Genomic DNA, 114307 nt, shown 5'->3' with positions numbered 1-114307 from the left:
CGCGCTTGCTGAAAGGTGCAAGGTTCGAACAGGATGCCACGAGCCGGACGCCTGGCCTGCCGCGTCAATGTTGGCCGTGTAGGTTAGGGCCAGATCGAACTCGACCTCGAGCTGCGCGGCGGGCACGGAACGAACGTTGCGTTTTTCCGCCTTTAGACCTCCGCCGGACAACGATATCTCCACGGAATCTGGATCGACGATCGTGGCGCCTGCTGGGCCGCTTCCAGGGAGCGTGGGTGACACCACGAGCGATGTCCAAGGCTCCCTGAAGCGCAGTGACAGGCCTGTCAATGCAACTACAATCCGCTGCTTCTTGGCCGACCTTGCGATAGTCACCACCCCCATTTCGCGTCTGGAGGATGAGCGTGGCGTCCCTGCCCGGGATTGCGACCAGCGACGTGCAGGGCGGATTCGTTTCGATGCCGCGTGCCTGTTGCAGTGCTTCCCGAGCTCGCTGCAGCTGCTGCGTGTTAACCCCCCACCAAGATGGCACGGGCGCCATCGGAAACCCGGGTGGCGTCGTCGCCAGCACGCTTGGAGACGATGCCGCGGCGAACACCCTTCGGCCGACGACGGGACCGGGACTTCCGGGCTCTATGGACAGCGCAGCCGGCCAGTCGAGGCCTCGCCACGGAGTGGGCTTTTGGACACCCGGCACTTGTATGTCGAGCGCGGTCAGCAGTGTCTCCATCCCGCCTCGCGGGATGACGAATTCGTCGACGAACTGCTGCCACCAAGCCGCGAGCTTCAAGGGGATTGCCTCGAGCCGCTTCATGGGGCTACCCAGGAACGGGTTGTCGGTATCGTTCTCGCGGGCCGGGACGGGAATCCCGGCCAAGCGAAGCAGCTCCCAGGCGTGTCTTTCTACGGGTGCCGAGCCGAACCGCCGCAATCCATCCTCAAGGTCGGACCAGGTCGAGGCCCAGTGTTCGAGAAACCGGTCGCTCCAGTGCTCGGTCGCAGTGCTCCCGGCTCCCTCGAATGCCTCTACCAGGAGATCCGCGAGCCACGCGGCGGTCTCGGCAAAGGCCCTGAATGCCGGCCCACCCTGGGGAAGCGCAAGGCTTCGCCACAGCTCCTTGACGCATAGCTCGGCGAGCAACTCCGTGGAGCATTCTCCCCCGCCCGTCCCGGGAAACCGCGCCGAGATGAAGGGGCGCACGACGTCGCGGAACGAGGTATCAGGATCGCGCTCGCTTCGCCTCCAAGCAAATACCCTGTCCTCGGTTGTCCTCCATCCGAGGACGTCGGGCCAGCTCACCTGGACGACACCGCTTGGCACGGTCGCCCGTTCGCCGACCAGCACCGCGCGGGCGATCACGACCGAGTTGCAAGTGGCAACGAGGTCATACATTTCCTGCTCCAGGGCAAGCGGAAGCTCGACCGAGTACAAGCCCTTGAGCGCTGACAGGTGAGCAGCAATAGCTCGTCCGAGAAGTCCCATGCTATCGAACCTTCCGCGGGTCTTTTTCTAAAACGCCGACTTGATCACTAGCGCGTTGTCTGCATCAGGACTATCGGTGCTGAGGCCGGCCTCCTCGAGCAACCTCACCAAGACGGCTCGATCGTTGTGAATTCCGAGAGCAGCAAGGTCGTCGACAAGTCCTCCCAGGGTGCATTGACCACCTGGCCGGCCAGCGAGAAGGCTGCAAGCCACGACCAACCACTCAGGGCCAGGCTCGAACCAGGAATTCCGCTGCTTGCTACGGGCGAGGTAGTAAAAGTCAGCCTGATCCACCGTATCGTCGTCCGAGACTCTGGGGATCAACAGGTAACGGACGAATTCGCGCGTGTTCTTGGCCGCGTCATCGTCCGGCTCTAGCCGCGCCGGGAGAGCCGAGGCCCCGAGCCGGGCGAAATCTGTGATCCACGCTTCAAGCCGAGCGGGTAAATCGCGTGTCCCGATTGTCGCAAGATCGAGATCTGGCGGCTGCGCATCCTCGATCGCGAGGCGCGCCTTGTAGCCTTGCATCAGCAGCATCTCGAGCGCGGGCCAGGCGTTCTTCTCTGACGGCGGTACCTCCGCAGGCTCGATCGATGCGAGGCGAGCCCCCTCTTGCAGCAAGCGCTGGATGGCAAGGATGGACAGGGGCGCTTCGCTGGAATTGTCCCTCGAATGGATGATGGCCTTGTGCAAGAGGCGGAAGAATTCCGCTTCCCACATGTACGTGAACGCCAGCCCGGTCCTTAGAAGGCATAGTGCCCAGTCTGTGAACCGCCGGGCGGGTAGCGCAGATCGCCAACCGTTTGCTGGGTCGCAGAGGTTGACCCACTTGGTCCAGAACCAGCGAAAAGGCGTGAAGCGCGCAGATGCCAGGGGGTGTTGGGGCGAGGCGACCGGCGCGACCGGGCCTATGACAGGCCATTCTCGCCAGTTCGGGGCGCCGTTCCCCAGCTCGCGCCAAACATGGGAGGCCATTGCGCGCAAGGCGCGCGAGGTGACCTGGTTCAACGGATCCGCCGGCTCCTCTGCGGCCAGGGCGTTCAGGAAGGTTGAGGCGACGTGCCCCTCGCCTGCCGACCCACCAAGCCATCCTACCATCTCGATGGCGCGGGCCTGGTTCGCGGGACTATCCTTATTGACCATGCCATGGAGCGTCTGCAACACGACCACGTCGGGAGTAATGGGCGCGCATGCCAACGACTTGTCGCCGCGGGCTCGCGGCGCGAAGATAGAATTAAGAATGATCGCCATGGGGCTGAGCGTGGCCGGCACCCTGTCGACCAAGCCGGCCAAGGGAGTGCCAAGCGCTAACGGATAAGTCTCGAACGCCTTCGGCGATCCGCCATGGGCCTTAAGCGCAACAAGACGACGAATGTCGTAAGGCTCGGTCGTCGATCGAAGCCTCGCAAGATCCTCGAAGTAGCCGGTGTCCCCACCCAGGCTTGACCCACAAGACCTCCATAGTAGGTCTGTAAGCAGAACCTCCGTCTGCTTGGCGTACTCCGGCCGCGGCAAGGGAAGGAGGCCGCCGGGCCTTGTCAACCAGCTTCCCGTCATCGCGTGGCTCCCGGCTGGACGCGAAATGGCGCCGGCCCGGATGCTTGCGAGACGAGCTCCCAAGGCCGCCCTGACGCGTCAGAGAACAACAGCCTTGCGCTCCCGAGATATTGTTCACTCACGAGCGCCGCGCGCGCGCGCTCGATCCTGGCGAAGGCGGCCTCGCCAATTTCCGTGAAAGAGCCCGAGGAGTCGTCAACATTGAGCAGTGCTTCGCGAGCGACCCTGAGATCGATTGGTAGCCGCGCAACCACCCTCTGCATGCCGCCGATGCTCGTAAGACGCAGCTCCGCCGAGAGCGTGTCGCCATCGGCTACTAGCTCGAGGCGGATATCTCGCTCGAGAAGCGAGACCACGACGCAGCTCGCAGGCAAGGTGCTCCCGAGATCCATCGTGCGGGGACGGAAGGGTGCGAGGTTGAGCTCGTTCCTCCCCGGTAGAACGAGATTGTTCAGCCCCGTGCGCAAGGAGCCGCCCGCCCTGTTGCCGAGCGCGGCTTGCTGCTCGCGAAGCCAGCCCTGGATAACGGCCTTGTGTGGCAGCCAGCCGAGTGCAAGCCCGGTTTGGCGCAGCAACAAGACGGCCCGCCACTTTCGTACCAGCTGGGCCCGTGCAACAGCTTCCGCGCCCTCGCCCAGCTCCTTGGCGATTTCTCCGGGGACCACTGCGTCGAGCTGTTCCTCGATCTTGGAGCTTGCCTCCTCGATCCAGCCCGGGAGGCGCGCGATCTCGGTAGCAGGCGGTGCGACATCCATGGCTTCCACGATGTCTAGAATCTTGGCGCGCATCCCGTCCCAGGGGTCCACGTCCCGCGCCGGGTCAATGAGGTTAAACGCCTGCTCAAAGGCCCGCACGCGCGGGGCGTCGTGAACGCCGCGCATCGTGGATGCGACCACTCGGTACGCGCGCGGCTCCGCTAGGAGCTTCCGCCTGGGCCACGCCGCCGTGTCGGTAACCGGGAAGAGGTTCGTGTAGATGCGATGGCTCGCGAGCTCGGCAACGCTTTGCGAGTTTCCACTGCTGGCCTCGCGCACCTTGCGCTCGACCCAGCTGCACGGATTCTCGTCGGTGAGCCAGCTGGGTTCTGGTGTCCCGACAACCGCGAGCCCGAGATGGCCGAGCAAGTCGCGGTAAGTCAGTCGCCGCCCCCCGGCGAGCTCTGCTGCTCGGAGCGTATCGAGAAAGCGGTCGCCCAGGCGAGCCTCGCGAAGCCAGCGCGCGTTTTGCGCAAAGGGACAATATTCGTACGCCTCGCAAGGGGACGCGGAGCCAGGGGACCAGCAACCACCGTCCTTCCATTGCACCTCGCTTGCCACCGTTTGCACGAGGTCGCCGGCGATCGTGCTGGCACGGGTTGAGACATCGTCCGACAAGCCGCCCAGCGGCTCGTAGCGGGCAGGCGTTGCCGGCGACTTGGCAAAATCGATAGATCGCGCGCTCGGCCCGGGCGTGGGCTCGAGCAACGACAGCGCGTCGAGAAAGACCGCGTGAACGATGATGTCGTGGCTGGCACCGTGCTCCTTTACGCCAACCGCGAGCTGTCCATAGAAAGGAGATGCCGGGCTAACCGGAACGGTGGCCCGCACGTATTCCCGCGTCGGGCTCGCTGGGCCGCGCGGATCGGCCAGCCATCGAATGACCTCGGCCGCGGCGCGCGCTGGCGAACCGGTAGCGCAGGCGACCTCGGGGGCTCGGCACTCCTCGACGAGGATGCCGCGATTGACATTTGCGAACATCACGAGCGCGGCGTCGGCGCCGAGCAGCTTCTGGATGCCGTCGCGAATGTCGAGAAACAACGAGCCAACGCGGCGGTCGCCGAACGCGTCCAGCCTGGGAACGGAAGCATCATTAACGAAGGCAATCTGAAGCCCCGGAACGACGGCCGCGCCCTGGCTCGGCCAGGTCGGCGGAACGGTCCGTGGCACCGGCTGTCCTTCCTGCCGGACAGGCAAGGCGACCTGGAGCGCGCCTGCGAGCGCGCGGAGTGCCTCGGATTTTCCGTTCCCGGGGCCCCCGACCAAGAAGCACCACTCGAGCGGCGTGCTATCCGCCGAGGGGCGCCAATCCGCGTAGACGTCAACGAGCCGATCGAGCACGTCTTGAACGCCAGCTGGGAACTTGCCCTTGATCCCAGGCAAAGAGGTTGGCTGCGCGGCTTCGTCCAGCGTCGGGACCGCGACGGTGCCGCCTTGGCCGTAGGAATGTCTCAGCAGGTAGTCGACAACGGGATTGGTACAGTACGCCACGCTAGGCCGCCTCGCTCCTCGGAGGGCAGGACTTCAACCTGGATGATACGAGGGTGGCCTTTAGCACTGCTCCAAATAGCTCGGCAAGCAGCGGCGGGACCGCGTTGGCTACCTGTGTGAACCTCGGCACCTCCCGGGCTCGCCGATCGCCGCCCGTCGTGTATTTCCCCTTGAAGACGAACCAGTCAGGAAATGTCTGCAGCCTCGCATTTTCCCTCACGGTAAGCGTCCGCGGCTCGGCGTAGTGAAGTAGGTCATCCGGCAAGCTGGTTATCGTCGGCGCGGGTGTATCCGGGTTGAGCACGCGCAGCGTGGATTTCCCAACGCCGAATTCCTTTCTTTGCTCGGCATTGAGCTGGATCCCGAGCCGGTTACGCTTTTTCATTGCGGCAATAATGCGCGCAAACCGCCGAGCAATATCCGGTCGATGGCGCGCCAAGCGCGTATCGGAGGGAACCCCCGAATGGCCATCGCGCATCGCTTTTTGATAGTTTGATAGTGGTCCCTTGTACCCGATGGACTTGAACCGAGGCGATCCATCCCCGTCAATCAGCCCATTTCGGCTGATTTCCAGGTCAGAAAGCGCCTGCCTGGCGGTGGTAAGGCACTTCAGTCCCTTTTGCGCGAGAAGCGCTTCCTTGCTGGTGTCGAGCAGCTCGAACGGCGAAGGAATATGCGCCTTCTCAAAACAATCCTTTGAGTACCCAGCCAATATGAAGCGTGGGCGGCTTTGGGGAACCCCGTGCTCAGAGCAGCGGATGATCGACGTGAAGACGTGGTAGCGATCGGCGAGCGCCCTCTCGATTGCCTGGGCGTAGGACTCGCCACGAGGCGCCCCCCGGCCGCCATGTTTGGCCGCTGCTGCTTCGTCCCCAAAGGGATACGTGATGCCCTCAACATTTTCCAGGAGGATCATTCGCGGCTGCACCACTTCCACGAGAGCAACGTAGTCGCGAAAGAGTTGGTTTCGCGGATCATGCGGCTTCCGGCGCCCGGCGGACGAAAAGCCCTGGCAGGGAGGTCCCCCGGCCAAAAGGTCAATGGTCCCGCGAAGCTTCATCAATTCAGCCGCGTGCGCTTCTAACAGGACGCGGATGTCCGACGCGTGCCGCGGGAGCCAGCTGGGCCAGTCGAACTGGTAGGCAGAGGCTGGCTGGAGAAAATTTGCCTCCAGCGTGGCAAAGGCGAACGCATCCTTCTCGACGGCAAAGACCCCGCGCCAACCCGCGCGCATGAGCCCAAGCGTTAGGCCTCCGCAACCCGCGAAGACATCGACAAAGGTCGGTGCGGCCCCTGGACCTGCCTTGCGCGCCAACGCGAGAATGTCATTGCTATGCAAGGGCGGCCCCCTCAACGCGCCGCGCGATACGGCAGCAAACGCCAAACGCCCATTCAGAAATGGTTGCCCCAACCTGCGTCACCTTGCGAACCTCCGGCTCCCTGCCCCATCGCCTTTCGATGGCGATTCAAATTGCTGCGGATGAGTTAATATTTATGGCAACAGTGCCACCCACAGATTGCTGTCGACGACACATACGTCCATTGGTAGCGATCCGAGCCATCGGATTCCTCGCGCGCAAAATTGCTTCCTCGATCTAGAACAAAACAAGAACTTTACCTTATCGGTGTTGTAGAAGTCAACACCGCGCCTTCCCTATTCCGGCTGCTCGGTTTGACGCTGCGCGGTGGCGAACACCACGGCAACAATCGGGCTTTGCATATGCGCGTAGTATGGTGCGTGCACCGCAACGTCGGACTCATGGACACGGAGGGGCTTCCCCAATTAGGGGTTGTGGTTGGCCGAAAATGCCACGAACTTAGAGGCCGCAGGCGGGGGCCTTCCGGTGGTAACGCACAAAACTGAGTTGGAGGTCATTGATGGCACTCCAGAAAAGCGATCTTTCCTGTCGCTAATCAGCGACTACAATTTGAAAATCGGCATCTTCGAGCTGGTCGATAACGCGATTGATTTTTGGACCCGAGGCGGCACGACCTCCAAGCTGCATATCGACATCCTGCTGGATCCCGACCGGCAGGTGCTATCCGTACGGGACGATGCTGGCGGCGTACAACAGAAGGACACCCGCCTGCTCATCTCGCCTGGTGCCACGGGCAATCCCGCGGACGTTGAAGTCATCGGCATATTTGGCGTTGGAGGAAAACGCGCAGCAGTCGCGCTAGGCGAGCGAGTCGAAGTCAGGACGCGTTTCAAAAAGGAGAAGAGCCTACAAATCGACCTTACAAGCGAATGGCTGTTAGAATCGAATGTATGGACGCTTCCAGTCTACGAGATCCCGGACCTTACGCCCGGCACTACTATTGTAGACGTGTCCAAGCTTCGCCAATCCTTCAATGCCGATGATGTCGAATTAATTCGTACGAGCCTTGGCGAAACCTATGATTGGTTCATCCGCAACAATTGCGAGATCAAATTGAACGGCAAAGCCGTCGAACCAATCTCATTCGACAAGTGGGCCTACCCGCCCGGTTTCGAGCCGCAGGAAGGAACCTTCGAAATTCACCCTACGGTGACAGGGGCACTCGTGGTTCACATCGAAGGCGGACTGATTCTCGATCGCGACCCCGACTCTGAGAACTACGGCGTATACGTCTATTGCAATAACCGGCTTATCGTGAAGGAGCTTCGCACCCGCGACGTGGGCTACCTCATCACCAGCGAAGCCGGAGTACCTCACCCCGACGCCTCGCTCTGCCGCGTCATTGTCAGGCTTCAGGGCTTACCCGAGCTCATGCCGTGGAATAGTAGTAAAAGCGACATCAATGCAAGTCGGCCGTCGTTTGCGCAGGTGCGGCCGGTCATCATCCAACTTGTGAAGTATTTTACCAAGTTGTCTCGTCGCTGGAAGAACGATTGGGACGAAGAGGTGTTCGCTCACAAGACCGGAACCAAACACGTCATCGATCCCACTCAGATCGAGACGGGGAAAAAGATCGCACTTCCTGATATCCCGCGGACACGAAGCCCGGCTCTCACGACCGATCTGAAAGAGCGGAATAAAAAGATAATTGATAATGCTCCATGGACACTTGGCATTGTTGAAGCCATGGGTGTGCTCGAAGTCATTGGTAAGCAAAAGCTGTCGACAAAGAACCGCATCTCGCTCGTTCTCTTGGATAGCAACTTCGAGATCGCGCTAAAGGAGTTTATTGTCAGCCGGACCGACTTGTTTCCCCCTCATCAATATAATGACGCACGGATCGCAACCATATTCAAGTCACGTCACGTCGTCATAAATGAAGTGAAAGCACACGTAAGCCTTTCGCAGACATTACTTCAGAAGGTGTCCTACTATTATAATCTCCGCAATAAACTAATTCATGAAAGAGCGACCGTCGGGATCACAGATGAGCAGGTAATCGACTATCGCCGGACAGTCGAGCTGGTCCTAAAGAAGTTATTCAAGCTCCAGTTTCCGAAAGAAGACTGAGGCGCAACCCGGTCGCTCGCAAGCTGATCGATAGGGAGGCACGCCCCGCACAATTGGCATTCGCGGTAGGCACGATTAGATCGATATTCGCTTGAGACGTCCTTGAAGCAGCTTTTTGGACCGGCAGGGTGGCGGGGGAAACTATGAATGAATTTGCCGACGTCGGTCGGGAGCTCGTGGAGAGGCTCAAGGCTACCGTCGACGAGAAGGTCCGCGAAGCAATTGCCTTGCGCATCCGAACGAAGGTCGATGCCGCCCGGAGCGATCCCGACACCTCTTCCCGGCGATGGCCGTTCGAATTGATTCAGAACGCCCACGATGCCAGCGTCCGCGCAGGACGCGATAACATTAGCCTCTGCTTCGACCTGACGGATGGTGTTCTCCGCTTCGAGCACGACGCTGCGCCCTTCACCATGGATGAATTTGCCGCCCTCCTTACCGGTGGGTCAAGCAAGGACTTCATGTCTATGGAGACGACTGGCCGTTTCGGTACAGGGTTTTTGGTCACGCATGTGCTCTCCGAACAGGTCCACGTGTCGGGCATAATAGAGTTTGAGGGTACCCAACGGAGCTTCGAGGTCGATCTCGATCGCCCCTTCCCGGGCGATGTTCACGAAGTCGAGTGGACAGCTGAAATCGTCTCTGACTATTGCAGGCTCTTGCCAGGGGCTGCGATTCCGACAGGTCAAACGCTCTCGTTTGTTGAGGATGCAGAAGAGAGCGACGTTCCCATTCGTAACGTATCAGCTCTGCGATACGCTGTGCGATCCGACATCTGGGAAGCTGGACTTGACCTGGACGAATGGGTTGAGACCGCATTTTTTGGCGCCCAGCCGAATGGCCTGCGAGCCCAATGAACCGGCCTCTCAGAATGCCGGTTGTCCTGCCGATCACATTTTCGGGAGTAGATGGCCGGGACGATCCTAAAAATCACCGTTTGAAAAACCGTTTGAGTTCGGCCGTTTCAAACGGTTTTTCCCGCTAAGTCCTTGAGGATCATGGTGGGCGCACCAGGGCTCGAACCTGGGACCCGCTGATTAAGAGACAGCGACTGATTACGAAAAATCAATGACTTACTGGTCGCACCTCAGGGCTTATCCGACCAAAAATGGGCATTCGTCGCACGATCATAGTCGTTGCGCTGCCCGATATCTGAACACGCGGTACTCTGACTTTTTTGGGGGGCGCCCTTCCGACATGCACTAGCGATGTCGATCTCTGTGTTGCCGCCGCTGCTCGCCAAATGCCGCGCGTGGGTTGAGCCCGCACGTCACGTTTCGCCCGGACGCGAGGCACTGTGCACGCGTCTGGTACATGCAATCGCCGGGATATCCGACGCCTCTCCCCTGCACGCACCATGGAAAGTCCCGAGCGCTCGCCGGAATAACAATTACGTCCCCCGCAATCCCAAACGCCAGCGCGGCAAACACCAGAGACACACGCATTGGTGACTCCTCATTCGAATGCCCGATTGTTCCAACGGAGCGAACGATCTGTAGTTCCCCTCGAAGCTCATTAAAGATGGCTTGGGCCCGCTGAGACTCTCAGCTCTAAAATTCCCGCGTCGGCATGTGCACGCAGAATTCCCGGCGTTCAAGTGCGTGCTCATGCCAACGCCACGATACCCGGCCCTACGCGCCGCATCGATCATCCAATACGCGAACCGGTCGTTCCGGTTAGCGCGCTCGTCGATCTATCGAAGGCGCGCGGTAACGCCAGCTGGCGTTACGGTCCAAACTTTCCGACCCCCTGCGCGGCGTGTGCAAGTCAGGCTTCCGTCAGGTCCGATATGTATCACTGTCAACGAGAGCGCGATCACTTCTGTGACCGCTCACACAGGAGAAGAAAATATGGCTGTATTCCGCGGCACGAACTCCAACGATCACGTCGTTGGGACGCCTGATAGGGACTTTATCCAAGGTCTGGGCGGGAACGACTTGATTTCCGGTGGCGCGGGCGACGATGAGCTGGAGGGCAATCAGGGAAACGACACGATCTCTGGTGGTGCGGGCGACGATTTTCTGTACGGCGGTCAGGGCAACGACGTCCTGTTCGGCAATCAGGGCAACGACAACTTCGTGTTCACGAGCGGGAACGGCAAGGATTTCGTGAAGGATTTCACGGCGGGGGATAGGTTGCACATCGAGGACGGGATCAATCACACGGGTATTCATACGCTTGCCGATCTTGCCAGTCACATCGAGGCGGCAGGTTCCAATAGCTCGGTCGTCGATCTTGGAGAGGGCAATTCAATCACGCTCTCAAATGTGAGAGCTAGCGACGTTCAGCACCACCCGGAGAATTATTTCTCAATCATGCATATCACGGATCACCCCATCTGATCCTCTCGGTTGTATTGTACTTGTCGGCCGAGCATAGCGCACGGGCACGGCGTTCGCCGCAGCACAACCATTCTGCCGTTAGCGAACCGCCGTCGCCAATCGAAGGAATTCTCAACCGGCCGACATCCGTGATGGTCCGACGAAGAAAGCGGGTAGAGAAAGAGAGGCCGGGTCGAAGCCGGCCCCTCGGCGATCAGGCAAAGATACCCATCCCTTTGGGAGTGGCGCTAAAAGTCAATTTGAACCGGTAGCGGGCATGGCCAAGCCAGTCCTTCTGGGAATATTCTCGACCGGGAACCTAGTCGATATTCCACGCCGGGTATTGTTTGCGATAGGTCTCGGTCGTGCGCGACGGCATCCCAGGTGGCGCCGCCCTCCATCCAGCCAGTGTTGTAAGGAGCGAGCTGCGGCGGTTCGCCGGGCGAGAGAGATGTATATCCCGGCAGCTATCGTGGATCGCGAGAATCTGCTGCGCCCCGTAAGCGGTGACGCCCAGAATGGCCGCGGTGGCGATCACGGGAATGGCGATCTGCCTGATCCAGGACGGCGTGCCTTTGGGAAATTCCGATGGAAGCTTGGGCTTCTGGAAGGCGATGGACGAAGTCTTCCCCAGCACGCGGCTCGCAGCACAAGCCCGTCAACGTGCTCAACAAGGTTCGAGCTCAGTGCAGAGCGGCATGAAGAAGGCGTTGCAGGACATCTGCATGGCGCCGGGCCGAGCTGCCGCAGAGCTCGGACTCGAAGCCTTCGCCGGGAAATACGGCACGAAATATGCGCGCGATCGATTGCCTGACCAAGGATTGCGGGCATCTGCTGGCATTCTATGACTTTCCTGCGGAGCACTGGGTCCACTTGCGAACCAGCAAGACAAGCGCGCGCGGCTCCGCGTAGTGCGCGCGATACATCAAGATGGGCGTGGTCAAGTTTCCGCGCAGAGAATGCGAGCAGCTCATCACACAGCTACTCGGCTTTGGCAGTGAAAAGCGCGATGACGCCGTCGACGCACTCGTCTACCTCATCCTTGGTTTGGCTAACGAGGGGATTGAGGAGCAGAAAGTTCATCACGTTTGAGCTCTGGACGGCTAATGACTCGCGCCAATATCACGACAATCAAGATAAACGCGGAAAGTATTTCTGAGACGGTCGCAATCTTTGCCGGTATCGAGTGCGGATATATGTCGCCGTAGCCGACGGTCGCCATCGTTACAAAGCTGAAATAGATGCAATCAACGACCATGCCAATTGGGGGCAGTGTAAACAATCGCGGAAACCGATTGTATTCGGACCATAGCCACGAGTTTTTGTCGGCAGATCATTCCACTGTATGCGCCAGGTCCCGAAAACAGGGCCACGTAGTAATGAACCAACGCAAAAAATAACGCCATGCGCCGACAAGCTGTACTGCCCTGAAAATCGATTTTGGAGACCCATCCAACGAACCAACGAATGTGACGGTAGTCTCGACGTGGACCTGATCTTGAAGGTCGGATTACGTGCAGATGTGGGACGGACGCCGATTTTTGGCCTGGGATGCGCTGGGGGAGCATCGGGAGTCAGCTTAGCAGGAGCCCTTTGCCGAGCAACCAACGAACGCATTCTCCTCGTTGCCGTGGAGTTGACTTCCCTTACATTCCAGCCGAATGATCTCACCCCAAAGAACGTTGTCGCCTCAAGCCTCTTTGGAGATGGCGCTGCCGCGCTATTAATCGGACCAGCTGAAAGCGGCTTTGGCAAACTGGATATCGTGAGAAGTACGAGTTTGCTTCACCCGGACTCGACTTCTCTAATGGGCTGGCATTTTGGCGACTCCGGATTTGAAGTCGTGGTCTCCGAGCGCATTCCATCAATGATCAGCGAATTGATGCCACGTGCAATGCGATCGTTGCTGGCGGATGATGGCATCCTTCCTAGCCAGGTGAAGAGCTTTATCTTTCATCCCGGCGGGAGAAAAGTGTTGGAGGTTTGTGAGCGGGGCCTTGGGAGGTCCTCCGAGAACTTCTTTTCCAGCTATGAGACGCTTCGACTTCATGGAAATATGTCCAGCGCCACTGTGCTATTCGTTCTGGAACACGTGCTGGCGCACGAGGAGCAAGCGCCGGGATCATACGCCATCTTAGGCGCCTTTGGGCCAGGCTTCTCGGCCGAACTGTCGCTACTGAAATGGGCTGATACCGAAACCGCACAACCAACGCCCGCACACCTTGAGTTGTTGGGCAACCGATCGAAGCGGGTCGCCTAGTAGTCACCAGCATCGCCAACCTCGTGGCCGGTCCTGTCGAGCGCTCGCGCGCCCAAGATGCTGCGGCTGGTCTGCTCTGTTCCAATGGCATCCCAGCAGCGTCCCGCGGGACCGTTGCGGTTACAGCATCGCTCCGTAATCGGTCAGGCTGTCCTCTCTTAGACAACCTCAGTCCGCGGGATGATCGCTTTCTAATCCACGTCACGGTTAAGGCGCTCATGCACTGCCCTGCTGGCCTTGAAGACCGGAAAGCGCTTTTGCTCGATTTGCACGTACTTGCCCGTTCTTGGATTGCGGCCCGTGCGCGCCTGTCGATCGCTGACCGAAAATACTCCGAAGCCCCGCAACTCAACCCGGTCACCGCGCGCGAGCCCCTCAACGATCTCATCGAGGATTGCGCTCACAATATTGTTGACCACGCTCTGATAAAGATGCGGGCAGCTGTCGGCGATACGTTGAACGAGTGCGGACCTGATCATCGACGCCGCTGTTGCCATTTGGGAAGTTGCCATTTGCTCGAAAGCGTCGGCAACTGTCAAGATAGCTTTATGCTGGCACTGATGAAGGACTGTCATCGCAGGATGAATAACCAGCTTTGGCTGGCCGCTTCAACCGGGCCACCAGGACTGTTACTTCAGGCCTCGGCAGGCGTTCTAAGCAAACTCAATCTTCTCGCGACTCGGCCGTGTTGCCCCTGGTTGGGAGCCATGAGCAAGAGTTGGACAGGGTCAATCGACGAGCTCTCGAAGGGGCTTGAATCGCACGCAGCGTTAGATTGTACACTATTCGGAAGGCGGGGACGGTCCCCCGACCACGTAAAAGCTGTCCAACGATCGCGAATGTCTCAGCTCTTAGTCTCACGCCGCCCGAATCCCGCTATCAGCGAAAAGCAGAGCCGTTTCGGCGCTCTCCACACCATTCGCTTAGATATAGTGGTGTGTCATTGCGCTCGGTGCGCGCCAGTTCCGCTTCGAATGGTCTCAGATCGAAGCTCCCAAAGCAGTTGAAGGAGGTTGGGCCCAGGCAGCTCCCTTTCGAAAGGAGGTTGTGATGCAATCACGGGCGACGGTTGCAATAGCGCCAACGCGCCTTCATTGCGCAAGCGGACGTTTACGAGTTCCGGTTCAGCTGTCGTTGTGAACGCAATCTACGCTTTCAGACGTTGGTTTGAGCTATCGTCTTTAAGGCGGATCAGATCCTATCTCACAAGCGATGAAATCCGCGATCCACGACGTGAGCGTGCCGAGCGATGCTCTCCTCGATCGGACCTAGAACTCTCCACCCCGTTGGATGCCTCCGACAAGCAGCGAGCGTTGATGACCGAAACAGGAAGCCATGAATGAGCAGTGACTCTATTGTCATCTTGGGCGGCGGGTCGGCAGGGTGGATGACTGCCGCCTATCTCAAAAAGGCCTTGAGAGGTGTCGATATCGCGCTTATCGAGTCTGCCAATGTTGGTACGATTGGGGTTGGTGAAGCCAGCTTCAGCACAATCAAGCTATTTTTTGATTATCTTGGCCTGGATGAATCAGAATGGATGCCACAATGTAATGCTACCTATAAGCTCGCGATCAAATTCGCCAACTGGACCACTGGCGGCGGCCATTTCTATCATCCGTTTCAACGCTATGACGTCGTAGACGGAAACAATCTTGGCGAATGGTGGTTGCACCTAGAGCCTAACGAGACGGCATTCGATTCCGCCTGCTTTAGTACCCCCTCTCTGTGCGAGAACAACAGGTCCCCAAGATATCTGAACGGTGACATCTTCGATCACAATGTCAACGGCACGTTCAATTCTGCTCGCAAGACCCAACCAAACACGTTCCTATCTAATCACCGGTTGCAGTACCCTTATGGGTATCATTTTGAAGCCAGTCTGCTCGCGAGCTTTCTCAAGAATTATGCGACGGCGCTTGGCGTTCGCTGCATCGAAGACGATGTCGACGACGTGCTTCTCTCGACGGATGGTTCGATCGATTGTCTTAGGACGCGCAGAAATGGGCCAGTGAAGGGATCGCTTTATATAGATTGCTCCGGCTTTCGCGGCCTCCTCATTAACCAGGCGCTCAAGGAACCGTTCGTTTCATTCCAAGACGTCTTACTGAACGACCGCGCGGTAGCGCTGCAGGTCCCCTACCCAGCCGACCGATCGGACATCGAGCCTTTTACCACAGCCACCGCGCTATCGTCCGGTTGGGTCTGGAACATTCCTCTCTATAACCGCGTCGGAACCGGTTACGTCTATTGCAGTCGGTTCATCTCTTCCGAACAAGCTGAATCTGCGCTTCGCGCACATATTGGTCTGCGCGCAAGAGATTGCAGCGCGCATCACATCAAGATGCGAATCGGCCGTTGTCGCAATTCTTGGGTCAAGAACTGCGTCGCAATCGGCTTGTCTTCCGGTTTCGTGGAGCCACTAGAGTCGACCGGGATTTTCTTCATTCAGCTCGGCATTGAAGAGCTGCTTCGTAATTATTCGGGCGCCACGACGGACCCGGATGTCGTGGCCGAATACAATAGGATCATGGCCGAATGCATCGAGGGGGTACGCGACTTTCTTGTCCTTCATTATCGCGCGTCTGACAGGGTCGACACGCCGTTTTGGCAGGAGACAAAGAGACTCTTTGTCCCTCCGTCAATGGACCAACGTCTTGAGCTTTGGAAAAAACGGCTTCCGAATGAAAGGAGTATCAATACCTCCTACCACGGCTTCGAATTCTACTCCTATTCTGTGATGCTCCTTGGGTTGAACTATCGGCCTGTCCGCAGTCTGCCTATCCTGCGGCACTCTAACGTAAGCGCTGCCCTCGCGGCATTTCAAGAAGTGCGTGATCGCACGGGCGAGTTACTCCGCACATTGCCCAGCCATTTGGAATACCTTCAACATCTTCGGCGAGCTAGGCACTCTTCTGCAACAGCGGAGTAGCGCGAAGAGACAGCGCGCATGGCCAATGAGAGCAGATCGTATAACAGCCGCCAAGCTCAATCTCGATGCGGCGAGCGCGTTTGGAATGACTAGAACCGGTCTTGCTCAAGCCGGTGATACTAACGAAGTAGCGATCAGCTGGGTTGATTGCGACGGCCTAGAGAACCAGGAAGTTGACTTTCCTTTGAGTGGACATTTCCGGCGCCCTTCGATCCACCAAGAAGCATCATGTCAAAATGTCGGGAAAGTCGGTCATGTTCCCGCGACACTCGCGCAACCCGGAGACAATATGTTCGATAAGCTTCGCCTACAGCCAGCCGATAGCCTCCTCTCGATGATTAAGGAGTTTCAGTCCGATGGACGAGGTTCCAAAGTCGACTTGGGCATCGGCGTTTATCGCGACGCGTCCGGCAATACACCCGTTATGAAGGCGGTGAAGCAGGCCGAGCGCATCCTCCTCGAATCTCAAGACAGCAAGAGATATCTGGGACCAGAAGGAGATCCGGATTTCGTCGACCTCTTAAAGCCGATCATTTTCGGAGAGGGAAATGGCTTCAACGATCGTCTGATCGGCATTCAGACCCCCGGCGGAAGCGGAGCGCTGCGATTAGGTGCCGAACTGATCAATGCAGCAAGCACAAATGCCAAGGTATGGATTGGGACGCCGAGCTGGTCCAATCATGGGCCGATCTTCTCCTCCGCGCGCGTCGCGCTAAAAGATTATCGCTTCGTCGATTTGGCGCACCAGGCGGTCAATTTCGAAGGCGCGCGCCAGGCACTTACGGAAGCAGAGAGCGGTGATATCGTCCTCCTGCACGGGTGCTGTCACAACCCGACTGGCCTGGACTTCTCCATCGAGCAGTGGAACGAGATTGCGCGAATCCTCTCGGCACGAGGATTGGTCCCCTTCATCGACCTCGCTTATCAGGGTTTGGGTGAGGGGCTAGAGAAAGATGCGGCCGCTACTCGGTTGATATTGAACGCGGTTGATGAGGCTATGATTGCATATTCCTGCGACAAGAATTTTGGGCTTTATCGCGAGCGCGTCGGAGCGCTGTACACTTTGGCGCGTACTCCATCCGATGTGAGCAAGATTGCGAGCAATATGGCAGCTCTGGCGCGCGTCAACTGGTCGATGCCCCCGGATCACGGCGCAGCCGTTGTCAGGTTGGTTCTCGAACGTGCGGATTTGGTGAGTATCTGGCAGGCGGAGCTCATAGAGATGTGTAACCGAGTAAATGCTAATCGGGCAGCACTCGCCGGAGGTCACCTCTCGCTCGATTTTATCCGCCATCAACGAGGCCTATTCTCGAACCTCAACATCACAAAGGCGAAAGCTCTCGCCCTGAGAGCGAACCACGGCATCTATGTCGCGGAGTCGGGTCGCGTGAATCTTGCTGGGATGGGCGCCGGTGATGTGCAAATGATCGTGGCCGGTCTGATGGCCGAGGGCTGCGTGTGACTGGACAGCGTTTGAAATTCCGACAGTTCGAATGAAAAGACCGTCGACCGAAACCGGCGCCGGCTCGGCTCTTGCGCGCAGCGCGCTGCCGGCCGCAGCCGGCGCGCGCAGATTGGCGGCCAGCGTCTCGAGGGATTGCTCCTCGTCCAAATTCTTCGCACCGATGAATGCCGCAACCAGTGGCAGCACCTCGCCGGCCTTGCCGTCGAGATCGGGATAGAGCACGATACGCCGCCCGGGATCGTACAGGCATTGCGGCAATCCAGAGGGAAGCAAGGGCGGCTGCGACGGCGGAGCGAGTGCCGCGAGATCGCGGGCGAATTCTTTGGCGAGATCGCTCGCTGCGTCGCGCCACGGCCCGTTCGGCTGCAGTAAGGCCGAGCTCTCCGGCAAGGGAGGCGGCTCATAGATGAGACCGGCGAGACTGTTGATCAGTGGGAGCCAGGTGCGCAGCGCGGGGTGTGGATTGCCGAGGCCGGCAACCGCAGCATGGATGCGCTTGCGGCTCGCTTCGATCGTCTCCGCCGAGGTCTTGACCGCGCCGGATTCGTAGAGACGCATCCTGACGCCTGCGAGCCTTGACGTGCCTCGCTGAACCAGCACGGCGAAGCGCTCCAGCTTCTCCCCCGTCGCGCGGTCGTGAAAGGCCGCCACCGGATGAGGGAGCTTGCAGCCTTGGAGGTCGGGGCTTTCGGCCTTGCCGAAAGTGTCGCGCAGATCGCCGGACGAGCGCGCAACGCACGCCGAATGAGATCTGGATCAAGGCCTCCATCGCCTCGGCGGCCTCCCGCCGCGAGGTTGACGCCGATGATCTCTCCGTTCGGATCGCGCAGCGGATGCCAGCAGGTGACCCAGCAGCGGTCTTCGGCTCGATCCTTGCGCTGGCTTGCGACCTCGATCCCCGCCACCGGTTCGCCCGTCGCGATGATCGAGCAAACGATACTTTTCCACCGCATCGGCTAGACCCGGGACGCAATCGCGAACGGATCCGAGATGCCCGTCGACCGAGATACCGCAGATGTCGGTCAGGCGCTGGAAGGTAGCGGCAGTCGGGGAAAAGTACAGCAAGGCCGATCGGGGCGGTGTCGTACACGATCTGCAACGCAGGCGTCCTCGCGGCAGGCGAAGACGTCTTGGCGAAGCCGGCCGGGCTCTCTGACATCGTCAATCTCCCACACGCTTCTCGGATATCGCACAGCTCCCGCTCGCTCTTCTCAGTATTTGCGCGTCAGCGGCTTCGCAGCTGGCGGCTTCGGCGCCTGAGGTGAGATCTGGAAAGCCACCCAGCTGCTCCAGCCCTTCGGCCGGTTCTCGGTCTCGAGATCTGTATAGGCCCTGAGATTCAGGTAACCTTGATAGCCCTCGAAGAGATTGGGGATGAGAAATCCGACTTGAGGGCCGATCCCGACGGTCACGCCTCGGAAGCCGCCGAGAACCGCACCCACACCCCGATCATCCGTGATTTGTTGGAAGTAGTAGCCCGCAACGCCGACCTGGAACGTCTGGGTCAGGAATTTCGACGCCGCCCAGTCGAGATGAAAGTCAATGCCGTTTTGATACTGAAGGTCGGGATTGGGAAGGCTGTAGGTCAGGCCCGCGACGACGGAGAACTCGTTTCCTGCCTTGGGATCGAAGTAGGTGTAGCCGCCGCCGGCATCGAACGCGGCGAAGCCGAAGCTCAAATTCGCCAGCCGGTTTACATCATAGGTGCCGCTCGGGATGTTGCCCGTGATGTAGACCATCTCGTTATGCACGCCCTGACTCCACTTCAGGGTGCCCTGATAGAAGACGTCCGCCACACTCGTACGGTTGTCCGTGCGCACTCCGGAAACCATATTCCCCAAAGGTCCGGTGACCGTTCCACCAATGCCGACGCCGACGTTTCCCGGAACTCCCAGGATGGTTAATGCGGCCTGGCCACCAAGCACAGGCAGCGCCGATGTATCGGTGACGCCTTGAATCAGCGCATCCGCATGGTCGGTGAGCCCGACAGCAACCGCGCCTCGACCGCCGCCGGGGAGTACGAAATTGGCACCTCGGGCACCGCTCGCGTCGAGGTGAAGATAGATCGATGCGTACGACCAGCCCGGAACGGCGGGCGCGGCCGCAAGGCTGCCGAACGTCCCCGGCAGCCAGAAGCTCAGTCCTCCGGCATCGGCTCGCACGTCCGATGCAAAACCCAGCGACAGAGCCGCCCCCAAGATGAGTGATTGACCCGTCCAATTCCGTTTCATGGCTGGTCTCCTTCCGTCGCTAACTTTCTGTCACTGGCCGCCGTGCAATTGTTCGACGCCGCGCCCGGCATTCCCGCCTGGAGCATCCACGGCCCCTTGCATCGCCTTAACTGACGCGCTCTTCGACGCGCTCATTGCAATGTTAGACACCTTCTTGCCTGGGTTGTTCCGGGACCTCTATTCCGCCGGCCGACACAACTGTCTTCCTCGCTGTTCTTATGTTTCGACGATTACCTTCAGAGCCCCGGTTTCCGCCGCACGCGAGAACGTATCGTAGGCGTCCATGATGTCGTCGAGCTTGAAGCGGTGTGTGATCAGCCGCTTCGGTTCGATACGTTTGGAGACGACCGTCTTCAGCAGCATGGGCGTCGAGACGGTGTCCACCAGGCGCGTGGTGATCGATATGTTCTGGGACCAGAACCTTTCCAGATGCAGATCGACCTTAACGCCGTGCACGCCAGCGTTTGCCACGACGCCGCCCGGCGAGACGATGTCGGCGCAGATTTCGAAGGTCGCCGGCATGCCGACGGCCTCGACGGCAGCATCCACCCCCTCTCCACGCGTCAGCGCGCGGATCTTCTCGGCTGCTTTGCCGTCGGCGCTGTTGACCGTCTGCGTTGCGCCGAACTGGCGTGCAATAGCGAGGCGCTTGTCGTCGAGATCGATCATGATGATCTCGGCAGGCGAGTAGAATTGTGCAGTCAGCAGCGCAGCCAGGCCGACGGGGCCGGCACCGACGATAGCGACGGTGGAACCGGGCGAGATCTTGCCGTTGAGCACGCCGCACTCGAATCCAGTGGGAAGGATGTCACTGAGCATGACGAGAGCTTCTTCGTCGACACCTTCTGGCAAATGGTGGAGACTGGTATCGGCATGCGGCGTCCGGACATATTCCGCCTGCGTGCCGTCGATCCTATTGCCGAGGATCCACCCGCCGGTACGACACTGCGAGTACATGCCTCTCCGGCAGAAGTCGCATTTGCCGCAGGATGATATGCAGGAGATGAGGACGCGGTCACCCGGCTTGAACGCGGTCACACCACGGCCGATCTCGTCGACAACGCCCACGCCCTCATGGCCCAGGATTCGGCCCGCCTGACAGGTCGCCACATCGCCCTTGAGGATGCGCAGATCGGTGCCGCAGATCGTGGTCTTCACGATCCGCACGATGGCGTCTCCGGACTCCAGGATGGCCGGTTTCGGTCGCTGCGCGAGAGCCTTTTTGCCAGGACCTTCAAAGATGAGCGCTTTCATTTCGCATCTCCTACCTTGCGCCTCAGTGGGCCGGTAGAGCCGAACCGTGTAGTTGCGCGTCTTCGCGACATGCCCGGGCAGCCAGCCCGCGATGCAGAACACGCCGATCGCGCTGGCGACCACGATCCAGGCGAAGATGTCGTAGCCGGTCATGGCTTCGCCTCCTTCGCGGCACAGGCCGTGGTCAAGGGTGGAAAGACCTCCTTCCAGTCTTGCTTCATGTCGACCACGGTCCAGCCGCCTGCCGCGGCCGCATCCAGCGCCTTGTCGAGCTTGCCGATTCTGAATTGCCGATCGTAGGCGTATTCGCGGACAGCATCGGTGTGGTGCACGATGCCGGCGAAGCGCGCGCCCGGCCGCGCCACGGTCCATTGCAGCATCTGCAGATCGCCATCGGAGTTTCCGAATGCGAAGATCGGGCGGCGGCCGATGAAGCGGTTGATCCCAACCGGCTTGCCCGGACCGTCATCGATGAACTCGACCCTGGCCTCCTTCATCAGGTCAGGTTTGCCGTCGGCACCGATCTGGAATTTCACGACGCCCGACGAGCCGACCACCTGCTCCGGCGGGATGCCGTAAACCCGCTCCATCCACGGTCGCATGAACTCGACGCCGCCGCCGGACACGACGAAGGTCTTGAAGCCGTTGGCCCTGAGATAGGCCAGCAGCTCAAGCATCGGCTGGTAAACAAGGCTGTCGTAAGAGCGGTTGAACCGCGGATGCCTTGCGGTGGCGAGCCAGTCACGCACGGAGGCTGCGAATGCCTCGGTGGTCATGCCGGCATGCGTCGCCGCCATAATCTGAAGCAGGCCCTTCTCGCCGGTAGCGGCCAGCGCCTTGCTATCGCCTTCCAGAAGCGCCCTGAACGGTTGCCGCGTCTTCCAGTCCGGGTGTTCCGGCGCCATCGCCTTGACCTGATCGAGCGCGAAAGCGAGCTGGAAATAGTACGGCTGCTCGGTCCACAGCGTGCCGTCATTGTCGAAGGTGGCGATCCGCTCGGCCGGTGGAACGAAATCCCGCCCGCCCTGCGTCGTGACGCGCGCGACGAAATCGACGATCGCCGTTTTCGCGGCGCCGTCGTTCCAGGATCGCAGCGGGTCGGTCTGGCTCAACGCGCGGGCCGGCACGAGTGTGCTGAGCGGCAGCGCGAGCAACGCGATCAGAAGCGTTCGCTTCGAGACGGCAAGGATGCCTGCATCGTGGCTCATCGCGCAGGCCTCCTCTGCCGGTTGAGCGACGCGCGATTCTCAACGGGGTTGAGTTGTCCTGTCGCCCGATAGCTTGCGGCGCGCGCCGTTTCGCGCCGGATGCGGCGCCGGGCGCCACCGACACGGCGCAGCAACTGACCGGGTGACCAGCCTGCCGCGCCGGGGGACGGCGAAAACAGCGCGCGCTCGACCGCACCAATCTCGTCATTGAGCGCAGCATCATGGGCGGCGGCCTTGAAGGCCTCGACCGTGTGCTGCGGCGCGACCGGTTCGAACCGCTGGAGCCAGTCGAGCAGCGCGAAGTAGACGGCCCTGGCGTCGCCCTTGCGCGCGGCGCGCAGCAGCACCCCGAACGCGAAAGTCTCCGATCGCAGATAGGCCGCGCGATGCCGGCGATGACGGGCCACGATCGCCCGCACCATCAGCGGCATCAGCCAGCCGAGCCCGGCGAGCGCCAGCAGCACGAGCGCGGTCGCCTGCCAGTGATCGACAATGACATCGAGCAAGGCACCGCACGAGCCGCCCACGCGGGGCGTATCGACCGGCGATGCACCTGCTGCTGGATTCACCTCGACATGCAGCGTCACCGCATCGACATGCGCGATATCGATCCTTTGCGCGTCGATGTTCCACCAACGCAGGTCGACTGGCGGCAGCACATATTCGCCGGCCTTCTCGAGCATGTAGACCGCGCTGTCGACGCGCGCGGATGTCAGCACCTCGGGCCGCCCTTCGGTCTTGTCCTGGAGGGATGGCTGCGCGGGATAGAGCTTGAGCCCGTCGAGCGGCGCGAGTCTCACCGGCGGCAACAGCATCGCCGGGATGCCCTCTGCCTTGATGGTGACGGTTCGCGTCACGGCGTCCCCGGCCTTGAGCTGATCCGACGAACGGCTGACGGTCTGCGCGATCGACAGGTTGCGCGCCGCCAGGAATGGCTGCAAGTCGGATGCCGCGTCCGGAATGAACGCTTCAAATGCGATCCGCGGCAGCGCAAGCGTGGCCTCGCGTGTCGCCGGCGGCTCGGCTGCGTATTTGATGGTGATGGCTTGACCAGAGATCGCGTAGCTGCCCGGCTCCTGCGCGTGGATCGCATATTCGAACCGGACACCGGCATAGGTCAGGCCGTCGCGCTCCTCGCTCTCATTGGCGCTGCGCAACTGCCGGGTCACGGCATTGCGGACCTGGAAGTCCGGCAGTTCGGGCGGCGCCGTCATGTAGTTCGGCGCCAGCACCTCGATCCGCAGCGTGGCCGCCTGCCCCACCACGACGCGCGACGGATCGAGCGTCACCCGCAAGATCGGCGCCGGCGTGCTTTGCTGGGCGAGCGTCGCGCAGGGCACGAGCAGGCCGAGCATCAAGGCTGCGATCGCGAGCTGGTGCCTCATGGCTTCGCTCCCGCGGGTTGCGCCGTATCCTGGATCGCAAATTTCATTTTGAGGAAATCGGCCGGGGTGGTCTGGACCTGACGCATCCAGGCTTCGGCAGCGCCGGGCGTGGTCAGATCTGCCGGTGTCACCAGGATCTTCTTGCCACCCTTCTGAGTCGGGTCGACGCGCATCTCGTCTGCCTTCTCGTCCGGCGGCGCGCTGTCGTCCTGCTCCTGCTTCTTTCGCTTCTCCTCCTGCGCCTTGAGCGCCGCCAGCACGATGGCGCGATTGGTCTTCGCGGCGACGTGGCCAGGCGCGGCCTTCAGGACTTCATCATAGGCGGCGATCGCCTTCTCATAGGCGTGGTTCTGCGCCTGGGCGTTGCCCAGCGCGAAATGTCCTTCGAGCGTATCGACGCGCGCGAATTGCTCGGCGGCGGCAATGAAGTCGAAGGCACGATAGGCGGCGATGCCCCTCCACATCGGATCGGTGAAGTGTTTGGCCGCGGTCGCATAGTCGCCGCGATCGAACGCGATTCGGCCCTGCTGGTCCGGCGTCAGCCACAGACCGGCAAAGCCGCGCGGCTCCTCCGCCTTGGCGCACGACAGGTGCGACAGCACGACGAAGGCGACAACCCATGCCACCGTCGTGCCGCGCCGGAACCAGAGCAGGCTGAGCAGTGCAATCGGCAGCAGCAGCCAAAAACCCTCGTCGCGCCATTGCGTGCCGAACTTGACGCTTTCTGCCGCCTGATAGGAGGTTTCGATCCGGCGTTCGAGCGCCGCAATATCGGCATCGTCGATACTGACCTGGACGACGTCCGGATGGAGGGCAAGCCCCGCGCCCTTGTGCTTCGGCGTGACGCTAAGCTTGACCAGGCCGTTCCGGCCGGCGGCCTGACGAACCGCGCCCGCCTCGTCAGCGGGATCGTCGGAGACCAGCAGGATCGTCCCCGGGACCGTGTCGGTCGAGAGCGCCTCCGCGGCGAGCGTCACGGCCGCGGCCGCGTTCTTCCCGGCTGACGGCATCAGGCCGGGTGCGAGCGACGCGAGGAACGGTTCGATGACCGCACGATCGTCGGTCAGCGGCATCACCAGATGCGCGGTGCCTGCGTAAGCGATCAGCCCGGTTCGCGCGCCGGCGCGTGCAGCGAGCAGATCCCTGATCTTCTGCTTAGCGCGTTCGAGCCGCGTCGGCGCAACGTCGGTTTCGCCCATCGAGTTGTCGAGCGACAGCGCAATCATCAACGGCGCCTCATCCTCGACGAAGGGCGGCAGCTCACGCCGCCAGGTCGGGCCCGACAACGCGACGATGCCAAGCGACAGCGCGGCGGCGACCAGATAAAGCGGGCTGACGCCGCGTCCCGCCCCCGGCTGCACGATGAGATGGTTGAGCAGATGCGGCGCGATCACCCCGCCCCATTGCGCCTGCGGGCTCTGCCGCCACCGCACCCATGCGAAGACGGCAGCGACGGGAATCAGCGCGAGCAGCCACAGCGGCCGCAGCAGATGGAAGGGAATCGCGGCCGCGTCATGCATGGCCGATCGCTCCCCTTCGTCCCAGCCCGCTTTCCAGCGACAGGCCGAGCCACAGCAGCAGCGACAGCACCACGGCGGCGCCGAGCGGCCACTGGAACAGCGGCTGCTTCGGCCGCCATGACAGCGTATCGAGCTTGGCCGGCGCGAGACGGTCGATGTCCGCGTAGATCGCCTGCAACTGCGCACCGTCCTCGGCACGGTAGAAATGGCCGCCCGTCGTCTCGGCGACCGACCGCAGGACGCCGAGATCGACGCGGTTCTCGCCGGTCGCGGCCGGATCGCCGACGCCGATCGTGTCGATCACGAGGCCGTTCTGGCGCGCGATGTCGGCGGCATGCTCCGGAGGGACGCGGCTCGCGGTATCATTGCCGTCGGTGAGCAGGACCAGAAGCTTCTCCCGTGCCTTGCTGGCCTGGAAGATCTTGATCGCAAGCCCGATGGTGTCGCCGATCGCGGTCTGCTGGCCGGCCATGCCGACCTCGGTCTGCGCTAGCAATGTGGTCGCGGTCTGCAGATCCTGCGTCAACGGCCTGGACATAGGCCTTGGTGCCGAACAGCACCAGCGCAACGCGGTCGCCGTGCCGCCGCGCGATGAAATCGGTGATCACGCGCTTGACGCCGGCGAGCCGCGTCAACATCGCGCCATCGCTCGTGCGGAAATCGGGCTGGTCCATCGATCCGGAGATGTCCACCGCGAGCATGAGATCCCGCGCGGATACTTCACGCGTGACGGGATCGCCGACCCATTGCGGCCGCGCCAGCGCTGCGACGACAAGCACCCAGATCACGGCAGCCGTTACCATCTGGATTCGCCGCCGCTGCAGCACGACGGCGCCGCGTTGCGGCGTCTGGCCGGTTGCCGCCGCAAGGCGGTCGAAGAATGGAACCATCACCGAGGCCTGCCGTGCGCGATACGGCGGCAACAACCACCACACCAGGATCGGCAGCGGCAGGATCGCGAGTATCCAGGGCCATGCGAACTCAAACATGGTGCCCCCTGATCCAGCGCCGCACCAGATCCTGCAGCGATCGGAGCTCGCCGGCATCCGCCGTCGTTCGCCCGTAAGGTGCGGTTGCGACCAGCCGGCCCGCGCCTTGCGAGAATTCATCGCCGCCATAGCTGCGATCGAGGAACGCGAGCCAGCGCGCGCCGGCAAGGGGCGCGATGGTTTCGCGCGGAAAGGCGTCGAGCGCCGTGCGCCGTACCAGCAGAGCAAGGCTCGCGGCCATTCCCTTCTGTACCGCGCTGGGCATTTGCACCAACCGGTCGAGCTCCGCGAGCGCTGCACGACGATAGCGGTTGGCACGGAGATGCCGCAGCACGCGCCACGCCGCGACCAAGATGCCGGCAGCAAGCAACACGATCACGATCCGCGACGCCCAGGTCGCGGGAAGCAGGCTCACCGGTTGAGGCAGCGGAATATCGATCAGGCCCGCCACTGGATCCGCGATGATTGGTCGGGTTTCAGCCAAGGGCCGCCTCCGCCTTGCCATGACCACCACCGCGTCGGTGCCGAGCCGACAGCCCACCCAGCAGACGCCGGAGTTGCGGCGCGGTTTCCTCTGCTGTGCTCAGCGGCAGCACCGGCACGCCGAGCTCGCGCGTCCACGCGAAGACGCCTTGCAGCCGCTCCTGAGATGCCTGCGCGATACTCCGGCGGACGCTGTCGCGGCCGACTACGAGCTGAATCTGCAGCTCGCCATCGGTGACGGTCATCCGGCTCGAGGCCGGCAAATCGCTCTGCAGGGGATCGTGGACCAGCACGGCGACCACGTTATTGTGCCGGTTCATCACCCCGATCATCCGGCGCGTCGCGTCATCGGCGCCGTCGAAGTCACTGATGATGATCACGGTAGCGTCATGCGTCGCGCGCCGCACGGCGCGTTCGAGCGCCTGGTTGAGCTTCTCCGGCGCCGTGACGATGCCTCGGCCGACGCCGAGCGTCTGGTTTTGTGCGACGATGCTGGACAATATCTGCAGCACCGTCGCGCGACTGCGCCGCGCCGCCAGCTCGACGACATCGCCGTCATTGAACACGATCGCGCCGATCCGGTCGCCGACGCCGAGCACACGCCAGGCGCCGATCGCGGCGGCCTCCGCGGCGGTCACCGACTTCATGGCGCGCCGGCTGCCGAAGAACATCGACAACCGCTGATCGACCACCAGCAGGGCCTGGCGGTCGCGCTCCTCATTGAAGACCCGCACATGCGGCTTCTGCAACCGCGCGGTCACCTTCCAGTCGATCTCCCTGACGTCGTCGCCGGGGCGATAGTCCCTGATCTCCTCGAAGTTCAGCCCGCGTCCGCGCATGCGCGAGGCAAACCGGCCCGACAACAGGCTGTGCACCGGCTGACGCGGCAGAAATGAAACCTTGCGGCCGCGATATTCAAGCGCGATCAGATCGTCGAGACCGACATAGACACCGGGCATTTTGGCTGATGTCTCCGTCATCACGGCCCTCACGCTGCAGCGACAAGTTCGATGATCTTGTCGATCACCTGATCAGGGCTAATGCCCTGCGATGCCGCCTCGTAGCTCAGGATCAGCCGATGCCGCAGACAGTCGTGGATGACGGCGCGGATGTGGTCGGGCGTGACGAAGTCCTGCCCGTCGAGCCATGCGCGCGCCCGCGCGCAGCGGTCGATGGCAAGGCTGCCGCGCGGGCTGGCGCCGATCTGGATCCATTTGCTCAGGGGTTCGCCGTAGCGGCCGGGAAACCGCGTCGCATAGATCAGGTCGACGATATATTTCTGTGCGAGGTCGGAGACGAAGATGCCGTCGATCTCGCCGCGCGCGTCGAGGATGGCCTGCTGCGGCACCGGCGGCGGCTCGATGGCGCCGGCTTCCGGTCTCTGCGCATTCTCGGCGCGATTGAGCTTGATGATCTCGCCTTCCGTCGCCTCGTCGGGATAGGTGATCACGACATGCATCAGGAAGCGGTCGAGCTGCGCCTCGGGAAGCGGATAGGTGCCTTCCTGCTCGATCGGATTCTCGGTGGCGAGCACCATGAACAGGTCAGGCATCTTGTAGGTCTTGCCGGCAACGGTGACCTGACGTTCCTCCATCGCTTCCAGCAGCGCCGACTGCACCTTGGCCGGCGCGCGGTTGATTTCGTCCGCGAGCACGAGGTTGGCGAAGATCGGCCCCTTCTGGAACTGGAACTGGCCGCCCTTCTCGGTCTGCAGGTAGATCTCCGCGCCGGTCACGTCCGACGGCAGCAGGTCCGGCGTGAACTGCACGCGCGACAGGTCCGCGGCGAGATTCTTCGCCAGCGTCTTCACCGCGCGTGTCTTGGCTAGTCCCGGCAGGCTTTCGATCAGAAGGTTGCCGTTGGCCAGCAACCCGATCACCATGCTCTCGACCAGATGGTCCTGCCCGAGCACCGATTTGCCGATGCGCGCCTTGAGATCGAGCACAGCATCGCGAGCCGACGAAACTGCACTGATCTCGTTCATCGGCGAAGCCCGCAATGTAATGGTGCCTGGATCGGCCATGGGTCCCCGCTTGTCGGTACGGGAGGCGTCATTGCTTTGCTGACGCCTACCCGTCTTGTCATACAGATCGCATGAACCACGAACCAGCGCCGCTTACTTGCCGGAACCTTTGGCCGCGTTGGCCTTGATCTTCGCTTCGACATCACGCGCGATCTGGTCGATCGAGAAGCTCGCCTGCTCCTGGCTCGGCGGATACTCGATGAACGTTTGCAGGAAGACCGCGGCATGGGTCGTCAACTGGAACGCGATGAAGTCGTTTCGAACCAGCCAGTCGAAGTACTGGTCGGAGACGATATCGGCTCGCTCGAACGGATCCATGCGCAGATGATACAGCTTGGGCACCCGCAGCGCGACGAAAGGCTCTTGCCAGACGGCAAAGCCGCCCCGGTGCTTCATTTCGACAAAGACCGCCTTCCAGTCGCCGAGGCGATAAGCGACAAGCACGCCGTCGTCGTTGAAGTAAGCAAACTCGTTCCGCGCACTCTTCGGCTGTTGTCCCGTGAGAAAAGGCAGCTGGTTATAGCCGTCGAGATGGACCTTGAAGGTCTTGCCACCGATCGAGGCGCCCTTGAGCAGCCGGTCCTTGATGTCAGTGTCGCCGACGGCGGCCAACAATGTCGGAAACCAGTCGAGCCCCGAGAACATCTCGGTCGAGACTTCGCCCGGCTTGATGCGGCCGGGCCAGCGAATCACCGCCGGCACGCGAAACGCGCCTTCGAAGTTCGAATCCTTTTCGTTGCGGAACGGCGACGTTGCCGCATCCGGCCACGTGAAGCGGTTCGGCCCGTTGTCGGTCGTATAAATGACGATGGTATTGTCGGCGATACCGAGGTCATCCACCGCCTTGAGGATTTTTCCGACGTCGCCGTCATGCTCGATCATGCCATCGGCATAGTTGTTGCCAGGCATTCCGCTTTGGCCGACCATCGATGGCCGCACATGCGTGAACAGGTGCATGCGCGTGAAATTCATCCAGCAGAAGAATGGCCGGTTCGCCTTCGTCTGGCGCTGGATGAAATCGACGCAGGCGTCGGATGTCTCGTCGTCGATCGTCTCCATCCGCTTCTTGGTCAACGGACCGGTATCTTCGATTTTGCCGTCGGCGCTGCACTTCAACACGCCGCGCGGGTGCTGGGTAAACAGCGGATCGTTCTTCGGGAACGTCGGCATCTCAGGCTCTTCCTCGGCGTTGAGGTGATAGAGATTGCCGAAGAATTCGTCGAAGCCGTGCTTGGTCGGCAGATATTCATCCCGGTCGCCGAGATGGTTCTTGCCGAACTGGCCGGTGGCGTAGCCGAGTGGCTTCAGTGCTTGCGCAATGGTCACGTCGCGATCCTGCAAGCCGACTGTCGCGCCGGGAACGCCGACCTTGGAAAGGCCGGTTCGCTTGCAACTTTGCCCGGTGATGAAGGTCGAGCGTCCCGCCGTGCAGCTGTTCTCGGCGTAATAGTCGGTGAACATCATGCCTTCCTTGGCGATGCGATCGATGTTCGGCGTCTTGTAGCCGACCACGCCGAACGAATAGCAGCTCAGATTGGTCTGGCCGATGTCGTCGCCGAAGATCACGAGGATGTTCGGCTTCCGGTCGGACGATGTCGCAGCCGGGCTTGCCGCAGGCGCCGCCTTCTGCGCCTGCGCCAGGGCTTCCGACGTCAACGCCGCCGCAGCGACGATCGACGTGGTTCCGAGCAGCACATTCCTGCGGTTGATCACCTGCTCCGTTTCGACGGTCTTGTCGTTGTCGCTACTCATTCAACACTCCCTCTACTTTTCAGACGGCGTTTGCGGTGGTTGAGAAGGGACGGGCGACCGCACCACGCAGCGAAAGCCGAGGTGACTGGTTGACGTATCGATCGGCTCGGCTTGCCGAGCCGCGGGGCGATAGCGGCGGCAGTAATTCGGCGCGCAGAGATGCGAGCCGCCCTTGAGGACCTTGCGCGGGATCTTGATGGCGGGCTGGGCGGGATCGTAGCTCGCCTCCTCGCGGCCGCCGCGCGGATTCTGCGGGATGCAGCAGAGCTTCGCGGCGTCGGCCTCATGACGGGCGGACCACCAGTCGGCGGTCCACTCCCAGACATTGCCGATCATGTCGTGGACGCCGTAGCCATTGGGCGGAAATGCGGTCACCGGCGAGGTCCGGTCGAAGCCGTCCTCGCAGAGGTTCTGAATCGGGAAATTGCCCTGCCATGTGTTGGCCATGTGCTTGCCGCCGGGCGTCAAGGCGTTGCCCCAGGCGAACTCCTCGGCCTCGAGCCCGCCGCGCGCCGCGAACTCCCACTCCGCTTCGGTCGGAAGTTCCTTGCCGGCCCATTTGGCGTAGGCGAGCGCATCCGCATAGGCGACGTGGACCACCGGATGGCTGCCGAGCACGTTGATGTTGCTGCGCGGGCCGTAGGGGCGGCGCCAGTTCGCGCCCTTCATCAAGGTCCACCATTGGCTCCAGTCGCGCAGGGTGGTGACGCGGCGCGGCGGCTGAAACACCAGCGAGCCGGCGTAGAGCATATGCGGCAGCGCCCCCGGATATTGCGCAGGATCGGGCGGTCGCTCGGCGACCGTGATGTGCCCGGTCTCCCGCACGAATTCGCGGAATTGAGCGTTGGTCACCGGCGTGCGGTCGATCCAGAAGCCATCGACCGACGCCCGATGCGCCGGCGCCTCCTCGGGATAGTGATGGTCGGAGCCCATGCGGAACGTGCCGCCGGGAATCCAGACCATGTCGTCGGTCTGGACGCGGTCGTCACGCTCTCGCTCAGCGGAGGCGATCTCTACCCGGGACATGGCGATGCACCTCTTTGGGCATTACCGCGAGCAGTAGTCCCAGAAGCCCTGCGTCTTGGACGGATCGGTGTAGTACCAGCACATGCCCGGCGCCGGCGGCGCACCCGCCCATGTCGCCGCAGCCGCAGCTCCGACGAAGCCAATCGCCGCGCCGGCCGCCACTGCTCCCCCAATCGGCCAGCCATACCAGCCGGGTCGCGCCCACAGGCCAGGCCGCGGTCCGGGAATCGGGCGCGGCAGCGGGCGCACCGATCGTGTGCGTGCTCCGTGCCAGCCGGGTCGTATGCCGGGCCTCAGCGCCGCACGGCTGCGATATGCGACCGCGCCGCCACGCGGACCGACCGCGACGCCGCCGTGGCGCACGACAGCGCGCACGTCGATCACGTCACCTGTTTGCACGGCTCGGGCCTGCGATGCGAGAGAAACGGTTGAGCCAAGATTGAGTGCGGACGCCGATCTCGTTGATATGCCCAGCCCGCCAAATCCGATCGTCGCCACACCGAAAAACATGCCAAAGACCGTTGCCTTATGTCCTCGAAGGTCACCCACTGTCTTCGATTGCATCGTTACGCCCTTCCATTTCTCAACGTCATTCAGCGAGTTGGTGCACACGTCGGTATTGCTTCCTTCTCGCGCATCGCTCCTGGGCCGTCCTCCTCGCCGGTGAACTCAAGAGGCCCACAGCTCTAGTCTCGCGGAATGGTCTACCGAGCGCATTGATGCGCGCAAGCTTGGTTCGGAAATCAAGGGATAGACCAACTCGCCTTGCATGTGATGCGCTGTTTGCTCTACCGTTCGTCTCCGACACTCGAGACCTAACGGAAGGTGAGTAGAGTAATCTATTGTCGCAGCGCCTGGTCCACGAAAAGAAGACATATTCAGTTCGATCAGTCTCGTGAGCCAGCCCAACGTTCGGGACCCAGGTACGCGACTTTCGAGACCTTGGAGATAATTTGTTCGGCGGTCGCGCCGTTCCCGATCGCCAGTTTGACTTGACCCACAAGGCCGTCATTGGCGCGAACGTTGTGCTTGTGACGGCCAAATCAGACAGGGCAGCAAGAGACCGAGACAGAACCACAGCACGCGTTTTCTTGCCATTTTTCACCTGCCGCCCGGATCCATCTGTTCTCTCTATGACGCGCCAACCCGACGCGGATCACAAACACGCTGTTCACAGCGTCGAAAGTTAGCGGCGACGTGACAAGACGTCCGTCGGTATCGGCCGAGCGGGCGCCGTCCCTGCCTTATGTCACGCGCCGCTAACCTCACCGGCCAGCCACGGCCTCAACTTGCGATGGTAGCCATGCCTAAGGGAGGGAGGGTGCCCCAGGGCACGTCGAGGGTGTGCATTGTTCGTGCCAGCGAATACTCGACAATTAGCATCACTTTGTGCTCGCTTTGTCCGCATTCCGACATTTTCAGGTCTCGATCGTTGCACTCTGGCTTATCCGGTGATTTCGACACGCGTGGTGTAGGATCACCGACCAAACTGACGGCGGAGACGGCACTTCAAATCTCCCGAAAGAATGCAGACAGCGACGTCGGGCGCCGGATGCTACGGATCCTGAATAGCTGATCGCCCACAACTGTTTCCCAAAACTCGCGCCGGTGGAATCGGTCACGTTGAAGCCAACTTGGCGCGGGCTCACCGCACCCCGCCGGAACCGGCCGTCTCTCGAAACGACCGCGTGTCAAGCGGTGACCCTTGCAGCAAGTGCCGTTCAAGACCGTGTGCTGCTAGAGCCCGACGCTCCAGCCGCCCACTGCGACAGCAACTGGCGATGTATCCGCGATCTCCTTCTAGACCACGAGAGCTTCGCTGAAGCAAAGCCAAATACCCCACCGGCGCCACCCGGCTCAATAATCGGACGGTCTGTCCTGGAGAAATCGCTTGAACCTCACGCTGCGTCAGGGCGTAAGCTTGAAGTTGTCATCGGGCTCTAGGGACGTGAGGCGTCGAGCCAGATGTTGCACAAGGCAAATGACAGAGCTGGTGTCATCGAACGGCCGATTCCGACGAGGGCGGCGCTTGTTCTCGACCGATGAATCGCGCTAGTTTTGCAGTGATGCGGAGGCCGAAGCTCAAGGATGGCGTACAGCCGCACGTTGACAACATGAAAAGGACGCACGCGGACGGTCTCACCATATCGCGACCACGCCGTCTGGTTTAAGCGATCTCCAGCGCCAGGCCCCATATTCCATCGACTTCCATCGACACTCATCATGAGCGCATCAACTCCCAATGGCCAGACACGCGCGGCACAATATCTGCATCTGCGCATGTCATCTGAAAGTCAAATCTACTCGACTGAAAACCAGCGGACCGCAATTGTCGAATATGCGGTGCAGCACGGCTACCCAGTGGTCGCATCCTACATCGATGCCGGAAAGAGCGGTCTCTCGCTGAAAGGCAGACTCGCTGAAAGGCAGAGACGCGCAGAAACAGTTACTCAGCGATGCGCAGGCCACGCCGCGCGTTTTCGATGTCATCCTGGTTCTTGACGTCAGCCGCTGGGCCGATTCCAAAACCCCGACAAGGCGGGTCACTACGAGTTTCCATGCCGACAGGCTGGCGTGCTGCGTCGTGTACTGCTGCGAACCGCTCGGGGACGATGTTGCTCCCCTTATAGCCATCGTCAAGCACCTGAAGCGGATTATGGCGAGCGAGTACAGTCGCGAGCGCTCCGCAAAACACTGTCGCAAGCGCATCGACAGCCAGCGCTACTCGGCTTCCACCAAGGCCGCGGTCTCCTCTATGGTTTCAGGCGGCTGCTTGTGGACGCTAGTACCTCTGCACAGTGATTATGACTCTTTGGCAGTAGCTGGCCAGGCACGGCCCATTTTGGCGCGTGCCTTGTCTGTCGTGAACATCCATTTGATGCGTGGGCGGGCGGCATTTCGCTTGCGTTCCCAGGCGGCGATTTCGCGGCGCAATCGCTTGGGGTCGTCGATCCTGCGATCGAGGCGCAGAATCTTCTCGACTCGGACGAGGATACGCCCGGCGCCTATTATTTCGCAACGCGATTTGGTTCGTTCAGCCGGGCGAAGGCTTTGGCTAGGCTGCCGCTCGAGACGCATTCGCAAATCATTCTGGCTGCCTGCCAGCGCAAACGTGAAGGTCGAGCAATCGGGCGCCAGCGCCGTCATCCCGGCCAGCGCCCCCAAACTTGGCTACCACACGGATGATCTTATTCTGGGCTCAAGCGCCTCATGGAACGCGAGGGCGCCATTTCCGCGCGCCCGATAAACGAGGATCCCGAATTGCCTTGCTCGACGACTATAGCTCACCATTTTGGAAAGCTTTCTAAGGCTTATCGGCTGCTCGGCCTCGTCCGCCTGGAGGGGACGCCTGCGCCGTTTGGCCCACCTGTCAAAAATCGAAGAGCGTTTGGATAGCGGTGGGCACCTACATGGGCGAAACACGAGAAACCAAGGGAAGCAGCGCCGCCGGCACTTTGTCGAGCCGGAAAGTTTGGGCGACCGAACGGCGGTTGATCAGCCAGCCCACGAAAAACGGACTTCGCGCTCCTAGGTGGATTTGCGCCGCTCGCGCTCGGCCGTGTTTGCAGCTCTGAGCTGATCTCCAATGTACTCTGAGAGATCGCCGGTCTCAGCCTGCAAGTCGGCTTCCGAAATACCCTGCTCTTTGGCGGCCTGTACAAGGCGCTGCGTGAGTTCAGCCACATCCTGCGACGCGCCGAGAGTTCGATACTGCTCGACGGCGTGAACGCTATTCTCGATCCAGAAATCGATAAATTCGCGGGCTTTGCTCACCGTACTTCCTTACGCCAAATTAGTGGCCAGCGTTAACGCCAGTAAGGGAACGGAGCAAGGCCGTCTTAGCAGTGTCGGCGTATACTAAGGTTTGCCGAAGGCTAGATTTAGTGACAGACGAACTGCGGATGGCCGACGATTGAACGCGATCAACAAACAAAAGAATTGCCCCAATTGCGATAGGGCAAAGTCCGAATAGAACGATTCCTGCGCTGAAATAAGCTCGCTCATAGCAACCTTTCGCTTCGCACAATCACCACTTCTAGTAGATTTAGCTCATTTCGCAACCACACCCTCACTTTTCCGCTTAGTCGCCCAGCTCATCGAGTAGCGCTAGAAACGCGCCCAGGCGGGTGTATGATGCAAGCTTGGAGACCTGCCCTCAATGCTGGCTGGCACTACCGCGCCTAAAGTCGAAAATGGGCCGGTACCATGTACTGACCCACGTCCTTTGATTCCCTTCCGGCGATTGGCCATCAGCGCAGCGCGCGGTTTGTTGAACTGGACCGTTCGCGAACTTGCGGAGAGGTCTGGCGTGCACAGAAACACCGCGAAAGGAGTTGAGACCGACGCGACCGCGCCGGGTCATTCGATAGCCGCCATCCGCGCCGCCCTTGAATCCGCTGGCGTCACCTTCCTGACTGACGGCCAATCCATCGACGATGGTCCTGGTGTGAGGCTTACCCGCAAGTAGAGTCGCGCGGACGGACGACTCGCAGAGCTCTGAGCGCCGCCCCATATTTGTTCTCGGGACGCTCTCCTAGGACGCAAAATACCGGATCCCATTTCACGGTTTGCGTTCACTTGCCAAGAGCTTTCTCGTCAGCAGCTTTTGCTCGCGCGCCAGAAACTGCATTCGGGAAAAGATCATCGCATCGCCATGGATTTGTCGGAGGCATACGGGCATGCGGCATCGCAATTGCGGAACCTCACTGCCAGATTCGCTCCGAGCGATCTTCCCGATGTCGATCGGGAATGGCGCAGGATCGACCTGTAGTACAACGCTCTTCACGCGCCGCTCACTGAATCGACAATCTTCCGGAGAGAGCGACGTGCAAATTAGGCACTGCCGACCGATGCGCGCGAGCAATGGCTGACGAGCTAGATAAACTTGACATTCGTATTCAGTCCGACATGGCTAAGGCCATAGACAGGCGGCTGGTTGAGATCGGATTGGATGCGAAAGAAAAATGAGGCGCGACCGTAAAGACATGCTCAACGAATTGAAGAGGAAACGCGGCCGCGATCTCACTGCCGAAGAGTTTGAAGGGGTCGCGAACCTCTCGCTTGCCGAGGAGTTCGGCAACGTCAAGCTGGCCAACAGCGTTCGCGATCGGTTCAAGGTATTTGACGATGCGTGTCGAAGGGCTCGACGGACGGCAGCTGAGCGGTGCGGAGGGCTGAAGGCGAACCAGTGACCGATATCCACGAAGAACGCGTATTCTGGAATGATACCTTTTACGCCGAGATATTTGATTTCCGCGGCCAGGTTCATTTTGTCCGCTTTGATGGCTGCACCTTCGTGAAATGCACCATCGTGCTCGATAGCAGCGCCGAACAACTCGCCTTCACCGGATGCACCCTCAAGGACTGCAACATCGATCATATCGATACAAACGAGGCTCCCGGAGTGGTTGTCCGTGGCAACTTTTTCGATCGCCCCATTGCGGAGCGTAAGGCTGATTTCGAACGACGCCTGACTGAATCTCTGAATCGACGCCTAAAGTCCTAAACGCCGAACACGTAGCCATGGAACTAGACGCCACCAACCACATGCGGGGCGGTCTCCGCGCCGGCTCCATCCATTACCAACACGACTCGATTACCATTGTCATAGTGCGGATCGCCTTGACAAATGCTGAGGTCAGAGCAACTTAGTCGCCCGCGACCCTAGACCTCGCGCGGCACGGCCAACCCCTAACTTATTGGGGAGTACCGGAATCGTACGGATGGCGAAGGCGTGCCCCCTCCTCCATACTTTGTCCAAGTCAGGATTTTGCACACCCTCCTGGGGCTAGAGCCAGCGCCGTCCGCATGAATTTCAAGCGGACGGCGCTGTGCTGTGGATCGACGGTGGCGCGTGCGATTAACTGCGTGCGTCTCTCTATGGCCGCCGATCTGGTACGATCAGCGGCTATTTTTAGGCTTCGTGGGTCGGTCATGCTGCTCACTGGGCGCAGGGGCAAGCGAGCCATCCGCTTGGACGATCATCTTGCGCGAGAGAGGCGCGCCAAACGGCGGAATAGCTGATCGTTGGACCTGCGGCGGACATGTGCGAGCAAACGCGGCGATTAGGCGCTGGCGGTGGCGAACCCTCTCCACGGTCGCCTCGACCACCTTCTCTTGGGCTCGCAGCGCGGCGCGGTATGCGCGTTTGCGCTGGCGGTTCCATTCTTGCACGTCTGTCGTAAGCCAAGCTGCCTCACCGGTTGAAGTGCTCGCGCAGGGAAAGTTGGGCTGTTCTGCCCAACGGACGATCGTTGCAGGTGTAATCTTGAAGTGCGCGGCCAATTGAACCGCTGTCATGTAAATCCCGGTCAGGTCGATCGAAGGCGGTCCAACGTCCGGGGTGATGTTGTCAGTGCCACCTGTCATCGCTCGCAGCCCCCTGACCAAGTATTCAACGAACAAAGCGCGATTGTCGAGCTTGCACTTCGCCGGCTTCCGACCTCATAAGCGATGCTCCTCATGCGCCGCGTCGCAAATGATCTTGATCAACCTAAAGAGTGTAAGCGGATGTTTGCGTACAAGCTCTGTGCTCGTCTTCGCGAACTCGTCAGGGCCTCCTCGCTGGCGGATGATTTCCCGAAGTTCGGCCAGCTTCTCGGGGTCGGCAGAGCGAATGGCTGCCTTGAAAGCCGGTATGAATTTAAGCCTGTCCATTGCAGCACATTCCTTATGAAGAGATCTTCTGTTTTGGAGGCGGCCTTGGAGGCGGCCTAGTCGCCATAAGCTCCGCAATCGCGGCAAGTACGACGCTCGTTTCGGCCCTCCCTTCAGACCACTCCTTGAGCGACGCTATCGCGTTCTCCAAAGACTTCACGGGTCATGGAACGATCTCCACAGCGCACCACTGTTGCGGAAAGCCGTGCGGCATGCGGCTACGAGAAAAGACGCACGGGCGTCTGGACGCACCACCCGCGCGGAGTTTTGCTACGCCAAGCTTGGCCTGTCTGGGTTGCGTGAAGATAAACAGCCAAGCTGACAAGCCTCTCAGCAACTCGCATGCCAGAGGGGCATTATGCAGAAGTAGAGACAAACAGCGCGGTATCGACAGAGCACAGTGAGGCCGACACGACGGAAAAGCGTGCGGGCGGCTGCTGATGACCGCCCGCACGCCGTCGCACCTCAAACGGGCGTGGCGCGCACGAGGGTCAATCAATGAGCGACCAAGCCATAGACTGCTCAGCAACGCTCGTGCCAGACGACTGGAGGGTAGGCGGCGCAATCCCGGTGCACTTCCCGCGCGACTTTCAGACATGCATGTCGTCAACCCGACGCGGTTGAAGGAGATCAGACATGTGGCTAATGACCCCGAGAGCGCGCGGGGATTGGATGATTGCCGTCGTGTATCGCGATCAGTTCGCCGGGCTCCAAGCCGAGCTTCTGCAACTGCTCTTTTTGAAGCGGACAGTTTAGCGTTCCGGCCCTTGCGCCGCAGTCGGCTATGGTCATCCTCACCGCTTCCGCCGGGTCAGCCACGGCAACCGCGCATACTACGTGCCTCAATTCCTCGTCGTTGTCGTCTTCCTTGAAGACAGCAGCTGTCACCAACCAACCATCCATTTTCCTGCGCTCCGGGATGCATCGCCTTGAGCCACCGACCTGACTGTCGGTGCTCGATGATCCAGCAATTTCGGAGCCAGCTGACACCTATGCCGCCAACCGATCGCAGCCTTCCTCGCCCCAAGTAAACATGGCGGTGTTCGTCACTACGCCTCGGTTGATGCGCTGTACTCAGCTGCATCAGCGGCGGCGAGAGCCAAGCTGCGAGACAAACGCAAGTGCCTGATCCGCGGTCACTTGAAAATGAACGCCAACGACGCTCGCGATGACGATGGTGATTTCGTCATCGACTTACTCAACGCAAACCGCCGCAGACTCGTCAATCTCAATCTCTGCAATCCGGCCCAGGAAATCGTCCTGTTCATTAGACATCGCAGCACTCCTCCACGTAGCCAAGGCGACAATGTGTCGGATATCTTGGTTCAAGAAGAGCTGGGGCAACAACACGTCCAACTGTGCGTTTCGTCCAAAGCCAGTTCATATCCGAAAGCCGCCGGCTTCAGTTCGCTCCCTGACACGAATATACTTTTGTAATCTCTCTTAGATTGCAATCGGCTTTCGAAATTTCGATCTGGAGAGAAGAAGTGCTAGACGCACAAGCTACCTTGCTTCGTAGAATTTATCCAATCCGCAGCGCGTCCAGCTTCATGGGCACTTCGGCAGCGCTAAGAGATTGTCATTGTAGAAGCCGTCTGCGTGAGTCCTAACGTACTTTCCGTTCGGACCGTGAACGACTCCAACGTCTGCACTTGCCGCCGACAAGCGTGAAAATGTATTCATGCCGATGACGAACTTGCGCTCTTCGTCCGAGAGATTAGGGGGGTCGGCTTCCAGCAATTTTCCAGCGGTGGGGACATCACGTCGTGTATCGGAGCACACTCCGCCGCCGCGTCCTGCGTGCCGTCTACGGGTCTGACAGGCTTGATGATGGTGGTGCCGAGTTCCTCCGTCGAGCAGCCCGCGAGCGCGGTCTTGTCGACGGGAGCGTCCGCCCACTCGGTCGCGGTCGTAGCGCTCCTCTAACAAGTCGGCTGTGAACAAGCCTGTAAGCGATTGAGCGGGAGTCTGTTTTTGGGATTTGACGTCGTTTGAGATTGCAGGGATTTGAGGCTTGGGCGCCGCAAACCTTGCAATTTCGTTTTGTGGATTCCTCTCCGTTGTGAACCGTGCTTCTGTGGCGCATCGGAGGGACGATGCGACCGAAGAAGCACAAGACGACGGGATCGAACGATCTGTTCCGGGCACGGCTGGACCAGATCATCAACATGAAGCACGAGCTGGTTCTGCTTGCCGGCAAGATCGACCGGGAATGGATCGACGCCGAGATCGCCCCGCTCTACAGCGAGAACGGCAGGCCGGGGATCGAGACCCGCTTCATGATCGGGCTGTTGTTGCTCAAGCACATTTACGGACTGTCCGATGAGGGGGTGTGCGAGCGCTGGGTGCACGATCCGTACTTCCAGTTCTTCACCGGCTAAGAGTTTTTCCAGCACGTTTTCCCGCACGAGCGTTCGGACCTGAGCCATTGGCGCAAGCGGCTCGGCGACAAGCTGGAGCGGTTGTTGGCCGAGAGTCTTCGGGTGGCGCACGAGGCCGGTGCGTTACGCAGCCAGGACCTCAAGCGGGTCACGGTCGACACCACAGTGCAACCGAAGGCGATCAGCTTCCCGACCGACGCTAAACTGCTGCATGCCGCGATCCGGGGGCTGAACCGCTTGGCGAGGAAGCACGGCGTCAGGCTGCGGCAATCCTGTTCTCGCGTGGCCAAAGCCGCGGCGATGATGGCGGGCCGTTACGCTCATGCCAAACAGTTCAACCGGCACCAGCGACAGCTGCGCATCCTGCGCAGCCGGCTGGGCCGGATCATCCGCGACATCCGCCGCAAGATCGAGGGCCAGCCGGCACTGGAGGAGGCGTTCGCCCTCCCGCTTGGCCGGGCCACGCAGATCCGCTCGCAGCAGCAGCGCCAGCGCGGCTGGAAGCTGTATTCCTTCTATGCCCCGGAGGTGGAGTGCATCGGCAAGGGCAAAGCGGCCGCGCCTTACGAGTTCGGGGTGAAGGCCTCCATCGTCACCAACAATCGCCGCGCTCCCGGCGGCCTGTTCGTGCTGCACGCCAAGTCATTGCCCGACAATCCGTACGACGGTCACACCTTGCGGGACGTTATTGACCGCGCCGAGACACTCACCGGCTGCACGATCGAGCGGGCTTATGTCGACAAGGGCTACCGCGGCCACGACGCGCAAAATCCCCGCCGCGTCTTCATCTCCGGCCAGAAGCGCGGCATCTTCGGCGCCATCAAGCGCGAGCTGCGCCGCCGCTCCGCCATCGAACCTATCATCGGACATCTCAAAGCCGAAGGACACCTCGGCCGGTGCTACCTCAAAGGACGCGCCGGCGATGCCGCCAACGTCGTCCTCTCAGCCGTCGGCCGCAACTTCCGTCGCATCCTCGCCTGGTTCAGAGAACTTTTGCGCCTGTTGTTGGTCTCGCTCTGGCGCACGCTCAACTGTCCAGCTCAGCTTAATTCGGCTTCTTAACGGTCGACTAACAAGGTATCGGCGGCTCGAATGTCCAACGGTCCGACATTTCTTATCCGGACGTGTAGGCACAATGCGTTTTGCCATTTAACTGTTCCGCAAACCGCCGGCCATGCCCTAATGAGCGGTCTCAGCACGGGTTACACACTGGGGCCAGAGTAAGTAGTCGCCTGATCCTAGACCTCGCGTCGGATGCCCCCGGTCATTCGGAGTACCAGAGTCTTACGGACGGCAAAGACGTGAACCGTGGACGAGCGCCTGTTTGATTGCGTGCCATCGACTGGAAGTCTGCGATATCCTTGGCCAATGGCAGCTTGGCCATGGTGAGTTGGTATTTGATTGACTGAACCTACTTCTAGTTAATCTCGGCGTTGAGCAAGTCGCCAACAATACGCTGCAGTCCGAGCTGGCCTTTGCAACGCGCTCAGCGAGCGGGCCTGATTTAGGATAGCAATCAATCCTGGTAGGTGCCTCCGATGTGGTTTTTCGTAATACTATCCGCGCAAGGTATCGTTAGGTGCTTTCGGATGGTTGACAAGGCCAGTTAGGAGCCAGCCTGTCAGGTAAACGCCCAGCTCAACTTGGAGCTAAAGCGACCCGACGCTCCGTATTCCGATTTGGGTGATTGGATAGCCCCATTTCGTCATCCAGGTGCAGCTTTCCACCAACGGACAATCCAGGAGTTCTCGATGATCAAGAAAATAGCCGTTGCAGTAACTGCGGTTGTTTTAACAGCGTCACCGCTTGCCTACGCCGCGGAAACATCTTCCACTGTTGGAGCCACGCATCCTAGCGCGGCCGACCTGAACGCCTTGACGGACACGCGTGTGGCAATAATCAAGTCCACCTTGCAGCTATCACCCGACCAGGAAAAGTACTGGCCAGCCGTGGAGGATGCCATACGGGCCAGGGCGAAAAACCAGCAAGCTCGGTGGGAACGGGTGGCGTCACTGCGCGACAGCAGCTCGCTGGACACACTTCACGAGCCCAATCCGATTCAGCTGATGCGACATCGCGCCGACTCACTGAGTCAACGTGCTGCGGACCTCAAGAAGGTCGCCGATGCTTGGGAGCCACTCTTTAAGACGTTAAGCCAGGAGCAGAAGAAAAGGCTGGCTTTTGTGATAGTCGTCGCCGCACGCGGAATAAGAGATACGATTGAACGTCGTATCGATTCTGAAGAAGACGACGAGTGAGGTCAAGAAGAAGACTCGGTAACGTAGTGCTCGCCGTCGCTCGTCATGACCCGATTCAGGCGCGTGACGGGAGGGATATCCTCCCGAAGCGGCTCGCCGCAGTGCACGACGCCAGCTGTCAGCGGAGAAACTCGCAGTGAGCGGCTTGTTCGGGGTTTTGGAATCGACTCCATCTGCTGACATCGAGAACTGACATCGAGAACACTGAGCAGCTGCTTGAGAGCGTCTCGACTTAGGTCGCTTTTCCCGGGCGAACCTCCGATCCGCGAACTTCGGTCCGGGCTTCGTGACGTCCTCTTCATCCCCCATCTTCCTGACACGGAAGAGCGCTTCGAATATGTATGTCTGATCGCGCCCGCGACCTTGACGATCTCGAGAAACTCCCGTTCGTAGTCTGGATCGCCAAACGTCAGATCGGCCGATGAATGTGGTGGCGTAGACGCGCAGCGAGCACCGCCCCCTGGATCGTATCCGTCAACGCGGCCTCGATCCGACGGGCTGGTCCCTATCGTCGCTCGGCGATCTGTCCGAGGGGGTCAGCACTGCATATCCCCTGCAACCGATTCCGAGCATATCTCCTGAAAGCCGCCCGGCTTGTTGCTTCGCGACGATTGTACGGGACACTCGGCATGAAGGTCGGCTGACTTTCGGACGGCCGACAGTTTCGACCGGTGAGGTGTCGTCCTCGGCGGAAGGCTGCGGCCGGCCGCCTAGTACCAAAGCAGGATTCCCTGCCAGGCTTCCTCTGCCGATTCTGTAAACCAAAAGAGAGCCCGGTCCTCCGGATCAATGACGCCCTCGTCCAAGAGAAAGTCCTGTAGCGACCCGGAAAAGCCACAAGCGCTCGAGCGCGCATCAGGAAATGCAGCTTGCGCATCGCAAAAATGCTGGAACCTGAAGCAAAGCTCGGGGGTCACGTCGGGCAGTCGGATACAGCTCTTTCGGAAGAGAGATATTCAGTGCGATCGACTCGGCCCCAACATCGTGCGCGCCCTTATTAGCAGCTTCCATAATTCCGGGACCCCGCCGGTCATGATCATGCTGCGGCCACCGCTGGTCCTTTCGCTTGCCCAGCCGACGATTTGGCCGAACCTGCGTGCCATCTCGTAGTATTTGCCCTTCTCAGCGACGCCGATCGTATGGGGCGACCTGTCGCTCCTGAAGCAAGGCTCAGTCTCGAGGAAATCGAGTTGAAGATGGATGCCACGGGTCACCCCGCTTGGCAGGAACCGGGCGTCCTGATCGGCCTCCTGATAGCTCGGCGACTGCAGTATCCTGCGCATGGCCTGCGTTGCGCCAAGGTCATCCTCGGCAGTCTTGGAGGGCCGCTCCGAGTGCTTCAACTCTGTCAACACGATCGGCGGGTCTCGGGATTCGACTGGTGCGAGGAAGCCGAGAGCCAACCTCAGTCATGCGTCTCTTCACCACGCCATCTCGTGCGGAGATCGCTCCAATCTGCCCGATGCGGAGGGAGTGAGCATCGTGCCACTCTTCAGGACCTCGCGAACTTCGTCGTCTTCCAGCCGGTCCATCAACCAACGGCATTCGTTGGACTTCGCGCAGGTGACGCCTGCGGCGCCTTTCGAATACGGGTCTGCTTCTTCGACAGGAGGTAATTTTGCTCGGTCAGCCATGGCAACACCCGTCAGATCAGAGCCTACCGGCCAACATCCGCGATCGTTCGCACAGGAGCATTGAGCAAGGTCAATTCGCATTCAACAAACGATCGAAACATGTCCGAGGAACGCCTTCTGCCGCCTTGCCTGAGACAGCTCCACACCACCAATGACGACGCTCCGGGTGGCACCACGAGGGACAATTCGGTACATTGACGAGCGTGCTTGAGCTGGCTCAAGCTGTTTCCGTCATATTGGTCGTCTAATCTGGAACTTATTGGCGGGGTTCGAGGCCATTCCTGAACCTTTCTTCGGAGCGCGACATGCAGCTGACGACGACCGCAGGTGAACAACCGCACACCGACGATCTGGAACTGCTCGACCGTTACTGGCGCGCCGCCAACTATCTCTCGATCGGGCAGATCTACTTGCTCGACAATCCGCTGCTCACGGAGCCCCTCAAGCCGCACCATATCAAGCCGCGGTTGCTCGGCCACTGGGGCACCACGCCGGGTCTCAACTTCATCTATGCCCATCTCAACCGCGTGATCCGCGCCTCCGATCTCAACATCATCTATGTCTGCGGCCCCGGCCATGGCGGCCCCGGCATGGTCGCCAACACCTATCTCGAAGGCACCTACACGGAGATCTACCCCGAGGTGACGCGCAACGTGGATGGCCTGCGAAAACTGTTCCGCCAGTTCTCCTTCCCCGGCGGCATTCCGAGCCATGCGGCGCCGGAAACGCCCGGCTCCATCCACGAAGGCGGCGAGCTCGGCTATGCGCTGGTGCACGCCTATGGCGCCGCCCTCGACAACCCCGACCTGATCGTGGCGTGCGTGGTCGGCGACGGTGAAGCGGAGACGGGTCCGCTTGCGGCGTCATGGCATTCAAACAAGTTCCTCAATCCGGTGCACGACGGCGCGGTGCTGCCAATCCTGCACCTCAACGGCTACAAGATCGCCAATCCCACTGTGCTCGGCCGAATGAGTGACGAGGAAGTCCGCAGTCTCTTCATCGGCTACGGTTACGAGCCGTTGTTTGCCGAAGGCAGCGAGCCAAGTGCAATGCATCGGCTGATGGCAGATGCGATCGACCGCGCCCTCGCCGTCATCCGCTCGATCCAGCACGCCGCCCGCGAAGGTACCACGAGCTTCCAGCGGCCAAAATGGCCGATGATCGTGCTGCGAAGCCCGAAGGGCTGGACCGGACCGAAAGAGGTCGACGGACTGAAGGTCGAAGGATTTTGGCGCGCGCATCAGGTCCCGATCGCCAATGCGCGCGGCAATCCTGAACACCTGAAGCTGCTCGAACACTGGATGAGGAGCTACGAGCCCGAAAAACTTTTCGATTCGAATGGGCGGCTCGTACCCGAATTGCAGAGTCTGGCGCCCGCCGGCGACCGCCGGATGGGAGCCAACCCGCATGCCAATGGCGGCCTCTTGAAGCGCGAGCTGAAGCTACCGGATTTCCGCGCGCATGCGGTCGAGGTCGCCGGTCCCGGCACGGTTGTCGCCGAAGCCACGCGCGAACTCGGCAAGTTCTTGCGCGAGGCAGTGAAACTGAGTGCTGACGCGCGCAATTTCCGCATCATGGGTCCGGACGAAACCGCATCCAACCGGCTCGACCCAGTATTCGAGGCCACCGACCGGGTCTGGATGGAAGGCATCGAGCCCTACGACGTCCATCTCGCCAATGACGGCCGCGTGATGGAGGTCCTGAGCGAGCATCTCTGCCAGGGGTGGCTCGAGGGCTATCTGCTCACCGGCCGCCACGGCTTCTTCTCCTGCTATGAAGCCTTTATCCACATCGTGGATTCGATGTTCAACCAGCACGCCAAATGGCTGAAGGTCTCGCGCGCGCTGCCTTGGCGGCGGCCGATCGCGTCGCTGAATTATCTCCTCACCTCGCATGTCTGGCGTCAGGATCACAACGGATTCAGCCACCAGGATCCCGGCTTTGTCGATCTCGTCACCAACAAGAAGGCCGATATCGTCCGCATCTACTTCCCGCCTGACGCCAACACCCTGCTCTGGGTCGCCGATCATTGCCTACGCACCTATGACCGCATCAACGTGATCGTCGCCGGCAAGCAGCCGGCACCACAATGGCTGTCGATGCGCGACGCGATCACCCATTGCGAAGCCGGTATCGGCATCTGGAATTGGGCCGGCACCGAGACGTCCAACACCGAGCCCGACGTGGTGATGGGCTGCGCCGGCGACGTCCCCACGCTGGAGACGCTCGCCGCCGTTGATCTGCTGCGCAAGGCGATGCCGGACCTGAAAATCCGCGTCGTCAATGTGGTCGATCTGATGACGCTGCAGCCGAAGGAGCAGCATCCGCACGGCCTGTCCGACCGGGATTTCGACAGCCTGTTCACCCGGGACAAGCCGGTGATCTTTGCCTATCACGGCTATCCCTATCTGATCCACCGCCTGACCTACAACCGCGCCAATCACGCCGGCATGCACGTGCGCGGCTTCGCCGAAGAAGGCACCACGACGACACCATTCGACATGGTGGTGCTGAACCAGCTCGACCGCTTCCATCTCGCCATCGAGGTGATCGAGCGGCTGCCGGGGCTCGGCATCGCCGCGGCCCACGTCAAGCAGCAATTCCGCGACAGGCTCATCGATCACTCGCGCTACGTGCGCGAGCACGGCGAAGACATGCCGGAGATTCGCGACTGGGGTTGGCCCAGCAGCGCAGCAGCTGGCACCACCCTGCGTAGCCCAGGGGACTGAAGCGCTGCATCGGCAGTGCGTACGAAAGAGATCGTCAATGTCCGCCAATATCCTGGTGCTCAACGCCGGCTCTTCCAGCGTCAAGTTCGGCTGTTCGATATCGCACCGACCGAGCCGGAACTCAGGTGCAAGGGCCAGTTCGACGAGCAGGAGGCAGCGCCGCGCATCGCGGTGGCCGATGCGTCGGGCAAGCCTCTCTTCGAGAAACGGCGCCGCGGCGTCGAAGCTGATAGCAACGGCCTCTTTGCTGATATCTTTGCCTGGATCGAAGATTATCTGGGGGCCGACCGGCTCGCCGCTGTCGGCCATCGTATCGTCCATGGCGGGACCGAATTCTCAGGTCCCGTCGTGCTCGACGAACGGACCATCGCGGCGCTGGACGCATTGACGCCGCTGGCGCCGCTGCATCAGCCGCGCTGTCTCGCACCAGTCCGGGCGGTAAGGTCGCTGCAGCGCGGGCTGACGCAAATCGCCTGCTTCGATACCGCCTTTCATCATGGCCTGACGCCGCCAGCGAGCCGTTTTGCCATTCCCCGGCGTTTTGAAGAGCGCGGCATCCGCCGCTACGGGTTTCATGGGCTCTCTTTTGAGTATGTCGCAGACCGCCTTGCCGCGCTCGCTCCGACGCAGACGCGCACGGTGATCGCGCATCTCGGCAACGGGGCAAGTCTCTGCGCCCTGCATAACGGCAAGAGCGTCGACACCACCATGGGACTGACACCGCTCGACGGCCTCGTGATGGGGACGCGCTGTGGAACGATCGACCCGGGTGTACTGCTCTATCTGTTGCAGCGAGAGAGGATGTCGGTGGATGAGTTGCAGCATTTGTTGTATGAAGCCTCAGGCCTGCTCGGTGTCTCAATGGTGTCGGCCGACATGCGCGCTTTGCTGGCGAGCCGCGAGCCTGCTGCGCGCGAAGCCGTTGAGCTGTTCGTTTTCCGTGCCGCCACTGATGTCGCCATGATGGCGAGCACGCTCGGCGGCCTCGACGGTCTGGTGTTCACCGGCGGCATCGGCGAGCACGCCGCCGAGATCAGGCAGCACATCTGCGATCGCCTCGCCTGGCTCGGCGTCCATCTCGATGCAGCAGCAAATGCAAAGGGAGAACAGCGCGTCGCAGCTGAAGGCAGCCCGGTGGATGTGCTTGTCATTCCGACCAGCGAGGAAGTCAGCATTGCGCGGCACTGCCGCAGTTTACTCACTGCAAGCCGCTAGCAACACGCTTCAACTTAGGGATTTTCCCAATAGCCAGAGCGATCCGAAACTCACGACAAGCTGTGTTTAGTCCGGCCTCGCAACCTAGATCACGAGCGCGCGTGCAAACGCACCGAACGCATGATTGAACGCGGCCGCCGCCTCGGACGGTGCGAGCGGGCCAACCGCTTCGGTTTTGTCAAAGAGCCTTGCAACCTTTACCTGGCCATTCTGGTCGACGATCTTCGCGGACAAGGAGATCGTCGCGCGTGGCTGTGCTCAAAGCACAATTTCGAAGTGACGCAGGTAATCAGAAGGCGCGATGCACCCTCTACACCGCTGTCGGCGCACAGCAGCGCATGTGCGATGTCCTAACTCTCGAAGCTCTGTAGCAGCCGCTGCCTGCACCAGCGCCGGAAGGCTATCACCCCACTGTGCGCCCGCGACTCCCTGAGGTTCCTCATCCGGCGTGAACAGAAAGCGCCGGGTCTGCAGTCGGGTAATTGCCGTCGGCTCGGCAATGACCAGCGACGCAGGCAGAGCCGCATGCGTTTGCGACACGAAGCTGTCCACCGCCTGAAGGTCGTACACCACTTTGCGCGGCGCGGGGCTCCGCCCCCTGTCATACGCTCCAGGGGCGCGCGGTTGCCGCCGCTGCGCATCTTTGGCCCACACAAATCACCAACGAAGGCGAAGTGGACGGAAAGCCGGCTACGCCAACGATCCCTGGCTCGAGCGGTCCGGCTGGGGCGCGCGTTTCTTCGTCGCGCGGCGACTCCGCGGAAATATCCGTGAAGCAAGTATGCCAACGGGGCGCAAGCGAGCCAGCTCTTGCCGACGCCGCCACCTCTGGTCCTCGTCAGCTTCTCGAAAGCTAATCCTGCTACCAAAAAAACGGGAGCGGGTAACTAGCGGCGATGCCGCCCATTTTGAGTGCTACGGACGTGAGCGAAGGTGCACCCGATATCGGAGCAACGGGACGTGAGGTTGGTGCAAATTCTGAGGGCGCGTCGAGCGTTGGCGGGGACTGTCACGCTGCAGCACTACGCCGAGCCGGATATCAGGGTATAGAGGACACCATGAACGAAACCGCCAACGATGCATGAGCCATGAGGCCGGATTCTTCGTATGGACCGCGACGCAGGCGCTGTCGGGCAACCAGATCCCGGTCGAAAACTTTCAGGAAACGTTGAAACAACGGGGCGCCTTTATAGGGCGGTATCAGACCGTGCCAGAGGGCCTGTAAACAAACGACGGAGGAAGCCGAATGGGTTGGGTGGCACGGTTCGCGGTAGTGGGCTTGTCGGCGTTGACGACGATTACAGCTACGCGGGCCGAGGAGACGCTGAAGGCCAAAATTGGTTTGGCCAGGTTGTCGTCGTCCGCGCCGGTCTTCATCGCGCAGGACAAGGGCTATTTCCACGATGCCGGCCTCGATATCGAACTGAAGTTCTTCGATGCGGCGCAGCCGATCGCGGTCGCCACCACCTCGGGCGACGTCGATTTTGGCATTACCGCGTTTACCGCCGGTCTCTACAATCTCGCCGGCAAGGGCACACTGCAGGTGATCGGCGGCATGAGCCGCGAGAAGGCCAGCTATCCCCTTACCGGCTATTTCGCCAGCAACAACGCTTACGCGGCCGGACTGAAGACGCCGAAGGATCTGGCCGGCAAGCGTATTGCGATGACGCAGGTTGGCTCCAGCTTTCACTATTCGCTCGGGCTGCTCGCCGACAAATATGGCTTCAAGCTGTCAGACGTGAAGATAGTGCCGCTGCAATCGCTGTCGAATGCGGTGGCTGCGCTGAAGGGCGAAACGGTCGACGCCGCGCTGCTTCCTATCTCCACCGCGCGAAAGCTGGTGGACGAAGGCGGTGCGAAATTCCTGGGTTGGGTCGGTGACGAGACGCCCTGGGCAGCTCGGTGCGGTGTTCGCCTCGCCCAAGACGCTGGCCAACAAGGCGCTGGTGACGAAGCTTTTGGGCGCGCTCGCCAAGGCCGATCACGAATATCACGACGTAATTTTGGCCCCGATGAAGGACCGCACCGTGCCGATCAACGACAAGACCATGCCCTTGCTCAAGATCATCGCAAAGTACACCAACCTGCCCGTGGAGCAGGTGGTCGGCAACTGTGCCTATATCGATCCGGACGGCAAGCTGGACGTGAAGGACGTCGACAACCAAATCAAGTGGCTGCAAGAGCAGGGCTTCGTCGACAAGGGCTTTGACGCAGACGCGATCATCGCCAAGGAATACGTGAAAGCAGATTAATGATGTGCGCGCGCCTGTATGTCCGTCATTCCGACGTGCTCGCGAAGCGAGCCTCGAAGGATGCACGGCCGAATGCAGCCGGGGCCGTCCATCCTCTGAGACGCAGCTTCGCGGCTCCTCAGGATGACAGCGTGAGTGCCGAGGGCGCCTCATGGACCTGATCGCCAACCACATCGCCCACCGCTTCGGCGAGCTCGCCGTACTCGACGACGTCTCCTTCACCGTCGGCGCGGGCGAGGTGGTGGCGATCGTCGGGCCGTCGGGCTGCGGCAAGAGCACGTTATTGTCGATCCTCGGCGGCCTGCTGCTGCCGTCATCGGGTATGGCCGAGTTGCGCGGCGCGCCGCCTGCGGACAGCCTCAATCCATTGACCTTCGTGTTCCAGGATTTTGCACTGCTGCCCTGGGCCACGGTGGAGGAGAACGTCGAATTCGCGCTGCTACACACCCAGCTCTCGTCCGCGCACCGCCGCGCGCAGGTCGACGATGCGCTGCGCCGCACCGGCCTCACCGATTTTCGCGCGACCTATCCAAAACAGCTCTCCGGTGGCATGCGCCAGCGCGTTGGCATTTCGCGCGCGCTTGCGGTGAGGCCGGCGATCCTGCTGATGGACGAGCCGCTCTCGTCGCTTGATTCGCAAACCCGCGAGTTCCTGATGGAAGATTTCGTCGGCCTGCTCGCCGATGGCGGCATGGGCGCGGTCTATGTCACCCACAATCTCGAAGAGGCGGTGCTTCTTGCCGACCGCATCGTGGTGCTGTCGCGGCGGCCCGGCCGCATTCGCGAGGTCGTGACGGTGCCGTTGACGCGCGCCGAACGCGCCGAGGTTGCTGCGCGTGAAAAATTGCTCGCGCTCCAGAGCCACATCTGGTCGCTGATCCGCAACGAGGCGATCGATGCCGAGCGCGAGGTCCAACATGCTTGATCGCGCAACCCGGGCTAAGACGCCAGCGAAAGATGCGGCGACGCGGCTGGTCCATTTCCGCGGCGCGGGCTTCGTGCCCGCGAGCAGCCGGCTTGGCGGCTGGGTCGCGCTCGCGCTTGTCATCGCGCTGTGGCAGGCCGCTGGCAGCGCGCGCCTTGTCAATCCGCTGTTCCTGCCGGCGCCATCAATGATCGCGCGAGCGATCTACGAGCTCGCCGCGTCCGGCGCGCTCTGGCAGCACATATCCGCCTCGCTCCTGCGCATCGGTGTTGGCTGGCTGCTCGGCACCGCGGCCGGCATCGCCGTCGGCTTTGCCATCGGCCTGTCGCGGCTTGCGCGCAGTGTCGGCATCACCTTCATCTCCGCGCTGTTCCCGATCCCGAAGATCGGTAAGCGGCAAGCTGAGCTTTCAATTACCCACATTTGACTCGGATTTGAGCGAGGCGCGGCGGGCGAAATCTTGAATCGGCAGAATCTGTTGTGATTCATTGTTGAGCACCTGATTCGGAAGTGGGGTGCTCGATGGGGTTGGTGAAGGAACGCGCGGAGACGCGTGCTCAGCGATTGACGACCGGTATCGCGACGTGGGTTGATCGAGAAGCTGCGGGATGCGAGTTTAAAGATGAGCGGCTTGGTCGCCGGTTCTGCAAATTGCTCGCACAAGTCGGGAGCGACATGGGTCAAAGCATCCCGTTGGTTTGTCAGGACTGGGCCAACACAAAGGCCGCCTATCGCTTCTTCTCCAACGAGCGGGTCAATGAGGCGGATATTCTTTGCGGTCATTTCGAGGCGACGCGCGGGCGCGTAGCGGCGACGGAGGGACCGATCCTCGTCCTCCATGACACGACGGAATTCAGCTTCAAGCGCGAGAAGCCGGATCTGATCGGCTTTACGGGCAAGACGGCAGGACGCACACAGTGCGGCATCCTGATGCATTCGAGTCTCGCCGTGACGACCGAGGGGCTTCCGCTCGGACTGTCGGCAATCAAGTTCTGGACCCGCAAGAAGTTCAAGGGGACGACGGCGCTGAAGCGAAAGATCAATCCGACACGGGTGCCGATCGAGCAGAAGGAGAGCATCCGCTGGCTCGAGAATTTACGGCAATCGACCGACCTTCTCGCTGCTCCTGGACGATGCGTTCATATTGGTGATCGCGAGAGCGACATCTATGAGCTGTTTTGCCTGGCCGAGGAGGTCGGAACGCATTTCCTGGTGCGAACCTGTGTTGATCGGCTTGCCGGGGACGGCAATCATACAATTGCCGACGAAATGGACGAGGTGACGATCAAGGGTCTACATCGGATCAAGGTCAAGGACGACAAAGGCGATCCCGACGACGCCGTTCTTGAGATCAGGTACCGCAAGATACGCGTCCTGCCGCCGATCGGCAAACAGACGAAATATCCCGCACTCACTCTGACCGTGATCCACGCTCAGGAGCGGGGAAGGCCGAAGCGGCGAAAGAAAATCGAGTGGAAGCTCCTCACCGATCTCCCGGTCCAATCGCGCAAGGACGCCATCAATAAGATCGAATGGTATGCCTTGAGGTGGAAGATCGAAGTCTTCCATAAGATCCTCAAATCTGGCTGCAAAGCAGAGGACTCAAAATTGCGAACTGCTGAGCGTCTGGTCAATCTGATCGCGGTCTTCTGCATTGTGAGTTGGCGCGTCTTCTGGATGACGATGCTCAATCGCTCCTCGCCCAATACCCTACCGCAAACCGCGCTGACAGATCCCGAAATCAGGCTTCTTGATCATTTGGTGAAAGACAGGGGTGGCGACTGCTCTCGACGAAGCACGCTCTCGCACTATGTCGTCAAGATCGCGCGGCTCGGAGGATATTTGGCCCGAGCCAACGATCCGCCTCCAGGAAATACCATGATCTGGCGCGGACTATCGCGGCTGACCGACATCGAACGGGGAGCTGCGATCGAGGCAAAAATTATGGGTAATTGAAAGCAAGCTGAGGCCGTCAGGCTGCGTGGTTCCATGGCATAAGCGCGTCGATTTGGCTGCTCGGCCAGCCGTTGGCGATACGCTGAAGTGTTAAGGCGAGCCAGGCGAACGGATCGACGTTGTTCATTTTCGCCGTCTGCAGCAGCGTTGCGATGATCGCCCAGGTTCGTCCGCCGCCGTCGCTGCCAGCGAAGAGGCTATTCTTTCTCGTGATTGTTTGTGGCCGGATGGCGCGTTCGACGACGTTGGAGTCGAGCTCGATACGTCCATCGGTCAGGAAGCGTTCGAAGATGGCACGGCGCGAGACGGCATAGCGGATCGCCTCGGCCAATTTTGATTTGCCGGAGATCCGCCGCAAGGTCTGCTGCCAGAGATCGAAGAGATCTGCGACGATCGCCGCGGAGGCTTGCCGGCGCGCGGCAACGCGAGCGTCGGGGCTTTGACCGCGCACGGTCTTCTCGACCTGCCAGAGCCTTGCCATCCGCTCGACCGTCGCCGTTGCCACTTCCGAGCTCCCTGCAACATGCAGCTCGTAGAACTTGCGTCTGCAGTGTGACCAGCAGCCAGCCAATGTGATGCCATCATTGCCGCGATCGGATCGCGCGAGCTTGTTATAGGCGGCATAGCCATCCACTTGCAGGATGCCGCGATAACCATTGAGATGGCGGACCGCGCATTCGCCGGAGCGGCTGTCTTCGAAGCGATAAGCCACCATCGGGGGACCGCTGCGGCCAAAGGTTCGGTCATCCCGGGCATAGGCCCATAAGTAGGCCGTCTTTGTCGATCCGGAGCCCGGAGCGAGCGTCGGCAAAGTGGTTTCGTCGGCAAAGACCCGTTCGGCCTTCAGCTCGACATGATCGCGGGCGTAGATAGCCTCCTGCCGGTAGAGCGGCAGGCCATCGGCATATTTGGCGACGGCTATCTGGGCCAGAAGCGCTTCCGTCGGAATGCCTCCTTCAATGATATGGGCCGGGGCCGGCGCCTGGATGACGCCGTCCGCGTTCTTGAAGGCATACCTGGGACGGCGCGTGACGATCACCCGGAACTTCGCCGGCACCACATCCAGGCGCTCCGACACGTCCTCGCCGATCAGCACCTTCTGCTTGCCGGCATGCTCAGCCAGCTCTTCCGGCTCAATGACGGTTTCGATCCGTTCCAGATGGGGCGCAAAGCCCTTGCGCCGACGCGGTGCACGCTTGCCATCCGCCTGCGCACGGCCCTTGCTGACCTGGGCCTTGATCGCGGCGATGCCGGTCTCGATCTCCTCGAAGACGAGGGCCTGCTGTTCATCGTCGCCGTTCGCCGAGCCGAGCTTCTCCGATCGTCGGCCGAACCGGGCGCGGTCGAAGGCCTTCAGGATTTGCGTCAGCCGCTCGATGCGCGCATCGGCATCGGCGTTGCGGGCCTTGAGATCGGCGACTTCGCTCTCCAGAGCATCGGCGCGGGCCGCTTTCTCGGCCATGGCAAGCACCATGGCCTTCAGCATCTCTACGTCATTCGGGAAGCTGAGATCGGGCGGCGTCATTGACCCGACCAGAGCACATTTTGCTCCGCTTCTCTTGCCCTTTCAGGCCCACTGATTCACTTCGCCGCAGTGCTTTTACCCAACAATCTCTGGCGGCTTGACCGCCACGGTCTGGACCCGCTTTCAATCCATCCCATCCACCAGTGCCATCAACTGCGCGGGATTCACCTGCACCCGATGGTGCCCGATCCGCGGCCAGTAAAACTTCGCCTTTTCAAGCCGTTTTAAATAGAGGCACACGCCGGAGCCATCCCACCATACGATCTTTATTCGGTCGGCTCTTTTGGCGCGGAACACATAAAGCGCACCGTCGAACGGTTATGTTGCGTGCAACATAACCGTTCTTATGTGTCGGACGAGATTATGTGGCGGAGGCGCTCTAACGCCAGCCCGGGCCGGCCACTCAGGGTTTCTCCGCCACATAATAATCAGATGTTGGCCAGCAGCTGCAGGATGGTGTCGTTCGGCCGGAAGCGCGCGCTGCGGTCGCCTGAGACGCCCGCGTTCTCAAGTCCCCGGCGCATCATCTCGACATCCGCAGCGGCGTATCGGTGGGTTGTGGCGACCTGAGCATGGCCAAGCCAAGCCTGGATCGTCAGGAGGTCCACACCTGACCGGAGAAGCTTCATGGCGAGGGAATGCCGGAAGATGTGCGGCGATATCGGCTTGCCCTCCAAGCTTGGCCTCGTGGACCCGGCCTGGGAGGCGGCACGCCGCACGATGTGTGTCGCGCCGAAACGCGTCAGGCGCTCGTTGTGAACCCCGACGAAGATCGGCCGCGGTTCATGATTGGCGAGACCGCGTTCGCTCAATAGGTCCGTCAGCGATCGCACCAGATCCTTAGGAATGGGAACGACGCGATCTCGGCGTCCTTTGCCATGAAGCAGCACCTGCGGGCGTCCTCGCTCCAACTGAAGGTCGTTCGCGTTGACGCCAGTCGCTTCGGACACGCGAGCGCCGGTTCTCGCCAAGAAGAGCAGAAAGGCCCGGTCGCGCCGGCCGCGGGGCGTCGTCTGATCAGGGGCTGCGATGATGGCCTCCACCTCGGCGTTGGTGAGATGATGCGTCACCTCGATGTGGGCCCGTTTGGTGGGGATCGTCAGAACCCGTTGGGCGACGCCGAACGAGGCGGGATCGGCGGCAGCGACGTGATGGAAGAAGGATCGGATCGCGGCTAATCGGGCGTTGCGCGTTGCGACGGAGTTGTTCCGCTTCTCCTCAAGCTCGTCAAGAAAGGCGAGAACAAGGTCCCGATCGAGATCCTCAAGGGCCAGCGCCGCCGGCTTCTTCCCCAAATGGGCGGCGGCAAAGAGGATCAGCATGCGCAAGGCATCGCGATAGCTGGCTAAGGTCGCGGAGGTCGCGTTGCGCTGCTTGGTCAACCGGCGACGAAAGTACGACTCCAGGAGCGGCGCCAGCAGGAGGTGTTCGTTCATGCCGCGCCTCCGTCGAGGAAGGCGCGCTCAGCCGCGATGGCGAGGAGATCCGACGAGCCGGTGAGGTAGTAGGCTGTGTCGCTATAGTTGGCGTGGCCGAGGTAGGTGGCGAGTAAGGGCAGCAGCGCTTGGACGTCTGCGCGCTGTTGGTGCCACAGCCTGAGCCTGGTCACCGCGAACCGGTGCCGGAGATCGTGCGGTCGCAGAGGCTTGCCATTGTCAAGACCCGCGAGCTTGCGGACCTTAGCGAAGTTGCTTTGCAGGCCGGTCGCCGACAGACGGCAGCCTCGCGAGCTGAGGAAGAAGGCCTCGCCTTTGGGCCTGGGAAACACGGTGTCGCGCTCACGGGCGTATCGACGAAGGGCTGCCTGGGTCGTTGGGTGAACAGGAATCAGGCGGTCTTTACGGAACTTGGTTTTACGGACGAGGACGATCCCGTTGGTCAGATCGACGTCGCCGCGATCAAGGCTGACCGCTTCGCCCGATCGTAATCCCGTGCTGGCCAACAATCCGATTAGCGTCGCCATCGTACGGCCCCTGAGAGGGTTCCCTGGCGAAATGAGGCTGCATGCGTCGATAAGCGACGTCAGCTCAGCCTCACTTAGGATGCGCGGCGGCGGAATCGCCCTGGACCGCGGGAAAGCTTTGCGCTCCAAGACCTCGGTCTGGGGGGCGTAGAGGACCAGGTACTCGTAGAATCGGCGGAGCACGCCGTGACGGACCGCGCGGCTGTCGGCGGCGCCACCGAACGATAGGACGAAGTCCAGCGCCATCGTCCGGGTGGCGGGCGCACCCAGCTGAGATTGCTCGACGTAGCGAACGAAAGCCCGCAGCGTGCCGGCTTGCTTGTTGAAGGCGTAGCCGAGGGAGCGGCGCAGCTCGATGTAGCGCTCGACCTTGTCGCCGAGGAATGCGGCGAAGGCAGTCATGCGGCGCCTCCCGGAAAGGGGAGCGCGACCTCAGCGAGCTGCGAGGCCGCGACCTTCACGTACAGCGCCGTTGTGTTGATGCTTCGGTGCCCTAGAAGATCGGCGACCTCGTTGATCGGCCTTCGTCGCCCGACGAGCTGGGTGGCTAGACTGTGGCGCAGGAGATGTGCGCCTCCGACGCGACCGAGCTCGATCCCACCATGCTGCAACCGCCTCCGCACGATCCTTGAAACAGACGACGCGTACTTGAATGGTCCCACGGGCGGCGTGAAGGACAGGAACAGATGCTTACTATCGACCTTCGGTCTAGCCCGCAGGATATAGTCGGCGAGCGCGGCGCCGGTCTCCTCGATGAGCGGGGCCACTCGGTCACGCTTGCCCTTGGTGCGCCGGACAAAAAACTCACCAGCTCGCCAGTCGATATCCCGGAGCTGAAGAGCGCGTAGCTCGCCGTTGCGAATGCCTGTGGTGGCGAGCAACAACAGAACAGCTCGATCGCGAAGGTCGATCGGCGTCACCTTGCCGATCGCATCGATGGCGCGGCGAACATCATCCCACGAAAGCCGGGGCGTTAAATGGGCCAGTCGCCAATATGGCGTTCTTGGAACGATGGGAGCCAGATCCTGCTCGTGGTGACCACCCCAATGCAGAAAGCGGAGAAACGTTCGGATGTGAGAGATCGCCGCCGTGCGAGTGCCGGAGGTCGCCGAGAGCGACAGCCGATACTCGACAGCGGCAAGGACATGCTCTGCCGTCAACGCCTCGAGGTCTTGGCCAGGATGGCGATGGTGGAGCCAATCCAGAAAGCGCCGTGCGCCCAAGAGAACGCCATCGCGGGACCTTGGCTCAAGGCCTCGTACCCTGCTCAGATAGTGAGAAAAGGAGCGCAAAAGCGGAGCGTCCGGATCATCGACTACAATGGGCGTCGAAGCAATGAATCGTTCGGGCGCCACCCGTCGCGCGTGTTGGATCGCAGACACTGCCGCAATCCGTGGTGAGTCCGTGGTGAATGTGCATAGATAGCTATCGACGATAGCTTCGCCGATCGGCCGTGAACCGCAATGTGCTGCAGCAAAACGGCCGAACCGCGCGATCCGGCTCAGATAAAGCTTAGCGGATGCTTGCTTGTAACCGAGCGAGAAAAAGTGCCCCGCGATGCGATCCATCTCGGCGCCGAGCGCCCCGTCACGAAGGCGTTTAAGCACCCCGCGGTACGAAAAATAGAACTCGAGCATTGTGCCCCTCCGGCGTTACGGCGCAGGGGGATCCCGCGTCGCCACGAGGGGCACGAAATATTATGTGGCGGAGGAATCCAGCCGTGGCCGGCCCGGGCTGGCGTTAGAGCGCCTCCGCCACATAATCTCGTCCGACACATAAGAACGGATCTGAGCCGGCATCGCGCACCAGCGCAACAAGGCCATCGATACCCTTGCGGAAGTCGACTGGATGGCTCGCCAGGAACACCTTCACGCCGGAGGGGATCATGCCGAACGGACCGCCCGGATCACCCGCTGCAACTGCGCCTCGTCGACGTCCACGCCGGCGCGCACGATCACCTCGCCAATGGCAATCTCGATCACCGCGCCTGCCACAGGCGCCACCACACCCTCGCAACTCGAGTGCCGTGAGCGATAACGCCGCCGCTCGGCCCGAGCGTCACGGCGCCAGGCGAACAGCTGCGACGGGTGAATGCCGATCCGGCGGGCGATCGCCGAGACGCTCGCGCCAGGCTCCAGCGCCTCCATCACGACTTGGGCCTTAAACTCGTCCGACCAGCGTCGGCGAAGCTGCCGCGGCGCTCCCTCAAGACGGTCGGCGACCGCTTCGATCATATGGAAGGTTCTAGTTCCAGAACTAGGCGCAGACATAGAAGCTCACATCGGCTCACAAACTTAGCAGCCGATAGCCGATCGTTCACCCCCTCCGCCAGACGGGGTCTCCTTGCTTTCAATTACCCATAATTTTTGCCTCGATCGCAGCTCCCCGTTCGATGTCGGTCAGCCGCGATAGTCCGCGCCAGATCATGGTATTTCCTGGAGGCGGATCGTTGGCTCGGGCCAAATATCCTCCGAGCCGCGCGATCTTGACGACATAGTGCGAGAGCGTGCTTCGTCGAGAGCAGTCGCCACCCCTGTCTTTCACCAAATGATCAAGAAGCCTGATTTCGGGATCTGTCAGCGCGGTTTGCGGTAGGGTATTGGGCGAGGAGCGATTGAGCATCGTCATCCAGAAGACGCGCCAACTCACAATGCAGAAGACCGCGATCAGATTGACCAGACGCTCAGCAGTTCGCAATTTTGAGTCCTCTGCTTTGCAGCCAGATTTGAGGATCTTATGGAAGACTTCGATCTTCCACCTCAAGGCATACCATTCGATCTTATTGATGGCGTCCTTGCGCGATTGGACCGGGAGATCGGTGAGGAGCTTCCACTCGATTTTCTTTCGCCGCTTCGGCCTTCCCCGCTCCTGAGCGTGGATCACGGTCAGAGTGAGTGCGGGATATTTCGTCTGTTTGCCGATCGGCGGCAGGACGCGTATCTTGCGGTACCTGATCTCAAGAACGGCGTCGTCGGGATCGCCTTTGTCGTCCTTGACCTTGATCCGATGTAGACCCTTGATCGTCACCTCGTCCATTTCGTCGGCAATTGTATGATTGCCGTCCCCGGCAAGCCGATCAACACAGGTTCGCACCAGGAAATGCGTTCCGACCTCCTCGGCCAGGCAAAACAGCTCATAGATGTCGCTCTCGCGATCACCAATATGAACGCATCGTCCAGGAGCAGCGAGAAGGTCGGTCGATTGCCGTAAATTCTCGAGCCAGCGGATGCTCTCCTTCTGCTCGATCGGCACCCGTGTCGGATTGATCTTTCGCTTCAGCGCCGTCGTCCCCTTGAACTTCTTGCGGGTCCAGAACTTGATTGCCGACAGTCCGAGCGGAAGCCCCTCGGTCGTCACGGCGAGACTCGAATGCATCAGGATGCCGCACTGTGTGCGTCCTGCCGTCTTGCCCGTAAAGCCGATCAGATCCGGCTTCTCGCGCTTGAAGCTGAATTCCGTCGTGTCATGGAGGACGAGGATCGGTCCCTCCGTCGCCGCTACGCGCCCGCGCGTCGCCTCGAAATGACCGCAAAGAATATCCGCCTCATTGACCCGCTCGTTGGAGAAGAAGCGATAGGCGGCCTTTGTGTTGGCCCAGTCCTGACAAACCAACGGGATGCTTTGACCCATGTCGCTCCCGACTTGTGCGAGCAATTTGCAGAACCGGCGACCAAGCCGCTCATCTTTAAACTCGCATCCCGCAGCTTCTCGATCAACCCACGTCGCGATACCGGTCGTCAATCGCTGAGCACGCGTCTCCGCGCGTTCCTTCACCAACCCCATCGAGCACCCCACTTCCGAATCAGGTGCTCAACAATGAATCACAACAGATTCTGCCGATTCAAGATTTCGCCCGCCGCGCCTCGCTCAAATCCGAGTCAAATGTGGGTAATTGAAAGGTCTCCTTGCCGCTTACGAAGATCGCGCTGTTGCCACTGCTGATTCTCTGGCTCGGCATCGGCGAAGAGCCGAAGATCGCGACGATTGCATTGGGCGTGTTCTTCTCGACCGCGATCTCGGTCTACAGCGGCGTCGATGCGGTGCCACGCAACCTCTCGTGCGCAAGGTGATCTGGCCCGGCGCGCTGCCTTCGATCCTTGCCGGCTTCCGCATCACGGCGTCGGTCGCGCTCCTGCTCGTCGTCAGTGCCGAGATGATCGGCGCCCAGTTCGGCATCGGCGCCTTTGTGCTCCAGGCCGGCAATCTCATGCAGACGGATCAGCTGCTTGCGGGCGTTGTGATCCTGTCGGTGTTCGGGCTTGCGGTGGGGAGGATGATCAACCTTCTTGAGGCCAAACTGTTGCACTGGCGCTAACCGCAATCGTCATTGCGAGGAACGAAGCGACGAAGCTAATCCAGGCTATTCCAGCGGAACGATCCTCGATTGTTTCGCTGCGCTCGCAATGATGATGTGGATGGGAGAGGTACACGCTAAGACCTCCACCGCCGTCCCGGCCTAGTGGCTCTGCACAGTGATTATGACTCTTTGGAAGTCGCGGGATAGGCGCGGCCCATTTTGGTGCGGGCCTTGTCTGTTGTGAACATCCATTTGATGCGAGAGCGGGCGGCATTTCGCTTCCGTTCCCAAGCGGCGATTTCGCGGCGCAACCGCTTGGGGGCGTCGATTCTGCGATTGAGGCACTGGCCCCGCAGGACGCCGATCTCGATCTCGACCATGTTGAGCCAGCTTGCGTGCTTAGGCGTGTAGTGGAACTCGAGCCGTCGCAAAATCCGCCTGGCTTCGGCGGGCGGGAAGGCCTGATACAGGGCGCCGGCGGAGTGGGTCGATAAATTATCCTGGACGACTCGGATGATCTCGGCGTCGGGATAATGGATGTCGACGAGGTCGCGCATGCAGGAGGCATAGTCTTCAGCCGCGCGCCGCTCAGTGACTTTGACCTTGCGCCAGGGACGATGCACGTCGAGGAATACGAAGAGATTGACCGTGCCGTTGCGACGGTACTCGTAATCGTAACGTTCGAGCTGGCCGGGCTCGGCCGGAATCGGTTGACGCGCCTCGCCGATGAGCTGCACCGGGCTTTCGTCGAAGCACACCACCGGCCGCTTGGGATCTGGCGCCTCGGCGTAGAGGTCGAGCACGTCCTCCATACGGGCGACGTATTCGCCGTCGATCTGCGGAATGCACCACATGTCCCTGCGCCAGGGCTTGAGGCCATTTTCGGCCAGGCGCCGCCGAACCGTCTCATGCGACAGGCTCTTGTGTTCGGTGAGCTTGACCATCGCACCTGCCAGCAGCTCAAGCGTCCAGCGGGCCCGGCCTTCTGGCGGACTGGCGCAGGCCGTCGCCACCAACAAGGCTTCTTCCTTGACCGTGAGTTTGCGCTCCGCTCCGGGCCGCGGCTCATCGCTCAGCGCCCGCTCCAGATTGCCTTCCACGAAGCGGCGCTTGGTCCGGTACACGGTCGAGCCGCCCACGCCGACGCTCCGCGCGATCTCCTCATCGCTGCCGCCGGTGTCGGCAGCCAGCAAAATCTGCGCGCGCTTGAGCTTACGGGACGCATGCTTGCCGCCGCTGAGCAGCGCCTTGAGTTCCGTGCGCTCGATTTGGCTGAGGTCGACCCGATAGCGTACATTCATGGCATGCCTCCGTGTTCGAGGCACGCACCAACAACTGAATCGGATGGCCGGCGTGAGTCCTTCGGCAAAACCCTTCACGCCCACACAGGGGCAGTACCTGGCCTTCATCCACCTCTACACGCGCCTGCACCGCAGACCCCCGGCGGAAGCCGACATGCGGGAATACTTCCGCGTTAGCCCGCCCTCGGTTCACCAGATGGTGCTGACGCTGGAACGGGAGGGCCTCATCAGACGGCAGCCAAGGACCCCTCGCAGTATCGAGGTCCTCGTTGATCCAAAACACCTGCCGGAGCTACTCTGACCGCCAGACGCAACCCGTCAAAATCACTGTGCAGAGCCACTAGGTGCGCAAATTGGGCACGGGGCCGGGACCCATATATGGACGGCTCCCGTGGCACAAAGGCCTCTTGGTGAGACATTTGCTCCGTTCTCATTTACGCCGTTCGCAATTTCTCCAGCCTCTGCAGCTCCTGTCCAAGTCGCCCCTCGCCACCATCGCGCTCACATCGACGTTGCTGCTCACCATGCTCGCAAGCACAAAAACGACAAGCGCTAAAACCGGCTTCGACTTATCTTCCGAGCGTTGGGTTTTGGGTCTTGGAAGCTGTTCGAGACCTCGGGAACGCTGCCGCGCCGCGTTGACTTGTATCGCAACAGTTGTTGTTTGACGAACCGCGATCGTTTGCAAGCTATTCTCTGGAGACTGCTCATCACTCACGTAAACCGCGACGACCTCAAGATATGGAACCCTTGCCATCGTCACCGAAGTCGAACCGAACGCCGCGTTCGTCGTAGAGGATGGGTTTGACGCCTAGAGCGCACGGCTGCCGACTTAGCGGGTTGTCCTATTTGTCTAGAGACGGCCGTGGCGTTGCATCGGTACGCGTGGGCAGTTTCGGATATTCGATCTTGGGCAGCTGCCCGGTTAGCGAATTCAGAAACGCGACAATGTCGTTCTCCTCTTTATCGCTGAGCTTCGCGCCGAGCTGGGTCTCACCCATAACGCCAACCGCTTGCTTAAGGCTCCAGGCCTGGCCCGAGTGGAAGTATGGGGCCCGCAACGCAACGTTGCGCAACGGCGCGGCGCGGAAAACGTATTCGTCGCTCGCTACCTTGGTAACCGCAAAACGGCCTTTGTCGTCGGGCGGAAGCAGCGTTCCGTCCGGCCTCTCAACCACGCCGAACGGGAAGTAATCCTGTCCACCGACGTTGATTCCATTGTGGCAAGACGAGCATCCTTTCTCCATGAACAGCTTTAGTCCCGCCTTCTGCTGGTCATCGAGAGCATGCGTATCGCCCTTGAGGTACTCATCAAACGGAGCAGCAGGTGTGATCAGAGTCGCTTCGAAAGCCTCGATCGCCTTGGCGGAATTGTCAAAGGTGACGGGCCTCGCCTCGTTCGGGAACGCTTTCTGGAACATGACGACATAGTCGGTCATCGAATTCAACGTGTTGAGTACTCTGTCCGGGGTGGCATTCATTTCGACGCTTGCCTGGATGGGACCCGCGGCTTGCGCCTTGAGATCTGCCGCACGTCCATCCCAGAACTGCGCCACATTGAATACTGCGTTATAAACGGTAGGTGCCCGACGTGGCCCCCGCTGCCAGCCATGACCGACCGACGTTGGACCGGCGTCTACGCCGCCCGCGCCAAGGTTATGGCACGTATTGCAGCTAATGACCCCGCTCGCCGACAGTCTCGGATCGAAGAACAGTGTCTTGCCAAGTTCGACCTTTTCGTTGGTGACTGAGTTGTCCTTCATCGCAGGAATGACCGAAGGAATCGGCTTGAAAGCCTGCCTGGCGGCGCTCATCAAATCGTCATTTGCGTCGGCTGCTGAGGACACCAGCAGCCCAACGCCCAGAACGTACACCTTACAGACTAGGACCGATCGACATTCATTGCATCCAGATCATTGCGGCAGCGAGATGGATGAAGCCGGTAAAGTTGTCAGATCGCCTGTCATAACGGGTTGCCAAGCGTCGGAAGTGTTTGAGCTGGCAAAAGCAGCGCTCGATGCGGTTGCGCTGTTTGTATGCGTCGGCGTCGTGCGGAATGATGATCCTGCGGGTGCGGTTTGACGGGATCACCGCCGTTGCGCCGATTTCCGCGATGATCGCACGCAGGGCGTTGCTGTCATAGGCCTTGTCGGCGAGCACGGCATCGCCGCTTTGGCCGTGGAGCAGTGCCGGCGCCTGGGTGATGTCATTAACTTGCCCAGCCGTGACGATGAAGCGGAGCGGACGGCCGAGCGCATCAGCCAGCATGTGGATCTTGGTGGTCAGTCCACCTCGGGAACGCCCCAGCGCCTGATCTTTGGCCCCCCTTTTCCGCTCGTCGCCTGCTGGTGGGCGCGAACGATGGTGCTGTCGATCATCAGATACTGGTTGTCGCGATCGGCGGTCAGAGCAGCGAACACGCACTCCCAGACGCCGGCATGGCACCAGCGGCTGAAGCGCTGATGCACCGTTTTCCACTTGCCGTACCGTTCCGGCAGGTCGCTCCAGTGTGCGCCCGATCGCAAAACCCACAAACATCCGTTGACGAACAGTCGATTGTCCGCAGCCGTACGTCCCGGGTCGCCAGCTTTCCCCGGCAGCAGTGGCGCAATCCTCGCCCATTGCGCCTCCGTCAGCTCATATCGTTTCGCCGCCACCATCTGCTCCGTGTCTCGAATCACGGAACTCTATGAATCAGCGATCAAACCGCTTGGGAATCCTGAATGTCGATCGGTCCTAGGGAGAGCTCTCGTATCGCTGACTTCTTCATAGCTTGCATCACCAGTTTTCATAGATTCCGGAAATGGCCGAAAAGCTGCACGCGGCCCACCCTCTAAGAAAGACAGCGCTCACCAGAAGGAAAACGTCGCAACGGCACTTCTCGAGGCCACCGGCTGCCACCTGGCGCGCCACCGACGAAACAATGAAGAGGCGATCAACGACAGCGGTTGCCATCCAGGATCGCCGAACACGCGGCCTCATTCGCCCACCCCAGCATTTGCTGGCCGGTAAAGACACCTGCGTGGGATCTGGGGCGTCGAAGCTGTTGATATTGTCAAAGCGGTCCATCCGCTTCTCCTCTGCCAGATCTGGGCAAATCGAGCCGGACTAGTCAGTCTAGATCGAGAGGATTCCACAATATGAGCCTTAGCTGTCGATAAGCTGACGCCCCCCCCGGAACAATTCACAATGTAGGTCCCGCACGGCAAGTCTCGTGTAACGCCGTTCGGGTTTCGCTCCGAGACGGCGCTCGCACCTAAACGATGGATCCCCGAAGGCCGCCTGGCTCCGGCGGTTGAATCTCGAAAGTACACTGGTCCACTTGCTTCCCTTGTGGGAGGTGTCTCGTCGGCTGGCGCGGGCTCATGGTCGGAGCGCGAGCAAGAGAGCATTAACGACCTCCTGAAGCACTGAATCGAGATGGTGTTCGCCGAGATGAGGGAGAAGCGGCAGACGACCCTTGAGATCACTGCGCGCCTCGACCTGCGCCACGAAAATTCGCGAAACGTGTCAAAAGCACCGAATATCAGGCATTCCCGCGTGAGGCATTCCGGGATTGGGCGGGAACCGAGAGCGAGGAAATGCGCAAGCTGGTGCGCAACCTGCTCTCCAACGTCGCCAGCACATCGTTCGTCAGCGACGATGTGATCAAACTGTTTCTCGAATGGATCAGGGATTGTTCCGAACTGCACTTCGCAGTGATCGGCACGATCTACAACGACGCTGAGATCACCCTCGCCGGCATTTCGGCGGAAACTTGGTCGTGCGCCAGTGCGGGAGGATTCAGCCGACGCCAATCTGTTTCGGCTGATCATTCACGATTTGAGTACGGGCCGGATCGTACGGCAACATCGCGAGAGCGACTGCGCGCGCCACTTCATCGCCAAGCAACACCGCGCTGCATGTTGCAGGAAGCTCGAAAGTGGCAACGACGACGGGTCGAGGGATGGCGAAGCTCTGGCAGGTCCGAGAAAACCGTGCGCGGCAAAGCCCCGACGCACGCGTTGCCGCGCGCCAGCGAGCCTCCGCGGCGGTCGTCGCGGATCTGTTCGATCTCTGGCAGCAAGCTCGAGTGACTGAGCAAAACGGGCCGCCTCAGCTTGTCTTCCAACAAAGGCAGCCGCAGGAGCGTCGGCGAAACACCCTATATCGGCATCCACCAAACCGGCAGCATGTCATATCTCGCACTTCGCTCCTTACGTCCACTTTTCTTTCCATAGCATGAATTCGATCTTGCCGGGGACATCAAGATGCTCAGAAAAATCGGGAAAGAAAATTGGATTGCCGTCTCGTACGAAGATGGCGACGTCAGTCCCGCTAGTTGTTTCAGTAAAATGTTCTCGCCTCACCTTTCCGCGACTGGAATCGAACACAAAGCGTGTCGAATTGATCCATGACGGTGAAATGAAGTTAAGACGATCAGCAATGTGCCAGACGCGGCTCAAACGCACGCGGAAGGCTGCAGAGAAGTTGATGGGATCCGGAATGAAGATCGACAGATTGCGCACACCCATCTCATCGAGCATTTCCAGGAGCCGATAAAGGACCAATTGGTGATCATTGGTATTACGCAACAGCGGAAATTGGTTGTAAAGTCTAAGCTTGTGCTGTCGGAGCTCTACGATCTTTTCGGACACCTCCTCACAGATTTCGTATGGGTGCACTATGTGGAAGGTGATACGGAGGTTGTGTTTCGTAAAGAGATCAATTTTCTCCGCGGTGAAGGCTTTCGGTTCATACACGATGGCCCTTGTATGAATCCGGATTGACTTCACCGATGGAACCGATCGAATTCCTTCAATCATTGCCTCCAGCCGTGATGCTGGCAGGATCAACGGGTCTCCGCCTGACAGGATCACCTCAGTGACTTCTGGTTTGCTACGAAGATATTCGAGCAGATGACGCAAATCTGCATCCAGTTCATTTCGCTCGTCAATGGCGGTGTTCTCTCTAAGCACGTCCGTACGGAAGCAATACTGACAATTCCCAAAGCACTTTGAGGTGGTTAGGAAAAGCACGCGGTCGGCGTACTTTCTGACGGCGGATGTCTTATTGGCGAGGCCACACGCATTTGACCGGTCGTCGACGAAGTCCTTTACCTCGTTGGGGGCCCTCAATGAGATTCTGTCCCGCGTTGGAAAGGACACTCGGTGAAGCGGCCCCAGATGATTGCCTAGCGCCTCAACTTCTTCCTTGATCTTTTTTTCATAGAATGGCGTGACCTTTACGGGTAGCAGGCCCTCCTTAATCGAGATGGCGCTGAATACCTCATTGATATGGAGCTGATTCATATCAATCTCGTTCGATTGTTGCGGTTCAAGAAGTAGGCAATAAGGGCAGTCGATGCGATATAAGAAAGAGAAGCCGTGGCGTTGAGTATGATCAACACAGAGGGACTCAAAATCGCAGCAGCGAGCAGCCACGAAACCAATCCTCGTCGGAGCCGAACCAATGCAATCGCCGAAATCACGTAAACGGCAAGAAAGTTCATTCCGGCCAGGCTGAACATCATTTCAATATCGAGCAGCCCGATCTGGTCACATACCACGATCACAACCAGTGATGCAGCCACGAAATAAACACTGTTGCGGGGCGCACCATTGCGCAAGTAACCAAGACTGGCTGGAATGAAGCCTCGATCGGAGAGGTAAAGAACAAGTCGTGAGACGGCCAGAATTGACCCGAAGAGGTTGGCAGCGATCAGCAACACACCAAGCAGCGGAACCAGCCAGCCTGGCGCGGATGGCGCGACTTGCGCCGCGGCCTGAAATATCGGCGTGTTGAAGTTCGCCTTAATATCAGCGACATGCACGAGCGCCGCGCTGCCGACGTATGCACTACAAACCAGAATGAATGCGAAGAACATTGCTCGGCCAAAATCCTTCTTAGGATTCCGAAAGTCCGCAGACAAATGCGACGCGATCTCCCAACCCGTGAAAGAGAAGAAGATCAGCGGGATCTGGCCCGCAATCGACGAGAAATTTGAGGGCCGACTGAATCCGACACCGTTGGCTCGCACTGCTAGCACGACTAAGGAAAAGAGGGCGCCTACCAGAAGAAATAACGACGAACCACCCACCAGCCTTACGCCACTTGAGAGAGTTTCGCCACTAGAGAGGGCAAAGACGGCAGCAAGCAAAATCAACAGCACGGCAAGCAGATGAATATTCACACTGGAGCCGATTAACTTCTGTAAGTAGGCCGACCCCACAATTGCGATCGATGGCAAACCCAATAATGTTGCTCCAAGAAAGAGCAGTGCCACGAGCGACTCTGCGTACTGACCTAAAGCAAGTTTAGCATAGTATGAAACTCCGCCCGTGTTCGGATACGCGCTACCGAGAATGACCATCGTTGTTAGGATCGGCGCAGAGAGCAGCGAGCATGCGAGCCAAGCGTAGATGCCGTCCCGCCCAATTCTTTCGAACACAAGTCCCGGGAGTACAAGAATGCCGGATCCAAGGATTACTGTGACTATAAGCAAGATCCCTGAGGCAAGTCCCAGGTGTCCCTTGAACTCGCTCTGACTTTCATCTTTCACAGTAGCCCTCGGAATGAGAAATAGGTTCGCTGTGGTAACCACACCGAGTCGTGCATCTGCGGACTATCGACAGGTGTAAGCCCGTTCACGAGTATGTAGCAGGCAGGCATCACCGCTGCGTCTCTCATCTACAAAGCTGTTGATCCTGCTCAATCATTGTCGGGCGCAAACCGAAGCGTAACCCGCCACATTACCTGACACCCACAATGGGTCTCATAATCCAGGTGGAGAGAAGGACAGAGCGAAGCCGTTGACATGCGGCCAGTCACTTGAAGTGCAGAGGGCACTCGAGTGGAGCATCCTCATTGCTATCGGGGATCATGTATTGCGGCCACTGCGCTTCGCCTAGAAGGTACGATCCGAGTAACGGACTGTGTGTGACGTCATCATAGATGTCGATGCTGCGTCTGATCTTTGCTGTAATAGCTCTGCCTCGCTGATCGGCGGGAGCAGCAATGTCGAAGATCTTTCGCGGATTAATAACGAAAGCCAGCCCGGCTCCCATGTTTCTGCTTCTGCGAAGAACGTATGCTGGATGACTTACATTCACGAAGAGTTCACAGCCGTGAAAGCACATCGTCCACGTGTGGTGCGCAGGATCCTTGGCCACGTGCGCCGGCCAAGGTCGCCGATCTTCATCGATTAGAAACTGCATCGCTTCTATGAAGACCTGCTTGAAGTGATCCGTGGTCGTGAGAGTGGCGACCGGCTCAAAAAGCACGAGTAGTGGGCGGTGGCACTTGATGTCGAGAGCATCGATATCGATCTGTTCAACGTAAGTTCGCAAGCCGCAAGCCAAAGGCTCAAGCTCGTATGTTGATTTTCCGAAATCGTAAGGAATGAGGAGAAAGCGCAACTTGCCGCGCTTGACCGCGCTCCGCCCGAAAAAGCATGGAAATCCAGGGCCAGCTTCTGTCACATTGTTGAACTTCGATAGAACGTACAAGATCGCTGCGTGCCCCCACCGGAATTTAGCAGTGAGGTTGGCGAGTTCTCCTTGGTTGATTAGCATGTGTTTTCCTCAGATTTCGGCGGCCAAGCATTGTTGGCAATCCCTGACGGATTGACGCGATGCGGCATGCATGTCCGCGATTACCTACCCCGTTCTTTCGCCGTCTACCGCGTTCCCGCGCAAAGAGCATCGCTCATACAGCGCCGCCGTATCTCTGCATCTGGGCCCATAATGCGCAGGGTCCGGCGTCGGCTCGGGAGCGCAGTTCTTGCCTGACAACCGTATGCTCGGCGCGCCTGACCAAGGGATGAGTTCTTCTCAGCCCGTGACACAGCGCGTTTGCGGATCGCCAAGCAGGTATCGTGCCAAATGAGAAACCCATTTCAGAGCAATACGGAACTCCGACAGCGTTATGTCTGATGTCCTACAGACGACACCAAGGCTCGCAAAGGCGCGCAAGGCAAGAGCACACAGGGCGGCATGAGCGATGATGAGGATTCTCCGAAGACTTTTCTCTTTGCGCGGGCACCCGGGTTCGTTGCCCTATTGAACCGACTCGGCGGATTCAATGCTCCGCTTTCGGCAAGGAGCTTTCCGCAGAGACCTCCTCAGAATAGTGGCTCCCGTCTTGCGGCAGCGCAGGCTGCTTGTCATCAAGATGCCGCTGCGATTTCTGCTGTGCGACCGAGGGAACAGCACGAAACGCGTCTCGCGCGTCGCATCCCCTCGGCGCAAGCTCTTGCAATAGCCCGACCTTCCGGCCCTCACTCTCGTGAGGGCTTCTTAGCAGGCGGGCCGCTCTTGTTGCCCGGCAGTCCCCTTCGGCTCTTCACCTCGATGGTGGTAACGACCTCGCGGCGAACCTATCATATGCAGCTCAAGTCGAACGCCTACCCAACACAGGCGCGACGCGGCGCTGTTAGCCACGCGACAATAGGATTGCCGTAGACTGACCTCTTGCTTCCTTGCCAGGCGATTCACCTAACGGCGCATAACGGATCGCAGTATGCAAAAGTGTGGCGTCCGTTGGGAAGCTGATGACCTTCGGCTGCATGCCGGTGTCGACCGTGACCCGCTTGAGGTCTTGGCTGCATGCATAATGTGCGGGCCTCGCGCGCCACCTGAAGTCTCTCAGATCAACTCACCGCCTGCGGATCTTCACTTTGAGGTCACGCTCCAGTTGTTGAAATTGAAGTTCATTCCCCCGGGGGACGAGGTGACCTCGACGCCGTATTGAACGCTACCGACGTTTATGTCGCCGAAGTAGCCCCTCGACTTGATCCACTGCAGGATACTCTTGATGTCCACTGTTCCGCTATTAGTCTTCGAAGTGCGCAGGAATGAGATGACCTTGTGACCGTTGAAGCCTTCAAAAACGTTCCAAGTCGCTCCGCCCATGTCGACATTGGTGTAGACTGGGATCGCCGCGCCGGACGAGGCATAATGATATGAAATGGGTTTTACGTTGCCGCTGCCGTTTGAGTTTCCGGTGTAGTTTGTCCAAAGCATTATCTCATTCTGGTGTGAGCTGTCCCAGATATCGTAGGCGACGTCCCAGGCGCCGCTAGTAGGAACATCCTGATTGAAGCTCGAGCGAAGAGCGTTGATTGAACTGAGCGGTTTTCCGATATTGAAAGCCTCGTGCGGATAGCTCTTGATGCCAGCAGTATTAGGCTGGTTCGACCACACGCCCCACTGGTTGACAGCACGCACCGAAATCGTCTGAGGCCCAGCCCCCTTCCCCCATACGTCGTTGTTCCAAGAGTAGCCATCGCGTGAGAAGTTCTCATATGGAGCACTCGAACTCCAAATCGGAGCCTTCGCCGGTATGGGCGCGGCAGACAGTGACTTGACTTCGTTCACAGCCTGCCCAAACAGATATGATCCTCCTGTCTGCGGACGTACCCCGTTTGGGACCCTGGCGATCCAGCACCGATTATCCGGTTGGAATCCATGAAGCTCTCCTTCCTCTTACGAGTAGCAAAGCCTCTTGCCGATACGCCCAGCGGATGCCCTGGGTTCGAGACCAGTTCAGTCAATAGGCGGCATCGGCATCTAGAGACCGGGTTCGAATGCTAGGAAGGTTGGCTTTCAAGAAGCTGACTAGAACCTCGACACAACGGTTTTGACCCGTTGAATTTGGCCTGATTTGGCTAAGGGCCGTGGATAGGCGCACCATTTTTGCGCGAGCTTTTTCCGTTGGGTACAACCATTTGACGCGGGTGCGGTCGGCATTGGGCCGTTACTCCGGCGGTCGGCGCCGACGGCGCGAACAAAGCAAGCAGCGCGCCAGGCTGAAAATTGCTGATTTTGCGCCTTGTCTCACGTCGTCAACGTGACAACATTGGTTGGAGCCGACAACCGGCCACGACGCAAGACAAGGTTTCGTTGTCAGTATCTAAAGTCGTCCGCTCAAGAGCGCGCGGAGGATTGCAAGGCTAACCGATGCAGGGGCAGAACTCGATCTGCGCATGACCCGCGTTTACGTGCGTTCTTCAACCGGCAGTGACGATCGTGCATCCCGCGACAGGGCTCCAGGAGGGCGCCCGTCCACGCGATTTGAGTTTCAGCCATCTTGCCCGCCCGAACGCTCTCCAATATGCCGCGGCATTACATCGATCCACGGATCGGATTGATGACCTGGACCCCAGCAAAATCTTTCTCGTTGTCTGTTACCACGATGCAGTCGTTCGCATCAGCAACGGCGGCGATGATTATGTCGAGCCCGCTGCGTGGCCGGCGGCGCGTCCTTCCGCCATCAATCCCGTCCAGATAAGGCCCGCGTTCTCGTCCGAACGGCAGGATGGGGCCCGCGAACAAAGCTTGAAGCCCCTCTGGACCTGAAAACCAGACGTCGAGCGCTGCTCGTCTTTTGCCGTTCGGCTTCTCCAGGATCCCGCGACGGATTTCGCCGAGGGTCTGCCATGCCGACCGCTGGTTCGATGTCCGGGCCGATGACCACGCGGGCGAACTGGCTTGCGGGTCGGCATCCACCAGGAGAACCCGCTTGCCCGTCTTGGGCAGCTTGCGGCCAGATTGGTGGCGATAGCCCGATCGTTTCGAGCAGATGCGTGGCGCATCACTGCGATCAGTCCGAACAGGCGCGCCGGCAAGGCGTGGGCTGCAGATCTCGACGGTCGCGCAAACGCTGGATTGATATCCGTTTGCCGCCGAAGGGCCGCTTCACAGCGCAAGGCCGCGATCTGCGAGCACCTTCTGCGTGAGCGGGACCATGATCTCGCGGGCGATTTCACGACTGATTTGGACTCCGAGCTGCCGCGCGGCATCGGCGTTGCCGGTCAGGTGATGTTCGGCCAGTCGTTGCCCCAGGCGGCTGTCGAACTCCCCGTCCATCGCATCGGCGAGGCGCTGCCGCATCGCTGCATGTTCGTCGGGTGCGATGCGGCGCACCACCGTCTCCCAGGGTTGCCAACGCGTTGCCAGATAATCGGCGAACCCCGCCGCCTCCTGGCTCCGCACCGACGTCTCGGCCGCGGCAACATCGTTCTCGCTGACGTGGGAGACGTGGAGGAAGCGCATGTCCGGGGCGATGTGCGACAGCTCCAGCGGGTCACGCAGCCGGTTCTGGTAGGCAAGATAGACCTCGATCTCGTCGATGCCGGCGTTCGGGTCGTCGACACGCAAGGCAAATGCGACGGAGCGCTGCTTCTCGAAGCGGAGCTCGCACCATGGACGATGATCCACCGACGAGGTTGCTGGCAGCCGCAAACCATTGATGACAGACAGCAGCACCAGGGCGCCGCCGACGTCTTATTCGAAGACACGTGCGACAGGCCGCTTGCTCAATTGCACCGGGCGCTCAAACATCTCGGAATTGTCAACCCGCTTGTCTGACTAGGTGGACAAGAGACTTTCGCGAGTTAAGCTTCGCACGAGCATCAAGCCGCGATTGGGGCAGCACTTCGAGCCATCAGAGAGCGTTCAATGTCAGATCTCGTTGCGATCGTGTACCCATCCGAAGTCAAAGCAGAGGAAGTTCGGCAAAAAATACTCAAACTTCAGAGCGAGTATCTGATCACGATCAGCGATGCCGTGATCGCAGTCAAAACCGGGGACGCTGTAAAGCTCAATCAGCTTGTGAACACCACCATGACCGGCGCCGCCAGTGGCAGCTTCTGGGGACTGCTCTTGGGGATGGTGTTCCTGAATCCCCTTCTCGGCGTGGCTCTCGGAGCCGGCGCTGGCGCTTTGAGCGGTGCGCTGACCGATTTCGGGATCAGAGACCAGTTCATGAAGGATCTCGCATCGCAGGTAAAATCGGGAGACGCCGTTCTGTTCCTGCTGATCCAATCCATGACCTCAGACAAGGTTCTCAATGCGATCAAGGATGCGGGAGGGATCGTCCTGACGACCTCGCTCGATGAAAAGAAGGAGCAGCACCTGCGCGATACTCTCGCAGCCGCAACTCAGGCCAAGACTGCCTAGCGAGTGAGGCAAAGCCTGGCGCCAGTGTCACAGCATCGCCGGAAGAGTAATCGCTGCGCTGCCACGGCAGTCGCTGTGGCAGCCGAATACGCTACAGTTTTGCGTAGGGATCGGTGCGCAACGGCATTGGTCCCTGGGCAGGATCGCCCGGGAAGGAGGCCGGCTGCAGCCATGCGGCTCCGCGGCCGCTCAGCCGGCTCTTTTCCGCGCCATCAAAAGCCGGGAGAAAATCATGCGAAGATTGCTATTATGGGGGCTCGCACTTGGGATTGCTTCGGCAGGGATTACGGCGACCAGCGGCCGTTCGCAAGCCGGCCTTATGGCGCCGCTGGGCTTGCGTCAGGCCGCCGACGAGCTTCGTCTCGCGGAAACTGTCCAGTTCACCTGGAGAGGCCATCGCTATTGTTGGTACAACAGGGGATGGCGCGGTGGCGGCTGGTATCGATGTGGTTTTAGCTCAAGGCGCGGCATGGGCTGGGGTGGTCCGGCGGGATGGCACGGATGGCGACGGCCAAGCCACCGCCCGGTCACTCGGCCTCCGAGACCAGGTCGGCCAGGAATCCAACGTCCGCAACCACTCCCGCAACCGCTCCCTGGCAGGACCTGACGGTTTCCTTGCCTGTCGTTCGCCGGCCGCGACGTGCTCGCACGCCAGTCGGGGCCTGCGATGTCCTTGAAGGAACCGCAAACACGCGCGGGCCAACCGCGCGAGCCCGTGCTTGTCGATCTCGCGCTGCAGGGCGGTGGATCGCACGGCGCCTTTACCTGGGGGGTGCTCGATCGGCTCATGGACGAGCCGTGGCTGCGCATCGAGGCGATATCGGGCACGTCGGCCGGCGCGATGAACGCCGTCGCGCTGGCAGGCGGTTTTATGGCCAACGGCCCGGCCGGCGCCAAGTCTGCATTGAACGCCTTCTGGCGGCGGGTCGCTGACTCGGCGCGGTTCAGCCCCATGCGGCGAAGCCCTCTGGACGTCATCCTTGGTCGCTGGACGCTTGATACGTCGCCTTTCTATCTCGCCTTCGATCTGGCGAGCCGCGTGTTCTCGCCCTACGACCTGAATCTTGCCGGCACAAACCCTTTGCACCAGGTCCTCGCCGAGTCGGTCGATTTTCGACAGCTCGCGAGCTCCCCGATCCGCTTGTTCGTGACGGCGACCAACGTTCATACCGGCCGCGGGCGCGTGTTTCGCAACGCCGAGCTTACACCCGACGTTCTGCTCGCTTCCGCCTGCCTGCCGACTCTCTTCCGCGCGATCGAGATCGATGGCGAGCCCTATTGGGATGGCGGCTACTCCGGGAACCCGACGATCACGCCGCTCGTACGCGAGTGCGACTCGCATGACACGCTTCTGGTCGCGGTCAACCCGGTCGAGCGACCCGGGACACCGCGCTCCGCGCGCGAGATCCTCGATCGGTTGAACGAGGTTGCGTTCAACGCCACGCTGCTCAAGGAGTTGCGCATGATCGCGCTGCTGCGGCAGGTCGCGGACGCCGGGAGCTCCGAGGGGCGCAAATGGGCCGAGATGCGCATTCATCTTATCGCCAGCAAGGCTCTCGCCGAGCTCGGCGTGTCGTCAAAGCTCAACGCCGAGTGGGAATTTCTCTGCATGCTGCGCGACGAGGGCCGCCGGGCCGCGGAGGCATTCCTCGCCGCGAACGACCACAACATCGGCAGGCGCTCCTCGATGGATCTGGATTTGCTTTTGCAGCAGGTTTGACGCCATGGGTCTCGTCGGAATCCTGGTTGCCCTTGGCCTGCTGATCTGGCTCTCGTTCCGCGGATGGAGCGTGCTCCTGCTGGCGCCGGCTGTCGCGATCGTCGCTGCGGCTTTCGCCCAAGAGCCCTTGCTCGCGCATTGGACGCAGACTTTCATGAGCGGCGCTGCGCAGTTCGTGGCGCAGTTCTTCCCAATATTTCTGCTCGGTGCGCTGTTCGGCAAGCTCATGGACGACAGCGGATCGGTCCACGCGATAGCCGATTTCATGAGCACCAGGCTCGGGCCGCGTCGTGCGATCCTTGCCGTGGTGCTTGCTGGCGCGCTCGTCACCTATGGCGGGGTAAGCCTTTTCGTCGCGTTCTTCGTTTTGGCACCGATGGCACGGGAAATGTTTCGCGTCGCCAACATCCCGCATCGGCTCATGCCGGCCACCATCGCTCTCGGCACCTCCACATTCACGATGTCGGCACTGCCCGGAACGCCGGCGATTCAAAATACGATTCCGATGCCGTTCTTCGGAACCACGCCGTTTGCAGCGCCCGGGTTGGGAATCATCGCTGCGGCGATCATGCTCGCATTCGGGCTTTGGTGGCTCAGCCGCGCCGAGGGATTGGCGCGCAAGACCGGTGAAGGCTATGGCAGGGACGCGGAGCCCGTCACCGGAGCGGTCGCCGACGATCAATTCATTCGCGAGCGCGCGACATCGTCCCACGAGTTCGATCCGGCCGAACTGGCGCATGGCAAGCGCGGCGATGTGCCGCCACCGATCGGCTCGGCGATCATCCCGCTCCTCGTCGTCGTAGGCGTGAACCTGCTGATGTCGCTCCTGATCCTGCCACGCCTCGATTTCTCGTTCCTCGCGCAGGAGCGCTGGGGCGGGACATCCCTGGCCGGCGTTGCCGGGGTGTGGTCGGTCGCAGTTGCTCTCGCCGCCGCGACGGCAACGCTCATCGCGCTCAATCGCGCCCGTCTGACGGATCTAAGGGCGAGCATGGATGCCGGCGCAAACGCCTCGGTGCTCCCTATTTTCAGCGTGGCAAGCCTGGTCGGCTTTGGAGCCGTCGTCGCCGCGCTGCCGGCCTTTGCGTTGGTGCGCGATTGGATGCTGTCGATCTCCGGCGGTCCACTCGTTTCTCTCACGATCGCGACAAACATCCTTGCCGCTTTGACCGGCTCGGCCTCCGGTGGATTGACCATTGCGCTCGATGCCCTCGGCGACACCTACCTGCAAATTGCTCGGACGACCGGCGTCGACCCGGCGCTGATGCACCGCGTTGCCGTGATCGGCTCCGGCACCCTCGACAGTCTGCCGCACAACGGCGCCGTCGTGACGCTGCTTGCGGTCTGCGGCTCGACCCATCGCAAGAGCTACTTCGACATGGTGATGGCCAATATCGTTGGGCCGATCATCGCCTTGACCGTCATTATTTTTTTGGGTTCGATGATCGGATCGTTTTAGATAACGCGCACGGGGACCGACGGTCAATGTCAACAGCCAGTCGAACTTGATCGTGAATTCCTATCGCGGCCCTAGGTCAGGCGCTAACCACCCTTTCCTCAACTTCGCCGCGCATGCGTTTCCGCACGTCTCTCCGACTTTGTCGATTTGAACGTTCACAAAGCTTTCTGGCTTACGCTCGCTTTCTTGAATTGAGCTGACATCGATACCGCGGACACCGTCGTGCCCACCACACTCGCTCAATCTTCCGCTCGATGTCGATGGCGATTCCTGCCTTTTGTTCGGTGCAACACCAAGGACGTGCAGCGCAACTTTCAGCCGATGTTCATACCCGACGCCGATTGACCAGGTCGGAGCCAGGCCAACTTCAAGGCCTGTGCCGATGGCGCCGCCCCAACAGATCCCACATGAATACAAGATCATCGGCGCCAAGGTCGACGCTGCCTGCGACACCGCCCTCCAACCAGTGAATGGCGATGGCCTGCTTGCGTCCGGCCTTCATGTCGAAATCGACGTCAGTAACTTCGACGTCGTAGCGGAAGTTGACGCCTTCCTCCAGCAGCCATTTGCACAGCGGGAGGACCAGCGATTCATACTGATTGTACTTGGTAAACTTCAGCGCGCTGAAATCCGGCAGGCCGCCGATATGGTGGACGAACCGATGGAGATAGAGCTTCATCTCCAGTGCGGAATGCCATTCCTCAAAGGCGAACATTGTGCGCCAATAAAGCCAGAAATTGCTGCTGAAGAAATCCGTTCCGAATACTTCATCGATCCGCTTATTCTCCATCTCTTCGCGGGAGGCCAGAAAGACAGAAATCATTTCCTTCTGCGCGGCTTCGTTCAACGTGAAGAGGCCATCGGTATGGGCATCCTGTCCTTGGTTCACCGTCACCCGCTGCAGTGAGTAGTTCGGATCATCCTTGTTCAACCAGTAGAATTCGTCGAGCACGCTGGCCCCCTCGATCTCAAGCGACGGGATCGAGCGGTACAAATCCCACAGACATTCAAAATGATCTTCCATTTCGCGGCCACCGCGGATCACGAAACCTTTCTCCAGGTCGTGGCTACCGTCGAGCGCCCCGCCCGGTATCTTCAGCCGCTCCAGTATAGTGATCCGATCGTCGCGCATCTGGCCATCGCGGATCAAGAAAGCCGCGCCTGAAAGCGCGGCCAGGCCCGAACCAACAAACCAAGCCGTCTTGTTGTCTACACCTTTGGGTTTGCGGGGGCGCGCGAATGCTTCGTAATTTCCGCTACAGTAATACATGGTAGCATTCCATCCGATTGGATCGATCGACTAACAGATGGCTCATCAAAAGATGTTCTCGGGCGCCAGGCATTTGCGTGGGACACCGACCGTCAAACCGCCATCGATGACGATCTCGGAACCTGTAAGGTAGCTGGACTCGTCGCTGAGCAGAAACAGGACAGCCTGCGACACCTCCTGCGGCTCGGCTGGTCGACCGAGCGGTATGGGGAAAAGCGAGGGGTCGAAGCGCTCAGTCATCGGGCTGGCGACGAGGCCGGGATGGATCGAGTTGACGCGTACGCCGGAGGCCGCGGCTTCCAACGCAGCGGACTTGGTTATGCCTCGCACCCCGAACTTGGAAGCAACATAGGCGTGGAGCCCAGCACTGCCCCGCAGCCCCTCGACCGACGAGATGTTGACGATCGAACCTCCGCCCGCACGCCTGAGGGCTGGCAGAGCCGCCTGCATTCCGAGAAATACACCGGTGAGATTGACAGCCAGGGTCTCATTCCACCGATCGAGCGGGAACTGCTCAAGGGCGGCCATGTTGGCGATCCCGGCGTTGTTGACCAGCCCGTGCAGCGCGCCGAAGCCAAGCTCAGCACTTGCAACCGCCTTGGCCCAGTCCTCCGGCTGGGGAACGTCCTGACGAACATAGACGGCCGAACCGCCGAGTTCAGCGGCGACAGCCTCTCCCTCGGTATGAAGAACATCAGTGATTGCAACCTTGGCCCCCTCAGCCACCAGCAGGCGCGCATGAGCCGCCCCCATACCGCGAGCCGCGCCCGTCACCAGAATGACTTTGTCGTTCACACGTCCCACGACGGATCCTTGCTTCGTGCTTTGGATCAATGGCGGTGCAGCGTCTTCCAGGCGTCAAAAAGGACGCGAGGATCATGCTGGCCTTTGTAGAATGGGGAGACCGGACGTTGGACATCGAGCAAGCCGAAGACGGCGGTTTGAGCGGCGCGTACTGAATATTCGACCGTAAAGACAACATCGTCAGGAATCTCGCAGAATTGACCGATGAAGGCCAGGTTGCACGATCCGTTCGGAATAACCTTCGGCCGGTCGGTCCTCGCGCGCGGCATGAACTGCGCAGTAATGTAGGGCATCATCGCCATAATCACCCGCGACGTTTCCAGAATGTGCGGGATGATCTCGTTGAATCGCAGGTGTGAAAGCAGTTCGACGAGAATTTCACGGCCCGTGCACTCCGACATCGGTTTATGCACAAAGTTACCGGGCTTGTCAGGGAAGAGCCCGTAGCCCCACCACACCCACGTATTGTTCGGCTGTTCGTAATAGTGCGGCTGACGATTAAGGACGATGGTCAAGAGCCAATTCGAGTCCTTGATCGTCACCAGTCCGCCCTTGCCCGCCTTACTGCCGGAGAAGGCTTCAAGCCGGTCGAAGAAGCACGCGTCGTCCGCCGTGACAGTGAACGATTCCCATTTGGAGCGATCAATTTTCGAAACGAAAGCCGTAGGATTGCCGAAGTCTGGGCTTTTGCCGGCCAGTCGCTCCCAGAGCTTCCACGAACCTCCGCTTCGCTCCGTCTTCAGCACTGGAACCGTGTCCATCGAACCGTAGCTGGTATCGGATGTCATTGAACCGTTGGTGACAAACACCAGGTCGCGTTCAGCCAGATCGATGGCGTGGTCTTTGCCGCCCTGCCGGTAGTGCAACCGCGTCGCAATCTTCCGCTGGCTTTGGATCACAACATCAATATCGGTCACTTCCGCACCCATCTCGAGGCGTACGCCCCGAGCCTTCAACCATGCGACGATCGGGCGGACCATGGCATCGAACTGGTTGAACTGCGTGCGGTAGATCCCCGCCATGGTGTCGATCGTCGAGAATAGATGCAGAAACCGCAGACAGTAGCGCTTGAATTCGACTGCGCTGTGCCAAGGCTCAAACGCAAAAGTCGTTGACCAAATGATCCAGAAGTTGCTCTGGAAGAAGTGGTATCCAAACCAGTCCTGGATCGTCCGGAGGGCAAGCACCGACTCTGGAGCCCCGCAAAGCACGATTAAGTCTAGTCGGTCTCTCTCGCTGAAGCCCAGATCCGAGACGTCGACGATCTGGCCGCCGGAAACCAAGCGCGCCTTATCGTTCCAGAAGAACTCCTGATGGAATTCCTTCAGTTCATTCGTCACCGATTTAGACGGATCAGCAATCGACGGAATGAAGGACAACAAATCGTAGGTGCAGTTGAACTTTTCCTCGAACATGCGCCCGCCACGCATGACATATCCGTCCTTCGGGTTACCATGTGCGTCAAGGCTTCCGCCGAATTGTTCCATCTGCTCGAACAAGACAACATTTTGGCCCGGTAGCCCGCCCTCCTTGACAAGGTAGGCCGCCGCCGCCAAGGCGGCGATACCCGTTCCGACCAAATAGGCCCGGCGAGGAGCCGCCTGCGTCGCCGGATCAGGGCGAGAGACGAGAACATCAGAGCACATGGAGTTCTCCCGCTGTAGCGGTTTGAGCATTCAGCATCGAGCCTGTGCAAACCGCGCGCCGATGGCGGCGGGCCAGCAATGATCGCGAAGCACGGCTCCGGGAGCTGTCCGCCGCTACCGTTAGTAACGATTGAAGCACCTCGTCACGTCAGGTTTCCGACGATCGCCGTCGTTGACCAGACAAGCCAGAAAGCAAAAGAACAAGACGCTTGGTGCAAGTACCGGCCACCAGTTCCCGGAACCGCAGATTTTGATCAACAGCAGTCGATGACGCTCGAATGAAACGCCTGCACGATCACAACGACTACGGCGTACGTCTCATCAGACGAATCGTGTCACACCTGCATCACCTCTGGGCAGGCAGTTGCGTGAAGGCGTTACGCCCTCAACCGCCGCCCTTAGACTGACATCAACCGCTTGCCGGCACGTTCGGCAGATTCCGTTTCTATCTCCCGAACGCCCTACTTCGCGGCATGATCAACGGGAGTATTCCATGACAGGCAAGACTAAACCGAAGAAACCAAGTTACGAAGCCTTCATCGTGACCGTGTCAGTAGCTCGTGATCTGTCGCCTGTTTGTAGCTCGTGAAGTGTCGTGTTTTCGGTGCTCCGGAACAAAGGGGGCGCGATGGGCACGGCATCCATTCACGAGGGTGTACGACGGATGCGGTTTTCAGATTTGCTGGATCGGACGGAGGCGAAGGAACTGACGCAGGAGGCAGCATCGGAGGTTCTTGGGATCAGTGTTCGGACGTTTCAACGCTGGGCGGAGCGCTATGAGGCGGAGGGCGACGACGGGCTGGTCGACCGCCGGCTGGGGCGTCGTTCGCCACGGCGGGCGCCGGAGGAGGAACTGGAACGAATGCTTGCGCTGTACCGGGACAAGTACGCGGACTTCACGGTGAAGCACTTCCACGAGCAGATGCAAAAGCGGCATGATTATGTGCTGGGCTATACGGTGACGAAGCTGGCGCTGCACGCGGCAGGGCTGGTGCGGAAGGCTCCGAAGCGTTCGGCGCACCGCAAGAAGCGGCCGCGGCGGCCGCTTCGGGGCATGCTGCTGCACCAGGACGGATCGCGCCACGTTTGGATCGAAGGCCTGCCCGCGAGGGACCTGATCGTCACGATGGACGATGCGACGAGCGAGATCTACTCGATGGTGCTGGTCGAGGAAGAAGGAACGGCCTCGACCTTCCAGGCCTTGCGCGAAGTGATTGGCGAGCATGGCCTGTTCTGCGCGCTCTACACCGACCGCGGCAGCCATTATTTCCTGACCCCAAAAGCTGGCGAGAAGATCTCGAAGACGCAACAAACCCAGGTGGGACGGGCTTTGTCGCATCTTGGGATCGAGCATATCGCAGCCTATTCGCCGCAGGCGCGCGGGCGCTCCGAGCGGGTGTTCGGCACCTTGCAGGACCGGCTGCCGAAGGAGCTGCGGCTTGCCGGGATCACGACGGTTGAGGCTGCCAACGCGTGGCTGAAGGCGCATTACATCCCCGGGCACAACGCCGCGTTTGCGATCAAGCCCGAACAGGAAGGCTCGGCATTCGTGGCCGACCGGCATGAGGCCTGGCGCGAGGCGCTGTGCGTGATCGAGGAGCGAACCGTCGCCAACGACAATACCGTTGCATGGAACGGTCGGCGGCTGCAGCTGCCGGAGAGCCGGCTCAGACCTCACTTCGTCAAGGCTGTGGTGCGCCTACATGAGTATCCCGATGGCACCGTCAGCGTGTTCCTTGGACCGCATCGATTGGCGAGGTTTGCGCCTGACGGACAGCAGATCAGCCCCGACGCGCTTCAGCCTGGCGGCGTGCTCGGAACCGTCAAGGACAAGCCCTGGCGGGCGCGCAAGCGCGCGTCCTTGACCGCTCCTGCGCGCGCCGCCGTCGAGACAGCGCGGGTCGGGACGGAGAAACGGGCTTCAAGTCGAACAAAGAAACTCACCCACAGGGCTAAAACCGCCACAACAGCCGTGGCATGATCAATCAGGGAAAGCCGTCCCCGCCTTCCGGCTCCCCTGCAAATCAGAAACGAAGGCGACAGATCACGAGCTACAAAAACACGACATCTTCACCCGCTACGGACAGCCTTCATCGTGACCGGCGACGGCGAAAATGCATTTTGGACGAAGGTTGGCGGTGTCTGGCCCCACGACGACGGGAAGGGCTTCAACGTCGAGCTGATTGCCCTACCCGTGGCCGGCCGGCTCGTCATCCGCGAACGCAAGGATGCCAGCCCGTAACCGTCTCCCGATCCGGGTAGCTCTGGGCAATTCCTAACCCGGAGCAGCGGCAAGGCACGCTGGTGCGGCAAGGGGATCCATCCTTACGGACGGCCGAAGCCCTTGAGAGCCGGTGACGCGCAACGTCCAGGGCTCCCCACACCGGACACGGTGTGGGGCATTTCCCATGCCGCGCCCGCAATCCCAGCGTCGGACATCGGTGAGTCGTCTACTCCCAAATCCTACGCCAACGAGCGTGTCGACTGCTTGAATGAATGCATTGCCTTCAGTCCCAACAGAGTTTCGTGTCAATTGAGACGCCGAGATCGGAACCTGAGAATTAATCCAGCAGAAACCGCTTGAATCTCACGCCGCGTCAGGGCGTAACCTTCCGCGATCGAGCCCAAATGGCATGGGCCGGGATGTAAGGCACGAAGGACACAGCTGGTTCGAGCGGTCGATTCCGGCGAGGCGCAATCGTACGTGCTTTCTTAGCCGGTAACCACGCCAACGAGCGAGCTCCATGCTCCATCGTCATGCATCATGAGCACACGTCCTCTCAACGGTCAGACGCGCGCGGCGCAATACCTGCGCATGTCGTCGGAATAAAACCAACTCTACTCGACTGAAAACCAGCAGAACGCGATTGCCGAGTATGCGATGCAGCACGGCTACGCCGTGGTCGCATCAAAAGCGGTCTTTCACTGGTCGGCCGTTAAGAAGGCGGATTAAGCCGAGCTGGACAATTGAGTGTGCGCCATAGCGAGACCAGCAACAGGCACAAAAGTTCTCTGAACCGGGCGAGGATGCGACGGAAGTTGTGGCCGACGGCTGAGAGGACGACGTTGGCGGCATCGCCGGCGCGTCCTTTGAGGTAGCACCGGCCGAGGTGTCCTTCGGCTTTGAGATGTCCGATGATAGGTTCGATGGCGGAGCGGCGGCGCAGCTCGCGCTTGATGGCGCCGAAGATGCCGCGCTTCTGGCCGGAGATGAAGACGCGGCGGGGATTTTGCGCGTCGTGGCCGCGGTAGCCCTTGTCGACATAAGCCCGCTCGATCTTGCAGCCGGTGAGTGTCTCGGCGCGGTCAATAACGTCCCGCAAGGTGTGACCGTCGTACGGGTTGTCGGGCAATGACTTGGCGTGCAGCACGAACAGGCCGCCGGGAGCGCGGCGATTGTCGGTGACGATGGAGGCCTTCACCCCGAACTCGTAAGGCGCGGCCGCTTTGCCCTTGCCGATGCACTCCACCTCCGGGGCATGGAAGGAATACAGCTTCCAGCCGCGCTGGCGCTGCTGCTGCGAGCGGATCTGCGTGGCCCGGCCAAGCGGGAGGGCGAACGCCTCCTCCAGTGCCGGCTGGCCCTCGATCTTGCGGCGGATGTCGCGGATGATCCGGCCCAGCCGGCTGCGCAGGATGCGCAGCTGTCGCTGGTGCCGGTTGAACTGTTTGGCATGAGCGTAACGGCCCGCCATCATCGCCGCGGCTTTGGCCACGCGAGAATAGGATTGCCGCAGCCTGACGCCGTGCTTCCTCGCCAGGCGGTTCAGCCCCCGGATCGCGGCATGCAGCAGTTTAGCGTCGGTCGGGAAGCTGATCGCCTTCGGTTGCACTGTGGTGTCGACCGTGACCCGCTTGAGGTCCTGGCTGCGTAACGCACCGGCCTCGTGCGCCACCCGAAGACTCTCGGCCAACAACCGCTCCAGCTTGTCGCCGAGCCGCTTGCGCCAATGGCTCAGGTCCGAACGCTCGTGCGGGAAAACGTGCTGGAAAAACTCTTCGCCGGTGAAGAACTGGAAGTACGGATCGTGCACCCAGCGCTCGCACACCCCCTCATCGGACAGTCCGTAAATGTGCTTGAGCAACAACAGCCCGATCATGAAGCGGGTCTCGATCCCCGGCCTGCCGTTCTCGCTGTAGAGCGGGGCGATCTCGGCGTCGATCCATTCCCAGTCGATCTTGCCGGCAAGCAGAACCAGCTCGTGCTTCATGTTGATGATCTGGTCCAGCCGTGCCCGGAACAGATCGTTCGATCCTGTCGTCTTGTGCTTCTTCGGTCGCATCGTCCCTCCGATGCGCCACAGAAGCACGGTTCACAACGGAGAGGAATCCACAAAACGAAATTGCAAGGTTTGCGGCGCCCAAGCCTCAAATCCCTGCAATCTCAAACGACGTCAAATCCCAAAAACAGACTCCCGCTCAATCGCTTACAGGCTTGTTCACAGCCGACTCACTGAAAGGCCGAGACGCGCCGAAACAACTGCTCAGCGATGCGCTTGCGACGCCGCGCGCGTTCGACGCTATTCTGGTTCTCGATGTCAGCCGATGGGGCCGGTTTCAGAATCCCGACCAAGCTGGCCACTACGAGTTTCTATGCCGCCAAGCCGGTGTGCGCGTCGTCTACTGCGGCGAACCGTTCGGAGAGGATGTCACCCCGATCACAACGATCGTCGAGCACCTGAAGCGGGTTATGGCGAGCGAATACAGTCGCGAGCTGTCGGTAAAGCTGTTGCGGGCGCATCGGCATCAAGCGCAACTCGGCTTTCGCCAGGGCGGCGCTCTGCTCTACGGTTTCAGACGGCTGCTTGTGGACGCCAAGCGCAACCCGCGACAGCTCCTGAATAGAGGCGAGCACAAAGCACTCAGCAACGACAAAGTGGTGGTAGTGCCGGGTCCAGCCGACGAACTCGAGGTGATCCGGCGCATATTCAGGCTCTACGTGCAGGACAAATTGTCGATTTATGAGATTGCCCGGCGCCTGGCGAAGGCTGGTGTGAAGGGCCATGGTGGCCGCGCGCTGTCGGAGGTGACCATTCACCGAATCCTCGTCAGCGAACTCTGCGTGGGCAGGATGACTTACAATGTCACGAGCAAGCGCCTACAGGGTCACGCCGTAAGAAACCCCGAATCGACATGGACGCGTTTTCAGTCATTCGAGCCGATCGTACCGCCGGCACTGTTCCGCAAGGCGCAAGAGCGCTTGATTGTCGGCAATCGGCCGTGGAACCAGGAGACGATCATCGCCTCACTCAAGCAGCTGCTTGAAAAGAAAGGCCATCTCTCCCAGCGATTGCTCAACCGCTCCAGGGGAGCCCCCTCCGCGGACACTGTCGATCGTCACTTTGGCTCGCTTCGTGCCGCCTATGTCGCTGCTGGTTACGATCCCGCGAGCAGGATGCTTTTTGGGAACAACGGCAGATACTGGACGGAGGCCGCGGTTATCACAGGGCTACGGGGGCTTCATTCCACGAGAGGTCGGATCTCGAACCGACTGATCGAACGCTGCCCGGACCTGCCATGTCCGAGGCATATCCGCGCTCGGTTCGGCTCTCTTGGGAATGCCCTTCGCAAGGCGGGCCTGCCAGTTCCAAACCACAGCGAGATACAGCGCGACGGATGGAGACGCCGGAAAGATGGCGGCGGTGACGACTATATCCAGGGCGTCCACTGGAGTGACGCGGAGCTTCTACAAGCCCTGCGCCGACTGCATGGTAAGTATGGATATGTCACGCTCAATCTTCTTGACCGGGACGAGGAGACGCCCGGCGCCTACTATTTCGTGAAGCGATTTGGTTCTCTCACCCAAGCAAAGGCCTTGGCCAGGCTGCCACTCGAGACACATTCGCAACTCATGCTGGCTGCCTGCCAGCGCAAGCGCGAAGGCAAGACAGTCGGCCGGCAGCGCCGCCACCCCGGCCAGCGCCCCAAGCTTGGCTACCGCACAGATGATCTTCTGCTGGGACTCAAGCGCCTCGTGGATCGCGAGGGAGCCATTTCCGCACGTTTGATCAATGATGATCCGGAGTTGCCCTGGTCGGCGACCGTCGCGCATCATTTCGGGAGACTGTCGAGGGCCTATCGGTTGCTCGGTCTCGTTCGCCTGAAAGGTAAGCCTGCGCGATTTGGCTTGCGGCGAAGTCAGCTGGCGATAGTCTTGCGCGCGACAGGGCCGTTCAGACATTGACCGCTCGACCGCTTGGGTCGATGCCGCTACCGCAGCGCCGAGCCATCGACGCGGCTAAAGCCCATGCTTTGACCCCACCTGCGAGGCACTCCAAACCCTGAGAGCCCGGGTTGTGAGATTGGAGCCCGCCAGTTTTCTCCAGGACCTACCCACTTCGATCCAACTGCTTTTCCGCGCGGGTAAGGTATCCAGCATTTTCTGGGCAATTGGTACGAGATGCGCCGTTGCGGAGTTTGAGTCGAGGTTCGCATCTTCAAGAATTTTAACAGCTGCCTCTTCGGACCGCGTCCACCCTGCTTTGGTAAACCTGCTCTCGCCGAAATACTCAAAGCAGGTGCAGAACGTCAAAGCGCGGCCAATGACGGTATGGCTTGGCAGTCCGGTCTCATTCAGCCACCTCCGGAAATAGTCGCACCACTCTTCGCTGCTGAAGTCGAGAAGACCGCTACCTTCAAAGATCAAAAGTGCCGCCATGCCGGCGATCTCGTGTCGCACCTGTTCATCCTACTTCTCGAACCAGTCGCGGATTGTCTGCAAGGGCGTCAGAGGCGGCGTCACGACCGATGTCGCTGTCGAGCCGGTGCGATTGAACGGGACGACGTTTTCCAGTGGGGGCATGCGAGGCCAGGGTTTCCCTTTTGCGTCCCATAAGACCCAGCGCTCTGCGATCGCTTTTGCTTCTTCGGGCGATCTCGTTCGCCAAAGCTCCTTGAGCGCCTCGTCGACATAATATGAAACATCCGCCCCTAGGCCACACATACGTGCGATTGCCGCGAGGCGTCCGGCGTCAAGGAGCCGCGCCGCGAAATTGTTCTCTGCGTTCATTTTCCGAGGCCTTTCGCGCCCTCTCCAGCGCGTCCAGATCATCCTGCTCTATGTGACCGAACCAGGAGACCGGGGGGAATGTCGCTATGCGCCGGGCAAAGAACGATTGCGGCTCCCAATTATAGCGCGACAATCAGGATGAGAGCGCGCATTGCCTTCCGGAGTATGAGGTCACAACACCCCAATGATGTGCCAGGTGCCAGCGGAGGAGGCCGGGCGCTCCGAAACCCCGGCCATCTCCGCACCCGGCCTCCTCCTCAACCCAAGCCGGGAGCAAAATAAATGAGGCAACCCATCGCACTCGGGAGCATCGATATGTGAGGCAATACGAAGTCTCACCCTGATCGCCGCCGCGCACCCAATCTTGTCCCTCGCGCTTCTCGAACGTAATGACCCCCTTGCGGGTAAGGTAGTCAGGCCCTGGAATATCGCAGTTCACCAAAAGCAAAACCCGCCACAGATCACCTTTCGCAATCTGCGTCTCATCCACCTTCGGCAAATAATCCACACCAACAGGTTCTACGATCGTGCAACGGCCATGCTTAAGCAGATCGCCTAGCTTGCCTTGCGGGGTCGTCACGAAGTTGAAATTGGCCGGATCATGTAGAAAGCGAAGGTTCACGACCTTTTCGCGGTCAGTAACCTCAGCCGCAATCAATGAGAGGGCAAAAGCCCGCCAGCCCAATTCCATCGGCTTGGCATATGTCGAGGCGATCTTGGGCGTCCCCTCAGGGGAAAACTTCCATGTGATGACGTACTCTTCATGTGATCGATTGTCGTGGTGCCTGGTCCACGATAAGAAAACATACTCGCTTGCGTCGGCTCCTCCAGCGACGCCCCAGGCTCGCCGGACCAGGTGCGCTACTTTCGAGACCTTGGAGATAATTTGTTCGACGGTTTCACCGTTTTGCGCTCGCCACGTCGATTTGACTCTGTGAACGAGGGGTTTGTCGTTGGCGCGAACACTGCTGTTTGTGACGGCCAGGTCGGCGAAGCCGATCAGCAGGAGGCCGAGACAGAACAAGGACGTGCATTTTCCAGCCACAACGAACCGCGATCTCCGCCGGACTTTCAAAACGCTCGCCGGCAAGGCGGGTGTACCGAAGGAAATCCGCGATCGCCTCCAAAACCACGCCCTCCAGGACGTCAGCTCCAAGCACTACGACCGCTGGCACTATATGGTCGAAAAGCGCGCCGGCATGGCCAAGTGGGACAGATTCGTTCGGGCGCTGCTCAAGAAGAAAAAGGCCAACGATACGTTGAAGCAGGCCGCGTGAACTGTCGCGCCCTTATCATCGCCGGCACGCTCGGCCTGCTCTGCCCCATCGCTCCCGTGCATGCCGACCCATGCGAGGCCCACTGCCGAGCCAGGCCGGCGTCACCGAGCGCGGGAACTGACGCGACCTTAGCGTCCCGAAAGGTCCTAGCCCTTCAGCTTCCGCTTTCTCTCTTCAAGGAAGCCCGACAGCAATGTCTCCATTGCCCCTATCACGTCGTCCGGCTTCTCTTCGCGGAGCTTTTCTGCCTGTTCGACGAAACCCGAGAGCAGGACCTTCATCTCATCCGGCGCCTTCTCCAGCCGCCTGAGCATCTTCAGCCCGTTTTGGGCATAGCCGAGAAAGCCGGCGTTTCGCTCCGTGATCTCGGCTAGCATCTCGTTGGTGATGCGCTCGCTAATCGCAGCAACGATCGCTATTTCTTCATCAGGCAGGGCAAATTTGCCCGACCCTTTGCATGTTAGCGAAGTGTTGCCGCATTTTGTGCGCCTTACAGCATTGTCGCGCACTTCTACGCACGAAAGGAAACTGTCCAGGCTCGCCCTGGCATCATCCCTGCTCCCGGCCTTGCCGGTCATCGTCCGCCCGATCGTGTTTGCCAACACCGGTGAACAGCCCGGCCCGGAACGCTACATCACCGATAAACAACTGCTGCACGCTGAAACATTGATTCTTCGACAACGCGAAGAAATGGCCGCCGTATCCGCAGCCAGTGACGTTGGCAGCACGCGTGATGCGCTTCCGGTTGAGCGACGTTGCTCGGGCATGATGGACGCGCCCGGCCTGTTTTCTGCGCAGATTACCGCATTCAGTGGCTGCTAACGTCGCAGCCATCACCGATGTCAGCGGCTGACTTCTTCCTGGATCGGGGTCTTGTCATTTGTAGCTTGGACTATATTAATGGCAGTGATAGCATCATTCTTGTTGCGGTAGCTTTCACCAGAGTTGGCGATACTCGGCCCATTCGCCGCGTGCAGCCTCCAACGCCACTGCTCACGCACGTCCCGGTAGAGTTCGAAATACATTGGAAGTCTCCGACAACGGTCAGTTCCGCAGTCCTCTCATTTGACCACATTCGGCGACTTACACCCCCTATCAGAAACAGCAGTGTGCGGCCGTTCAGCGGTGGGTTTCATTCCTTGACCGGAGTGTTGTCGTTCGTACCTTGGACCAGCCCAATGGCAGCGACAGCATCAGTCTTGTGGCGATAGCCTTCGCCAGAGTTGGCAATTTTATGGTTATTCCCCGCGTACAATGTCCAACGCCATTCCTGACGCCCGTCTTGATACAGGTGGAAATACATGTCGGTCTCCGACGATAGTCATTTCGGAGCGCTTATTCGAGCATACTCGGTGGACGTACACCCCCTATCCGAAGCGGTAGGCCCACGGTTAGCGATCACGCTTCCGCCGCTTAGCGGTCAGATCGGGCACGCACGCACGCCCGATCTCCAATACGATGCGCATAGCGATAAAGCGCGCGGGATACCACAACATCAGCAATCGAACGGCCATCACCACAGCAACTGAAGCGCTATTACTGGCCGGCTCGCCCGGCTTCACTCCAAGATCGAGTCCAAGAACCGCAAATAACTCAATCCAGACCGCGACGTCGGGCGTCTCGTTGGAGCGATGCTACGGACCCTGAAGGGCTGATCGCTAACGAGTACTTCAGAAAACCTGGACCGGTGGAATCAGTGACGTTGAAGCCGACTTGGCGCGGGCTCACCGCGCTCCGCCGGATTCGGCGCTCTATCAAAATGACCGCGCGTCAAGCACGTGACCCTTGCAGTAAGTGCCATTCAAGACCGCGTGTTTGCTACAGCCCGGCGCGCTTCAGCCGCCCGCTCCAAGACCTCGGTCTGGGGGTCGTAGACGACCAGGTACTCGTAGAATTGGCGGAGCACGCCGTGACGGACCGCGCGGCTGTCGGCGGCGCCACCGAACGACAGGACGAAGTCCAGCACCATCGTCCGGGTGCCGGGCGCACCCAGCTGAGATCGCTCGACGTAGCGAACGAAAGCCCGCAGCGTGCCGGCTTGCTTGTTGAAGGCATAGCCGAGGGAGCGGCGCAGATCGATGTGGCGCTCGACCTTGTCGCCGAGGAATGCGGCGAAGGCGGTCATGCGGCACCTCCCGGAAAGGGGAGCGTGACCTCAGCTAGCTGCGAGGCCGCGACCTTCACGTACAGCGCCGTTGTGTTGATGCTTCGGTGCCCTAAAGGGCATTCGGCGGCAGACACGCCGGCAGTTTCTGAACTCGCCCATGGCAGGGTGACAGCGCTTGCGCCGTCAGACCTCGTCAGGGTTGCGGAGACGGCGCGAGCGCGGCTGATCCATGCTTTGCCGGCCACGCTTGCGGGCCACAGGCAGAACGCCTTCACCTTCTTCGGCTCGCTTGGTAACCTTCAACTTGAACGCCGTCGCAAATCGACGGATATTTCCTCTTGCTGCCACGGGTCATCCTCGAAACGGCTGCGCCGCTTGTGCGGCGCCAGCAACCGGTCGGCCCTCTGTTGAGATGCTTCGTTATCGTGCAAAACTTCGAGGCTGCAGACGCGAGCGATCGCCACGGCGCGGCGCGAGATTCGCTGATGGTTCATGGATTTTGCTTTTAGCTCTGATGCCGGTAGCAGGACTGCCTGCCGGGGGCTCAGAAACCGCAATCGTGAACTGGCAATGTGCTTTTCGGATGCCCCTTGGACATGGGCGCACCGTCCCGCCAGCGGCGCTGCCGCCAGCGGCGCTGCCAGCGGCGCTGTGTCCGTAGCGGGTGAAGATGTCGTGTTTTTGTAGCTCGTGATCTGTCGCCTTCGTTTCTGATTTGCAGGGGAGCCGGAAGGCGGGGACGGCTTTCCCTGATTGATCATGCCACGGCTGTTGTGGCGGTTTTAGCCCTGTGGGTGAGTTTCTTTGTTCGACTTGAAGCCCGTTTCTCCGTCCCGACCCGCGCTGTCTCGACGGCGGCGCGCGCAGGAGCGGTCAAGGACGCGCGCTTGCGCGCCCGCCAGGGCTTGTCCTTGACGGCTCCGAGCACGCCGCCAGGCTGAAGCGCGTCGGGGCTGATCTGCTGTCCGTCAGGCGCAAACCTCGCCAATCGATGCGGTCCAAGGAACACGCTGACGGTGCCATCGGGATACTCATGTAGCCGCACCAAGGCCTTGACGAAGTGAGGTCTTAGCCGGCTCTCCGGCAACTGCAGCCGCCGACCGTTCCATGCAACGGTATTGTCGTTGGCGACGGTTCGCTCCTCGATCACGCACAGCGCCTCGCGCCAGGCCTCATGCCGGTCGGCCACGAATGCCGAGCCTTCCTGTTCGGGCTTGATCGCAAACGCGGCGTTGTGCCCGGGGATGTAATGCGCCTTCAGCCACGCGTTGGCAGCCTCAACCGTCGTGATCCCGGCAAGCCGCAGCTCCTTCGGCAGCCGGTCCTGCAAGGTGCCGAACACCCGCTCGGAGCGCCCGCGCGCCTGCGGCGAATAGGCTGCGATATGCTCGATCCCAAGATGCGACAAAGCCCGTCCCACCTGGGTTTGTTGCGTCTTCGAGATCTTCTCGCCAGCTTTTGGGGTCAGGAAATAATGGCTGCCGCGGTCGGTGTAGAGCGCGCAGAACAGGCCATGCTCGCCAATCACTTCGCGCAAGGCCTGGAAGGTCGAGGCCGTTCCTTCTTCCTCGACCAGCACCATCGAGTAGATCTCGCTCGTCGCATCGTCCATCGTGACGATCAGGTCCCTCGCGGGCAGGCCTTCGATCCAAACGTGGCGCGATCCGTCCTGGTGCAGCAGCATGCCCCGAAGCGGCCGCCGCGGCCGCTTCTTGCGGTGCGCCGAACGCTTCGGAGCCTTCCGCACCAGCCCTGCCGCGTGCAGCGCCAGCTTCGTCACCGTATAGCCCAGCACATAATCATGCCGCTTTTGCATCTGCTCGTGGAAGTGCTTCACCGTGAAGTCCGCGTACTTGTCCCGGTACAGCGCAAGCATTCGTTCCAGTTCCTCCTCCGGCGCCCGCCGTGGCGAACGACGCCCCAGCCGGCGGTCGACCAGCCCGTCGTCGCCCTCCGCCTCATAGCGCTCCGCCCAGCGTTGAAACGTCCGAACACTGATCCCAAGAACCTCCGATGCTGCCTCCTGCGTCAGTTCCTTCGCCTCCGTCCGATCCAGCAAATCTGAAAACCGCATCCGTCGTACACCCTCGTGAATGGATGCCGTGCCCATCGCGCCCCCTTTGTTCCGGAGCACCGAAAACACGACACTTCACGAGCTACAAACAGGCGACAGATCACGAGCTACTGACACGCTGCCAGCGGCGCTGTTGGCACAGTTGGTCCATTGATGCTAATCTCGGGTTTTTCAGGCTCAAACCTACGGTTGCACACAACCCATACGGTTGCAACAGTCATGTTCTACTCAGGGCGCGACGAAATCGCGCGCTCTTAGAACGCTTGCAAAGTCGACGCGGACGGGAGACACGTTGGTCGATAAGGAATGGCCCGCGATCCCTTGGGTTCTCGCGCCCACGAGCTGCGCTCGGCCTTGCAAATCCGAATTGCTCAAGCTCCTCCCGAAAGCGCGGACAACCAACCTGCAAACCGTGCTGCCGTGGCCTATTGCACTTACGATCGAAAGCCCGACGCGGATATAGACGCAAAAGACGGCGAACAGTTTAAAGATGTGCCGAACTCCTAATTCGCTGCGTCATCTCTGAAAAGAACGCAGCCTCTTCGTCTTGGCAATTTTCTGGAGACCTATCACCGGCGGACGTGATCAGACCCGCAGGTTTTCTGCGCTGCTTTTGCCGCGCTTGGGGTCGACTTTGACTTCGTAAGAAATCTTTGCCTTCTGCCAAACCAGAGAGTCCAGCCCGTTCTACGGCGCTAATGGGGACAAAAACGTCGTTTCCGCGTCATCTGGAGCAATAAATCCGTACCCCTTTTGATCATTACCTGTTGCCATACGATCACTTCCTTTGCCGCCGCGTCCAGTCCGTACGCCGGTGGGTAATGGTGCCGCGAACAGAGCAACTGGCGCGCCGGACCGAAAATGCTAATCCTACAGGGATGTTGAGCATCGAGCGACGACAATGGACGCAAGCGGACAACCGCGTGCGACTGCCAACATTCTCCGGCTAACTCACGCGGCGTCATCGAATGCGCATCAACAAGTCGGATCAGAACGATGCCAAGGGGTTGGCTGAAATGGCTCGCATGGGATGGTACCGGGAGGCTGCCCTGAAGGGGACGGAGAGCTGGGAAATCCGGTCGATGCTGGCTCGAAACAAGCTGGTGGATCTGCGACGTGACCTCGACAACCAGATGCGTGGGGCTGGGAATACTGCTCGGCAGGGCCGGCTCGACCAGCCTGGCTCGCAAGGTCAACGCTGTCCTCGTTAAAGCGCCAGATTTGCATAATCCTGGCGCCGCTCCTCGATCACGCACGCAAAATGGCTGATGGTGTCCCAAGGCGCTCGCATCCACACATCGCGCCCTTCATCATCGGTGGTTAGTCGGCTGTGAACAAGCCTGTAAGCGATTGAGCGGGAGTCTGTTTTTGGGATTTGACGTCGTTTGAGATTGCAGGGATTTGAGGCTTGGGCGCCGCAAACCTTGCAATTTCGTTTTGTGGATTCCTCTCCGTTGTGAACCGTGCTTCTGTGGCGCATCGGAGGGACGATGCGACCGAAGAAGCACAAGACGACAGGATCGAACGATCTGTTCCGGGCACGGCTGGACCAGATCATCAACATGAAGCACGAGCTGGTTCTGCTTGCCGGCAAGATCGACTGGGAATGGATCGACGCCGAGATCGCCCCGCTCTACAGCGAGAACGGCAGGCCGGGGATCGAGACCCGCTTCATGATCGGGCTGTTGTTGCTCAAGCACATTTACGGACTGTCCGATGAGGGGGTGTGCGAGCGCTGGGTGCACGATCCGTACTTCCAGTTCTTCACCGGCGAAGAGTTTTTCCAGCACGTTTTCCCGCACGAGCGTTCGGACCTGAGCCATTGGCGCAAGCGGCTCGGCGACAAGCTGGAGCGGTTGTTGGCCGAGAGTCTTCGGGTGGCGCACGAGGCCGGTGCGTTACGCAGCCAGGACCTCAAGCGGGTCACGGTCGACACCACAGTGCAACCGAAGGCGATCAGCTTCCCGACCGACGCTAAACTGCTGCATGCCGCGATCCGGGGGCTGAACCGCCTGGCGAGGAAGCACGGCGTCAGGCTGCGGCAATCCTATTCTCGCGTGGCCAAAGCCGCGGCGATGATGGCGGGCCGTTACGCTCATGCCAAACAGTTCAACCGGAGTAGCTGGACGGCACCATAATACGCCACACCTGCTACTGCACTCAACTATGGGACTAGCTCGCCTGGGGATGGGAATATGTCACGGCAACGAAGTTGCCTTCGAAGAATTGAATCGGTGATCGCTACCCATCCGTGCAAGTGTGATGGCCTCGATGCCACAGCGTATCGTGGCGCCCTGACGCGTTTCGATGCGATGAGCGTTACCGCGAGGGCGGCAGCGCCGCGTTGGCCGATCATCGATCTTGACCGGAGCGGGTCTGGAATCGCATCCCGGACGATGTGCGAGGTCAGATCATCTGACTTGGCGCTAGTGTTCCCGCCGAACTAGCTCGCTTTCATTTTCAGGCGAAAATTTCTAAATCTGAAAAATAATCTCTAAATCTGAAAAATTATGAAAGCCCGAAGTTTCGGAAACCTCCTTTCGCCAACGTTACACCGTGCGTCTAAATGCGCGGGGGCCCTACGCAAGCCGGTACGTGTGGGACTTGTATTGCTGTGCCAGGTTGCGGGACATAGAGCGCCCGCTTGTGTTGGAGGTGGACGCTCCGTTCAGGGTGCTGGAGGTGTGTAGTGCGCGGCGACCTCCCGTACATGGCTTGGGTCATTTTGCTGGGACTGGCTTCGCTCGCCATCTTAGCCGTCGCAACATTCATGCAATGAGTTCGGTCACCACAACCCTCTCGCCAACGTTAACGGGTGCGTAGTCTGAGCGCATTCATAGCTTGATGAGGCCGCGCTCGGCAGCCATGCAGCGGGTGCTGACTTCGAGGTAGAGACGGCCTGCACGGATGGCTTGCTCACGAGCCCGAGGGCTTTGCCCCAACAGCCGTTGCAGCCGCGCCCTACGCCACTGCTCCACGCGACGAAGTCGTGCAAGGATCGCTGGCTCCTCTACAACGCTAACCCGTTTCTTCCTCGTCACTTCGGCCTCTCCCTTTAAGGTTGTGAGCCTAGCCCAACGTGCGGCACGGAGGGAAGAGGTTCCCGGAATGCTACGGAGGTCATGGGCTCAAAATCCTCGATAGTATGCTTGTGGCCATCAGTGCTGGGCGGGTCGTGGCCCCGGATCGCGCGAGCCGAGGAGGATGACCACAATGGCAACGGATGATCTCGAACGGGGACTTCAAAAACTGGCCTCGGACTGCCTCAAAAAGGAAGAACCGTTTACAGCATTCAAGACGTTCCGGAAGCGGGCGATTGCTCGTTTCGGAGACGCGGCGAGACCGCTATTGGACCGAACCTTTGCCCGGGCGCAGCGAGATGCACTTAAAGGCTCGGCGCGTTACCCAAGCCCGACACGTAAACCGAAAGGCTCGGGTTGACGGTCCGGGACGCGCGCCACGATGAGGGCTTAGATGACCCCGCGCTCAACGGCCACGCGACGCGCCCCAACTTCGCGAAAGTGGCGTGCGGCCCGAATTGCTCTCTCATCGTCTCGGGCAGGATCAGCTAGCAACCGCTGGAGACGCGTCCAGCGCCATTCCTCGATGCGTTTGAGCCGTGACAGCATCGCCGGCCGCCCTTCAACGCTGATCAGCATTTCCTTCGTCACCCGTCCGCCCTCGTGAGATTGCGATCCTAGCCCAACCTGCGGCGCGGAGGAAAGGAAAGAGGTTCCCGAAATGACTGGCGCGCGGCGGGACCTCGCTTTCAGCCGCGTACGGCGGCGTCATTAGCCGTACACGTCCGATCCCGTTCAACCGCGTCAGGTTGACGACATGCGCGTTCGGAAGCCGCACGAGTAGCTGGCGTGCTGTTGATAGCGCGCAATTTGCTTCCCGTCCTCTTTCTGATCTTCTGGCACGCGGGTTGCTGAGCCATGCATGGCTTGGTCTCTTACTGACTGACCTCGTGAGGGCCAAGCCTCGCATCGCAACTCGCACGGTCGGCGGCGGCCCCCGCCGTCCGTGCGCTTTTTCTGACGGCGCGATGATCAGCCGAGCGCGTGGCATCATGATCGTCTGGCACGCGAGTTGCTCAGAGACGTACACGGGCTTGGCTGCTTATGCATTCGCGCTACCCCTGCGAGCCGTCAAGCCTGCTAGCGCGGGCGGTTCCTCCAAACACCCGCGCTTCTCTTCTGTCGTGCCGTGGGTCTCACGGCGAAGCACTGTGGAGATCATGGCATGACACGGGAAGAGGCTTTGAAGAACGCCATAGTGGCAGTCAAACAATACTCTCGGGGAAAGATCACAAAGAGCGCCGTACTTGCCGCGATTGAGAAGCTTCAAGCCACTAGGCCGTCACTTAGGCCGCCGCCTCGAAAACAGAAGCTCTCTTTGATAGATCAGAACTGAGATGGCAGCAGGATGGATGGTTTCGGTCGGCGTCGTCAAAGACGGCAAGGTTCGATATGTAACTTACGCCGTCGCTATGGCTGATCAGGCGGAAGCCGTGAAAGCCTCATTGGCTGCCAGCGCCGGTGACGCAACGATCGTGAATTCCGAACTCCGCGAAGCCGATTTGAAGGGCCTTGGGCTGAAGGCTGGCGAGCTTGTGCCCATATACGATGATCGCAACGATCCGCTGATGTCGCGCACGTGGCGACCTGTCCGACCGCGCGGCACAAATTAGCGGGCAGCCGCCGGGATCAATGTCACTTGGTCGGGATGAGCAGTGGCCCATATCAGAAGGTCCCATAATGTCAGACCTCGCACGTAAGGTCCGCCGTATGGCTCGGCAGTGTACCCCGCAAGCTCGAAGCTTTGTGGGCCGGTTTGTCGGACCTTCTCTAGGCATCGGTGCCCGTTGCGCTCGAAAACTCTCATGGCAATCATGCTTCGCACCTCGATCGTTCGGATTGTCCACTCTATCAGTTCGGAGTGATTCGACCAAAAACGAGAGGCCGGCGCAGCGGCCGGCCCCGTCAAACTTCAATGACTTGATGTGCTCAGCGGAAGTACGTCGTGATCACTTCGATATCCGATGCAAGGGGCTGACGGTTGCTCAAGTGAGCGTCCACAATCCGGCGCACAACCAACTGCGTAACGATATCGCCGAGATCGCGAGCCGCCGTGAGAACCGTCCAGACCTCAGCAAGTAGCGCTTGGCGCTCTGGCGTGATGGACATGTCCCTGCCTCCTCAAGCCGAAACGACACGGATGGGAGCCCCGGATATCGTCGCCTCGTATTCACCAATGAACCGGCCATCAATTGACGCTCCTATGTGCTTTTCGATGTACTGAACGAGGCGGGCGCGAACCGCCTCAATGAACTCAGCTGCTGTCACCCGAATGATCTCTTTGCTCTCCATGGGGTGCCCTCAGCCCAGGTAAGCAGCGATGTTTTGGAAGGCGTTGCCGAGCGTTCCGCCGACGTTGGAGACGATGGCAACGATCGCGAGAGCGATGCCGGCCGCGAGCACGCTGTACTCAATCGGGGTGACGCCGCGCTGATCGCGGGCAAGGGGCAGGATCACAGCACCCGTTGCCGGCAAGCGCAGCGGCCGGCGCTGTCTCATCCGATCCGGAGAAAGTGATGACTTCGCATTCGGCATCGCGAGCGCGCTTCGTCTCGGCGAGCACGAGCCGCACCTGTTCGCGAGTGGCCGCCGCGAGCCGATGACGTTCTTGCCGACGTCCTAGGCGGAGATGACCTCTTGCGCCACCTGGACGACGTTCTTCTTGTCGAAGTTGCCGGTCTTGTGGTCGACGCTCGACTTGGCCGCCTGCGCCGTGGCGCTCTTGCCGATCAGCATCACGCCATGCTGGTGCGCGTCATAGGCGACCTGCCGGGTCTCGATGAACCCGGTGATCGCGAGCTGCCCCGCCAGCATGATCGAGCAGGCTTCGTCGGGCTTGAACTGCAGCCGCGTCCACAGCGGCACCTTGCCTTGAGCAGCGGCGACCAGCATGTCGCGCTCCGCCGCCGTGAACCGAAACCAGTGAACCGCCTCGGCCCATTGCTTCTGCACCCAGACCGAGTCCCAATCGTCGAACTTGATGCCGTTGACGTTGAGGACCTCGATCTCTTGGGGCTTCGGCATCGATCAGGCCGATAGCGCTTGCCCGGTGATCGGGCTGAACGCGGGATGGACGATCTTGTTTTCGTCGCGGACCTCGTCGGCGCGCGAAGCATCGTCATAGAGTCGATAGGCCAGCACCAAGATTGGCAGCACATCGGCGAACCGGTGCTTGAGCATCCGCGGCAACGGCCGCGCGGTCTCGATCAGATGATTGGTGATCGCCGCATGCAGCCGGACCAGAGCCTGACAGCTCATCGAGTCCATGTCGTCGGCCGCGATTTCCTCGGCGTCGGCGAAGGGTTGCTGCAGTCCGTTCTTGATGGCGACGACGTCCTGTCGACTGACGAACGACATGCTCGCGATGATCGCGCCCTCAGTCGCGAGGCAGAATCGAATGCAGGCGCGTTCTTGACCAGCGTCGCGCCGAGCGAGGCGGTGTCTCCTGATCGAGCTGCGCGCGCACACTTTCAATCTGCTGCAGCGTCACGCCGTAAAGACACGTTATGTTGAAGCAGAGATCGAGCGGCGGGCCGAGTTCGTCGGCAACGGCGAGCTTCATCGCATTGGCGCGGGTGTCGCCGATGGCGCTGCGTGCCTCTGACCCCGCGCGGCCTTTTGGCGGCACCGTCGCGATGAGGTTCTCCAGCATGCGGTCGACCAGCGCGGCGGCCTCGGAGGCGGCTTGCCGGTTCATGCTTCGACCCCCGCTGCGGTGAGGGACTCCCGCGACAGAACGCGCAGCGCCTGGGCGCGCATGTTCTCGCCGGCGCTGGTCAGCGCGCCCGCAGTGTCGACGGATGGCGCCCAGCGCCGCGGATCGATGCCGTACTCGAGGAACGTCATGTACGAAGGCGCAATAGCCGCCGAACCGTTCTTCCTCCGTGATTCGGTAGCGCGAGCAGACGACGATCTGCGGCGGCTGGGTCGGCAGCTGCAGGACGCCCGGACGTTCGGCCTCCAGCACGTCGATCAGAAGATTGCGCGCCTGCCGGTAGTCGCGCCGAAACAGGAGGATCTCGCTGTCGTAGGGATAGACGATGCAATAGCCGCGCACATTGAACTCGCGCGCCTGTCGGCCCATGTCCTCGGCGTAATGCAGCTCCTTCTTCGGGAATTCGTGCTCGACGATCCGCCGCCCGCTCTCTCGCGTGTTGACCTCGCAGTGAAAGCGCGCGTCGTTGTAGGACGCAGGCATGGGCTGATCGCGCCATGCCGATGGCACGTCGAAAATATTCGCCATATGACCCTTAGGGGTACTCATAAAGGCGTAGATGTCGCCTCTGGCGACCAAGCGGAAATCTTGCGATCAGTCAGAGCATGACCGCTCGTGACCTCGAACAGATATCGCTTGGCAGCGTCAACTTTTCGCCTGGGGCTGCTGTGTTAAGTTGAGCAAGAAGTCCGCGATCGGGCCTCCGTCGACGGATGTGTCTTCTCGGGCCTCTCCACGATGCTCTCATTGCACAAGCCATAGGTATACCATGATAGGTACTGCAGAGTGGCTCGCATCGATCGGTTTGGGAGAGTACGCCCAGCGTTTCGCCGAGAACGCCATCGATCTCTCGGTCCTCAGCGACCTCACCGAACAGGACCTCAAGGACCTTGGCGTCCTGCTTGGGCACCGGCGCAAGATACTGCGCGCGATCGCAGAACTTAAGGGTGATGTCCTAGCATCAGGTCAAACCGGGGCGAAACCAGCGCCACGCGGTAGCGCCGAGCGGCGCCAACTCACGATCATGTTTTGCGATCTGGTAGGATCGTCCGCACTTTCGGCCCGACTTGATCCGGAGGACTTGCGCTCGGTAATCGGCGCCTATCACGGCTGTATCGCGGAGGTCATCGCCCGTAATGAGGGTGTCATCGCGCGATACATGGGGGACGGCGTGCTTGCGTATTTCGGCTATCCCCAGGCGCACGAGGATGATGCCGAGCAGGCGACACGCGCGGGGCTGGCACTGGTCGATGCCGTGGCCAACCTCCAGTCAGATGTCGGCACCAAGCTACAGATCCGCGTTGGCATCGCCACCGGCATGGTAGTCGTGGGTGATCTGACCGGGGAAGGCGCAGCCAAGGAGCAGGCGGTCATTGGTGAGACACCGAACCTGGCTGCTCGCCTGCAGCAGTTCGCCGAGCCCGGTACGGTGCTGATCTCCGAGCGTACGTACCAGCTCACCGATGGATACTTCGAATTCCGTTGTCTCGGCTCCATCGCACTTAAAGGATGGGCCGAGCCGATACCTGCCTGGCACGTGCTCGGGATAAGCGGAGTGGAAAGCCGCTTCGAGGCGCAGCACAAGACGCGATTGACACCGCTCATCGGGCGTGACGAGGAGATCGAGCTGCTGTCGCGGCGCTGGCAGCATGCCGCGTCAGGCGAAGGCTGCGTGGTGGTTTTAACAGGAGAGCCAGGTATCGGTAAGTCGCACATCGCGCTGGCGCTTCAAGAACGGCTCAGCGTGGAACCACACATTACGTTGCGCCATTTCTGTTCGGCGCACCACACCAACAGTGCGCTGTATCCATTCATCGCCAATCTTGAGCATGCTGCCCGGTTCGAGCGAGGCGAAACGCCGACGGAGAAGTGTGCCAAGCTTGAAGCCCTGCTGTTGCGGTCTGGCGCTGACCCAGACTCTCTGGTGCCGGCTCTGGCCAACCTTCTGTCGCTTCCGGTCAGCGACCGCTACCGCCAGCCCGAGTTGAGTCCGCAGAAGCGCAAGGAGATGACGCTGGCAGCGTTCTTGGCTCAGCTCGGCGCATTGGCGGCGCGGCAGCCAATGCTGATCATCTTTGAGGATGCCCATTGGGCGGATCCGACTTCGCTGGAGCTGCTCACGGTTACACTGGAAAAGGTGCCGCGACTTCCGGTGCTGATGCTCATCACCGCGAGACCGGAGTTCACGCCCCCCTGGCCTGGTCATGCACATGTGACAACGGTCTCACTTACGCGGCTGAACCGGCGCAACGGGGCGGCATTGGTCGAGCGCGTCACGGCCGGCAAGACCCTCCCAGAGGAGGTCATGGACCAAATCCTCGCCCGTACCGATGGCGTGCCCTTGTTCGTGGAGGAACTGACGAAGGCCGTGCTCGAAACCGGGCTGTTGCAGGAGCGAGACGACCACTACATGCTCAGCCGTCCGTTACCCTCGATGGCGATTCCCGCGACATTGAGCGCATCGCTGATGGCCAGACTCGACCGATTGGCTCCGGTGAAGTACGTGGCTCAGATCGGCGCCGTTGTGGGTCGCGAGTTCTCCTACGAACTGCTGAGCGCCGTTACCAAGTTACCGAGGCAGACGCTTGAGGAGGCGCTTGCCCAGTTGGTTCGGGCGGAGTTGATATTCTGCCGGGGTGAGATACCCCGGGCGATCTATACCTTCAAGCATGCGCTCGTGCGGGACGCCGCCGAATCGGGACTTCTGAAGAGCCGACGCGCAGCGCTGCATGCCAGCATCGCTGACGTCTTCGAGCAGCGGTTTCCGGAGATCGTGGAGGCTCAACCCGAGACTCTCGCGCTCCACCTGACGGAGGCTGGACTGCTCGAAAAGGCAGCGGAATATTGGCTCCAGGCAGGCAAGAAGACGGCCATGCGCTCCGCCAACCTCGAAGCCATCGCACACTTGCGCAAAGGCATCGAGGTCTCGGCGCATTTGGCCGACGGTCCAACGAAGGACAGGCTGGAGCTTGATTTTCAGTACGCGCTCGGGCCCTGCCTCATCGCCACCCAGGGCCCGGCCTCGCCCAAGGCCGTGGCGACCTTCACGCGTGCGCGCGAGCTGTGCCAGCGCCTTGGAGATCCTCCCGAGCACCTGCAAATCATGTTCTGGCTGACTACCGCGAGCGTCATTCGTGGTGAGTTGCCGGTCGCCGAGGAAATGATCTCGGCGCTGCTCGATCTCGCGGCGGCGCGGGGCGATCGACCAACGTTGCTCAACGCAATGCGCGGGCAAGGGATGATTCGCCTTTTCATGGGACATCTCGAAGGAGCCGACGAAGTGATCGTTCGGGCTTTCGAAGCATTCGAGGCAAGCCACGAGCAGGACAGATTGGCGGCGCGTGCCGCCGGCCAGGATGCGGGCGTGGCCGACCTTGCCCTGATGTCATGGGCGCTCTGGCTGCTGGGCCGCCCCGATACCGCACTCGCACGACTGGATGCCGCCGTTCGGCGTGCCGACGTCATCGGTCATCCGCATTCGCAGGCCTATGGATGCTACTATGCGTCCGTTCTCCACGCTCTTCGGGGCGAGTTCCTGGCTGCGCACGGTTACGCCGAACGCTGTCTCGCCTTGTCGGAGGAGCACGGATTCCGCCAATGGAGAGGGTTGGCGCGCGCCGTTCGGGGGATAAGTGCCAGCTTTCTCGATCCTTCGTCCGCCGCGCTCGCGGAAATCCAGGCTGCGATGAACGAATATCGCAACGCGGGCTATCAGCTCGGCATCACGGCCTTATACATTCTCTTGAGCCCGGCCTTGTTGTCGAGCCGTCAGCGCGAAGCCACGCTCGAGCTGATCGAACAAGGTCTTGCCACAACCAGCCGCAATAGCGAGCGGATATTTGAGGCCGAACTGTATCGACTGAAGGCGCGTGTGCTGCTCTTCGATGACGTACCGGGAACCTGCGCTGAGGCGCAATCACTGTTCGAGCGCGCACTGACAACTGCAAGAAGCCAACACGCCAAGGCCCTTGAACTTCGAGTTGCAGTTGACCTCGGCGCCTTGTGGATCAATCAGGGCAGACGCAATGAAGCGCTCGATCTGCTCGCGCCCATCTACGCCTGGTTCGCCGAGGGTTTTGAAACGCAGGATTTAAAGCAAGCAAAGGCGCTGCTCGACCAACTGCAGTAATTCGGCCTGGACTATTGATATTGGAGTCTGGTTCAGCGGTCGGAGAGCTACTTTACTTTGGTACTACGTGTCCGCTCGCTCCTGACATCTACGATACATATCTTTCACCTTTTGCCATCCCTCTTTGTCGTTTTTCTCCGGATGCTGATTTATGAAGTGTGGTCCATCATGCGGGTCGAGATCTGTATGTGCGTGATACCTCTTGATCGCTTGTTCCGCAGCGGCTCTTCCCAACTCTCGCCCGTTATGGAGGTTGCTGTGATTCCACTTGAAACTGACGTGCCCGGGCACCTGGATCTCGACGACTACGCCTTCCCATTTCGGTTTGTCGTACTGCACGTGATATTTGAAGATCCGGACGTCATCTTCGCCAACCGTTGCTGCGAATAGTTGGCAGAGATTCGCCAGGGCATCATGAAGGTCTTTCGGTTTGCGGACCTGCTTTGAATCAACGATCCTGCTGACCCATATTTCGTCCAGCGTATCGTTCGGTGGGTTATGGTGCTCCTGGAGCAGGCTCTCGAAGTTGACGGTGTCGACCAGCGCTCCTTCGCAGTATGTAACCTTGTCGATCTCTACCGTTTCTTCGACAAAGGGAAGGGCTGAACACGCGCACAAGCTGCGCGCGTCGATAGGCACCTTGTACTGTTTGGCTTTTTGGTCGGCTTGCTTGGGCATTTCGCGATTGGAGAATAACGTGAGCTTATGCTCGTCGAGATTCCAGGCGTTGTGAAATATGAATGGTTTAGCCGTTTCAATCGCCTTGAAGTTTATGCTCTTCATGAACTGGCTCTTCGGATAATTGATCTTGGAGAGACCAGTGACATGGGACAAGTACATCATGGACGTGAGATAGCGAACGAAGGGATTGGGTGCCAGCACCTGATTAAGGATCCATCTATTGATGTCTCCCTCATCCGGGATCGTGAACTTCTGTTGAGGGAACCAGAGCGACATGGAATCCCTGGCAGCATTCACAATGCTCGATGGGTCCCATAAATGCTGATAGTTCTTGGGATCTATGACGAAGCTGGTCATAGCCCTGCTGATGCTTCCTCCCCAATCTGGACCGAACACGGTGTTTATGGGAAAGCGCTTATAGCCTTCGTCGTCTCGAAACACGCCATTCTTGAAGAATTGATAGGTCTTTTCCGCCCTATCTTCATTTTCAACTTTATCAAACTGATTATAAACGATCCCAACCCAGGCACCGATGCAGGACAATGCCCACACATCAAAGGTGATGCCTGCCTTGGCAAGAGCTTCCAGAACCCCAATGTGCAGTCCTGCGGCCGGACCGCCACCGCCGAGCGCAATTGCTCTCTTCACCATTGGTTCCTCCATCCAATTGTTCGCGTAGCTTATTCTCCGATCAAGCTTTTGAAGCGCGTAAAGATGAAGAGATTAGTCGTCGTTGGATCATTGGAGAGCATCCGCAGACGCTCTTCCGCACTGAATGCGATTGAACGAAATTAGAAAGGTTGATAGATCACAGCATTGCAAAACGCGATCAGTGCGAACGATCGGTAGCGCCGATGTTGGACGCTTCTCGAATACGCTGATCGCACAGACGCACGTTTGCGAAGAACTGCGGTCAGTGTATCGCGGTCTGGCCTGTCCATCTGTGAACCAGTTCACGAAGATACTTATTGATGACGGTGGTATGCAGTATCTGTGGTCCGATCGTGACTTCCGTTGTTGGCCAATTCGGGCCTCTGGTAAGTCAACTATTCTACGCGGACCTCATCTCATACGCGCCTGATCTGCGGCGCGGGGTTTAGAGCAGACGGGCAAGATCAGCGTCGACGTCAATGCGCCAAAAGGCGCCAAGGTCGATGCCGAGGGGCGGCGGGCTGTTCAAGGACGTCGAGGTCAACCGGCAAACGCAGATGGAGCCGGCGCGGCGTGGGCCGGCGCAGGACGCCGAGGTTCTTTCGATCTAAGGCGTCTGCCTTCGACCTTGGTGAATGCGGACTGCGACCGGTCGAACTGCGCGCGATCTGCGGCGGCGATGGCTGCCTGCTGGTGCTCGCGGAAGCGTCGGTTGGCGTCGTGGCCGTAGCCACCGCCCCAGTCGTTGTAGGTCTCGCCGTGCCGAACGATCTTGCCTCCCGGCCACGCCACGTTCGGATCGCTGCCGCTGCCCTGGTCGGTCGCGCCCTTGAGCAGGTTGCTGGTCTCCGCCGCGTCGACGGCGCCGAGCATCCTTTTCATCCGCTTGGGGTCGCGCTCCAATTGCGCGAGGCGTCCCTCCAGCAATCCCTTCCTGACTGGACCGTAGAAGCTGCCACCCCCTCCGCCATCGATTTAATCTAATTATTTGATATTATTGAGTCGTTCGTGAAGAACTGGCGGCGGCGCCGGACTCAAGCGGTTTTTCGAGCCGGGACGGTTTCGAAGAAGGCTCGGATGATGACACGCAAGAGCTTTGCGAGCCATCGCAGCAGGGGCCGAAGTTATAGCCGGCAGCGGCGAGAACAGCGTTGATGCGGTCGCCGAGGCGTCCCTTGAGATAATTTCTGTCCATGCGGTGCTCGGCCTTGACGTGGCCGATGACGGGCTCGACAGCCGCGCGACGCTTCATCTCGCGACGGATGGAAGCTGTGACGCGGCGGACCTGACCCGAGATCCAGACCCTGAACCGATGCGGGTGGTTGTGACCGCGATATCCTTTGTCGACGTGGATACCGCGAGCCTCCACCCCGGTGAGCTTCTCCATGTCGGCGATTACGGGACCGAGCGTGTGCCCATCGAAGGGATTGCCATGCAGGGCCTTGGCATGGAGCACGAACTGGCCGCCCTTCGGAGACGTCACAGGGGTGGCGATGCTGACCTTGCAGCCGAACTCGTAGGGCGTGCGGGCTTTACCCTTGCCGATGCACTCAACCTCCGGAGCATGTAACGCATAGACCTTCGGACCGCGCTGATACTAATCCTGGCTGCGCACCTGCTGCGCTAAACCGAGCAACGGGCCGAAGCGAGCTTCCAGCACCGTATCGCCATCAATCTTGCGGCAGATGTCGCGGATGATCCGGCCAAGCCGTGTCCGCAGGAACTTGAGCTGCCGCCGGGCGCGTTTGAACTGGTGGGCGTGGGTATAGCGGCCGGTCATGATGGCGGCGCGCTTGGCCAGGCGCAGATAGCTCTGGCGTAGCGGCACACGGTTGCGCTTGGCGAGCCCGACCAGCTTGATGATTGCTCGATGCAGCAGCCGCGCGTCGGTCGGATGTGCAACCGCCTTGGGCTGCACTGTGGTATCGACGACCACCCGTTCCAGGTCCTTGGGACCGATGGCGCCGGTCTTGTGCGCCACTGAAAGACTTTCCTGGATCAGCGCGACGAGCTGTTCCTCGCCGAGCCGCTGCCGCCAGCGTGTCATCGACGATCGATCGAACGGCAGACGGTGGCAGAAGCTCAATTCGCCGCAGAAGTATTGGTAATAGGGATTCTCGATCCAGCGAGCGCACAGCACCTCATCTGCCAGGTTGTGCATGTGCTTCAAAATGAACAGGCCAGCGACTAGTGGCTCTGCACAGTGATTTTGACGGGTTGCGTCTGGCGGTCAGAGTAGCTCCGGCAGGTGTTTTGGATCAACGAGGACCTCGATACTGCGAGGGGTCCTTGGCTGCCGTCTGATGAGGCCCTCCCGTTCCAGCGTCAGCACCATCTGGTGAACCGAGGGCGGGCTAACGCGGAAGTATTCCCGCATGTCGGCTTCCGCCGGGGGTCTGCGGTGCAGGCGCGTGTAGAGGTGGATGAAGGCCAGGTACTGCCCCTGTGTGGGCGTGAAGGGTTTTGCCGAAGGACTCACGCCGGCCATCCGATTCAGTTGTTGGTGCGTGCCTCGAACACGGAGGCATGCCATGAATGTACGCTATCGGGTCGACCTCAGCCAAATCGAGCGCACGGAACTCAAGGCGCTGCTCAGCGGCGGCAAGCATGCGTCCCGTAAGCTCAAGCGCGCGCAGATTTTGCTGGCTGCCGACACCGGCGGCAGCGATGAGGAGATCGCGCGGAGCGTCGGCGTGGGCGGCTCGACCGTGTACCGGACCAAGCGCCGCTTCGTGGAAGGCAATCTGGAGCGGGCGCTGAGCGATGAGCCGCGGCCCGGAGCGGAGCGCAAACTCACGGTCAAGGAAGAAGCCTTGTTGGTGGCGACGGCCTGCGCCAGTCCGCCAGAAGGCCGGGCCCGCTGGACGCTTGAGCTGCTGGCAGGTGCGATGGTCAAGCTCACCGAACACAAGAGCCTGTCGCATGAGACGGTTCGGCGGCGCCTGGCCGAAAATGGCCTCAAGCCCTGGCGCAGGGACATGTGGTGCATTCCGCAGATCGACGGCGAATACGTCGCCCGTATGGAGGACGTGCTCGACCTCTACGCCGAGGCGCCAGATCCCAAGCGGCCGGTGGTGTGCTTCGACGAAAGCCCGGTGCAGCTCATCGGCGAGGCGCGTCAACCGATTCCGGCCGAGCCCGGCCAGCTCGAACGTTACGATTACGAGTACCGTCGCAACGGCACGGTCAATCTCTTCGTATTCCTCGACGTGCATCGTCCCTGGCGCAAGGTCAAAGTCACTGAGCGGCGCGCGGCTGAAGACTATGCCTCCTGCATGCGCGACCTCGTCGACATCCATTATCCCGACGCCGAGATCATCCGAGTCGTCCAGGATAATTTATCGACCCACTCCGCCGGCGCCCTGTATCAGGCCTTCCCGCCCGCCGAAGCCAGGCGGATTTTGCGACGGCTCGAGTTCCACTACACGCCTAAGCACGCAAGCTGGCTCAACATGGTCGAGATCGAGATCGGCGTCCTGCGGGGCCAGTGCCTCAATCGCAGAATCGACGCCCCCAAGCGGTTGCGCCGCGAAATCGCCGCTTGGGAACGGAAGCGAAATGCCGCCCGCTCTCGCATCAAATGGATGTTCACAACAGACAAGGCCCGCACCAAAATGGGCCGCGCCTATCCCGCGACTTCCAAAGAGTCATAATCACTGTGCAGAGCCACTAGCCGCGTCGGCAAGCCCGGCTGTCCCGACCCTGCTTGGCACACCGAACTGAAGCGCTCATTCAGGATGTTCCAGTCGATCAGCGCTGCCAACCGCACCAACGGATGACCCATGTCGATGATCTGATCAAGCGCCGGAAGCAACAGGTCTTTCTGGCGATCATCCCGCGGCTTGCTCATCGCATTCCCCAATGTCGACGACGCCGTCAGGGAATCACGAATCGCCCAAAAGCAAAACCTAAAACGCAAGAAAGCGAGGTCCAACACCCCGCTTTCCTGCAAAATCGAATACTACATCAAGACCAATTCTGCTTATTTCTCAGGTCAATCCGCATTCTTCACGGAGGACCAAATAAAGCGTCACACTTCCGGGTGTGTAACGGGGGACGTCGAGCAAACGCCGCCTATAGACCGCCCTACTCTGCGCCTGTATTCGTCGTTACATTGAGACGATTAACCAACATGGCCGCGCGGCACCAGGTTAGCCGCTCCGAAGCAATTCGGCGGTTAGTCGAGATGGCGCTGAAGGCGAAGAAGGCTGAGTTGCGTTAAAGCCATCCTCCCTCTGGCGTGGCGGAGCTTTCTGGCCGTCAAACACCTCGAAGCGGAGAATACGAAAAATCGATTTGGCTAATCATCGCTCATCGCATCCAAAGCCGCGATGAGGCGCTGTGCCTCTTTCTCATATTTTCGCCACGCACTTTCAGTGGCCTCTCTGCGCACGAACGCGTGATCTTCCCGCACGGTCTCCATTCGTCCCGTCGGCACCTGCCGATCCGGATCGTTACCGTCGGCCTTGCAGATTGCGCGTGCGGCACGTTCAACCCGATAGTCGTCGCCCATAGTAACCTAGCCCTCGTCCCAAAAACCGTACGAAAACGACATCTGTTATCACCAGCAGCGTCACCTACCTGAGTCAGGAGCTAGCCACTTGCGCGCTTACCTAATTAGCGTGCCGCCCATCGAGTGAGAAATCTCCGTATGCACGATGAGGTGTATGATGACTATCCGCAGTTTACTTGTTGCGACGGCAGTAGTGATGGCGGCCGCCCAAGCGCGGTCGCGTTGATCGCGCCTGCCACGGAGCGCAGCTTAGGAAGGGCGGACATGATGACGAACAAAGACGTTGCCGAATGGATGATTAAACTTATGGGCGACTCTCATTGGCTGTATCAAGAGACAGTCGTCCGCAAGATCAAAGAGACTTATGGTGATGAATACGTTTACACGAATGACAACGGCAATCTCGCGATTTCGAAAGGCGTGCTGAAAGAGTTTCGCAAGCTGACCGCGGAAACTCTAGTATGGCAGCGAGGTGAAAAAGCTTGGCGCCCCCGCAGGCCGCACGAGACAGGAAGGTCGGTAGCAGGCTAGCAGCCTGAGGCGTCTGACACCCCCCTCTCCAAAAATCAAAAAATCCGCTACGGCCTCAGCCTGTCATCACCGTTTAACGGGCCACCACCAACCACGTACCTGGCGATCTCAGTGCCGGCGCCGTCAATCACCAGTACGACCGTGCTGTTACCATTGTCATAGTCTGGGTCGCCGCCGGCGCGAGGGCATTGCCGCCTCAATGTACTATGGCTGGTCCAAGGAGTTCCTCGAAGCCGGCAAGCGTCGCCTGGCGGGCGACACGGTGCGTGCGGCAACCTCAGGCGAGGTGATGGATCTGCGTCGTGAGACGACGGCGCTGAAGGAAGTCGTGGCCGACCTCACGCTGGAGAACCGGTTGCTGAAAAAAAGCATGACCGGGGATGGGGAGGACGAGGCATGAGATATCCTGCGTCCGAGAAGGCCGAGATCATCCAGTTGGTCGAGCAATCCCATCTTCCGGCCAAGCGCACGCTGGATAAGCTTGGCATCCCACGGGCCACGTTCTATCGCTGGTATGAGCGTTACCGCGAGGGCGGCAGCGCCGCGTTGGCCGATCATCGATCTCGACCGGAGCGGGTCTGGAATCGCATCCCGGACGATGTGCGAGGTCAGATCATCGACTTGGCGCTGGAGACACCGGAGCTGTCGCCGCGTGAGCTGGCCGTGCGGTTCACCGACAAACGGAAGTATTTTGTCTCCGAAGCGTCGGTCTATCGTGAGCGTCACGAAGGGATCACCGGTGCCCGGGCTTGACTTGCGCGGAATGCTCTGGATAGCGCGGTTGGGATGATTGACGCTGCCGTTGCGCGGTGATGGGGTGATCCCGGTTCGGAGCGGGCAACGGGGGATCAGAATGACCGGCGAGTCGCAGCTGCGCGAGAAGCTTCGGAAGATCGAGGCGTTGTTCGTGGGTGCCGGAACTGCTGGTGAGCGCCTTGCGGCGGAAGCGGCGCTGCGGCGGGTGCGGGCCCGAGTCGAGGAACTCGCTCGCCACGATCCACCGATCGAACAGCAATTCTCACTTCCCGACCAGTGGTCGCGGCATCTGTTTCTGGCGCTTTGCCGCCGGTATGGGCTGCGGCCGTTTCGTTATCGCCGCCAGCGACGCAACACGGTGATGGTCCGCGCGTCGCGGGGCTTCGTCGACAAGATCCTGTTGCCGGAGTTCACCGAGCTGGAGAGGGTGCTGCAAGTCTATCTGCACGAGGTGACGCTGCGCGTGATCCGCGAAGAGATTTATGACGACACCAGCGACGCGCAGGAAGTTCCAGACGCTCTGCCGTCAAACTGATCAGGCGGCGAGCTTTGCTTCCGCACCATCGCGCTCGGCCTTCCAATTCCACGGCAGCAGCGTGTGCAGCTGATTGATCTTGGTGCGTCCAGAGGCGATGCGCTCGAGAACGTCGGTCAGATAGTGCCGTGGGTCGATATCTTGTAGCTTTGCCGAGTTGATGAGCGACGCGAGAATGGCCCATGTCTCGGCGCCGCCTTCGCTGCCCGCGAACAAATAGTTCTTCTTTCCAAGCCCTATCGGCTTGATGCTGCGCTCGACCGTATTGTTGTCTATTTCAACGCGTCCGTCATCGATAAAGCGCGTCAGGCCGTCCCAATGGTTGAGGGTGTAGCGGATGGCTTTGCCCAAACCGGACTTCTTCGAGACTTCCAACAGCCGCGCCTCGAGCCAGGGCTTGAAGTCCTCGATCAGCGGTCTGGTGTTGGATTGTCGCACCGCAGCTCGCCGCGTCGCCGGCAAACCGCGAATGCGATCCTCAACGGCGTAAAACATCGCGATCCGCTGCAGCGCTTCCGCGGCAATCGGCGATTTCGTCGCGACGTGGACGTCCCAGAACTTCCGCCGCGCATGCGCGAAGCAGAACGCTAGTTGTACCAGACGGCCGCCGTTCTTGATCAGCCCCCTGTAAGCGGCGTAACCGTCAACCTGCAGGATGCCGTTATAATCTCTAAACAGCTGCTTGGCGCGGATCGCCTTGCGATCCTCGGCGAACACGTAGACCACCGCTGGCGGCGCAGGGCCGCCCCATGGGCGGTCATCGGTGGCGATCGCCCAGAACTGGCAGACTTTGATTCTGCCACGGCCGGGATCGAGAACTGGCAGCGGCGTCTCGTCGGCAAACAGCCGCGGGTAGGACATCACCAAGTGGCGCAACAGCGTTTGTGAAGCGGCTTCAGCCACCAGGCGACGCGGCCCATCCACGCGGCTAGCGTTTGCCGGTCGAGCGTGATGCCTTGGGCGGCGAACATCTGTTCCTGCCGATACAGCGGCAGCTGGTAGCCGTATTTCGTCACCGCGATGTGGGCCAGCAAGGCTTCCGTCACCATCCCGCCGTCGATCGCCTGGGCTGGCGCGGGTGCCTGCAGCACAGCCTGGCGGCATCCCCGGCAGCCGTACCGCGGACGCACAATGCGCTTGACCCGGTACTGCATCGGAATGACGTCGAAGGCCTCCTTGACGGTTTCCCCGATCTTGTGCAGCCGCTCGCCGCAGCAGGGGCAGATGTGGCTCTCGATATCGATCACGACGTCGATGCGCGGCAAATGCTCCGGAAGCTTCCCCCGGTTGCGTCGCGCCGGTCGCTTTCCACGGCCCTCCGCTCCGTCAGGCAGCCTGCCTCCGGTCACGTCGTCGTTGGCGGCGGCATGAGCCGCCTGTGCCCTGATGCTGAAGAGAGATAGCTGTCCGATATCCAGTGTCTCGGAGCGCGGACCGAAGATCGTGCGCTTGTACTGGGACAGGATCATCAGGAGCTTGTCGTTCTCCTGGATCGCAGCGTCGCGTTGGGCGATCGCTGCATCACGCGCGGTCGCCAGCGTGCTGCATTCCTCCGACAACGCCGCAAGCCGTGACGAAAGCGCCATCACGGTTTGTCGGAACAATGCTGGATCGGAAGGCAAATCACTCATGCAGAGTGATTCTACAACCACTCTGCATGAGTGACGAACGCCTCTTGATAATGATCAACCTGCTCGTACCGGCGGATCCACAGCTCGCATCGGCACATGCTTCCAGTCCGAGCTGAGCATGAGATAGCGACATGACGCCTTCCTT

The 114307-nt window shown here is 60.3% G+C and carries 94 protein-coding genes, 1 tRNA gene and 23 pseudogenes (2 of these 118 cut by a window edge); 43 read left to right on the top strand and 75 right to left on the bottom strand.

Going from position 1 to position 114307, the window contains the following annotated elements:
• The 5 genes in view from ACVIYL_RS23940 to ACVIYL_RS23920 are tightly spaced (at most 27 nt apart) and all read right to left on the bottom strand, a layout consistent with a single transcriptional unit that may run on beyond the window.
• A protein-coding gene (locus ACVIYL_RS23940; protein WP_456780007.1) for a hypothetical protein crosses the window boundary here: on the bottom strand, window positions 1–171 show its 5' end (the start). 4419 nt of this gene lie to the left of the window's left edge; the window shows 171 of its 4590 coding nt (coding positions 1–171); its start codon is at window positions 169–171; its stop codon lies beyond the left edge, outside the window.
• The gene (locus ACVIYL_RS23935) at window positions 65–1444 is read right to left on the bottom strand and encodes a hypothetical protein (protein WP_456780006.1); all 1380 of its coding nucleotides are present in this window, start codon (window positions 1442–1444) and stop codon (window positions 65–67) included. The genes ACVIYL_RS23940 and ACVIYL_RS23935 overlap by 107 nt, the downstream gene beginning before the upstream one ends.
• 27 nt (window positions 1445–1471) lie before the next feature.
• Window positions 1472–3001 (bottom strand): hypothetical protein, encoded by a 1530-nt coding sequence (locus ACVIYL_RS23930; protein WP_456780005.1) that lies wholly within the window; start codon window positions 2999–3001, stop codon window positions 1472–1474.
• A complete protein-coding gene (locus tag ACVIYL_RS23925; RefSeq protein ID WP_456780004.1) occupies window positions 2998–5247 on the bottom strand; it encodes a hypothetical protein in 2250 nt (749 codons plus the stop codon). Before ACVIYL_RS23925 ends, ACVIYL_RS23930 begins: the two co-directional genes overlap by 4 nt.
• Before the next feature lies 1 nt (window position 5248).
• Window positions 5249–6586 (bottom strand): DNA cytosine methyltransferase, encoded by a 1338-nt coding sequence (locus ACVIYL_RS23920; RefSeq protein ID WP_456780003.1) that lies wholly within the window; start codon window positions 6584–6586, stop codon window positions 5249–5251.
• Between the two features lie 457 nt (window positions 6587–7043).
• Between ACVIYL_RS23920 and ACVIYL_RS23915 the strand changes: the two genes are divergently transcribed.
• Both ACVIYL_RS23915 and ACVIYL_RS23910 read left to right on the top strand, forming a co-directional pair.
• Window positions 7044–8696 carry an ATP-binding protein gene (locus ACVIYL_RS23915; RefSeq protein WP_456780002.1) on the top strand — a complete coding sequence of 551 codons (1653 nt, stop codon included), beginning with the start codon at window positions 7044–7046 and terminating at the stop codon, window positions 8694–8696.
• A gap of 143 nt (window positions 8697–8839) precedes the next feature.
• Window positions 8840–9553, top strand: a complete 714-nt coding sequence (locus ACVIYL_RS23910) for a sacsin N-terminal ATP-binding-like domain-containing protein (protein ID WP_456780001.1) — start codon at window positions 8840–8842, stop codon at window positions 9551–9553.
• 142 nt (window positions 9554–9695) lie between these two features.
• On the opposite strand, the gene ACVIYL_RS23905 is transcribed toward ACVIYL_RS23910, so the two are convergent.
• Window positions 9696–9800, bottom strand: a tRNA-Ser gene (locus ACVIYL_RS23905).
• 98 nt (window positions 9801–9898) lie between these two features.
• A complete protein-coding gene (locus ACVIYL_RS23900) occupies window positions 9899–10141 on the bottom strand; it encodes a DUF3551 domain-containing protein (protein ID WP_456780000.1) in 243 nt (80 codons plus the stop codon).
• Window positions 10142–10546: 405 nt separating this feature from the next.
• On the opposite strand from ACVIYL_RS23900, the gene ACVIYL_RS23895 reads away from it, so the two are divergent.
• The 3 genes and pseudogenes from ACVIYL_RS23895 (at window position 10547) to ACVIYL_RS23885 (ending at window position 12109) form a co-directional block, all read left to right on the top strand.
• Window positions 10547–11038, top strand: a complete 492-nt coding sequence (locus ACVIYL_RS23895; RefSeq protein WP_456779999.1) for a calcium-binding protein — start codon at window positions 10547–10549, stop codon at window positions 11036–11038.
• 566 nt (window positions 11039–11604) lie between these two features.
• A pseudogene (locus ACVIYL_RS23890) lies at window positions 11605–11902 on the top strand (transposase); the annotation flags it as partial.
• Window positions 11903–11947: 45 nt separating this feature from the next.
• Window positions 11948–12109 carry a hypothetical protein gene (locus ACVIYL_RS23885; RefSeq protein WP_456781983.1) on the top strand — a complete coding sequence of 54 codons (162 nt, stop codon included), beginning with the start codon at window positions 11948–11950 and terminating at the stop codon, window positions 12107–12109.
• On the opposite strand, the gene ACVIYL_RS23880 is transcribed toward ACVIYL_RS23885, so the two are convergent.
• Entirely contained in the window at window positions 12069–12275 is a 207-nt protein-coding gene (locus tag ACVIYL_RS23880) for a potassium channel family protein (RefSeq protein WP_456781880.1), read from the bottom strand. The genes ACVIYL_RS23885 and ACVIYL_RS23880 overlap by 41 nt on opposite strands.
• A 228-nt stretch (window positions 12276–12503) precedes the next feature.
• Between ACVIYL_RS23880 and ACVIYL_RS23875 the strand changes: the two genes are divergently transcribed.
• Window positions 12504–13277, top strand: a complete 774-nt coding sequence (locus ACVIYL_RS23875) for a type III polyketide synthase (RefSeq protein WP_456779998.1) — start codon at window positions 12504–12506, stop codon at window positions 13275–13277.
• 191 nt (window positions 13278–13468) lie between these two features.
• Here ACVIYL_RS23875 and ACVIYL_RS23870 read toward each other — a convergent pair whose 3' ends face one another.
• Window positions 13469–13774: an HU family DNA-binding protein gene (locus tag ACVIYL_RS23870; protein ID WP_456781879.1), complete on the bottom strand. Its 306-nt coding sequence runs from the start codon at window positions 13772–13774 to the stop codon at window positions 13469–13471.
• A gap of 842 nt (window positions 13775–14616) precedes the next feature.
• On the opposite strand from ACVIYL_RS23870, the gene ACVIYL_RS23865 reads away from it, so the two are divergent.
• Both ACVIYL_RS23865 and ACVIYL_RS23860 read left to right on the top strand, forming a co-directional pair.
• Window positions 14617–16206 carry a tryptophan halogenase family protein gene (locus ACVIYL_RS23865; RefSeq protein ID WP_456779997.1) on the top strand — a complete coding sequence of 530 codons (1590 nt, stop codon included), beginning with the start codon at window positions 14617–14619 and terminating at the stop codon, window positions 16204–16206.
• Window positions 16207–16495: 289 nt separating this feature from the next.
• Window positions 16496–17668, top strand: a complete 1173-nt coding sequence (locus ACVIYL_RS23860) for an amino acid aminotransferase (RefSeq protein ID WP_456781878.1) — start codon at window positions 16496–16498, stop codon at window positions 17666–17668.
• Window positions 17669–18882: 1214 nt separating this feature from the next.
• On the opposite strand, the gene ACVIYL_RS23855 is transcribed toward ACVIYL_RS23860, so the two are convergent.
• From ACVIYL_RS23855 to ACVIYL_RS23795, 13 genes are all read right to left on the bottom strand, one after another.
• A complete protein-coding gene (locus tag ACVIYL_RS23855; protein WP_456779996.1) occupies window positions 18883–19902 on the bottom strand; it encodes a SphA family protein in 1020 nt (339 codons plus the stop codon).
• Between the two features lie 216 nt (window positions 19903–20118).
• Window positions 20119–21156, bottom strand: coding sequence for a zinc-dependent alcohol dehydrogenase family protein (locus ACVIYL_RS23850; RefSeq protein ID WP_456781877.1), 1038 nt, complete (start codon window positions 21154–21156; stop codon window positions 20119–20121).
• A gap of 149 nt (window positions 21157–21305) precedes the next feature.
• On the bottom strand, window positions 21306–22364 hold the full coding sequence (locus tag ACVIYL_RS23845) for an HAD family hydrolase (RefSeq protein ID WP_456779995.1): 1059 nt from the start codon (window positions 22362–22364) through the stop codon (window positions 21306–21308).
• The gene (locus tag ACVIYL_RS23840; RefSeq protein ID WP_456779994.1) at window positions 22361–23749 is read right to left on the bottom strand and encodes a BatD family protein; all 1389 of its coding nucleotides are present in this window, start codon (window positions 23747–23749) and stop codon (window positions 22361–22363) included. The genes ACVIYL_RS23845 and ACVIYL_RS23840 overlap by 4 nt, the downstream gene beginning before the upstream one ends.
• Complete coding sequence (locus ACVIYL_RS23835) at window positions 23746–25269, bottom strand: VWA domain-containing protein (protein WP_456779993.1); 1524 nt, start codon at window positions 25267–25269, stop codon at window positions 23746–23748. The genes ACVIYL_RS23840 and ACVIYL_RS23835 overlap by 4 nt, the downstream gene beginning before the upstream one ends.
• A complete protein-coding gene (locus ACVIYL_RS23830) occupies window positions 25262–25741 on the bottom strand; it encodes a VWA domain-containing protein (RefSeq protein ID WP_456779992.1) in 480 nt (159 codons plus the stop codon). Before ACVIYL_RS23830 ends, ACVIYL_RS23835 begins: the two co-directional genes overlap by 8 nt.
• Window positions 25632–25943 carry a hypothetical protein gene (locus ACVIYL_RS23825; protein WP_456781876.1) on the bottom strand — a complete coding sequence of 104 codons (312 nt, stop codon included), beginning with the start codon at window positions 25941–25943 and terminating at the stop codon, window positions 25632–25634. Before ACVIYL_RS23825 ends, ACVIYL_RS23830 begins: the two co-directional genes overlap by 110 nt.
• Before the next feature lie 307 nt (window positions 25944–26250).
• Complete coding sequence (locus ACVIYL_RS23820) at window positions 26251–26742, bottom strand: DUF4381 domain-containing protein (RefSeq protein ID WP_456779991.1); 492 nt, start codon at window positions 26740–26742, stop codon at window positions 26251–26253.
• On the bottom strand, window positions 26735–27721 hold the full coding sequence (locus ACVIYL_RS23815) for a DUF58 domain-containing protein (protein ID WP_456779990.1): 987 nt from the start codon (window positions 27719–27721) through the stop codon (window positions 26735–26737). Before ACVIYL_RS23815 ends, ACVIYL_RS23820 begins: the two co-directional genes overlap by 8 nt.
• A gap of 8 nt (window positions 27722–27729) precedes the next feature.
• Window positions 27730–28725 carry an AAA family ATPase gene (locus tag ACVIYL_RS23810; protein WP_456779989.1) on the bottom strand — a complete coding sequence of 332 codons (996 nt, stop codon included), beginning with the start codon at window positions 28723–28725 and terminating at the stop codon, window positions 27730–27732.
• Window positions 28726–28857: 132 nt separating this feature from the next.
• Window positions 28858–30516: an arylsulfatase gene (locus ACVIYL_RS23805; RefSeq protein WP_456779988.1), complete on the bottom strand. Its 1659-nt coding sequence runs from the start codon at window positions 30514–30516 to the stop codon at window positions 28858–28860.
• Window positions 30517–30528: 12 nt separating this feature from the next.
• Window positions 30529–31542: a formylglycine-generating enzyme family protein gene (locus ACVIYL_RS23800; protein WP_456779987.1), complete on the bottom strand. Its 1014-nt coding sequence runs from the start codon at window positions 31540–31542 to the stop codon at window positions 30529–30531.
• 21 nt (window positions 31543–31563) lie between these two features.
• Window positions 31564–31941: a hypothetical protein gene (locus tag ACVIYL_RS23795; protein WP_456779986.1), complete on the bottom strand. Its 378-nt coding sequence runs from the start codon at window positions 31939–31941 to the stop codon at window positions 31564–31566.
• 1824 nt (window positions 31942–33765) lie between these two features.
• Here ACVIYL_RS23795 and ACVIYL_RS23790 point away from each other — a divergent pair.
• Window positions 33766–34044 carry a recombinase family protein gene (locus tag ACVIYL_RS23790; RefSeq protein WP_456779985.1) on the top strand — a complete coding sequence of 93 codons (279 nt, stop codon included), beginning with the start codon at window positions 33766–33768 and terminating at the stop codon, window positions 34042–34044.
• Between the two features lie 300 nt (window positions 34045–34344).
• Here the strand turns inward: ACVIYL_RS23790 and ACVIYL_RS23785 are convergent.
• Together ACVIYL_RS23785 and ACVIYL_RS23780 are read right to left on the bottom strand one after the other, a co-directional pair.
• Window positions 34345–34506: pseudogene (locus tag ACVIYL_RS23785) on the bottom strand (IS630 family transposase); the annotation flags it as partial.
• Window positions 34507–35070: 564 nt separating this feature from the next.
• Window positions 35071–35316 (bottom strand): hypothetical protein, encoded by a 246-nt coding sequence (locus tag ACVIYL_RS23780; RefSeq protein WP_456779984.1) that lies wholly within the window; start codon window positions 35314–35316, stop codon window positions 35071–35073.
• A gap of 1190 nt (window positions 35317–36506) precedes the next feature.
• On the opposite strand from ACVIYL_RS23780, the gene ACVIYL_RS23775 reads away from it, so the two are divergent.
• Both ACVIYL_RS23775 and ACVIYL_RS23770 read left to right on the top strand, forming a co-directional pair.
• Window positions 36507–36734, top strand: coding sequence for a hypothetical protein (locus tag ACVIYL_RS23775; RefSeq protein ID WP_456779983.1), 228 nt, complete (start codon window positions 36507–36509; stop codon window positions 36732–36734).
• On the top strand, window positions 36731–37048 hold the full coding sequence (locus ACVIYL_RS23770) for a hypothetical protein (protein ID WP_456779982.1): 318 nt from the start codon (window positions 36731–36733) through the stop codon (window positions 37046–37048). Before ACVIYL_RS23775 ends, ACVIYL_RS23770 begins: the two co-directional genes overlap by 4 nt.
• 938 nt (window positions 37049–37986) lie before the next feature.
• On the opposite strand, the gene ACVIYL_RS23765 is transcribed toward ACVIYL_RS23770, so the two are convergent.
• Window positions 37987–38199: a hypothetical protein gene (locus ACVIYL_RS23765; RefSeq protein ID WP_456779981.1), complete on the bottom strand. Its 213-nt coding sequence runs from the start codon at window positions 38197–38199 to the stop codon at window positions 37987–37989.
• A 1146-nt stretch (window positions 38200–39345) separates the two neighbouring features.
• Between ACVIYL_RS23765 and ACVIYL_RS23760 the strand changes: the two genes are divergently transcribed.
• A complete protein-coding gene (locus ACVIYL_RS23760) occupies window positions 39346–39636 on the top strand; it encodes a hypothetical protein (protein ID WP_456779980.1) in 291 nt (96 codons plus the stop codon).
• 111 nt (window positions 39637–39747) lie between these two features.
• Here ACVIYL_RS23760 and ACVIYL_RS23755 read toward each other — a convergent pair whose 3' ends face one another.
• Entirely contained in the window at window positions 39748–39882 is a 135-nt protein-coding gene (locus ACVIYL_RS23755) for a DUF3892 domain-containing protein (RefSeq protein ID WP_456781875.1), read from the bottom strand.
• Between the two features lie 413 nt (window positions 39883–40295).
• On the opposite strand from ACVIYL_RS23755, the pseudogene ACVIYL_RS23750 reads away from it, so the two are divergent.
• Window positions 40296–41642: pseudogene (locus ACVIYL_RS23750) on the top strand (IS5 family transposase).
• Between the two features lie 283 nt (window positions 41643–41925).
• Here ACVIYL_RS23750 and ACVIYL_RS23745 read toward each other — a convergent pair.
• Window positions 41926–42039, bottom strand: a pseudogene (locus ACVIYL_RS23745) (IS21-like element helper ATPase IstB); the annotation flags it as partial.
• Between the two features lie 292 nt (window positions 42040–42331).
• On the opposite strand from ACVIYL_RS23745, the gene ACVIYL_RS23740 reads away from it, so the two are divergent.
• Window positions 42332–42838, top strand: coding sequence for a Spy/CpxP family protein refolding chaperone (locus ACVIYL_RS23740; protein ID WP_456779979.1), 507 nt, complete (start codon window positions 42332–42334; stop codon window positions 42836–42838).
• A 956-nt stretch (window positions 42839–43794) separates the two neighbouring features.
• On the opposite strand, the gene ACVIYL_RS23735 is transcribed toward ACVIYL_RS23740, so the two are convergent.
• Window positions 43795–44193: a hypothetical protein gene (locus ACVIYL_RS23735; protein ID WP_456779978.1), complete on the bottom strand. Its 399-nt coding sequence runs from the start codon at window positions 44191–44193 to the stop codon at window positions 43795–43797.
• 66 nt (window positions 44194–44259) lie between these two features.
• Window positions 44260–44472, bottom strand: a complete 213-nt coding sequence (locus tag ACVIYL_RS23730) for a hypothetical protein (protein WP_456779977.1) — start codon at window positions 44470–44472, stop codon at window positions 44260–44262.
• A 305-nt stretch (window positions 44473–44777) separates the two neighbouring features.
• Here ACVIYL_RS23730 and ACVIYL_RS23725 point away from each other — a divergent pair, with 305 nt between their 5' ends.
• Together ACVIYL_RS23725 and ACVIYL_RS23720 are read left to right on the top strand one after the other, a co-directional pair.
• Window positions 44778–47201, top strand: coding sequence for a phosphoketolase family protein (locus ACVIYL_RS23725; RefSeq protein WP_456779976.1), 2424 nt, complete (start codon window positions 44778–44780; stop codon window positions 47199–47201).
• 37 nt (window positions 47202–47238) lie between these two features.
• A pseudogene (locus tag ACVIYL_RS23720) lies at window positions 47239–48416 on the top strand (acetate/propionate family kinase).
• A gap of 84 nt (window positions 48417–48500) precedes the next feature.
• Here the strand turns inward: ACVIYL_RS23720 and ACVIYL_RS23715 are convergent.
• Window positions 48501–48650 (bottom strand): hypothetical protein, encoded by a 150-nt coding sequence (locus ACVIYL_RS23715; protein WP_456779975.1) that lies wholly within the window; start codon window positions 48648–48650, stop codon window positions 48501–48503.
• 1012 nt (window positions 48651–49662) lie between these two features.
• Between ACVIYL_RS23715 and ACVIYL_RS23710 the strand changes: the two are divergent.
• From ACVIYL_RS23710 to ACVIYL_RS23695, 4 genes and pseudogenes are all read left to right on the top strand, one after another.
• Window positions 49663–50668 (top strand): annotated as a pseudogene (locus ACVIYL_RS23710) (ABC transporter substrate-binding protein).
• 151 nt (window positions 50669–50819) lie between these two features.
• A complete protein-coding gene (locus ACVIYL_RS23705) occupies window positions 50820–51593 on the top strand; it encodes an ABC transporter ATP-binding protein (RefSeq protein ID WP_456779974.1) in 774 nt (257 codons plus the stop codon).
• Window positions 51586–51981, top strand: a pseudogene (locus ACVIYL_RS23700) (ABC transporter permease); the annotation flags it as partial. The gene ACVIYL_RS23705 and the pseudogene ACVIYL_RS23700, both read left to right, overlap by 8 nt.
• Window positions 51982–52115: 134 nt before the next feature.
• A complete protein-coding gene (locus ACVIYL_RS23695) occupies window positions 52116–53549 on the top strand; it encodes an IS4 family transposase (protein ID WP_456779677.1) in 1434 nt (477 codons plus the stop codon).
• 16 nt (window positions 53550–53565) lie between these two features.
• Here the strand turns inward: ACVIYL_RS23695 and tnpC (ACVIYL_RS23690) are convergent, their stop codons facing one another.
• The 8 genes and pseudogenes from tnpC (ACVIYL_RS23690) to ACVIYL_RS23655 all read right to left on the bottom strand — a co-directional run bounded on the left by tnpC (ACVIYL_RS23690) (window position 53566) and on the right by ACVIYL_RS23655 (window position 60820).
• Window positions 53566–55074 (bottom strand): IS66 family transposase, encoded by a 1509-nt coding sequence (gene tnpC, locus ACVIYL_RS23690; protein WP_456779973.1) that lies wholly within the window; start codon window positions 55072–55074, stop codon window positions 53566–53568.
• Between the two features lie 123 nt (window positions 55075–55197).
• Window positions 55198–55380, bottom strand: a pseudogene (gene tnpB, locus ACVIYL_RS23685) (IS66 family insertion sequence element accessory protein TnpB); the annotation flags it as partial.
• Window positions 55381–55502: 122 nt separating this feature from the next.
• The gene (locus ACVIYL_RS23680) at window positions 55503–56510 is read right to left on the bottom strand and encodes a tyrosine-type recombinase/integrase (RefSeq protein WP_456777323.1); all 1008 of its coding nucleotides are present in this window, start codon (window positions 56508–56510) and stop codon (window positions 55503–55505) included.
• On the bottom strand, window positions 56507–57439 hold the full coding sequence (locus ACVIYL_RS23675) for a tyrosine-type recombinase/integrase (protein WP_456777324.1): 933 nt from the start codon (window positions 57437–57439) through the stop codon (window positions 56507–56509). The genes ACVIYL_RS23680 and ACVIYL_RS23675 overlap by 4 nt, the downstream gene beginning before the upstream one ends.
• Window positions 57436–58674 (bottom strand): tyrosine-type recombinase/integrase, encoded by a 1239-nt coding sequence (locus ACVIYL_RS23670; protein WP_456777325.1) that lies wholly within the window; start codon window positions 58672–58674, stop codon window positions 57436–57438. The genes ACVIYL_RS23675 and ACVIYL_RS23670 overlap by 4 nt, the downstream gene beginning before the upstream one ends.
• Window positions 58675–58777: 103 nt before the next feature.
• Window positions 58778–58924 carry an IS66 family insertion sequence element accessory protein TnpB gene (gene tnpB, locus ACVIYL_RS23665; RefSeq protein WP_076824769.1) on the bottom strand — a complete coding sequence of 49 codons (147 nt, stop codon included), beginning with the start codon at window positions 58922–58924 and terminating at the stop codon, window positions 58778–58780.
• Window positions 58921–59271 (bottom strand): transposase, encoded by a 351-nt coding sequence (locus tag ACVIYL_RS23660; RefSeq protein WP_253606702.1) that lies wholly within the window; start codon window positions 59269–59271, stop codon window positions 58921–58923. The genes tnpB (ACVIYL_RS23665) and ACVIYL_RS23660 overlap by 4 nt, the downstream gene beginning before the upstream one ends.
• 115 nt (window positions 59272–59386) lie before the next feature.
• Window positions 59387–60820 carry an IS4 family transposase gene (locus tag ACVIYL_RS23655; protein WP_456779677.1) on the bottom strand — a complete coding sequence of 478 codons (1434 nt, stop codon included), beginning with the start codon at window positions 60818–60820 and terminating at the stop codon, window positions 59387–59389.
• A 125-nt stretch (window positions 60821–60945) separates the two neighbouring features.
• Between ACVIYL_RS23655 and ACVIYL_RS23650 the strand changes: the two are divergent.
• A pseudogene (locus tag ACVIYL_RS23650) lies at window positions 60946–61352 on the top strand (ABC transporter permease); the annotation flags it as partial.
• Window positions 61353–61513: 161 nt separating this feature from the next.
• Here the strand turns inward: ACVIYL_RS23650 and ACVIYL_RS23645 are convergent.
• The gene (locus ACVIYL_RS23645; RefSeq protein WP_456779625.1) at window positions 61514–62635 is read right to left on the bottom strand and encodes an IS630 family transposase; all 1122 of its coding nucleotides are present in this window, start codon (window positions 62633–62635) and stop codon (window positions 61514–61516) included.
• Here ACVIYL_RS23645 and ACVIYL_RS23640 point away from each other — a divergent pair.
• Window positions 62634–62936 carry a LexA family protein gene (locus ACVIYL_RS23640; RefSeq protein WP_456779624.1) on the top strand — a complete coding sequence of 101 codons (303 nt, stop codon included), beginning with the start codon at window positions 62634–62636 and terminating at the stop codon, window positions 62934–62936. The genes ACVIYL_RS23645 and ACVIYL_RS23640 overlap by 2 nt on opposite strands.
• A gap of 544 nt (window positions 62937–63480) precedes the next feature.
• Here ACVIYL_RS23640 and ACVIYL_RS23635 read toward each other — a convergent pair.
• The 3 genes and pseudogenes from ACVIYL_RS23635 to ACVIYL_RS23625 form a co-directional block, all read right to left on the bottom strand.
• Window positions 63481–64449 carry a cytochrome-c peroxidase gene (locus ACVIYL_RS23635; RefSeq protein WP_456779972.1) on the bottom strand — a complete coding sequence of 323 codons (969 nt, stop codon included), beginning with the start codon at window positions 64447–64449 and terminating at the stop codon, window positions 63481–63483.
• Between the two features lie 85 nt (window positions 64450–64534).
• Window positions 64535–65295: pseudogene (locus ACVIYL_RS23630) on the bottom strand (IS5 family transposase).
• 118 nt (window positions 65296–65413) lie between these two features.
• Window positions 65414–65704 (bottom strand): hypothetical protein, encoded by a 291-nt coding sequence (locus tag ACVIYL_RS23625; RefSeq protein WP_456779971.1) that lies wholly within the window; start codon window positions 65702–65704, stop codon window positions 65414–65416.
• Window positions 65705–66533: 829 nt separating this feature from the next.
• On the opposite strand from ACVIYL_RS23625, the pseudogene ACVIYL_RS23620 reads away from it, so the two are divergent.
• Window positions 66534–66701 (top strand): annotated as a pseudogene (locus ACVIYL_RS23620) (IS66 family transposase); the annotation flags it as partial.
• Window positions 66702–66831: 130 nt separating this feature from the next.
• On the opposite strand, the gene ACVIYL_RS23615 reads toward ACVIYL_RS23620, so the two are convergent.
• The 3 genes from ACVIYL_RS23615 to ACVIYL_RS23605 all read right to left on the bottom strand — a co-directional run bounded on the left by ACVIYL_RS23615 (window position 66832) and on the right by ACVIYL_RS23605 (window position 70188).
• Window positions 66832–67926 (bottom strand): radical SAM protein, encoded by a 1095-nt coding sequence (locus ACVIYL_RS23615; protein ID WP_456779970.1) that lies wholly within the window; start codon window positions 67924–67926, stop codon window positions 66832–66834.
• Window positions 67923–69176, bottom strand: a complete 1254-nt coding sequence (locus ACVIYL_RS23610) for an APC family permease (protein WP_456779969.1) — start codon at window positions 69174–69176, stop codon at window positions 67923–67925. The genes ACVIYL_RS23615 and ACVIYL_RS23610 overlap by 4 nt, the downstream gene beginning before the upstream one ends.
• A gap of 265 nt (window positions 69177–69441) precedes the next feature.
• Window positions 69442–70188 (bottom strand): YqcI/YcgG family protein, encoded by a 747-nt coding sequence (locus ACVIYL_RS23605; RefSeq protein ID WP_456779968.1) that lies wholly within the window; start codon window positions 70186–70188, stop codon window positions 69442–69444.
• 726 nt (window positions 70189–70914) lie between these two features.
• On the opposite strand from ACVIYL_RS23605, the pseudogene ACVIYL_RS23600 reads away from it, so the two are divergent.
• Window positions 70915–71043 (top strand): annotated as a pseudogene (locus ACVIYL_RS23600) (P-type conjugative transfer protein TrbG); the annotation flags it as partial.
• Here the strand turns inward: ACVIYL_RS23600 and ACVIYL_RS23595 are convergent.
• From ACVIYL_RS23595 to ACVIYL_RS23580, 4 genes and pseudogenes are all read right to left on the bottom strand, one after another.
• Window positions 71038–71218: pseudogene (locus ACVIYL_RS23595) on the bottom strand (IS5/IS1182 family transposase); the annotation flags it as partial. The pseudogenes ACVIYL_RS23600 and ACVIYL_RS23595 sit on opposite strands and share 6 nt — an antisense overlap.
• Before the next feature lie 68 nt (window positions 71219–71286).
• Window positions 71287–71991, bottom strand: a complete 705-nt coding sequence (locus ACVIYL_RS23590; protein WP_456779967.1) for a glycoside hydrolase family 12 protein — start codon at window positions 71989–71991, stop codon at window positions 71287–71289.
• 747 nt (window positions 71992–72738) lie between these two features.
• Window positions 72739–73152, bottom strand: a pseudogene (locus tag ACVIYL_RS23585) (VapC toxin family PIN domain ribonuclease).
• Between the two features lie 159 nt (window positions 73153–73311).
• Window positions 73312–73764 (bottom strand): annotated as a pseudogene (locus ACVIYL_RS23580) (NEL-type E3 ubiquitin ligase domain-containing protein); the annotation flags it as partial.
• Window positions 73765–74073: 309 nt separating this feature from the next.
• On the opposite strand from ACVIYL_RS23580, the gene ACVIYL_RS23575 reads away from it, so the two are divergent.
• The 3 genes from ACVIYL_RS23575 (at window position 74074) to ACVIYL_RS23565 (ending at window position 77753) form a co-directional block, all read left to right on the top strand.
• Window positions 74074–74574, top strand: coding sequence for a DUF1269 domain-containing protein (locus ACVIYL_RS23575; protein WP_456779966.1), 501 nt, complete (start codon window positions 74074–74076; stop codon window positions 74572–74574).
• 667 nt (window positions 74575–75241) lie between these two features.
• Window positions 75242–76294, top strand: coding sequence for a patatin-like phospholipase family protein (locus ACVIYL_RS23570; RefSeq protein ID WP_456779965.1), 1053 nt, complete (start codon window positions 75242–75244; stop codon window positions 76292–76294).
• 4 nt (window positions 76295–76298) lie between these two features.
• The gene (locus ACVIYL_RS23565) at window positions 76299–77753 is read left to right on the top strand and encodes a GntP family permease (RefSeq protein ID WP_456779964.1); all 1455 of its coding nucleotides are present in this window, start codon (window positions 76299–76301) and stop codon (window positions 77751–77753) included.
• A gap of 367 nt (window positions 77754–78120) precedes the next feature.
• Here ACVIYL_RS23565 and ACVIYL_RS23560 read toward each other — a convergent pair whose 3' ends face one another.
• The 3 genes from ACVIYL_RS23560 to ACVIYL_RS23550 are packed head-to-tail and all read right to left on the bottom strand — an operon-like array spanning window position 78121 to window position 81473.
• On the bottom strand, window positions 78121–79023 hold the full coding sequence (locus ACVIYL_RS23560) for an oleate hydratase (RefSeq protein ID WP_456779963.1): 903 nt from the start codon (window positions 79021–79023) through the stop codon (window positions 78121–78123).
• 45 nt (window positions 79024–79068) lie between these two features.
• Window positions 79069–79818 carry a glucose 1-dehydrogenase gene (locus ACVIYL_RS23555; RefSeq protein WP_456779962.1) on the bottom strand — a complete coding sequence of 250 codons (750 nt, stop codon included), beginning with the start codon at window positions 79816–79818 and terminating at the stop codon, window positions 79069–79071.
• A 35-nt stretch (window positions 79819–79853) separates the two neighbouring features.
• On the bottom strand, window positions 79854–81473 hold the full coding sequence (locus ACVIYL_RS23550; RefSeq protein ID WP_456779961.1) for an oleate hydratase: 1620 nt from the start codon (window positions 81471–81473) through the stop codon (window positions 79854–79856).
• Window positions 81474–82137: 664 nt separating this feature from the next.
• Between ACVIYL_RS23550 and ACVIYL_RS23545 the strand changes: the two genes are divergently transcribed.
• A complete protein-coding gene (locus tag ACVIYL_RS23545) occupies window positions 82138–83454 on the top strand; it encodes an ISNCY family transposase (RefSeq protein WP_456777614.1) in 1317 nt (438 codons plus the stop codon).
• A 114-nt stretch (window positions 83455–83568) separates the two neighbouring features.
• A complete protein-coding gene (locus tag ACVIYL_RS23540) occupies window positions 83569–83715 on the top strand; it encodes a hypothetical protein (RefSeq protein ID WP_456779960.1) in 147 nt (48 codons plus the stop codon).
• A gap of 694 nt (window positions 83716–84409) precedes the next feature.
• Here ACVIYL_RS23540 and ACVIYL_RS23535 read toward each other — a convergent pair.
• The gene (locus tag ACVIYL_RS23535; protein WP_456779959.1) at window positions 84410–85756 is read right to left on the bottom strand and encodes an IS5 family transposase; all 1347 of its coding nucleotides are present in this window, start codon (window positions 85754–85756) and stop codon (window positions 84410–84412) included.
• A gap of 152 nt (window positions 85757–85908) precedes the next feature.
• On the opposite strand from ACVIYL_RS23535, the gene ACVIYL_RS23530 reads away from it, so the two are divergent.
• On the top strand, window positions 85909–87657 hold the full coding sequence (locus ACVIYL_RS23530; RefSeq protein WP_456779958.1) for a recombinase family protein: 1749 nt from the start codon (window positions 85909–85911) through the stop codon (window positions 87655–87657).
• Window positions 87658–87711: 54 nt separating this feature from the next.
• Here the strand turns inward: ACVIYL_RS23530 and ACVIYL_RS23525 are convergent, their stop codons facing one another.
• The 3 genes from ACVIYL_RS23525 to ACVIYL_RS23515 form a co-directional block, all read right to left on the bottom strand.
• Window positions 87712–88152: a hypothetical protein gene (locus ACVIYL_RS23525; protein WP_456779957.1), complete on the bottom strand. Its 441-nt coding sequence runs from the start codon at window positions 88150–88152 to the stop codon at window positions 87712–87714.
• Window positions 88153–88161: 9 nt separating this feature from the next.
• Window positions 88162–88482 (bottom strand): hypothetical protein, encoded by a 321-nt coding sequence (locus ACVIYL_RS23520; protein WP_456779956.1) that lies wholly within the window; start codon window positions 88480–88482, stop codon window positions 88162–88164.
• A gap of 133 nt (window positions 88483–88615) precedes the next feature.
• Window positions 88616–89506, bottom strand: coding sequence for a nodulate formation efficiency C protein (locus tag ACVIYL_RS23515; RefSeq protein WP_456779955.1), 891 nt, complete (start codon window positions 89504–89506; stop codon window positions 88616–88618).
• Here ACVIYL_RS23515 and ACVIYL_RS23510 point away from each other — a divergent pair.
• Window positions 89496–89759 (top strand): annotated as a pseudogene (locus ACVIYL_RS23510) (site-specific integrase); the annotation flags it as partial. The gene ACVIYL_RS23515 and the pseudogene ACVIYL_RS23510 overlap by 11 nt on opposite strands.
• 146 nt (window positions 89760–89905) lie before the next feature.
• Here the strand turns inward: ACVIYL_RS23510 and ACVIYL_RS23505 are convergent.
• Entirely contained in the window at window positions 89906–90337 is a 432-nt protein-coding gene (locus ACVIYL_RS23505) for a hypothetical protein (protein ID WP_456779954.1), read from the bottom strand.
• On the opposite strand from ACVIYL_RS23505, the gene ACVIYL_RS23500 reads away from it, so the two are divergent.
• Entirely contained in the window at window positions 90327–90581 is a 255-nt protein-coding gene (locus ACVIYL_RS23500) for a hypothetical protein (protein WP_456779953.1), read from the top strand. The two genes, ACVIYL_RS23505 and ACVIYL_RS23500, sit on opposite strands and share 11 nt — an antisense overlap.
• A gap of 20 nt (window positions 90582–90601) precedes the next feature.
• Here ACVIYL_RS23500 and ACVIYL_RS23495 read toward each other — a convergent pair whose 3' ends face one another.
• From ACVIYL_RS23495 to ACVIYL_RS23480, 4 genes are all read right to left on the bottom strand, one after another.
• Entirely contained in the window at window positions 90602–90784 is a 183-nt protein-coding gene (locus ACVIYL_RS23495; protein WP_456779952.1) for a YegP family protein, read from the bottom strand.
• Window positions 90785–90891: 107 nt separating this feature from the next.
• Entirely contained in the window at window positions 90892–91062 is a 171-nt protein-coding gene (locus ACVIYL_RS23490; RefSeq protein WP_456779951.1) for a YegP family protein, read from the bottom strand.
• 498 nt (window positions 91063–91560) lie between these two features.
• Entirely contained in the window at window positions 91561–91884 is a 324-nt protein-coding gene (locus ACVIYL_RS23485; RefSeq protein ID WP_456779950.1) for a hypothetical protein, read from the bottom strand.
• Between the two features lie 739 nt (window positions 91885–92623).
• On the bottom strand, window positions 92624–93940 hold the full coding sequence (locus tag ACVIYL_RS23480) for an ISNCY family transposase (protein WP_456779949.1): 1317 nt from the start codon (window positions 93938–93940) through the stop codon (window positions 92624–92626).
• A 306-nt stretch (window positions 93941–94246) separates the two neighbouring features.
• Here ACVIYL_RS23480 and ACVIYL_RS23475 point away from each other — a divergent pair, with 306 nt between their 5' ends.
• Window positions 94247–94447, top strand: a complete 201-nt coding sequence (locus ACVIYL_RS23475) for a hypothetical protein (RefSeq protein WP_456779948.1) — start codon at window positions 94247–94249, stop codon at window positions 94445–94447.
• A 78-nt stretch (window positions 94448–94525) separates the two neighbouring features.
• On the opposite strand, the pseudogene ACVIYL_RS23470 reads toward ACVIYL_RS23475, so the two are convergent.
• Window positions 94526–94714, bottom strand: a pseudogene (locus ACVIYL_RS23470) (cold-shock protein).
• A 194-nt stretch (window positions 94715–94908) separates the two neighbouring features.
• Between ACVIYL_RS23470 and ACVIYL_RS23465 the strand changes: the two are divergent.
• From ACVIYL_RS23465 to ACVIYL_RS23450, 4 genes and pseudogenes are all read left to right on the top strand, one after another.
• On the top strand, window positions 94909–95151 hold the full coding sequence (locus ACVIYL_RS23465) for a hypothetical protein (RefSeq protein WP_456779947.1): 243 nt from the start codon (window positions 94909–94911) through the stop codon (window positions 95149–95151).
• Window positions 95152–95430: 279 nt separating this feature from the next.
• A pseudogene (locus ACVIYL_RS23460) lies at window positions 95431–96057 on the top strand (transposase); the annotation flags it as partial.
• 1096 nt (window positions 96058–97153) lie between these two features.
• Window positions 97154–97381: a hypothetical protein gene (locus tag ACVIYL_RS23455; RefSeq protein ID WP_456779946.1), complete on the top strand. Its 228-nt coding sequence runs from the start codon at window positions 97154–97156 to the stop codon at window positions 97379–97381.
• Window positions 97382–98372: 991 nt separating this feature from the next.
• On the top strand, window positions 98373–98633 hold the full coding sequence (locus ACVIYL_RS23450; RefSeq protein WP_456779945.1) for a hypothetical protein: 261 nt from the start codon (window positions 98373–98375) through the stop codon (window positions 98631–98633).
• Window positions 98634–98949: 316 nt separating this feature from the next.
• On the opposite strand, the gene ACVIYL_RS23445 is transcribed toward ACVIYL_RS23450, so the two are convergent.
• The 5 genes from ACVIYL_RS23445 to ACVIYL_RS23425 all read right to left on the bottom strand — a co-directional run bounded on the left by ACVIYL_RS23445 (window position 98950) and on the right by ACVIYL_RS23425 (window position 101218).
• Window positions 98950–99129, bottom strand: coding sequence for a hypothetical protein (locus tag ACVIYL_RS23445; RefSeq protein ID WP_456779944.1), 180 nt, complete (start codon window positions 99127–99129; stop codon window positions 98950–98952).
• Window positions 99130–99321: 192 nt separating this feature from the next.
• Complete coding sequence (locus tag ACVIYL_RS23440; protein WP_456779943.1) at window positions 99322–99555, bottom strand: Flp family type IVb pilin; 234 nt, start codon at window positions 99553–99555, stop codon at window positions 99322–99324.
• 84 nt (window positions 99556–99639) lie between these two features.
• Window positions 99640–100044 (bottom strand): phage baseplate assembly protein, encoded by a 405-nt coding sequence (locus ACVIYL_RS23435; RefSeq protein ID WP_456779942.1) that lies wholly within the window; start codon window positions 100042–100044, stop codon window positions 99640–99642.
• 3 nt (window positions 100045–100047) lie between these two features.
• Window positions 100048–100377 (bottom strand): hypothetical protein, encoded by a 330-nt coding sequence (locus ACVIYL_RS23430; RefSeq protein WP_456779941.1) that lies wholly within the window; start codon window positions 100375–100377, stop codon window positions 100048–100050.
• 19 nt (window positions 100378–100396) lie between these two features.
• Complete coding sequence (locus ACVIYL_RS23425; protein WP_456779940.1) at window positions 100397–101218, bottom strand: DNA circularization N-terminal domain-containing protein; 822 nt, start codon at window positions 101216–101218, stop codon at window positions 100397–100399.
• 286 nt (window positions 101219–101504) lie between these two features.
• Between ACVIYL_RS23425 and ACVIYL_RS23420 the strand changes: the two genes are divergently transcribed.
• Complete coding sequence (locus tag ACVIYL_RS23420) at window positions 101505–104864, top strand: adenylate/guanylate cyclase domain-containing protein (protein WP_456779939.1); 3360 nt, start codon at window positions 101505–101507, stop codon at window positions 104862–104864.
• A 63-nt stretch (window positions 104865–104927) separates the two neighbouring features.
• Here the strand turns inward: ACVIYL_RS23420 and ACVIYL_RS23415 are convergent, their stop codons facing one another.
• The 4 genes and pseudogenes from ACVIYL_RS23415 to ACVIYL_RS23400 all read right to left on the bottom strand — a co-directional run bounded on the left by ACVIYL_RS23415 (window position 104928) and on the right by ACVIYL_RS23400 (window position 108684).
• Window positions 104928–106196, bottom strand: coding sequence for a patatin-like phospholipase family protein (locus ACVIYL_RS23415; RefSeq protein ID WP_456779938.1), 1269 nt, complete (start codon window positions 106194–106196; stop codon window positions 104928–104930).
• 540 nt (window positions 106197–106736) lie between these two features.
• Entirely contained in the window at window positions 106737–107123 is a 387-nt protein-coding gene (locus ACVIYL_RS23410) for a hypothetical protein (RefSeq protein ID WP_456779937.1), read from the bottom strand.
• A 107-nt stretch (window positions 107124–107230) separates the two neighbouring features.
• Window positions 107231–108426 (bottom strand): annotated as a pseudogene (locus ACVIYL_RS23405) (IS5 family transposase); the annotation flags it as partial.
• Window positions 108427–108684 carry a LexA family protein gene (locus ACVIYL_RS23400; protein WP_456779752.1) on the bottom strand — a complete coding sequence of 86 codons (258 nt, stop codon included), beginning with the start codon at window positions 108682–108684 and terminating at the stop codon, window positions 108427–108429.
• 43 nt (window positions 108685–108727) lie between these two features.
• Between ACVIYL_RS23400 and ACVIYL_RS23395 the strand changes: the two genes are divergently transcribed.
• Entirely contained in the window at window positions 108728–109849 is a 1122-nt protein-coding gene (locus ACVIYL_RS23395) for an IS630 family transposase (protein WP_456779625.1), read from the top strand.
• 11 nt (window positions 109850–109860) lie between these two features.
• On the opposite strand, the pseudogene ACVIYL_RS23390 reads toward ACVIYL_RS23395, so the two are convergent.
• Window positions 109861–110046 (bottom strand): annotated as a pseudogene (locus tag ACVIYL_RS23390) (IS5/IS1182 family transposase); the annotation flags it as partial.
• On the opposite strand from ACVIYL_RS23390, the gene ACVIYL_RS23385 reads away from it, so the two are divergent.
• Window positions 109972–110418 carry a ribbon-helix-helix protein, CopG family gene (locus tag ACVIYL_RS23385; protein WP_456779936.1) on the top strand — a complete coding sequence of 149 codons (447 nt, stop codon included), beginning with the start codon at window positions 109972–109974 and terminating at the stop codon, window positions 110416–110418. The pseudogene ACVIYL_RS23390 and the gene ACVIYL_RS23385 overlap by 75 nt on opposite strands.
• Window positions 110419–110496: 78 nt before the next feature.
• Here ACVIYL_RS23385 and ACVIYL_RS23380 read toward each other — a convergent pair whose 3' ends face one another.
• A complete protein-coding gene (locus ACVIYL_RS23380; RefSeq protein WP_456779935.1) occupies window positions 110497–110709 on the bottom strand; it encodes a hypothetical protein in 213 nt (70 codons plus the stop codon).
• A 138-nt stretch (window positions 110710–110847) separates the two neighbouring features.
• On the opposite strand from ACVIYL_RS23380, the gene ACVIYL_RS23375 reads away from it, so the two are divergent.
• The 3 genes and pseudogenes from ACVIYL_RS23375 to ACVIYL_RS23365 all read left to right on the top strand — a co-directional run bounded on the left by ACVIYL_RS23375 (window position 110848) and on the right by ACVIYL_RS23365 (window position 112531).
• Window positions 110848–111240, top strand: coding sequence for a DUF6953 family protein (locus tag ACVIYL_RS23375; RefSeq protein ID WP_456779934.1), 393 nt, complete (start codon window positions 110848–110850; stop codon window positions 111238–111240).
• A gap of 175 nt (window positions 111241–111415) precedes the next feature.
• Window positions 111416–111978: pseudogene (locus tag ACVIYL_RS23370) on the top strand (helix-turn-helix domain-containing protein); the annotation flags it as partial.
• A gap of 115 nt (window positions 111979–112093) precedes the next feature.
• Window positions 112094–112531 (top strand): hypothetical protein, encoded by a 438-nt coding sequence (locus tag ACVIYL_RS23365; RefSeq protein WP_456779933.1) that lies wholly within the window; start codon window positions 112094–112096, stop codon window positions 112529–112531.
• Here ACVIYL_RS23365 and tnpC (ACVIYL_RS23360) read toward each other — a convergent pair.
• A pseudogene (gene tnpC / locus ACVIYL_RS23360) lies at window positions 112532–114117 on the bottom strand (IS66 family transposase).
• Between the two features lie 99 nt (window positions 114118–114216).
• A pseudogene (gene tnpB, locus ACVIYL_RS23355) lies at window positions 114217–114307 on the bottom strand (IS66 family insertion sequence element accessory protein TnpB) (it continues 240 nt past the right edge of the window).

Source organism: Bradyrhizobium sp. USDA 3315 (genome assembly GCF_054056795.1).
Note: the sequence above shows the minus strand (reverse complement) of the source record. Positions and strands in the feature narration are given on the sequence as shown.

Excerpts from the sequence above, each read along its gene's own strand:
- ACVIYL_RS23570 (WP_456779965.1), top strand. The coding sequence starts at position 75,242 with ATGTCCTTGAAGGAACCGCAAACACGCGCGGGCCAACCGCGCGAGCCC.
- ACVIYL_RS23805 (WP_456779988.1), bottom strand. The coding sequence starts at position 30,516 with ATGAGTAGCGACAACGACAAGACCGTCGAAACGGAGCAGGTGATCAAC.
- ACVIYL_RS23830 (WP_456779992.1), bottom strand. The coding sequence starts at position 25,741 with ATGGCCGGCCAGCAGACCGCGATCGGCGACACCATCGGGCTTGCGATC.
- ACVIYL_RS23615 (WP_456779970.1), bottom strand. The coding sequence starts at position 67,926 with ATGAATCAGCTCCATATCAATGAGGTATTCAGCGCCATCTCGATTAAG.
- ACVIYL_RS23935 (WP_456780006.1), bottom strand. The coding sequence starts at position 1,444 with ATGGGACTTCTCGGACGAGCTATTGCTGCTCACCTGTCAGCGCTCAAG.
- ACVIYL_RS23545 (WP_456777614.1), top strand. The coding sequence starts at position 82,138 with ATGCGGTTTTCAGATTTGCTGGATCGGACGGAGGCGAAGGAACTGACG.
- ACVIYL_RS23835 (WP_456779993.1), bottom strand. The coding sequence starts at position 25,269 with ATGCATGACGCGGCCGCGATTCCCTTCCATCTGCTGCGGCCGCTGTGG.
- ACVIYL_RS23380 (WP_456779935.1), bottom strand. The coding sequence starts at position 110,709 with ATGGGCGACGACTATCGGGTTGAACGTGCCGCACGCGCAATCTGCAAG.
- ACVIYL_RS23455 (WP_456779946.1), top strand. The coding sequence starts at position 97,154 with ATGGCAACGGATGATCTCGAACGGGGACTTCAAAAACTGGCCTCGGAC.
- ACVIYL_RS23375 (WP_456779934.1), top strand. The coding sequence starts at position 110,848 with ATGCACGATGAGGTGTATGATGACTATCCGCAGTTTACTTGTTGCGAC.
- ACVIYL_RS23840 (WP_456779994.1), bottom strand. The coding sequence starts at position 23,749 with ATGAGGCACCAGCTCGCGATCGCAGCCTTGATGCTCGGCCTGCTCGTG.
- tnpB (WP_076824769.1), bottom strand. The coding sequence starts at position 58,924 with ATGATCCCCTCCGGCGTGAAGGTGTTCCTGGCGAGCCATCCAGTCGAC.
- ACVIYL_RS23705 (WP_456779974.1), top strand. The coding sequence starts at position 50,820 with ATGGACCTGATCGCCAACCACATCGCCCACCGCTTCGGCGAGCTCGCC.
- ACVIYL_RS23680 (WP_456777323.1), bottom strand. The coding sequence starts at position 56,510 with ATGAACGAACACCTCCTGCTGGCGCCGCTCCTGGAGTCGTACTTTCGT.
- ACVIYL_RS23900 (WP_456780000.1), bottom strand. The coding sequence starts at position 10,141 with ATGCGTGTGTCTCTGGTGTTTGCCGCGCTGGCGTTTGGGATTGCGGGG.
- ACVIYL_RS23860 (WP_456781878.1), top strand. The coding sequence starts at position 16,496 with ATGTTCGATAAGCTTCGCCTACAGCCAGCCGATAGCCTCCTCTCGATG.
- ACVIYL_RS23885 (WP_456781983.1), top strand. The coding sequence starts at position 11,948 with ATGGGCGTGGTCAAGTTTCCGCGCAGAGAATGCGAGCAGCTCATCACA.
- ACVIYL_RS23365 (WP_456779933.1), top strand. The coding sequence starts at position 112,094 with ATGACCGGCGAGTCGCAGCTGCGCGAGAAGCTTCGGAAGATCGAGGCG.
- ACVIYL_RS23480 (WP_456779949.1), bottom strand. The coding sequence starts at position 93,940 with ATGCGGTTTTCAGATTTGCTGGATCGGACGGAGGCGAAGGAACTGACG.
- tnpC (WP_456779973.1), bottom strand. The coding sequence starts at position 55,074 with ATGACGCCGCCCGATCTCAGCTTCCCGAATGACGTAGAGATGCTGAAG.
- ACVIYL_RS23450 (WP_456779945.1), top strand. The coding sequence starts at position 98,373 with ATGGTTTCGGTCGGCGTCGTCAAAGACGGCAAGGTTCGATATGTAACT.
- ACVIYL_RS23825 (WP_456781876.1), bottom strand. The coding sequence starts at position 25,943 with ATGGACCAGCCCGATTTCCGCACGAGCGATGGCGCGATGTTGACGCGG.
- ACVIYL_RS23760 (WP_456779980.1), top strand. The coding sequence starts at position 39,346 with ATGAACGCCAACGACGCTCGCGATGACGATGGTGATTTCGTCATCGAC.
- ACVIYL_RS23815 (WP_456779990.1), bottom strand. The coding sequence starts at position 27,721 with ATGACGGAGACATCAGCCAAAATGCCCGGTGTCTATGTCGGTCTCGAC.
- ACVIYL_RS23425 (WP_456779940.1), bottom strand. The coding sequence starts at position 101,218 with ATGCCTGCGTCCTACAACGACGCGCGCTTTCACTGCGAGGTCAACACG.
- ACVIYL_RS23400 (WP_456779752.1), bottom strand. The coding sequence starts at position 108,684 with ATGGCCGGCGTGAGTCCTTCGGCAAAACCCTTCACGCCCACACAGGGG.
- ACVIYL_RS23725 (WP_456779976.1), top strand. The coding sequence starts at position 44,778 with ATGCAGCTGACGACGACCGCAGGTGAACAACCGCACACCGACGATCTG.
- ACVIYL_RS23865 (WP_456779997.1), top strand. The coding sequence starts at position 14,617 with ATGAGCAGTGACTCTATTGTCATCTTGGGCGGCGGGTCGGCAGGGTGG.
- ACVIYL_RS23635 (WP_456779972.1), bottom strand. The coding sequence starts at position 64,449 with ATGAGCGCCGCCAGGCAGGCTTTCAAGCCGATTCCTTCGGTCATTCCT.
- ACVIYL_RS23560 (WP_456779963.1), bottom strand. The coding sequence starts at position 79,023 with ATGTATTACTGTAGCGGAAATTACGAAGCATTCGCGCGCCCCCGCAAA.
- ACVIYL_RS23490 (WP_456779951.1), bottom strand. The coding sequence starts at position 91,062 with ATGTATTTCCACCTGTATCAAGACGGGCGTCAGGAATGGCGTTGGACA.
- ACVIYL_RS23475 (WP_456779948.1), top strand. The coding sequence starts at position 94,247 with ATGGCCCGCGATCCCTTGGGTTCTCGCGCCCACGAGCTGCGCTCGGCC.
- ACVIYL_RS23605 (WP_456779968.1), bottom strand. The coding sequence starts at position 70,188 with ATGCTAATCAACCAAGGAGAACTCGCCAACCTCACTGCTAAATTCCGG.
- ACVIYL_RS23440 (WP_456779943.1), bottom strand. The coding sequence starts at position 99,555 with ATGCCGAATGCGAAGTCATCACTTTCTCCGGATCGGATGAGACAGCGC.
- ACVIYL_RS23675 (WP_456777324.1), bottom strand. The coding sequence starts at position 57,439 with ATGACTGCCTTCGCCGCATTCCTCGGCGACAAGGTCGAGCGCTACATC.
- ACVIYL_RS23730 (WP_456779977.1), bottom strand. The coding sequence starts at position 44,472 with ATGGCTGACCGAGCAAAATTACCTCCTGTCGAAGAAGCAGACCCGTAT.
- ACVIYL_RS23565 (WP_456779964.1), top strand. The coding sequence starts at position 76,299 with ATGGGTCTCGTCGGAATCCTGGTTGCCCTTGGCCTGCTGATCTGGCTC.
- ACVIYL_RS23740 (WP_456779979.1), top strand. The coding sequence starts at position 42,332 with ATGATCAAGAAAATAGCCGTTGCAGTAACTGCGGTTGTTTTAACAGCG.
- ACVIYL_RS23645 (WP_456779625.1), bottom strand. The coding sequence starts at position 62,635 with ATGAATGTACGCTATCGGGTCGACCTCAGCCAAATCGAGCGCACGGAA.
- ACVIYL_RS23800 (WP_456779987.1), bottom strand. The coding sequence starts at position 31,542 with ATGTCCCGGGTAGAGATCGCCTCCGCTGAGCGAGAGCGTGACGACCGC.
- ACVIYL_RS23775 (WP_456779983.1), top strand. The coding sequence starts at position 36,507 with ATGAGGCGCGACCGTAAAGACATGCTCAACGAATTGAAGAGGAAACGC.
- ACVIYL_RS23845 (WP_456779995.1), bottom strand. The coding sequence starts at position 22,364 with ATGAGCCACGATGCAGGCATCCTTGCCGTCTCGAAGCGAACGCTTCTG.
- ACVIYL_RS23415 (WP_456779938.1), bottom strand. The coding sequence starts at position 106,196 with ATGGTGAAGAGAGCAATTGCGCTCGGCGGTGGCGGTCCGGCCGCAGGA.
- ACVIYL_RS23520 (WP_456779956.1), bottom strand. The coding sequence starts at position 88,482 with ATGAACGCAGAGAACAATTTCGCGGCGCGGCTCCTTGACGCCGGACGC.
- ACVIYL_RS23485 (WP_456779950.1), bottom strand. The coding sequence starts at position 91,884 with ATGACCGCCTTCGCCGCATTCCTCGGCGACAAGGTCGAGCGCCACATC.
- ACVIYL_RS23640 (WP_456779624.1), top strand. The coding sequence starts at position 62,634 with ATGGCATGCCTCCGTGTTCGAGGCACGCACCAACAACTGAATCGGATG.
- ACVIYL_RS23855 (WP_456779996.1), bottom strand. The coding sequence starts at position 19,902 with ATGAAACGGAATTGGACGGGTCAATCACTCATCTTGGGGGCGGCTCTG.
- ACVIYL_RS23575 (WP_456779966.1), top strand. The coding sequence starts at position 74,074 with ATGTCAGATCTCGTTGCGATCGTGTACCCATCCGAAGTCAAAGCAGAG.
- ACVIYL_RS23695 (WP_456779677.1), top strand. The coding sequence starts at position 52,116 with ATGGGGTTGGTGAAGGAACGCGCGGAGACGCGTGCTCAGCGATTGACG.
- ACVIYL_RS23910 (WP_456780001.1), top strand. The coding sequence starts at position 8,840 with ATGAATGAATTTGCCGACGTCGGTCGGGAGCTCGTGGAGAGGCTCAAG.
- ACVIYL_RS23495 (WP_456779952.1), bottom strand. The coding sequence starts at position 90,784 with ATGTATTTCGAACTCTACCGGGACGTGCGTGAGCAGTGGCGTTGGAGG.
- ACVIYL_RS23870 (WP_456781879.1), bottom strand. The coding sequence starts at position 13,774 with ATGGCAACAGCGGCGTCGATGATCAGGTCCGCACTCGTTCAACGTATC.
- ACVIYL_RS23385 (WP_456779936.1), top strand. The coding sequence starts at position 109,972 with ATGACCCATGTCGATGATCTGATCAAGCGCCGGAAGCAACAGGTCTTT.
- ACVIYL_RS23535 (WP_456779959.1), bottom strand. The coding sequence starts at position 85,756 with ATGCGACCGAAGAAGCACAAGACGACAGGATCGAACGATCTGTTCCGG.
- ACVIYL_RS23420 (WP_456779939.1), top strand. The coding sequence starts at position 101,505 with ATGATAGGTACTGCAGAGTGGCTCGCATCGATCGGTTTGGGAGAGTAC.
- ACVIYL_RS23660 (WP_253606702.1), bottom strand. The coding sequence starts at position 59,271 with ATGATCGAAGCGGTCGCCGACCGTCTTGAGGGAGCGCCGCGGCAGCTT.
- ACVIYL_RS23765 (WP_456779981.1), bottom strand. The coding sequence starts at position 38,199 with ATGGACAGGCTTAAATTCATACCGGCTTTCAAGGCAGCCATTCGCTCT.
- ACVIYL_RS23465 (WP_456779947.1), top strand. The coding sequence starts at position 94,909 with ATGCGCATCAACAAGTCGGATCAGAACGATGCCAAGGGGTTGGCTGAA.
- ACVIYL_RS23430 (WP_456779941.1), bottom strand. The coding sequence starts at position 100,377 with ATGTCGTTCGTCAGTCGACAGGACGTCGTCGCCATCAAGAACGGACTG.
- ACVIYL_RS23655 (WP_456779677.1), bottom strand. The coding sequence starts at position 60,820 with ATGGGGTTGGTGAAGGAACGCGCGGAGACGCGTGCTCAGCGATTGACG.
- ACVIYL_RS23895 (WP_456779999.1), top strand. The coding sequence starts at position 10,547 with ATGGCTGTATTCCGCGGCACGAACTCCAACGATCACGTCGTTGGGACG.
- ACVIYL_RS23810 (WP_456779989.1), bottom strand. The coding sequence starts at position 28,725 with ATGAACGAGATCAGTGCAGTTTCGTCGGCTCGCGATGCTGTGCTCGAT.
- ACVIYL_RS23445 (WP_456779944.1), bottom strand. The coding sequence starts at position 99,129 with ATGTCCATCACGCCAGAGCGCCAAGCGCTACTTGCTGAGGTCTGGACG.
- ACVIYL_RS23505 (WP_456779954.1), bottom strand. The coding sequence starts at position 90,337 with ATGACCGGCAAGGCCGGGAGCAGGGATGATGCCAGGGCGAGCCTGGAC.
- ACVIYL_RS23850 (WP_456781877.1), bottom strand. The coding sequence starts at position 21,156 with ATGAAAGCGCTCATCTTTGAAGGTCCTGGCAAAAAGGCTCTCGCGCAG.
- ACVIYL_RS23880 (WP_456781880.1), bottom strand. The coding sequence starts at position 12,275 with ATGGTCGTTGATTGCATCTATTTCAGCTTTGTAACGATGGCGACCGTC.
- ACVIYL_RS23435 (WP_456779942.1), bottom strand. The coding sequence starts at position 100,044 with ATGCCGAAGCCCCAAGAGATCGAGGTCCTCAACGTCAACGGCATCAAG.
- ACVIYL_RS23625 (WP_456779971.1), bottom strand. The coding sequence starts at position 65,704 with ATGGACCGCTTTGACAATATCAACAGCTTCGACGCCCCAGATCCCACG.
- ACVIYL_RS23790 (WP_456779985.1), top strand. The coding sequence starts at position 33,766 with ATGAGCGCATCAACTCCCAATGGCCAGACACGCGCGGCACAATATCTG.
- ACVIYL_RS23670 (WP_456777325.1), bottom strand. The coding sequence starts at position 58,674 with ATGCTCGAGTTCTATTTTTCGTACCGCGGGGTGCTTAAACGCCTTCGT.
- ACVIYL_RS23395 (WP_456779625.1), top strand. The coding sequence starts at position 108,728 with ATGAATGTACGCTATCGGGTCGACCTCAGCCAAATCGAGCGCACGGAA.
- ACVIYL_RS23755 (WP_456781875.1), bottom strand. The coding sequence starts at position 39,882 with ATGAATACATTTTCACGCTTGTCGGCGGCAAGTGCAGACGTTGGAGTC.
- ACVIYL_RS23550 (WP_456779961.1), bottom strand. The coding sequence starts at position 81,473 with ATGTGCTCTGATGTTCTCGTCTCTCGCCCTGATCCGGCGACGCAGGCG.
- ACVIYL_RS23930 (WP_456780005.1), bottom strand. The coding sequence starts at position 3,001 with ATGACGGGAAGCTGGTTGACAAGGCCCGGCGGCCTCCTTCCCTTGCCG.